The sequence below is a fragment of the Parasaccharibacter apium genome (assembly GCF_002917995.1).
Lineage (GTDB): Bacteria > Pseudomonadota > Alphaproteobacteria > Acetobacterales > Acetobacteraceae > Bombella > Bombella apis.
On the sequence record NZ_LMYH01000013.1, the window covers coordinates 56,820 to 172,162 of the forward strand.

Here is a 115,343-nt window from a genome sequence, read left to right on the forward strand (position 1 = left end):
CTCTGCCAGCGTCTTCCGCCAGGCAGCCCGGGAGGCAGGCTTCCACCCTTACAGCATGCCTGCCGCCAATGCCTCCCAGCCCTATACCAACCCTTATGGCTGCCAGATGGGCCCCTGCAACTTCTGCGGTTATTGCAGTGGCTATGCCTGCTATCTCTATTCCAAAGCCTCCCCGAACGTGAACATCCTGCCCGCTCTGCGGCAGGACAAACGCTTCCGGCTCATCACACAGGCACAGGTGCTGGAAATCCTGCTGGATGACACCCGCAAGAGAGCCACCGGTGTGCGGTACATCGACCTCAAAACCGACTCCGAACAGGTCATTGAGGCGGATCTGGTCATCCTCAGCGCCTTCCAGCTGCACAATGTCCACCTCATGCTGACATCCGGCATTGGCAAACCCTATGACCCGGTCAGCCAGAGCGGGACCATCGGCCGCAATTTCACCTACCAGACCATCACCTCCTCCCGTGTCTGGCTGCCGGAAAACCGCTGCACAAACCAGTTTGTCGGCGCCGGCGGCGCTGGCGTGGCCATTGATGACTTCAACCAGCCCGGTTTCGACCGGGGGCGGGCCGGTTTCATTGGCGGGTCTCCTGTCTGGGTCAATCAGGCGGGCCTCAAGCCCATTGCTGCCGCACAGGGCAGTGGCGGAAAAGGATCACCCCGCTGGGGAGGTGCCTACAAGGCCGCCATGATCGACCAGTACAGGCATTCCTTCAGCATTGATGCCCATGGCAGCAACATGGCCTACCGGGATGTCTATCTCGACCTGGACCCCACATGGCGCAATGCCTATGGCCAGCCCATGCTGCGGATGACCTTCACATGGAAGGACAACGACATCCGCATGAACCAGTATGTCGTCAGGCAGATCGGCGACATTGCCCAGGCCATGGGGGCCACACGGACCAGCCTGAACAGCCTCCAGCCGGGCCAGCTTTTCGACAGCCGCATCTATCAGACAACACATCTCAGCGGTGGTGTCATTCTGGGCAGCAACCCGAAAACCAGCGCCCTGAACCGGTATCTCCAGAGCTGGGACGTCCCGAATCTCTTCGTCATCGGCTCCAGCGCCTTCCCGCAAGGAATGGGATACAACCCGACAGGCCTGGTGGCAGCACTGGCCTACTGGTCCGCTTACCATATCCGCCAGACCTATCTCCGCAATCCCGGCCCGATGGTACACGCCTGATGTCCCTGTTCCTCCGTTCCACCGGCACGAAACGCACATCCCCCCTTCGCCCCCTGCTGACGATGGGGCTGGGTCTGCTGGGCATCGTGGCTGCCACCCTGCCCACCCGTCCTGCACAGGCTGATGATGCTCCCCTGCCTGCCGGACTGATTGAAGAGGGCCATTATCAGGCCGTTCTGGGCGACTGTGCCGCCTGCCACACCCAGCCGGGGCGGCCACCCTACAGCGGGGGGATGCCCTTCAAGCTGCCCATAGGCACCATCTACTCCACCAACATCTCGCCAGACCCCGTCCACGGCATCGGCCACTATACCGAAGCCGAATTCGCCCGGGCCGTCCAGCTCGGCATCCGCAAGGATGGCAGCGCCCTCTATCCGGCCATGCCCTATCCCTCCTACGCACGGCTGAGCAAGGCGGACATCCATGCCCTCTATGTCTATTTCCAGAGGGGGGTGACACCGCAGCCTGTTGACCCGCCCGCCAATGGGCTGATCTGGCCACTTTCCATGCGCTGGCCCCTGCATATCTGGCGCTGGCTGTTCTCACCCTCCATCCAGTCTGCCCAGCTGCGCACCAACAACCAGTTCTCCGACCCCATACTTGCCCGTGGAGCCTATCTGGTGGAAGGACCCGGCCATTGCGGGGCCTGCCACAGCCCCCGCAGCATCACCCTCAATGAAAAAGCCCAGACAGCCAAGGACGGGCCGCTCTTCCTCTCTGGCGGGGGCGTGGTGGAACAATGGGTCGTCCCCTCCCTCCGGCAGGAAAACCGGACAGGACTGGGCCGCTGGAGCGAACAGGACATCGTGGATTTCCTCCGCACGGGGCGGTCCCGGACTGGTGCCAGCTTTGGCGGGATGACGCCTGTCATCGTCCATAGTGCCCATGCCTTCAAGGAGGCGGACCTGCACGCCATTGCCCGTTACCTCATGCAGCTGGCCCCGGCACGGAAGGAAACACCCTGGGTCTATGACCCCACGACGACCGACATGCTCCGCCGTGCCGACCTCTCCCAGCCCGGGGCACAGACCTACATGGACCGCTGCGCCGCCTGCCACCGCACCGATGGTGCCGGGTATGGAACGGTCTTCCCCCCACTGGCTGGCAACCCCATCGTGATGACGGATGATGCCACATCACTCATCCATATCATTCTGGCCGGCGACAGTATGCACGCCCTGCCTACGGCGGCCTCCGCCTTCACCATGCCGGGCTTTGCGGACACGCTCTCTGACAGGGAAGTAGCTGATGTTGTCAGCTTCATCCGGCAGAGCTGGGGCAATAACAGCAGCCCCGTGAAGGAAAGTACCGTGAAACACATCCGCCACTCCATCCCGCAGGCAGAAACACCGGACCAGCTTCCCAAAAACTGACACCATCGGCACGGAAGGAAGAAACACCCTTGGCGGTTTTTTTCCCTCCGTACCCATACAGACGGAGCGTTGCATTCCGTGACATTCCTGTAACCTATGCTCCCGTCATCTCGTGACAGGATGAGGACTGTAGAACAGAAGCAGGGGCCTTTCTGCCTGCCCTACAGAAGAAGGTGCCGTACCTTACGGAGATGTCATAACTCAGACTAAAACAGTATTTAATTCGCCCTGTCGTCCTTTTTGCCTAGATTGTCCCGGCTTCCTTCTGCCTCTGGAATAAAACTGGAACAGTCCGACCCATGAATGCCATTGTCATCACCGCCCTGAAGCGGCCTCTGACCTTTGTGGTACTGTCCATCCTGATCGTGATGTTCGGGGTGATGTCAGTCTTCAAAACACCGACTGACGTCTTTCCGAATATCAAGATTCCGGTGGTCTCTGCCGTCTGGACCTATGGCGGGATGCTGCCTGAGGAATTTGCAGGCCGCATCATCTACAATTACGAGCTGATGGTGACCTCCACCGTGGAGGGCATCGAGCACATGGAGTCCAACTCCTATTACGGGCGTGGGATCGTGACGATCTTCTTCCAGCCCGGGTCTGAGATTGGCGAGGCAGAGGCGGAAGTCACCGCCATTTCCCAGACCGTCATCAAGCAGCTGCCAGTGAACATCCCGGCCCCGATGATCATGCGGCTGGATGCGTCTTCCGTTCCAGTCATCTCGCTACAGATCACCTCGGACAAGCAGACGCCGTCCGACCTCTACAAGCTGGCGATGATCCGTGTCCGTCCGCTTCTGGTCACCGTCGAGGGGGCCGTGGTGCCGCATCCCTATGGCGGGATGGACAGCTTCGTGATGGTCACGCTGAACCAGGACCAGCTGCGGGCGCACCATCTCTCGGCCATGGACGTGCAGAACGCCATGCATGACCAGAACATCGTCCTGCCCGCCGGTGACCAGAAGATCGACGCCGTGGACTGGATGGTGCAGACCAACGCCACCCCCAAGAGCATGAAGGCCATCGGCAACATTCCGGTCAAACGGGTGGGCAATGCGGTGATCTACGTTCACGACGTGGCGGACGTCTATCGTGGCGGCCATCCGCAGACAAACCTCGTGCTCGTGAAGGGACGTCAGGGCGTCGAGGTCGTCGTCATGAAGAGCGGCGAGGCCTCCACGCTGGACGTGGTGGATGGCGTAAAGAAGGCCCTCCCCCGCCTGCGGGCCGTGCTGCCGGATGACGTGAAGGTCAGCATCCTGACCGACGCCTCCATCTTCGTGAAGGACGCCATCAAGGACGTGGTGCGGGAGATGGTCACCGCTGCCTTCCTGACCGGCATCGTGGTGCTGCTCTTCCTCGGCTCGTGGCGGTCCACCGTCATCATCGCCACCTCCATCCCGCTGGCCATTCTCTGCTCGGTCATCGGGCTGAGCTGGGCCGGGGAATCCATCAACGTGATGACACTGGGCGGGCTGGCCCTGGCGGTCGGCATCCTCGTGGACGACGCCACGGTGATGATCGAGAACATCGACACCCATCTCGAAATGGGCAAGGAGCTTGAACCTGCCATCATCGATGCCGCCAACCAGATCGTGACGGCGACCTTCGTCTCCACCACCTGCATCTGCATCGTGTGGCTGCCCCTGTTCGAGCTGGACGGCGTGGCCGGTTACCTCTTCCGCCCGATGGCGGAAGCCATCATCTTCGCCATGATCGCCTCCTTCGTCCTCTCCCGGACGCTGGTCCCCACCATGGCAAAATACCTGCTGGCCAATCATGGTCACGGGCATGACATCCCGGACAGGGAGCAGCATACTGCCGATGCCAACGCTACTGCCGTGGCAGCCGGTCACCCGGCCAACCGTGGCGACGGGACAGACAGCCACAATCACTCCGCTCCCCTGCCACCACGCAGCGGTGTCATGGGCTTCTTCATCCGCTTCCAGCAGGGCTTTGAGGAAAAGTTCAACAGCTTCCGGGACGGCTATTACGCCATTCTGGTCCGCTGTGTGGAGCAGCGCAAACTGTTTGTCGGCATCTTCCTGGGCCTTTCCGTCCTGTCATTGGGGCTTTACTTCACGGCCGGGCGGGACTTCTTCCCGGAGACGAAGTCCAACGCCCTCCAGATGCATATGCGGGCCCCGCTGGGTACCCGTATCGAGGTTGCGGGCCGCATTGCCGCTCTGGTCTCCGACCGCATCGAGCAGGACCTGCCCGGCCAGGTGGAAGAGATCGTCAGCAACTGCGGCCTGCCGGAAGGGGCGCACAACCAGGCCTTCATCCCGACACCGACCATCGGGACGCAGGACTGCGACCTGACCATCGCCCTGAAAAACGAGGCCTCCCCCGTGTGGGATTATCGTGCCCTGCTGCGCAAGGACCTCTCCGCCCGCTTCCCCGGGACGGTCTTCACCTTCCAGCCGGCGGACCTGACGGCGAAGATCCTCAATTTCGGCTCTCCCGCACCGATCGACATCCAGATCAACGGGCCGGACATTGCCGACAATTATGACTATGCCCGCAAGATCATGACCCGCCTGCGGCACATCCCGGGAGCTGCCGATGTCGTCATCCAGCAGACGATGAAGACACCAACACTGATGATCCGTGGCAACCGGACCTTCAGCCAGGCCACCGGCCTGACCGAGGCCGACCTCGCCAACAACCAGCTGATGACGCTCTCCGGTTCCAGCACGGTGGACCCGCAGTTCTGGCTCGACCCCAGCAACGACGTCACATTCCCGCTGAACACCTACGTCTCGCAGGACCAGCTGACGCATCTGAGCGACCTGCTGACCATTCCGGTGGACAAGGGCGACGGCAACCCGACCGGTACGGGCGACCAGCTTCTGGGCAGCATCAGCACCGTCGTGCCGACCGGCACGCCGGGTGAAGTGTCCCACTTCAACTCCATGCCGGAGGTGGACATCTACGTCTCCACCGAAGGACGGGACCTCGGGGCCGTGCTGACGGACGTCAAGAAAGTCATCAGCGACACGAAATCCCTGCTGCCCAAGACGGCCGCAACGGAGATCCATGGGGCCGCCGTGACCATGTACGGAGCCTATGGCCAGCTCATCATCGGACTGATGGTTTCCATCGTGCTGATCTACCTGCTGATCGTCGTCAACTTCCAGTCCTGGATGGACCCGTTCATCATCATCACCGCCCTGCCCGGCGCACTGGCCGGGATCGCCTGGGCCCTGTTCCTGACCGGGACACGCCTGTCCGTCCCGGCCCTGACAGGGGCCATCATGTGCATGGGGACAGCCACGGCCAACTCCATCCTCGTGGTGTCCTTCGCCAGGGAGCGGATCGAGCTGCATGGTGATGCCCTCCGGGCAGCGACGGAAGCCGGACGGGAGCGCATCCGCCCCGTGCTGATGACCGCCCTTGCCATGGTGGTGGGGATGATCCCCATGGCCACCTCCAACTCCACCAATGCCCCACTGGGCCGGGCCGTGATTGGCGGGCTGATTGTCGCCACGCTGTCCACGCTGCTCTTCGTTCCCTGTGTCTATGCAATCATCCACAACCGTACTGCGCGTCATAAGGAGACCGTCTGATGGCCAGCATGTCCCGCAAACACAAATTACTGCTCGGCCTGATCGCCCTGGTGCTGGGCCTCTACATCATCGTGCTGCTGCTCGGCCGCATGGCCCACAACGCCCACCTGCATGACGTGGCGGAACAGAGTGCCGTGCCCAACGTGGCCATCATCCTGCCCCACAAGGCGGACAGCAAGGTGAGCCTCACGCTCCCCGGCACGATTGATGCCTGGTATCAGGCGCCGATCTATGCGCAGGTCTCCGGTTACGTGAAGATGTGGTACAAGGATTACGGTGCCGTCGTCCATCAGGGTGATGTGCTGGCCGAAATCAACGCCCCGGCACTGGATGCCCAGTACGCCCAGGCCCTGGCAGACCTTGATGCCCAGAAGGCCAAGTACAATCTGGCCTCCGTGACGGCCAACCGCTGGCGGGCCATGGGGCACTCCCAGGCCGTTTCCGGGCAGTCCGTCTCCGTCGCCACGGCGGATGAACAGGCCGCCTACGCCAAGATGGAAGCAGCCCAGCGCAATGTGGACCACTTCGCCGCCCTGGAGAAGTTCAAACAAATCGTGGCTCCGTTCGATGGTGTCGTGACGGCCCGCTCCATCAATGTGGGTGACTATGTCAACAGCGGGGGCGGGCAGCTCAACGCCACTGGTGGGGCCTCCGAACTCTTCACCGTGGCGGACACGCACCGCCTGCGTCTCTTCATCTCCGTGCCGGAAATCTTCTCCTACATGCTGACGGACGGGCTGACGGCGGAGGTCCACGTGCCGCAGTATCCGGACCGCATCTTCACGGCCAAGTTCCTGACGGCATCCCTCGGCTATGACCCCAACACGAGAACGGCCGTCTCCGAATTCACGCTGGACAATGCCGACCACGCCCTCTGGCCGGGGACCTTCGCCTCTGTCTCGCTGAAAGCCAACAATAATGCCTCCCACCTGCTGAAGATTCCCACGGGGTCCCTCGTCTTTCAGGAAAAAGGAATGCAGGTGGCAACCGTGGACCAGAAGAACACCGTCCACTTCAAGAACATCCGTGTCGGCAAGATGGCGGACAGCTCCACCGAGGTTCAGGCAGGCATCACAGCGGATGACCGCATCATCAACAACCCGCCCGCCGACCTTCTGGAAGGCGACCCCGTCCACATCGTGACACCGGCCCGGGGCTACAATCAGAGCGGCTGGGAAGAATCCGGAGATGATGACTGATGACCACCATGATCTCTGACCGTTCTTCCTCCATGAAGAAGACCCGCCGCAGGCTGGGCCGTCTTGCCCGCCGGACTGCCCTTGGTGGCAGCCTGCTGGCCCTGACGGGCCTCGGTGCCTGCGACCTCGCCCCACACTACGAACCGCCGCATTTTGTCGTGCCGGACAGCTGGCAGGGGCAGGCCCCCTTCGCCGTGGCGCAGCCCGCCGATGCCACTCTCCCCAGCGACTGGTGGACGCTCTTTCATGATCCGCTGCTGAACGAGCTGGAAGACCGGGCCATTGCCGAAAATGGTGACCTCCAGGCCGCCGCCGAGCGTTTCCTTCAGGCCCGCTCCCTCGTGGCCAAAGCCCGGGCGGACCTGCTCCCGCATCTCAGCCTTGATGCAGGCGGGTCGGACAACAAGCAGTCGGCAGACAGGCTCTTCCGCAACGGGGCCACGCTGACCCAGACGCAGGAAGAATATGCCGGTCTGGCCTCGTGGGAGCCGGACATCTGGTCCGCCATCCGCAACCGTGTCCGCATGAACCGGCAGGCCGCCCAGCAGGAGGCCGCCCGCTTCGCCATGGCACGGCTGAGCCTGGAGGCCGAGCTGGCCACCGACTACATCCAGCTGCGTGGTTATGATGCGCAGATCGCCATCTACCAGCAGTCCATCGCCTATTATAACCGGGCACTGGATGTCACCCGCACCCAGCTGAAATACAAGGCGGCCCCCCGGCTGGACCTCGCCCGGGCAGAAGCCCAGCTCTACACCACGCAGGCCGCCCTGTATGACATCCAGGCCGCCCGTGAGGTGACGGAACATGCCATCGCCGTGCTGACCAACAGTGCGCCCTCCAGCTTCCACATCGACCCCGTCAAGGCGCTGGACTTCCACCAGCCCAACATTCCGGCGGGCGTGCCCTCGGGCCTGCTCCAGCGGCGGCCCGACATTGCCAGTGCGGAGCGTGAGATGGCCCAGGCCAACCGGGCCATCGGCATTGCCCGTGCCGCCTTCTACCCGCATTTCTCTCTCAATGCGGATGCCGGGTTCGAGGCCAACGGCTTCAAGCTGGCCAATCTGGCCAACTCGCTCTGGACCTACGGTGCCCGCATGAACATTCCACTCTTTGATGGCGGCGTACATCGGGCGGAACTCCAGCGGTCATGGTCCGCCTACCGGGAAACACGGGACCAGTACCGCACGACCGTTCTCTCCGCCTTCCGGGAAGTGGAGGATGGTCTCTCCCGCACCAACCGCCTGAATCTGGAAAACCAGGCTCTGGAAAAGGCCGTCAATGCCAATCTGGAAACCCAGAACATGACCATGACGCTCTATCAGGGCGGTGTGGGCACCTATCTGGATGCCATTTTCAGCCAGGAAAACACCCTCCGCAGCCGCATCACGCAGGTGGAGGTGGCCACAAGGCTGTATCAGGCTGATGTTTCGCTGATCCGCAGCCTTGGCGGCGGGTGGGACTCCAAGAACCTTCCCACGATGGCCGAGACGCTGTCGGTCGGTGCCTTCCAGTATGAGGGGCTGCACCACCCCAAGCAGGTTGGTGACGTCAATGCCTCCGAACATCCCGAGGCCCATGAGGACCTGACCCATGATGCCCCGGATGCCGTAGGCCGTGGCACCAATGCCCACCTCAAGCCGCTTCCCATCGGGGCGATGCCCTGAGGCAAAGAACGGTTCCACCCGCCCCGTCCGGCGGGTGGAGTCTTCTGGTGCGGCCCGTCCACTTTTCTTCCCGTCACTGGTAACATCTGATACAGCCTACGAATTAGTTTCGTCACCTGTTGAGGAGAGCATCCAATGGCGCATTCCCCCCGCAAGGGCAGTCCGGCCCGCTGGGCGGCTGTCATTCTGCCGCCACTCTGTCTGGGTGGCCTGCTGGCCTGGACGGCCGACATTTTCAGTCCGGCCGCCATATCTCCTTCCCACTTCATGCAGCGCTTCCATAATGCTGGGGCTCCGGGTGATGGCTTCCGCCGTGCTCATGCCAAAGGCATGTGTACCACCGGCTGGTTTGATCCCTCTCCAGAGGGACGGGCCCTGTCCCGTTCCGGCATCTTCAGGGGCGAGCATCTGCCTGTCATGGGGCGTTTCTCACTGGCTCCGCCACTGCCGTATCTGCCGGACAATCCCGCCGTGGCCCGCAGCCTTTCCATGCAGATACGCTCCCCATCCGGTGATGACTGGCGGCTGGCGCTGGTGGATGCCCCTCTCCAGTCCATGCGGGATATTGCCGATGCTTACGCTTTCTTCGGAGCCGCAAAGCTGGACCCTGCCACCCACAGGCCCGACCCTGTGGCCGTTCAGGCCTATGCAGCCCAGCGCCCCTGGCTGAAAACGGCTTTTGAACAGGCAAAAGCCCACAAGCAGACATCCGACCTGACCAACGACACATACAACAGCCTCGACAGCTTCATCCTAACAGATGAAGCTGGAAAAAAGACAGCCGTCCGCTGGGCTGCCGTGGCGCAGGAACCCTTCAGCCCGGCTGACGGCAGTGGCGCCAATGATGGCAACTATCTCTTCAAACGGCTGGTCCAGACGCTGGATCAACGGCCCCTCCGCTGGGACATCGTTGCCACGGTGGCCCGTGAAGGAGACCCGGTCAACGACTCCAGCCAGCCATGGGACAATGCGGACCAGAAGGTAACGGTCGGCACGGTGACCTTCACGAAGGCCTACAGCGAGGATGAAAGCCCCTGTGGCCCCATGGTGTTCGACCCCACCATCCTGCCTGACGGAATCAGCGCCTCTGACGACCCGCTGCTGGCCCTGCGCTCGTCAGTCTACATGAGGTCCTATGCAACCCGGTCTGCCGAGCACAAAGCACCCAGCATGGTCACGCCGGGCGATGTTGCCAGTCCGACCCTCACACAAGACGAGAAGGGCCAGTAACCCATGTCTTTTCCACAGAATACAGGCCATGCTACGCCCTTCCCCCGCCTCTCCATCCTGCTGCACTGGGTGATGGCAGTCCTCATCATCGTCATGCTCTTTGTCGGGCTGGTCATGGCGCATGACTCCACCATCCACTATGCTGGTCTCTTCACGCTGCATCGCACGGTGGGGTTCCTGCTCCTGCTGCTGGTGGTCATCCGGCTTGTCAACCGGTTTGCCAACCACACACCTGCCCTGCCAATGGACATGCCCGGCCCCATGAAGCTGGCCGCCCATGTCTCCCATATCCTGCTTTATGGCTTCATGATCGCCCTGCCGCTGGTCGGCTGGGCCATGCTCTCGGCTGGCGGATACCCGATCACCCTGTGGGGGGGCTGCCACATCCCGCCGCTCATGGGCTTCCATCCCCATCTGTGGGGTGCCCTGCGCTGCCTGCACAGTCTTCTGGCCTATGGGCTGATCCTGCTCATTCTCGCCCATATCGGAGCGGCCCTGCTGCACGGCATCATCCGGCGGGACGGTGTCATGGGCTCCATGCTGGGGCGATAAAAACCTCCAGACACGAAAAAAGGCGGCTCCATGATGGAGCCGCCTTTTTCATGACCAAAGATACGGGCCAGCCCGTTCTTCAGAACGGAGAGTCAATGTCCATGACATTGACGAGCTTGTGGTTCACGAATTCCTTGATCCCAAGGCTCATAAGTTCACGCCCATAACCGGAGCGGGCAATACCGCCGAAAGGCAGTTCCGCTTTGGTCGTGGTCGGGTGGTTGATGAACACCATGCCGGTACGGATCTTGGACGCCACACGAACTGCCCGGGCTTCATCCCTGGAGAAGATGGCGCCACCCAGACCATACGGAGAGTCATTGGCGATGCGAACGGCATCGTTCTCATCCTTGGCACGATAAAGCTGGGAAACCGGGCCAAAGAACTCCCAATGACGGGCCTCATTGTTCTCATCCAGTTCCGTCAGAACAACCGGCTGGAAAAACGCCCCCTGGTTAGGCACGGCTACAGGAATGGTCTCAGCCTTCGCTCCCTGCTTGACGGCTTTCTCCACCATTTCACGCAGATCATCCGCAGCCTGCTGGGAAGAAAGAGGAGCGAAATTGGTGTTCGGGTCCAAAGGATCCCCGGCCCTCAGCTCGGCAATGCCCTTCTTGTACAGTTCCACAAAGCGGTCATAAAGGCTGTCCACCACAATGATGCGCTTGGCAGAGACACAGACCTGACCGGCATTCCAGTGGCGGCCGAACACGGCCCATTTGACGGTCTTCTCAAGGTCGGCATCATCCAGAACGATGAAGGCATCGCTGCCCCCCAGCTCCATGGTCGCCTTCTTGAGAGCCTTGCCAGCAGCACCAGCCACGATGGACCCGGCCCGCTCGGACCCTGTCAACGCCACACCACAGGTACGGGGATCATCCAGCACCATCTCCGTGAATTTGTGCGGCATGTAGATATTCTGGAACAGCCCCTTCGGTGCGCCCGCTTCTTCAACCAGCTCCTGGCAGGCAGCAGCACACTGCGGCAGGTTGCCTGCATGTTTCAGAAGGACCGCATTACCGGCAGAAAGCTGTGGCGCCACAATGCGCAGCACCTGATAATATGGGAAGTTCCAGGGTTCGATGGCCAGCACGATGCCCTGCGGCTCATACACCAGCTTGGCACGCCCCATCTTGGGGTCGGAGAGCTTCAGATCTTCCGGCTTCAGCAGCTCCGCCAGATTCTCGGCATAATATTCGCAGATCTGGGCAGACAGGATGGCCTCGGCCTTCCCTTCGGCCAGAACCTTGCCCATCTCCAGCGCAGCCAGACGGGCCAGCTTCTCCGCATCACGGCGCAGCAGGGCACCGATGTTCTTCATGAGCTTGGCGCGCTCTTCAAAGCTGGTTTCCCGCCATGCTTCGTAAGCCTCATGTCCCCGGGCCAGGGCGGCCTGAACGTCCTGTTCCGTTGCTTCCGGAAACTCTTTGACAACTTCATTCGTATAAGGATTAACAGTGGCAAATGCCATGATACACCTCGTTCTTCCCGGGTCCCTGCAGCGGAACCTGGGTGTGATATGGACAGTGTTGAATCACTGCCCAAAGGTCGGCTGGGGAGCAACAACACGGACCATTGCCGCCCCCCAACCAGATATTGGAACCTTACAAACTTCTTTCCAGAACTTTGCGGCTGATTTCTGACGTAATGTCCTGATGTTCACCAAGAGTTGTCATGCCATGCTCTTCCAGCTGGGCAATGATGGGATCAATACCAGCACGGTCGATGTCGTAGGCAGAGAGACGGACCGGAATCTCCAGCCCTTCAAAGAAGGCTTCGATACGGGCAATGGCGGCATCGATGCGCTCATCCTCCGTGCCTTCCGTCAGCCCCAGAACACGGGCGGCATATTGCAGCAGCTTGGCACGCTTCTGCTCCCGACGCTCCTTCAGCATGGCCGGGAAGACGATGGCCAGCGTGCGGGCATGGTCGATCCCGTATTTCGCCGTCAGCTCATGGCCGATGGCATGGGTGGCCCAGTCCTGCTTCACGCCAGCCCCGATGAGACCATTCAGGGCCTGTGTTGCCACCCACATCAGGTTGGCACGCAGGTCGTAGTCATCAGCAGGAGCACTGGTGATGCGCTGGCCAATCTCATGCAGGCTCAGCAACAAGCCCTCAGCGTAGCGGTCCTGCACCATCGCATCCTGCGGCAGGGTCATGTACGCTTCCATCACGTGGACGAAGGAATCCGCCACACCATTGGCCACCTGCCGGGGCGGCAGGCTGAAAGTGCGGGTCGGGTCCAGAATGGAAAAGACCGGGAAGACGTGCGGGTTCGAGAAAGCCAGCTTGTCGCCCGTCTCCTTGCGGGAGATCACGGCAATGCTGTTCATCTCCGACCCGGTAGCGGGCAGTGTCACGACCGTTCCCAGCGGCAGGGCCTGCTGGACCGTCTCACCCTGCTTCAGCAGGATTTCCCACGGTTCGCCCTGATACGGCACGGCAGCAGCAACGAATTTCGTGCCATCCATGACGGAACCGCCACCAACAGCCAGAAGGAAATTCACCTTCTCCTTGCGGGCGACCTCGACAGCCTTCATGAGCGTCTCGTAAGTCGGGTTGGCTTCAATCCCGCCGAATTCGCAGAATGTCCGCTGCCCCAATGCCTTGCGGACTTCACCCAGCGTACCGCTCTTCTCGGCGCTGGCACCACCATAGAGGACAAGAACCCGGGCCTGCTGGTCGATCTGCTCATCCAGCCTGGCAATCATCCCTTTGCCAAAAAGGATTTTTGTCGGGTTATAGAATTCAAAATTATCCATGCTGTCCTCCTTGCCGCTCTTTCAGGCCAGATCACATAATAGACCGGTCATCTTTAACGGCCATGTGAGATACCATTCTCTCCCTGGTCCCAAAGCCTTTAGGGAATCGGCCCTGAGCCTTCATCGGGAACACTCAACAAATAGACCGGTCATCTCGAAAATGAAAGACCCTTCCCGAAAAAACTTTCCTGCTTCGAAAAAAGACAGGAAACCGGGATGACTCAGACTGTCACAAGATGACGGGTCGCCTCGAAAGCCTCCTCGAACGGAGCCTGCTGGTGCGTGACCTTGACCAGCAGAGTGGCTCCGAGCCACGTCTGATACACGGAAGACGCCAGATACCGGGCGGGCAGCGCCTTCGTGATGGAGCCATCCTTCTGCCCCTCCTCGACGATACGGGCCAGACAGTCCACGATCCGGGTCGTGCCTTCGGCAAGGATCAGCCGCATCCTCTCCGAAAGATCGGACACCTCCGCCGCCAGCTTGACGACAAGACATTTCTCATTGAGGCAGCCATCCTGCTGGGCATCCACCCAGCACTGGCAATACAGAGACAGTTTTTCAAACCCGGTCCTGCCCGTCTGCGCAATGAGAGCTTCCAGCTTGACCAGATACTGCTCGTTGTAAAGCTCCAGAAGGGCAGCCCCGAAATGCTCTTTCGACTCGAAATAATGGTAGAATGAGCCTTTGGGGATACCAGCTGCCTCCAGAATCTGGCTCAGCCCCACGGCAGAAAACCCCCGCAGCCCAATGAGAGGGCGGGCAGATTCCAGAATACGCCGACGGGCCTGCTCATGCTTTTCTGCAACTGTCATGCTGTAATCCTATCAGGAAAGACCTGTTCTGTCCACAAAGAATAGACCGGTCATTCTATTTTTGGTACCCTCCAGATCAGATGGACGCTCCCCCGGAAGACAGGTTATCCTGCCCCCCCTATCAAGGACCAGACGACGCCCCGGCACCACATCATGCTCCCTCTTTCCTCCTCCCTGATGCCTCCCGGCCCCCCGTGGCACTACTGGCGGGCAGGCCATCCTGACGTGAAAGAAATGAGCATGGCCCGGGGCACCACGCTCGCCTTGCCACTGCATTTCCATCAGGAAGACCAGCTGGCCTTCATCCTCTCCGGCTGTCGCCATTTTCTCATCGCTGGCCAGCCCGTCCACCTCACGGCGGGGCAGGCCCTGCTCATTCCTGCGGGTACGCCCCACGTTTCGCAGGATGCCGATCCAGCCCGTGTCGGGCAGACACTCTGCCTGAACCTCTATCTCACGCCCGGTCTCCCTCTGGACCAGGCAGACTGCGCCGCCCTCATCCAGCACTGCCTTGGTGACCGTCCGTCCCATGTCCATCTGGCCGCCCCACCACGCCTTCCCCTGCCCATGCAGGACATGTCGCTCACGACGTCCATCCAGAGTCTTGCCCAACAGGCCAACATGAGCCGGGAGGCCTATTCCCGCCGTTTCCAGCGTTATTACGGCTTATCACCACAGACATTCCGCCTGCTCCAGCAGCTCAACCATGTGAAAACGCAGCTGCGGGCCGGTGTCGGCAGCCTTCAGGCCGCCATGGAGGCAGGCTTTGCCGACCAGAGCCACATGGGCCGCCTCTTCCGCCGGACATTCGGCACGACACCGGGCCGGTACCGGGCAGGCCCCCTGCCCCGCTGAAACCACGGCCTGTCACATTCCTTCTATACGGCGCAGCCTTTTTCCCGCCATCATGGCCGGGACCGTACACGGAAAGGACAGACCATGACATTTTCCTTCACGGGGCTGAGTGCCTTCCCCATCACCCCCATGCACCAGGACGCACCCGATGAGGCCCGCTTCGCCGCACTGATCGCCCGGCTGGTCGAGGCAAAAGTCGATTCCATCGGTGCCCTCGGTTCCACCGGCAGCTATGCCTTCCTGACCCGGAACGAACGGGAAAAGATCACCCGACTGGCTGTCAGCCACGCTGGCACGACGCCGGTTCTTGTCAGCATCGGGGCCATCAACCTGCGGGACACGCTGCTGCTGGCCGAAGATGCCCAGAAAGCCGGTGTCAAAGCCCTGCTGCTGCCCCCGATGAGTTACTTCCCCCTGCGGGACGAAGAGGTCTTCACCCTGTATGAAACGGTGAGCCGCCATGTGTCCGTGCCGCTGGTCGTCTATGACACCCCCGGCACGACACAGTTCCATTTCTCCGATACCCTGATGCAGCGCATCTGCCAGCTGCCGCAGGTCCGTTCCATCAAGCTCCCCAGCGGCTCCCCCACGGCAGAAGAGGCTGCCGCCCGGATGAAACGCCTGCTGCCTGCCCTGCCTGACAGCACCTCCCCCGGCATCAGCGGTGATCCGACCGCCGCCGGTGCCCTGATGCAGGGCGCCCGCATCTGGTACTCCGAATGGGGTGGCCTGTTCCCCCATCTGGCCCGCCAGCTGACGGATGCGGCCCTGACTGGCCAGAGAGAAGATGTAACCCGCATCGAGGCCATCTTCGCCCCCTTCTGGGAGATGAGTGCCCGTTATGGTGGCTCCCTGCGTGTGATCGCCTCTGCGGCGACGATCATGGGGCTGGCTGGACCCGGTGCGCTCCCCCGTCCGCTCCAGGGCGTGTCCCCGCAGGATGCGAAAAAACTTGCCACGCTGATCGACACCCACCAGCCGGGCTGATCCAGCAGGATGGGCCTCTGATCCCTGGGTCAAGGCCCATCATTTCCGGGACAGCAGGGCTTGGAGATGAGGCAAACTATGGTAGCGTCTGACACGATGTGTCCCATATTTCTTCTTCCGTGATGTTTGCCATGCGTTTTTCTGCCCCAAGCCCTTCACCGCTCCGATGGAGCACCAAAATCCATTTTTGCCGGTACAGCCTCTGCACCGGGCTCATGAGTCTGATACTGGGTATTTCAGCCCCCACCCTGGCACAGGCCGCCTCTGCTGACTGCGTTCCCCTGAAAGCCCTCCAGCCCCCACAGGCCAATACAACCGCACCACACAAACCTTTCTTCATCGACACATCCGGCCTGAGTGGCTCTGGCGCCATGCCGATACATGATCCACATGATCCACTTTATCCTGAAGCCATTGACCTGCCCGACAACGCCCTGCCGCCTGTGGATAAAACAGGCAACTACATTCTTGGCACCTCCCACACACTCCCTGCACAGTGGCAGAACATACAGCTCCCGGAGGGGCGGATCATCAGCTTCACGCTGGCCTCATCCCCGACCAGTGGCTACAGCCCCGGCACTGTACGGGATGACCCAGCCCCCTGCACCACCAGCACAGGGGAAGCAGGCATGGTGCATGTCTCCACAAGCGTGCCGGGCGATCCATCCAATCTGACCGTTCCCGGAGCTCACCCGGCCCCTTGGACCCGCACGGTGGATGTCTATATCCCCCCCAACACGCCGACCGACCGCCCCCTTCCCTTTCTCATCTTTGGTGATGGCAGCAATAATGGCCTCTATCCGGGACGGGATCTTTTCGCCATGGTGGACGGGCTGATGAAAGAAAAACGTATCCCTCCCATGATTGTCATTGGCGTTGGAGCCGGGGGTGGCGACGCCCAGGGCAGTGAACGGGGACGGGAATATGACACCATGTCCGGCGCTTATGCCGACTGGGTAGAGGCGCATGTCCTCCCTCTTGTGGAGAAGAAGGCCAGCCTCACTCTCTCCCGCAACCCGGAGGAACGGGCCACCATGGGGTTCAGCTCCAGTGGGGCAGCGGCCTTTGCCATGGCCTGGTTCCGGCCCAACCTCTATCACCGGGTGCTGGCCTACTCTCCTTCGCTGGTCAACCAGCAATGGCCGCACGACCCCGCTCTGCCCGGCGGGGGATGGCAGCTTCACTCCCCATGGGCCGGAACACCGGAAGCCGTACCACCCCATCCCGGTGCGGCGCTCATCCCGGCGGCACCACTGGCCCCGCTGCACATCTGGTACGAAGTAGGCGACCAGGACCTGTTCTACCCCGTTCCGTCCATGCCTGATGGCATGCATGACTGGGTGCTGGCTGGGGAAAACATGGCCCGCGTGCTGGCCGACAAGGGCTATGATTACCAATTTGTCTTTGCCCGCAATGCCCGGCATGTGGATGGCCCCACCATCGAACAGACCCTTCCCGAAGCTCTGGAATGGCTCTGGCGACCACATATGCCACCAACCACCCCATGACCCACCGGCGAACAGTTCGGTACAGGCCAGTGATGGCGGTCTGGCACCGAGTTTGTCCCCGCGTAGGCGGGGAACAGTCATGCTGGAAGTAAACCTCTGTGTCCGCCGGCGGTTCATCCCCGCGTAGGCGGGGAACAGACGAGGGCGTGGATACGCTCCATGACGGCCAGCGGTTCATCCCCGCGTAGGCGGGGAACAGGTCTGGCCGGATAATGGAAATCCGGGCACGGTCGGTTCATCCCCGCGTAGGCGGGGAACAGGGGCAGATTTTTTTCTCTATTCTGAATTGGTGCGGTTCATCCCCGCGTAGGCGGGGAACAGAGCTAATCCTGAAGCGAGATGGTTGTTTTTGACGGTTCATCCCCGCGTAGGCGGGGAACAGTCGAACAGTTCTGGCCTTGAAGCACGCAACGCCGGTTCATCCCCGCGTAGGCGGGGAACAGAACCAGAACACCGTCCCCAGCCGCCGCCCTGACGGTTCATCCCCGCGTAGGCGGGGAACAGCGCCACAGACTGGACCCCGATTTTCTGAGCCACGGTTCATCCCCGCGTAGGCGGGGAACAGGCATGGACCTTCTGGAGCGGCTCGTTGCATGGCGGTTCATCCCCGCGTAGGCGGGGAACAGGCACCCTTCTCAATAGCGGGTCTGGCAGTCCGCGGTTCATCCCCGCGTAGGCGGGGAACAGGCCGCAACAGTCGTCCCCGCAGCTGCGCTGGCCGGTTCATCCCCGCGTAGGCGGGGAACAGGTTTCTCCCTGCACCTTTTTAAATCTGTTGAGCGGTTCATCCCCGCGTAGGCGGGGAACAGATCCCTGAGAAAAAAATTGACCGCCTGATCTCCGGTTCATCCCCGCGTAGGCGGGGAACAGTTTGACGTGGCGTGGGTTGAGGAGGCGCAGTCCGGTTCATCCCCGCGTAGGCGGGGAACAGTCCGTTTCTCCGGCGTATCTGCCATTGTACTGCGGTTCATCCCCGCGTAGGCGGGGAACAGGCAACCCGTAGTTCCCCTATAGGATACCAGAGCGGTTCATCCCCGCGCAGGCGGGGAACAGAGGTAAGTTAATAATTTTCTCATCAAAGCCGCCGGTTCATCCCCGCGTAGGCGGGGAACAGGATATTCCCACCAGAACTGCTTGTCGTGGCATCGGTTCATCCCCGCGTAGGCGGGGAACAGTTGCCCTGCACAATGTAGAGTGGAAGGGTCCTCGGTTCATCCCCGCGTAGGCGGGGAACAGGTAGGGGATATTGTCGGGGTTGTACCCCATGCCGGTTCATCCCCGCGTAGGCGGGGAACAGCTGCTGAAGAATCTGATTGTATACCCGGCGAACGGTTCATCCCCGCGTAGGCGGGGAACAGTTTAGGAGCCTGCGCCGCTTTTTTTGAATACACGGTTCATCCCCGCGTAGGCGGGGAACAGACTTCCTGTAACCATTTGTATTATAAGTCTTTTTTAATTGTCAAAGAACTTACCGAATTAAATATAATTTTAATGACCTCGCCGAGGCAAGTCCTCTCCGGCCCTTACAGAAGAAAGTTGAGACGCTGAACAGCCAAAAACCACTCCAGCAAATTTTATCCACAAGATTGACAGCAAACATGAAAAAGGGAGGCCGGAGCCTCCCTTTCTCTACACACAATCAATTTTCAACGGATCATCGCCTCATCACACGGGCAGGCTGGCCAGAACACCCTTCTGACGGATCAGCTCCCGATCACGCACAATCTCCTGCTTAATCTCTGGGGTCAGAAGATCACGCCAACTGTCGAAAGCAGGCAGACCGATGGAAGCCTCAAAATCGTCAGAGGCAGCAATGTTCAACTGTTCTGCCGTCAGGAACGGCTCCTGAAGCGCAATTTTCTCGCCTTTTTCATTCCTGCCCCGCAGCAGCTCCAGCAGGAGGGCCATGCAGTACACGATACGGGTCCGCTCCCGGCCACCCTCCAGCACGGCACGCACTGTTTCCGTCCAGAACACCTGCGCCTTGGATGTTGCATCCGAGGCAATACGGGCTACCTGGTCTGCCATGGCAGCGTTGGAGAAGCGGGTCAGAAGTGTCGCCTTATATTTATGCAGGTCCACACCCGGCGGAGCCTTCAGTGTGGGGATCACATCCTTTTCCAGAACAGAATCCACAAACTTATGCACACGTGGTTCACCCAGAACCTGGTCCACAAGTTCCAGATTCAGCAACATGCCCGCAGCACTGAGAATGAGATGGCTGGAATTGAGCATACGGATCTTGGCATGTTCATAGGCACTGACCTGATCGGTAAACTCCACCCCGACCTTATCAAAGGCGGGACGACCTGCCGCAAATTTATCCTCAATCACCCACTGGATGAAATCCTCGGACAGAAGCGGCTGGAGATCGTCCAATCCGCTGCGCTCATTCAGCTTGGCTTTACCCTCATCAGAGACAGACGGCGTGATGCGGTCCACCATCGCATTGGGGAAGGTCACGTTCTGATCGATCCACTCGGCAAGGTCCGCATCCACAGCCCGGGCATACCCGACAAACGCCTTGCGAGACACATCGCCATTATGCCGCAGATTGTCGCAGGACATGACAGTCAGACCACCATGACCCGCCTCACGGCGGCGGCGCAGCCCTTCCACCACAAAACCGAAGATGGTGCTGGGCTTTTTCGGGTTGGCAAGGTCCTCCTGCACGGCAGGCAGAGACGTACGGAACTCCCCTGTTGTCTCGTCAATATTGTAGCCGCCTTCCGTAATGGTCATGGAGACGATCTTCGTGGCCTTGTCCGCCAGAAGGGCGAGAACCGTCTCCGGCTCATCAGGCGCCTGGAGATAATCCCTCAAACATCCCATGACACGGATCTCCGCCTTGCCATCAGCGGCAATCTCCGTCAGAGAGTACAGCCCCTCCTGTGCCCGAAACTCTTCGGCCTTCCTGTCGGAGTTCCCACCGGAGCGCAGCCCGACACCTGTGATGCCCCAATGCTGCTGGTCCGGAAGAGCCAGAACACGGTCCACATAATACCCCAGATGGGCTCGGAAGAAATTGCCCACCCCGAAATGCACAATGCCTGACGTCACCTTGCGGACGTCATAAGCAGGACCAGCCACCTTCTGCGGCAGGGATTTCAGGCTGTCATATGTCAGCATAACAGGTCTCCAGCAGGATCATGAACAAAACGGGCGGGAGCGTGGCTCCGGCCTCCAGCAGGCAAGAATGTCTCAGCCCTTGCGATGCTCTTCCTGTGCAGCGATGATTTTCTTGAGCAGCGGCACGAACTCATCAAGATGGGCAATACGCAGCAGGCCCGGCCAGGACGGGGCAGGCTTGTCAAGGTCACGCAGCAGCACGCAGGCCATGCCGGCACGGCGGGCAGCCTCGACCCCGGCATCCGAATCTTCCAGCACCAGGCAATGCGCCGGATCAACCCCTTCCTGCTTCGCCCCGTGCAGGTAGATATCCGGGCGAGGCTTGGGCATGTTCAGGTCACGGCCGGAATGGATGCGCTCTTCCTTCAGAATCTTGTCCAACCCTGTGCTGGAAAATTTGGCCTCCATCTCTGCCTCGGAAGAGTTGGAGCCAACACGGATCGGCAGGCGAATCTCGTTGACGACATCACGCAGCATCTTCGTGGCACCGGGCACTTCCTTCGCCTTCTTCCGCATCATCTCCACAATGCGGTCCTGCATGATCATGTCCCAGTTATCCGGGAGCTTGTCACCTGTCTTCTCGGCGATCATCTCGCCAATCTTGGCCAGCTCACCACCACCGAAGAGCTTGTTGCCTTCTTCATCACTGATGTCCCAGCCATGGCTGCGGGCATCTTCGGACATGAGCGCTGTGGAGAGATGCTCCCCCCCTACCAGCACACCGTCACAGTCAAAAAGGATCATATCAAGGCGCCCCGTGGGCAGCACCGCAGCAGGGGCCTGATCGGGGATCGGAAAATTCGTGTGCTTGCTCATGAATACTCCTTGTTTGCCTGACCTGATTCGGTCTCCGAAAAATTCGATGTCTGTTCTGTTTCCTCAAGGGTAACAGGCAGGAAAAAGATCGCAACATCTTGAAAAGATATTAATGCCCCTTATAGCCTTGCATACAAAGGTGCATCTCCCTTACACGGCAGCAGGGGGACACCCGCTGCCCCCTCTTCCCCATAGCAAGGTTCTCCCCGATGCTTCACCAACTCTTTCCGAATCTGGCTCTCAACATCTGGATGTTCCTGAAGCTGGTCACCGGCTTCGCCATCATCATTGCTTATCTCAACATCTCTGGCCGCAGCCAGGTCTCCCAGATGAACGCCATCGACCTCGTCGGCAACTTCATCCTCGGCGGACTCGTTGGCGGCGTCCTTTATACGACCAACATATCCTTCCATGAATATGTCATCGCCCTGCTCATCGGGGTTGGTATCCTGCTCACCCTGACACGCTTCTGCAGAAAAATCAACATGTTCAGAAACGTGACCATCGGCAGGCAGATTCCGATCATCAAGGATGGCCGCTTCCTTATGGAGAACATCCGTGACAAGAACAACAAGATCGACATGCTCAACATTGCCTCCCAGCTCAACATCCAGGGTATTTATTCCTTTGATGATGTTTACTTTGCCCAGATCGAGCCGAGCGGCGCCATTACTGCCATCACGGACAAGAAAAAACTCCCTGCACTGATCGTCTATTATGACGGGGTTGTCCGTGCTGATGACCTTGAAGATGTTGGCCTCTCCGAAGAAGCCCTTATGGAAGACATGAAAAAGCGGAACATCGAAAAACTGGAGGACATCTTCCTGGCAGAGATCAAGGATGGCCAGTTCCGTTACGTGCTCATGGATGGTAACGTCATCCCGCACACACGGCATGATGACCGGGATGGTGCACCAAAAAAGGCTCCTCACAGCCCCGGTGCGGCAGCGGCCCTGGCCAACGGCCTGACAAGCCCGCAGAAGGGCGGCTGATCAGAACAGCCAGTCCCAGAAATTTTCCCACCAGCCGCCCTTGAGCCTGTCCCGACAGGCATCATACTGCTGCTGATACTGCCGGGCACGGTGGCCCACCTTGCGGGCCACCGTCACCAGCCAGCCCTTGCTGGCGTAAGTCCGGCGACGGTACCCCGTCCATCCCTCATGATAAGCCAGATACTGCCTCGTGGCGTCCGTGACGGGGATGCCATCCACCTTCCGGCTGTTGGTGATATACCAGTTCATGAAATTGAGAGCGTCGGCATAATCTGTCCGGCTGCCACCGGCGCCAGTCTGCCGCTGGTAATCACGCCATATCTCGTTCTTGGCCTGGGCATAGCCGTAAGCCGTACTGATATGCCCCCACGGAATGATCCAGAGTATGTAGGTCCGTCTGGTCCGTGCATTGGCCCGGAAACTTGATTCCTGATTCATGATGGCCATGGGAACGGATGCAGGAATGTGCCATTTGGCCTCCTGCCGCATGGCTGTGTGATACCAGCTGCGTTTTTCCTGAAAAATGTCGCAGATATTATTGGGATGCTGCGGGGGCGTTGCCGCACACCCAGCCAACAGGCCTCCCGCCGCAACCAGCACGGCACCAGCCTGCACCCGCCACCTTACGGCACGCCTGCTCCCCGTTCCGCCCATGTCCCACCCGTTCCCTGCCTGCTGCCTGCCTGTCCTGCACGACCCGATGGCACCCACCGGACCGTGCCTCATGAAAGGACAGGGTCAGAACGGAATCTCGTCATCCAGCGCCTGATCACCCTGCCCGGAAGAACTGTCCCAGCCAGCACCGCCACCGAAGTTGCCACCCTGCTGACCACGACCACCGGCACCGCCACGGCCCGCCGGAGCGGACCCGCCACCAGCCCAGTTGCTGCCGCCATCACCATAACCACCATCATAACCATCATCACCATAGCCGCCGCCGTCACCACCGCCACGCTGGCTGTCCAGCAGGACAAGATTGCCACGGAAGCGATCGATCACAACCTCGGTCGTGTATTTCTCCACGCCCTGCTGGTCCGTCCACTTGCGGGTACGCAGCTCGCCTTCGATATAAACCTTGCGGCCCTTGCGCAGATAACGTTCCGCCACATCACCGACACGCTCGTTGAAAATGACGACACGGTGCCATTCCGTACGGTCACGCCGCTCTCCTGTATTGCGGTCGTTCCACGTATCGCTGGTAGCGATAGCCAGATTGACGATCTTGCTGCCGGACTGGGTGTTCCGGACCTCCGGGTCACGCCCAAGATTTCCCACCAGAATGACCTTGTTTACGCTACCTGCCATGCGTTTTTTCCACTTCTCTCAAGAACTTTTCATTGCCACGGTTCGATTCTGGCACCGTGTACCCATATTGCCTATATTGCACAGATGGACCGCCCGTGCATCCATACCTGCCACAAAGGCCGTAATGAGGACATAGCGTGACAGACACAGCCCGCCCTGCCAGCACAAGCCACATCATCGTCCGTGGTGCCCGTACGCACAACCTGCGGAACGTCAACGTCACCATCCCCCGGGACAGGCTGACCGTGCTGACGGGCCTTTCCGGCTCCGGCAAGTCCTCCCTCGCCTTCGACACCATCTATGCCGAAGGGCAACGTCGCTATGTGGAGAGCCTCTCCGCCTATGCCCGCCAGTTTCTGGAACTGATGGGCAAGCCGGATGTTGATTCCATCGAGGGCCTCTCCCCGGCCATTTCCATTGAGCAGAAAACAACCTCCCGCAATCCACGCTCAACGGTCGGCACGATCACCGAAATTCACGACTACATGCGCCTGCTCTGGGCACGGGCGGGTGTTCCCTACTCCCCGGCTACCGGCCTGCCCATCGAGGCCCAGAGCATCAGCCAGATGGTGGACCGTGTGATGGCCATGCCCGCCGGCACACGGCTCATGCTGCTGGCCCCGGTCGTGCGGGACCGCAAGGGCGACTGTGCGAAGGAACTGGCCGAGCTGACCCGCCGTGGCTTCGCCCGTGTACGCATTGATGGCACGCTCTACGAGATCGGCGACGCCCCGAAGCTGAACCGCAAGACACGCCACAACGTGGATGTCGTGGTGGACCGTGTGGTGCTGAAGGACGGTGTGGAAACCCGGCTGGCCGACAGTTTTGAAACCGCCCTGGACCTCTCGGACGGCCTGGCCTCTGTCGAGGAAGTCCTCCGCAGCGGGGAAGACCGTGAGCCGCTGAAGGCTTCCTTCTCCTCACGCTATTCCTGCCCGGAATCCGGCTTCATGCTGGAAAGTGTGGAACCCCGCCTCTTCTCCTTCAACGCCCCGATGGGAGCCTGCCCGACCTGTGACGGGCTGGGTACGGAAACGCATTTCGACCCCAACCTCATCATCCCCGATGACAGCCTGACCCTGCGGGAAGGCGCCATTGCCCCGTGGCGGAATGAGCAGGACCCGCTCTTTGACCAGACCCTCGCCGCCCTGGCCCGCCATTGCGAGGAAACGCTGGACACCCCATGGAACAGGCTGAAGGACAGTTCACGCCAGTTCCTCCTGCATGGCGGGCCGGAAGCCGTCAGCATCCCCTATCAGGATGGCAAGGGGAAGACACACACCATCCACCGGCCTTTCGAAGGCATCATCAGCCATCTGCAACGCCGTCTGGCGCAGAGCAGCAGCGTCCATGTCCGGGAGGCCCTGGGCCGGTACCAGTCCGCCATGCCCTGCCCGGCCTGTCACGGTGCCCGCCTGCGGCCGGAAGCCCTCTGCGTGAAGGTCAATGACAGCAACATTGCCGAGGCCTCTGACCTGACCATCAGCGAGGCCCTTGCCTGGTTCAGCACCGTGGAGGCCAGCCTGACACCCCAGCGGGCCGAGATCGCCCGGCGCATCCTCAAGGAAATCACCGAGCGGCTGCATTTCCTCGACCGTGTGGGGCTGGACTATCTCACCCTCTCCCGCAGTTCCGGCACGCTCTCCGGCGGGGAGAGCCAGCGCATCCGGCTGGCTTCGCAGATCGGCTCCGGCCTGACGGGCGTCCTCTACGTGCTGGATGAGCCCTCCATCGGGCTGCACCAGCGGGACAATGCCCGCCTGCTCACCATGCTGGAGCGGCTGAGGAATCTCGGCAATACCGTCCTTGTCGTGGAACATGACGAGGATGCCATCCGGCAGGCGGACTACCTCATCGACATGGGGCCGGGAGCCGGAACACAGGGCGGGCACGTCATCGCCTGCGGCACGCCGGAAGAGGTCGCCCAGAATCCCGACAGTCTGACGGGCGCATGGCTGGCTGGCCGCCGGGGCATCCCCGTCCCCGCCACCCGCCGCAAGAGCAGACGCTGGGTGAGCATCCACGGGGCAAAGGGAAACAACCTCAAGAATGTCAGCGTGAAGTTCCCGCTCGGCACCTTCATCGCCGTGACGGGAGTTTCCGGCAGCGGCAAGTCCACACTCATCACCGATACCTTCTACAAGGGGCTGGCCCGGCAGATCATGAAGTCCGCTGCCGTCCCCCTCCCTTATGGACGGCTGGAAGGCACCGAGCAGCTCGACAAGATCATCGAGATCGACCAGTCCCCCATCGGGCGGACACCCCGCTCCAACCCCGCCACCTATACGGACCTCTTCGCCCCCATCCGGGACTGGTTCGCCGAACTGCCGGAGGCCAAGGCACGGGGCTACAAGCCGGGACGTTTCTCCTTCAACGTCAAGGGAGGGCGCTGCGAGGCCTGCCAGGGTGACGGCGTGCTGAAGATCGAGATGCACTTCCTGCCGGATGTGTTCGTCACCTGCGATACCTGCAAAGGGGCCCGCTACAACCGGGAAACGCTGGAGATCAAGTTCAAGGGCAAATCCATTGCCGACGTTCTGGCCATGACAGTGGACGAGGCCGTGCCGTTCTTCAGTGCCGTGCCCCGCATTGCGGACCGTCTCTCCATCCTCCAGCAGGTGGGGCTGGGCTATGTGGCCCTCGGCCAGCAGGCCACCACCCTCTCCGGTGGTGAGGCCCAGCGTGTGAAGCTCGCCAAGGAACTTGCCCGCCGTGCCACGGGCCGGACCCTCTACGTGCTGGATGAACCCACCACCGGCCTGCATACCGAAGACGTCCACAAGCTGCTGAATGTCCTTCATGCCCTTGTGGAACAGGGCAATACGGTGCTGGTCATCGAGCACAACCTTGATCTCATCAAGACGGCGGACTGGGTGATCGATATCGGGCCGGAAGGCGGTGCAGGCGGTGGGCAGGTTGTCGCCACCGGCACGCCAGAAGACATTGCCGCCTGCAAGGAAAGCCATACCGGGCAGTTCCTCGCCCCCATGCTGGCCGCCGGGAAAACAGGCCCGGCACCAGCCACGCCGCAGCAGGGTACCGGCAGGGAAGGTGGCAGAAAAAAGAAATCCTGATATAGGATGTCGCCATGACGCCTTTTCTTGCCTGGCTCTTCCTGTTCGGGGCCATCCTGCTGGAGGTTCTGGCAACCAGCCTGCTCAACATCTCCAACGGGTTCCGCAGGCCCCTGCCCACCATCGGCTCGCTCCTGCTCTATGGAGCGGCCTTCTTCTGTCTGGCACAGGCCCTCAAATGCGTCCCTCTTGGCATCGCCTATGCCGTCTGGTGCGGGGTGGGGATCGTCTGCATCGTCCTCATCGGCGTGACCATCTTCCGTCAGCCCCTGTCCCTGACGGCCTATCTGGGCGTAGGGCTGATCATGCTGGGCACGCTGCTGGCCTGTCTCTCCGGTGGAGTCCGGCACTGACCCATGAAGGCTCTCTCCACCCACGGCCTGATGACCTCTGCCCTGTTCCGCTGGACGCCGCTGCGCCTCCTCATGGTACTGGTCATGCTGCTGGGATTCGGGGCACAGACCCTTCTCACGGCCGCCAGCCTGCCCGATGAAAGCCCCCGGGCCGCCATCCTGCGGCTGACAGGCATCGACATCGCCCCCCGGCCAGAAGCCATCCCTGCCGCCATCATGCCGGGCATGGATCATGCCACCATGGGGCAGGGTGTGGAACCACAGGCGCACTGCCATCCCCACAGCCCGACAGCACCATCAGCTCCCCTGCTGATGGACCATCATCATTCTGGCGGGCACCACCATCACGGGCTGGACTGTCCCCTCTGCCCCCTGCTGGACCATGTCCTGCTCGCACTGACCATCCTTGCCGTCCTGCTGAGCTGCACCCGGCTGGCCCGCCAGATATGGCAGGCGGCTCCTCCCGCACAGGCACCGCCAGAACCGACCCGCCAGCGGCCACCGAGCCGTGGGCCACCCGTCACCATCCTGAGCCACGCATCCGCCTGACCGGCCCGGCCTGAAGAAGGCTGCGTGTCGGCCTTTCCGCATGTTTTCTTCAGAATGGATGACTCTTGTCTATTTTTCCCCGTTGCACGGGTGGACGTATCGTGCGTCCGGCCCTGACCACCCTGTTTCTGGGAGGTGTGATCCTGCCAGCCGGACAGGCCACCGCCCAGACCCTGCCAGCCTCCGGCTCCTCCCTCCCCGGCCCTGGGACCACGACCAGCCCCCCGGACAGGCCGCAGATGTCGCCCATCCGGCAGGTCCCCACCTCCCTGAAGCCTGGCCAGGCCCCAGCCTCCTCCAGCAACCGACCGGCTGAAGAGATCAGCGTCACAGCCATCCGGCGCCCTTTCACGCAGGCAGCCGACACGGCGGCCCTGTTCCGGGACGTACCGGGTTACAGCAGCTACAGAACAGGTGGCATCGCCAGCCTGCCCGTTCTCAACGGCATGGCGGATGACCGGGTCGCCACATTCGTGGACGGAATGCCCCTGATGGCGGACTGCCCCAACCACATGAATCCTGCCCTCTCGCAGATCAGCCTGGATGAAGTGTCCCACAGCGTGGCCATTGCCGGGATCACGCCTGTCAGCCTCGGCGGAGACAGCACGGGGGGCACCATCTCCGTGGAACGGAAAGACCCGCAGTTCGCCCGGGAAGGCAACATCCTCGTGACAGGCGATGGAAGAGAAGACTGGCGCAGCAATGGCGGCGGCTCCGGTGCCGGTGGTTCCATCACGGTTGCCAATGACATGCTCAGCCTGCGCTACAGCGGCTCCTACACCCATGCCAGCGATTACACCGCCGGAGGGCGTGGCGGACGGGTTCTCTCCAGCAGCTATCTCAGCTTCAATCATGATGTGACGGCGGGCCTGAAACTGAAGAACCATCTCTTCAGCCTGACATTCGGACAGCAGGACACGCCCTACGAGGGTTTCCCCAACCAGTACATGGACGAGACCAACAACCGCTCCACCTTCGTGAACGGCAAATATGTGGGCACCTTCGGCTGGGGGACGCTGGAGGCCCGGGGCTACTGGCAGCGTGTGACCCATGCCATGAACATGCTGGCCGACAAGGGCGGCCACAGCGCCACGACCGGCATGCCCATGAACAGCGATGGCCGGACGGCAGGCTACAGTCTGGTCGCCACCATGCCGCTTGGGCGACGCCATCAGCTCAAGATCGGCAGTGCCTTCAGTCATGATGGCCTCAATGACTGGTGGCCGCCCGTCATGGGCAGCATGATGATGGGGCCGGGCACGTTCCACAGCCTGAACGGTGCCCATCGGGACCATCTTGGCCATTTCATCCAGTGGAATGCCCAATGGACGCCCCGCCTCTCCACCGAACTCGGCATGCGCAGCGACGTCATCATGATGAATACCGGCCCGGTCTCTCCCTATCAGGGCCTCTCCTCCATGAATGACATGGGAATGGGAGGAATGTCTGGCATGAACATGATGAGCATGGGCCACATGTCGGATATGGGCATGTCCGGCATGGGTATGTCTGGCATGAACATGGGCAGCACCAATCAGGCGGCCGCACGTGCCTTCAACAGTGCCCGCCGGGGCCGCACGGATGACAATTTCGATGTCACAGCCTTGGTGCGCTACAAGGCCAGTGCCTATCTGAACATTGAGGGCGGCTATGCCCGCAAGACACGCTCCCCCAACCTGTATGAACGCTATGGCTGGAGCCGGGACAGCATGACGGCCCGGATGATCAACTGGTTTGGTGATGGCAACGGCTATGTCGGCAACCTGAACCTGAAACCTGAAGTCGCCAACACCACCAGCGTGACATTCCGCTTCCACGATACGGATGACCACCAGTGGGAGGCCATGATCCAGCCTTTCTACACCTACACGCACAATTACATGAACGTCGTGCGCATCGGTGCCCTGTCACGGGGTTTCAACCTGCTCCAGTTCGCCAACCACAATGCCCAGAGCTACGGCATCAACGCCTCTGGCCGGACGACCCTGTGGGACAATACACACTGGGGCACGGGGGAACTCTCCGCCACTCTGAACTGGGTGCGGGGGCAGGACTTCAAGACCCATTCGGGACTGTACCAGCAGATGCCGCTCAACGGGACCATCCGCCTGCATGAGCATTTCGGCCCGTGGCACGGCATGGCGGAAGTCGTGCTTGTCAAAGCCAAACATACGGTGGACTGGGTCCGCAACGAGCCCCGGACACCCGGCTATGCGCTGTTCAATCTCGGAGCCGGGTATCACTGGTCCCGCTATCTTCAGCTGGATGTGAGCCTCGACAACCTGCTGAACCAGCGTTACGCCCTGCCGCTTGGGGGCCGGGCCGTCAGCACGGCGGGCAGCCCTCCCGGGGCTGTTCTGGGCATGGGCCGGTCCGTCAACCTGACCCTGCGGGAACATTTCTGAACAAGATGGAGGCGTCACCCCATTTCGGGGGACGCCTTTTCCACGGCAGACCGGGGCTGAAAAGCCGGTCAGCCCTGCGCCTCATCCCCCAGATGGGCCTGTCCCCGTTCTGCCGCCAGCTGCGCCTGACGCTGGCGTTCACGGTAACGCTGCCGCTGGGCATCCGTTCTCTGCCCGTAACAATGCGGGCAGCTCACGCCTTCCTCATACTGGGGCGACTCCTTGTCTTCCGCACTGATGGGCGCACGGCAGGCATGGCAGAGGTCATACCTGCCCAGTTTCAGCCCATGCCCGACCGACACACGCTGGTCGAACACGAAACATTCGCCATCCCACAGGCTTTCTTCCTCTGGAATCTCTTCCAGATATTTCAGGATGCCGCCTTTCAGATGGTACACATCCTCCACCCCTTCCTGCCGGGCAAAGGCGGTAGATTTTTCGCACCGTATGCCCCCCGTGCAGAACATGGCGATCTTCGGTGTGCGGCCCTGTGCCTCCACCTCTTTCCGCCAGTTGCGGAACCACTCCGGGAAGGCACGGAATGTCTTCAAGTTCGGGTCCACGGCACCCCGGAAGGTGCCGATGGCCACCTCATAGTCGTTGCGTGTGTCCATCACGACCGTATCAGGGTCAGAGATCAGGGCATTCCAGTCCTTCGGCTCGACATAACGGCCAACGCAGACATGGGGGTCAATGTCCGGCTGCCCCATCGTGACGATCTCTTTCTTCAGCCGCACTTTCATCCGCAGGAAGGGCATCGTCTTCGCCCGGGACTTCTTGTAATCGAACCCGGCACAGCCCGGCAGGCTGTCGATGTAGGCCAGTACGGCATCGACGCCTGCATCAGGCCCGGCGATCGTGCCATTGATGCCCTCACGGGCCAGCAGCAGGCTGCCTTTCACGCCCTCCTTCTGGCACAGCTCCAGAAGGGGCTGGCGCAGGGACTTGTGATCCTCAAACGCCGTGAAATGATAGAGGGCGGCCACGCAGACCGGCAGGGATGTATCTGTCATCAGTCAACCATTCTCGCAAAGAAGGAACCTGACCGCCCTTCTAGCAGGCTGACCAGCAGATGGCACCCTCCGGCAGACAGGAGATGCTGCCGGCCCGCCACTGGAAGGCTCAAAGCTCCCAGTACACCTCATGCCTGTGCTCGTAATGCAGATTTCCCTTCACCATGGCGATCCGTTCTGCATCATCAGGCCAGGGTTCCCCGGCGGCCACAGCCGGTGGCACATAGCCATGATCCCTGCACAGCTTCTTGATGACGGACAGTACATACGATGTGCTGATGTTGCGTGTACATTCAAACGCCTTGTCCGTCCCTTTGTGCCGGGGGCAGAACAGATGATCGTCATGCTGGAAGGGCGTCCGGATATCGTGCCAGCAACTGTTGCAGCCATGGTTGCTGAACACCCGGTACGGCGTATGGAACTCGTTGATCGGGTCCGTAAAACCACTGATCATGATGACAGGCGTACCGGTAGCCCAGGCCAGCCATGACAGGCCGGAGGACAGACCGACAAAAAACTCGGCATGTTTCAGCCAGCGGGCCCGTTCTGCCAGCGGGCGCTCCCCTGTTTCATCCTCCACGCCATTGGGTATGTGGTTCCAGGTAATATTGTGCCCGACCACCGGGTCCTTGTCGATACAGATGACCCGATACCCCATCCTCTTCAGATACTGGACCGTATCCAGCCACCCGAATGGATTCTGCCACATCTTGCAGGCACAGGAAGCCTGCACGGCCACCACGACATAAGGCTCCTCGATCGGGCGGGTATCAGCCTTCTCGATGACCACCTTCGGGCGAATCTCTGTTGGATCCACGCCAAGAATCCACCCCGCTGTCCTGTGCAGGCCAACGGCACGGAAGTCCCGCGGCTGCCAGGCCTGTTCCACATCATGAAAGAACAGCCCGATGTAATAGGTGGCGTAGAATTCGTCCTTCACATCCGCAAATTCCTCTTCCTTCAGGAAGCGGACATGCGGATAGGCCGGCCCCATGAGGTCGATGATCACCTCACTGGTCACGATGGTCATTTCACAGTCATGATCACGCCCGAACCGGTCGGCATAAGGGACCCAGCCCAGCGGATCCCCCAGAGTGCCTGTCGGCATGAGGACAGCGACCTTCTTGCCCCGTGCATCATATTCGTGCGTCCAGACAAGCGTTTCACCATCGAACAGTTCGATCAGCACGTTCATGAAATACTTTTTGCGGGAGGAAACATATTCCCCACCAACCTTGCCGTCATACAGGCAGGTATCCGTATCCATGTCCCAGAAACGCAGCCGCCACTGCTCACCCTCCGGCACCTTCACCCGGACGCCGAAGTTGAAATCATACCGAAGGCCGTGGTCACCTTCCTGCGTCGGCTCCATGGCAGGCGCAGGAAAAGGCAGATGGGGCAGCCTCTCGATGCCATCGTCCTTTTCCTTCAACGATCCCGCATCACCTGCCCCGGATGGGACAGATGGCAGCTCCGCGGCGGAAAGAGAGGAGACAACAGACTGTTGTTCCCCCTGCTCCTCCAGGCCAGAACCTGCCGTCTCCTCCGTAAAGGGCAGACGTGATGCCGAGGAAGGGGCCTTGAGAGCGACGATATCCTGAAGAACACGTTCCGTTTTCTTTTCAGTCATTCTGACAGCTCTCCAAAACCCGGAATCCGCTCAATGGCCTTTTTGACCTGCGTAAAGGAAATCCCGCGTGAACACTCAAACATCCTCTCCGTGCCTTTATGATGAGGACAGAAGAAAGGATCCTCCGCTTGCAGGTCGATGTTCACATCATTGGCACAACCATTGCAGACATGCCTGTTGATGACACGGTATGGCGTATAAAACTCGTTATATGGCTCTGTATAACCACTGATCATGACCACCCGGGCTCCGGCTGCCCAGGCCAGCCATGACAGACCGGAGGATGTCCCCACAAAAAACTCGGCATGTTTCAGCCAGCGGGCCCGTTCTGTCAGCGGGCGGGGACCTGTTTCGTCCTGAGCACCATGAGGAATGGTCCGCACCGCCGTGACAGGGCCTGCCACACGGTCTTTGTCAATGCAGACCACCTTGTATCCCTTCTCCTTGAGAAAGCGGATCAGATCATACCAGCCACGGGGATTATTCCAGTATTTGCTCAGACCCGAAGCCTGCGCCCCGATGCAGACATAGGGCTCCTCCATCGGGCGCCCGCCCGGATCCACCACAATACGTGGTTTCCTGTCCTGCGGTGGCAGTCCCAGAATGTAAGCCCCCATATGGGAAAGACCCGTCTGCCGATAATCGTTGGGCTGACAGGTGAATTCCCTGTCCCCGAAGAAAACCAGAACCCTATACCGTGCGTAATATTGCCTGTCGCCCACGTCCTCTTCATCAATGAAGCGGATATGGGGATAAGCATCCTCAAAAAGGGAAATCAGAGCCCCGTTCACAAGAAAGCTTGCCCGGCAGCCATGCTCCTCCACAAAGGCAGCGGCCTGTCCTACCCAGGCAATATGGTCTCCCAGCCCGCCCAGCTGCATCACGATGAGCACTTCACGGTCCTTCAGGTCGCAGACATGGGTAAAGACCTCGCTGCCATCCTTGCAGACGGTGATCTCGAACCGGACATAGTAACGCTTGAGGCTCTGCACCATGCCGGACCCGTTGATCTCCTGAAAGAACAGGACAGTATCCGTATCCACATCACGCAGGCTGACCGTCCAGCGGGCCCCCTCCGGCACCCAGACACGACAGCCATCCATGAAATCATACCGGATGCCCTCGGGGCCAACCTGTGTCAGAACGACCCTGTCATTATCACTCATGGCCACACACTCGCATACATGCCTTTCCTTCTCCCCCGGGCGCCTCTCCACCCGTCACCATCATAACCAATCACAGCGGCGTCTTTCCCCAGGCCAGAATCTCGACCCTCTCCAGTGCCTCCTGACCAAAAAGCTGCTCTGCCACGATGGGCAGGCGCCCCGCTGCAAAAGCCCCGGCTGTAGCCGCAAGACGTATCTTGCCACTTGGCGTGCGAAACACGCCGCCCTGCCGCACCAGAACACAGCGCAGCTGCCGGACCGGGCAGACCCGCCCTATGGCCTGGGCCATGTCGGCCAGAAGCCTCTCGTACCCTGCCACCTGCCTTGCCTGTGCCAGGGACAGCTCCCCCATGACGCACAACACGCCCTCATGCCGGAAAACCGCCACACTCCGGCTGGTAAAGACAGGACAGGCCTGCCGGACAGCCTGTGCCAGATCATCCGGGTCATAGCGGTGGTCACCAACAGGGAAGCTGTTCTCCATGCGACCTGTCACGAACAGATGCCCCTTCACGAGAAAGCCTGAATCCCGGCTGCGGAACCAGATGCGACCATCCGCCCCCGTGACGAAACGTTCCCTGTTTTCCTGCTCCCGGTTCAGATACCCCGGTGTCACGCAGGGGCCACTCAGCCATAGCTCGCCCACCTGACCATCCGGCAGGCTGTCTCCCGTCTCCGGGTCCACGACAAGAACGGCGTGCTCCTCAATCACACGGCCACAATCTGCGAGAACACGCTCGTCATGCTCATCACGGGGCGGGCCGACCCGCCCTTCTGCCAGCCCGGCACGGGAAAACGTGGCAAAAGACACGCCCTCACCGTCCCGGCTGTCACCGGTGATCATGAGGGTTGTCTCAGCCATGCCATAACCCGGCCGCAGAATGGACGGCTTCACCCCGAGCGGCCCATACCGGCTGAAGAACCGCTCCACCGTTCCCCGTTCGATCATCTCCGCACCGATGACGGACTGTGTCCAGCAGGAAAGGTCCAGCCCTTCCAGGGCGGAATCCGGGACATGCCGGGCCAGAAGCTCATAGGCAAAGTTGGGACCGATGGAGAAATTGAGACGGTACCGGTCAATCGCCTGCACCCAGCGCTCCGGACGGGTGATGAAATGCTCCGGTTTCATCAGCCACGTCGTGCCTCCCATCGCCACACCGAACATGAGGCTTACCAATCCCATATCGTGCGACAGAGGCAGCCAGACCAGCCCACGCCGGCTGAGCCAGAAGTCACTGCGGATGGCCAGCAGATGCAGGTTCGTCCCCAGATTGCGGTGCGTGACCTTCACACCACGGGGCCGCCCTATGGAGCCGGACGTATATTGCACAAGCGCCGTATCATCCAGGTCTGCCGCATGGCGGCGCTGGAGCGGCTCGGCACTTTCAGCTCCTTCAACGGGAATCCACTTCACCTTGCGGGCACGGCCCGCCGCCTGCCGCCGAAACCCCATCAGGGTCTCCCGTGGCCCCAGAACGGCGACCGCACCGGAATCCTCCAGAATGTCAAACAGGCGGTCCACACTGCCCACCATGCTGGGATACACACCCAGCACAGGCACGGTATTGGCATAAACACAGCCAAAAAACCCCGCCACAACTGCCGCCTCATTCTCAAAACAGAGCAGGACCAGCCCCCGCTCCGGCACGAAACGGCTCACCAGTCCCGCCACCCGGCATGCCCACTCATGCGCCTGCCGGAATGTCAGGGACGCAGCAACCTCCAGCGTCTGGTCCAGTGCAACGCACTGAAGCTCATCAGGCCGCTCCTCCGCCCGGAAGCTCAGCATCTCATCCAGTCTGCTTTCGTACCTGTCCAGTATGCTGAACCCATTGTCGTAATACTCGACCACATAACCGGACTGGCGGACAATATGGCATGTCCAGGGGATCATGCTTCCCCTCCGACGGCCTGTGCCCCTTCCAGAGCAACCGTGCCCCCCTGCTGGGCCATCACTACCGCCTGACGCAGCAGGCTGCGGGCCATTTCGAGAATGGTTTCGTTACGGGCCAGCAGCACGAGGGACACATCCACCCCAAACTCCGACCGGATGGCTGTCTGAAGTTCCACACCGGCGAGGGAGTCAATCCCCAGCTCGGAAAGGCGGGCACTGTCCTCGATCGTCTCCGGCTCAACCTGCAACACGGAGCCAAGCTGCTGTTTCAGACGGAACAGGACATAATCCAGACGCTCATTTTCCGGCATGCTCATCAGCAGCTGGACCGAGCCCGACATGCCTCCCTTGAGGCTTTCCTGCTGCAACAGCGTAAAGCGTGCCGAAGTTTTCAGCCAGGCCAGCGCCCCGAACACCTGCGCCCAGTTGAGGTCCACCAGAGACACGTCACTGCGGTCCACGCCATAGAGCACCGGCAGATACGCCAGAGAGTCCGCCGCCATCATGGTTCTGATGCCAGCGACATCAAACATGCGACCGGCAGCATCACTCTCGGTCAACATCCCCACATCCCCAATGGCTCCCCAGCCCACCGCCATGGCGGGCAGCCCCTGCTGGCGCCGGTTTTCAGCCAGGGCATTGAGGTAGCTGTTGGCCGCCATGTAGCTGCTCTGCCCCAGATTGCCGATCTCTGCCGTAAAGGAGGAGTACAGCACGAAATGATCCAGCTCCAGCCCACGGGTGGCATCATCCAGCGCCTGGGCCCCCAATACCTTGGGTGCCATGACATGGGCGACATTCGCCGCATCCATCCTGCTGAGAAGCTGGTCATCCACCACACCGGCGGCATGGAAGACACCCCGCAGCGGCACATCATCCCGGGCCAGTTTCCTGACCAGACGACGCACAGCCTCCTGATCCGTCACATCCAGACGATGGGTCACCACCGCACCGCCAACACTTTCGGCCAGCTTCTTCAGCATTGCGATGGCCTGTTTACGCTCCGGGTCTTTCGGCAGGGACCGCCCTGCCAGATGCAGCACCCCTGCCCCCTGGGACAGAAGATATTCTGCTGTCTTGAGGCCAAATCCGCCCATGCCACCAGTGATCAGATACGCCCCCCTGCGGCTGAATCCCGGCTGAACCTGCGGCAGCGGGCGGGCCTTGAGGCCGCTCATGTCCTCATAGGAGAGCATGATCTTGCCTATGTGCCGGGATGACATGAGGTAGCGGAAGGCCTCGGACGCTTCTGCGGCCGGAAAGATGCGTGTCTGCGGGAAGGAGAATTTCCCCTGACGGGCCAGCAGCAGGATTTCGTCCATGACGCCATACAGTTTCCTGTGCGGCATCATCCGATCCATGTCGAAGGAGAAATAGGCCAGATTTTCATTGAAAGGCATCAGCTCCAACGCCCGATGCTCCACGATGTCCCGCTTGCCGATCTCCAGAAAACGCCCCATCGGCGCCACGAGCCGCAGGCTGTGGATCATCGCCTCACCGGGCAGGGAATTCAGCACCACGTCGACACCCCGGCCATTGGTGGCCTCACGGATGCCATCCACGAATTCCAGCGTCCGGGAGTCCCAGACACCCGCACAGCCCTGCTGACGCAGATAATCCCGCTTCTCCTGGCTGCCTGCCGTGCTATAGATCACCGCCTTTTTCAGCTGGGCAATCTGGATGGCGGCCTGCCCCACGCCACCAGCCCCGGCATGGATGAGAACACTCTCCCCTTCCTGGAGCTGGGCCAGGTGGACCAGCGTATAATAGGCTGTCACGAACACCAGCGGCAGACCGGCAATCTGCTCCAGCGAGAACGGCAGGGCCTCTTCCGACAGGGGCAGGGCACAATAGGCCAGTTCACTGGCCTTCACGATGCGGCGGGATGCAAAACTGTCGGGATAGACAAGTGCGAGCATGTCGCCCGGCTTCATGTCCTCAACCCCATCTCCAACCGCCTCGACCTCAACCACACATTCCAGCCCGAGCGCATCGCCGCTGAAGGTCCCTTCCGTCACGCTCTCCGGCAGAAGAGACATGGCTTTCAGCACATCCTTGAAGTTGAGGCTGGCCATGCGGGTACGGAGTCTGACTTCGCCCGGACCCGGCTCCGGCACGGCAAAAGCCTGCCATGTGACACCATCCAGTGTCCCGGACCGGCTGGCCTCGAGGCGGACACCGACGGTACCATCATCCTGTCCCCCCATGATCTGCTCCAGCGGAACAGGCTGGGGATCGGGCTCCAGTGGCGGAGATACCAGCCGCTGGACCATGCGTTCCACCATCTCCCCGGCTGGAGCCGCCCCATGGCCAGCCCCGCCATCAGCCTGACGCAGCCAGACCGTATCCTCCGATGTGTCCTCAAGAACGAGTTCGGCCGCAATATCCTCCAGAAAGGCCTCTGTGCCCTCGGCAGGAACATCAACACACCGTACGGCGAGGTCCAGAACACGCTCAGCAGCAGCACCACGAAACAGACCATGGAAGGCCCGCTGGAGCGCCTGCGCCTGCCCATCCCTGCCATAAGCGCCACGGGTCACGATGATGACCGGCAGGCGCCGCTTGCGTGCCCGTGTCGGCACACGCTGGAACAGCGCCACGCAGGCGGCCATATCATCAAGGCACTGCTGGTAATCATCCCCGCCATGCGGGAACAGCACCAACGCCCGCTGTCTGGCGAGGAACGGTTCCTGATCCAGCTGCTCCGCCAGATCAGCCCCATCCAGACGGGAGCTGACGGTCAGCTCGGCACCATTATCCTCCAGCAGGTCTGCCAATCCGGCCACCAGCCCATTACCTTCACCCAGCAGAGTGATGGCCAGCGGTTCGCTCAGCAGCACCTGTCGCTCCGCACTCATCCAGTTTGGCGCATAGACCAGCCGTGCCGCAGATGACGCCTCATGCCCGCCACGGGCCACACGACGACAGCACAGGCCCATCACCTCGCAGAGCAGCTCACCCTCCGGTGTGAAAAGCCGCAGATCGGCCACGATCTTGCGGCAGGTCCGCAGGGTTGGCGTCACCATCACATGGGCCCGGGAGACCTTCTGCCCCATATAGCTGATACGCTCGATGGACGCCGGAACGTACACGTCCTTCTGCTCCTCAAACGGGAAAGCCCCGATGAGAGCATGCATGGCACCATCCAGCAGTGCCGGGTGCAGATGATACTCCTCCAGCGTGGCGGCCTGCCCATCCTCAAGGGCAATCTCCGCCACGGAATACCCTTCACCACGATACAGGTGCCGCAGGGTCTGGAAGGTTGGTCCATAATCCAGCCCCATGGCGGCAAAAGCCTCGTAAACCTCTTTCCCTTCAAAATGGGCCGTTCCCGCACACAGGGCTGCGAAATCAAAATTCCTGTTCTTTTCCGATGCTGCACACCATGGAGCCGCCTGAAGGATGGTGGCCTGCCCATGTGTCTGCCAGTCCCCATTCCAGGCCACGGTCTCGCTGTCAAAAACGAGACGGCGGGTCGCCATGTCAAACCGCCACATGACAACCGGCGCCTGCCCCTCCTGCACGACCAGCGGTGTGCTGATCGTGATGTCCTCGATCACGGCCGGAGCTTTGGCCTCCAGCTGGGCATGAGCCGCAAGAGCAGCCTCGACATAAGCAGCCGCCGGGAAGAGCGCCATACCGTGGACCTTGTGGTCCATCAGCCATTCCATGGAGGCCACGCCGATATCAGCCCTCCAGGCACGGCTTTCCAGCAGACTGGGCGCGCCGAGAACGGGGTGGACCTGCGTGTCCAGGCGGTCACGGCGGGAGGCCTCGGTCTCCAGCCACATTTTTCCCCCTTCTTCCCACCGGTAGAAGGGCAGCTCCATCCGCTCCGGCCGCAGGACATGTCGCCAGTCCGGCTCTGCCCCGCTGAGTGTCAGGCGGACAAGGGCCCGCAACAGCCCTTCTGCATCATCCTGCATGCGCCGCAATGTCGGAATGACAGCCACCTCGTGACGTCCCTCCCCAGCACAGCCTGTCACGGATGCCCCCAGCACCGGGTGGGCCGCAAGCTCAAGGAAAATGACGTGACCATCATGCAACAGAGCCCGTATGGCCTCATGGAACAGGACCGGCTCCCGGGCATTGGCGTACCAGTAGGCACCATCATGCAGCGCCCCATCGTCCCACAACCTGCCCGTAACGGTGGAATAGAGCGGAATCGCTGGAGCACTGGGCTGGAGATGGGCCAGGGAGGACAACATCTCTGCCTCGATCGCAGCCATGTCAGGACTGTGATAGGGCACATCCACCTTCAGGAACCGGGCAAACACGCCTTCCCTCTGGCAGTCTGCCTCCAGCACGGCAAGGTCATCACGGGGGCCAGCCACCGTGCAGGACTCACTGCTATTGATGGCAGCCACAGAGAGCCTGCCACCGAAGGCCTCCAGCCGTTCTTCCAGCAGGCTGCGGCCCATGCCGACAGCCAGCATGGTGCCCCGGCCTGCCAACGTCGCCTGAAGGCGGCTGCGGTGATAAATGACTGTCACGGCGTCTTCCAGCGTCAGTGCCCCACTGACATGCGCCGCTGCCACCTCTCCCACGCTATGGCCGACAATGGCGCCCGGCGTTACGCCATGCCGGGCAAAAAAAGCTGCCAGACATATCTGCACAAGGAAAATGGCAGGCTGGGCAACTTCCGTCTCCTGAATACGGGATTTCTGTTCCGGCTTCAGCAGTTCAGCCCGCAGGGACCACCCTGCCATCTTCATGAACAGTTCATCACAGCGCCGGGCCAGCGCACGAACCTCCGGCGGCCCCTTGCGCAGGAGATGGCGGCCCATCCCCCACCATTGCGGCCCCATGCCGGAAAAAAGGAAAACCGGTTTTACAGCCTCATCCACGACAGCCTTGCCCGTGAACAGGGCCGGATGGGTCCGCCCTTCGGCCAAAGCCTGCAAGGCCTCATGGGCCTGGGGGATCTCATCCTCTCCCCGGGCCGGGAGGATCACCGCCCGCTGCCGGAACCGTGCCCTGTACCGGGCTGCCGAGAAGCAGAGAGCCTCCCACAGGCCATGCCCGGCCTGCCCACCTTCCAGCCGTTCAGCATACGCTTTGGCCATATAGCCCAGCGAGGGCTCCGCAAACGTACTGAGCAGCAGCGGCACACGCTGCATGAAACCCGCCGGACGAACGCCTTTCAGCCGATGATCCCGCACGGCCCGACGCTGGGCCACCTTCCGCTCCGCCTCGGTCGGGCGGCGCAGCAGGGCCACGGCATTCGTCCCGCCATAACCGAAGGAATTGACAACCGCATACAGCTTTTCCCGCTCAGGCAGAGCCGTGGCCTCTCCCTGCGCCACCTGTACGCGATACTCCTCGAACGGAATGGCAGGGTTCAGCTCCTTCAGGTTCGCCTGTCCGGGCACCATGCCATGTTCCAGACACAGCATGGTCTTGAGAACAGCCACAGCACCAGCTGCCGCTTCCATATGCCCCAGATTGGCCTTTACCGAGCCAACGAGAATGCTGCTTCCCTCCGGCTGGTACTGCCCGATGGCCCGTGCAATGGCCTTGGCCTCGATCGGATCGCCAACAGGCGTCCCCGTGCCATGTGCCTCGACATAGGCCACATCCCGCGCTGCCACATTCGCCCGACGCAGCACATCCCGGATCAACGCCTCCTGCGCCCCGGCATCCGGCATGGTCAGAACCGGAGTCCGGCCATCCTGGTTCACACCGGAGCTGCACACGACACCCCGTATGTCATCCCCATCCCGCATGGCATCCTTCAGGCGCTTGAGCATGAGGACCACGCAGCCCTCACCACGCCCATAGCCATCCGCATCTGCCGCAAAAGATTTTGACAGGCCATCCTTGGCCAGAAAATGGCCCTTGGTCATGAGCATGGCCGTCTGCGGGATCACCATGAAGTTCACGCCACCTGCCAGAGCCACGTCACACTCACCAAGACGCAGACTGTTGCAGGCCTGATGCATGGCCACCAGCGAGGATGAACAGGCTGTATCCATGGCAATGGCTGGCCCCTGCAGCCCGAACACATGGGCAAGACGGGCCGCATACATGGTCATGCAGGAAGACACCGCCGCAAACTGGTCACGAATCTGCGACTGCATGAAAGGGCTGCCACACTGGACGAGCTGGTCCTGTGTGAAGCTGCCCATGAAAACACCCGTCCTGCTGCCCTCGAGCGTACGGGGAATCACACCGGCATTCTCCATGGCACGCCAGCTCACATCGAGCAGAACACGCTGCTGGATGTCCATCACCATCCCCTCACGGGGAGAAATGCCAAAAAACAGGGGCTCGAACTGATGGTCTTCCGGCCTTACGAAATGACCATACTGCATGGTCGTCTTGCCCGGGGTCTGGTCAACCGGGTCATAGAACCGTCTGCGCCCCCAGCGGTCATCAGGAACAGGCACGCAGCCATCCCGACGCTCCAGCAGAAACTGCCAGAGGGCATCCCTGTCCCCCAGCCCGGCTGGCAGAATACAGCCAACACCAATGATGGCGATTTCATCGGAAGTGTATGTCTGGCTCATGAATGATCTGTTTCCTGTTCCCGGTTGGTCCAGCAGCTATCCTGCATCATGAAAAGGTCAGGCCTGCCCTCTGTGCAGCCCACGCTGGATATAGTCCTTCAGCGTCGCTTCCAGCCTGCGTCTGTCCACGTGGCCCTCCTGTGTGCGTGGGATTTCCGGCACCCAGATCATGACGACCGGCGGCAGTGCAGGGTAACGCTTCCGCAGGCGGGCAGACAGGGCCTGCTCATCAAACGACTCATGAGACACGATGGCCGCATAAAACCGTTCCTGCCCCTGCCCGTCCGTCATCATGAAAACACCCACGTCCCTGATCCGTGTTTCGGAGCGCAGGATGTCTTCCACCACCTCCAGGTCGAACTTGGCGCCACCGGCATTTACCAGCGCATCCATTCGCCCCCGCAGGTGCAACCCACCTCTGGCTGACATGAAGCCCCGGTCTCCCGGGTAAAACCAGCCATCCCGGAAGCGCTGTTCCGTCGCCGGGTTGTCATCCACATAGCCCCGGACAACACCACCGCCACGGATGCGGATCTCACCCACCTCTTCTGCCGGTACCCTGTTGCCCCCGGCATCCACGATCTCGACATCCACCCACGGCAGGGGAGCACCGACATCATCCTCGCTCCTGCGCTGATCGGCAGGCATGGCCGCCACCAGGCCGCTTTCATCCGTCCCGTACACGACCTGAACATGCGGCGTGAAACGTTCTGTGGTCTCCTTCAGAAGACTGTCGGACAGCCTGCCCCCCACGATGCTGAGATAGATATGGCTCATGGGACGCCCCTGTGGTGGCAGGGCACGCAGAAGATGCCTGAGATGAACCGGCGTCATGACGATCATGAGGGCAGGCGCCTGCATGACTTCCGTCCCGATATTCTGGGCATCGCTGCTCCGCAGCGTGGTGCCACCTGCAAGGGCGGCCCCCATCATGAGAAACCCGCTCAAAGATTGCGGGCCAACCGTGCAGAGCAGCTGTGGCTTGCCCACCATACGGCTCTGGCCCCTGCCCATGCGGGTAAAATACTCTACCATGTCATGATAGATGATCCGGTGCAGCTGCTCCTCCACCTCACCGAAGCTCAGCTCCAGCAGATGTGGCTCCCGGCCTGTCCCGCTGGCCAGGGCAGCACGGCATGGGGCCGACCGCTCCACAGGGACAGGCGGGTAGTAACAGGACGCATCATCATCCTCCACATTGGCGAGGGCACGGCTGAACCAGTCCTCACCGAGAGCCAGACGCCCCTCACCGGGAAGCAGGCCGCCCGGACCGTGGAGGATGATGAGGTCCGGGCGCAGGGTGGCCAGCTCCTCCTCCGAAACATCCCCATTGGACAGGGAAGCAGATACAAGCCCCAGCCGGCCAAGCGCCAGGGTCAGTGCCCAGTGCCGCCATGTATCGGGGCACTGCACGGCCACACGACGAAGATTGAGGGAGCGCAGCCCCTCCAGCGCATGGGCCAGACGACTGACCGTTGCCTCCAGCAGGGCATAGGACCGCTTCCGGGACAGGCTGCCAAACGCCACCTCGTCTCCTGTCATCCGGGCATTGTAAGCTACAAAGCGGTCCAGCATCGTCTCACCCTCCCAGGCGGCCTGTCGGAAAACCCGCCGCCATCCATGTCTCTCTGACAACCAGAAGACGCCATTGATTAATGAATGTCTTTTATATCGTTAACGAGTGACGAAAACATCCCTGCCGTACAGCTTTTTCCTGCCCCCGGCAGCAGTCTCATCCGCAGAGACATCCATAGACCTGCCGTATCTGCGCACTGACCCTCTCTGGCGCATAGGCCCGGGCCGTACACCGCCCCTGTTCCACTATCTTCAGCAGAGCGGAACTGCCGGAAACATATCCCTCCAGCGCCATGGCCAGGGAGTCCACGATGCCTTCCATATCCTCCGGGGAATGCCAGAACCCGTTCTGCGGCGTGGCGTACTCGCGCCCACCACCGCCATGATACCCCACGACAAGGCAGCCTGCCGCCATGGCCTCCAACGCCGTGATGCCAAGAGCCTCCATCCGTCCCAGAGCAAGACAGACAGCGGACTCACCCATGAGGGCCGCCACCTCCGCCTCACCCTTCTTTTTCAGAGGGATCCACGGAACGTTGGAAAACTGGGGATACTTCAACGACAGCATGTCACGGAACAGGCAGACATAGGCTGGTATCCCTCCCTGATGGGGCCATTTCCACTCAGCACAAAGGATCTGGAGTTTTTTCTGCCGTGGCCTGAACACAGCTCCATCCACCACGGGCGATGTGACAGGAACAGCCTCCAGTCCCAGCACCCGCTGGATCAGATGCGCTGCCTCCATCCCCGGAGCCAGAACCTGCGTCACGCCCCAGTCCCTCAATTTTTCAACTGATGGCCTGTATGTGAAGAAATAATAGGGATTCTGACAGAAGATGATCTTCTTCCCGGCCATGGGCTGGCGGATCATGTCCGCATACCATCCATCCAGCACTTCGGGAAAAACGACCATATCCTCTTCTGCAAGGTCCTTCACATCCCTGCAGACCAGCGGCAGCATCTCCTGCCCCAACCATGACGGCAAGCCTTCGGACTGCAGGACCTGCGCCTGAAATCCCGCCTGACGGAGCAGGAAAGCGTGGCGGTAGACTGTCTTGATGCCGCCAGAAACGAGATCCCGTGGGAAGCAGTTCAGAAAAATGATTCGCCCCGCCACCAGTCAATCTCCCAGCCCACCACTGCACCCTGCCCACTCCGGGTAGAGAATGACTGGAATATTTACAATTTACTAATGAAAAGTAAATATCATACCTCTGGAATCATTCCTCCTTTCCACGCTTCCCGGCGGGTGAAAGCACATCCAATACAAGGCCGGGTGTAAGAATCTGTGGCAACACCTGCTCCGCTCCCCCAGAAGGATAATACAGGTATAGCGGTACCCCATCACGATCATGGGCCCTAAGAAACGCCGTGATCCGCTCGTCCCGGCGGGTCCAGTCGCCCCGCAGGATGGTCACGCCATGCTGCCGGAATGCCTGCCGGACAGACGGAACATCCAGCGCCACGTGCTCATTGACCATGCAGGTCACACACCAGGAGGCTGTCATGTCCACAAAAACTGGCTGCCCTGCGGCCCTCAGAGCAGCCAGACGCTCTGCCGAAAACGGTTCAATGGTAGGGCCACCCTGTCCCTGTATCGCTGCTCCGGTCTTTCCGGTGGCTGCGACGGGAGAGCCAGACTCATCATCCATCACCACACTGCGCCCCAGCCCGGCAAGACAGACCAGCAGGCACAGCAAGGCAAGCAGGCGGCAGCCCAGCACGAAACGGGGTGCCTGCCCCAGCATGGCCCGCTGCTGCGCCAGCCCGTACAGCCAGCTCCCCAGCCCCAGAAGCACGGCCCCTCCGGCCATCAGCAGTACTGCATCTCCCCCACGCTGAAGCACCGCCACCCAGAGCAGCCACACGCAACTGGCCAGCAAAGGAAAAGCCAGCAGCTGTTTCAGACGTTCCATCCAGCCACCGGGACGTGGCAGACGCTGGGCCAGTCCCGGCACAAGTGCCAGCACGCCATAAGGTGCTGCCAGCCCCAGCCCCATGGAGAGAAAGATCAGCAGGCCAGACCAGATCGGCCCACCCAGTGCTACAGCAATGGCGACCCCCATGAAAGGTGCCGTACAGGGCGTGGCCACGATCACCGCCAACAGGCCCGCCAGAAGATCACTGGCCGGACCATGCCCTGCGGCCATCTGCCCGGCCCGCCCGGCCAGGCGCCCCCCCGTTATCTGGAACACACCCAGCAGATTGAGCGCCATGACAAACAGCAGCCAGCCAACCCCCACAACAAAAGCGGAAGACTGGAACTGGAACCCCCACCCCACGGAAGAGCCTCCATAACGCAGGGCCATCATCAGGGCACCAAGAAGGGCAAAGCAGCCCATGATGCCCAGAGTGTAAAAGGCTGCACTCCGCCAGCGTGTCCGCCAGCCAGCTCCCCCCATATGGACAAAGGAGAGGATCTTCATGGCCAGCACGGGAAACACGCAAGGCATGAGATTGAGAATGACACCCCCCAGAAAAGCCGAGAGCAGGCTGCTCCAGACGGGCCGTTCCCTGTTCCCGGTGGCAGCCACGACGGGAACAGCCGGACTGGCGCCAGACACTGGAACCGCCGTTACCTGAAGGGCCGACCGGCTGCCAGCAGCATCCACCAGCACGACAACACCAGCCAGCGGTTTCTGCCAGAAAGGCGGATGGGCGTAGGAATCCGGCTTCAGTGTCAGAGCCAGCTGCCCGGTCTGGACAGACAGGGGCTGCGGCGCATTCTGGGCGATCACGCCGCCCTCCTGTGGCAGAAACCAGGCCTGCCGCACCGTATCGGGCGAAAGGCCAGCTCCATGCAGGGTCAGCAGACCATCGGGGCCAAGACGGGCCTCAAAGGGGGAAGGCTGGGGCATGGCCGCATCAGCCCGACGGAACAGGGCTGCCTCGGCAGCATCCGGCACAACATCCGAGGCAACAGCAGGCAATGCAAGGGAAAAGACGCCTTTTTCGGGCACGCAGACATCCGCACAGACCAGCCAGTCTGCACGGGCCGTGACCTGCACCGCACCTGCCCCCCGCCCCTGGAGGGGAACCCGCACAGGCAGCAGCACATCCCCCTGGTAGGCATAGGCCATCAACCCGCCCTCTGGAATGCGCTCCGGCACGGGCCATGCGACCGTGTCCGTCCCGCCGGACCGGCTGCCACTCACCATGACATGGACATGCGGCGCCTCACCGGCATCACCGGGATTCTGCCAGTATGTGTGCCAGCCGGGCTTCAGCTGGAGCCTCAGCCCGACCCGCAGCGTGCCCCCTTCAGCCTGACTCTCCTCCTGCCCAACAGCATCCACCGCACTGACAAGGGTAGCCGTTGTATGACTGGTCACGACCGGTGTGCTCTCCGCCGCCCGAACAGGAGAGGCCAGAAAGACCATCCCGCTCACCATGGCAAACACAGCCATCATCATCCTGCCGATATGCCGCGCCATCCGCTTACCCTCCCTTTCATGATTGCCAGACAGCCCCGGAACCTGTCCCCGTACCCCGGGCAGGCAGCACTGGCCCATAGCATTGGCCCATATCCGTCTTAAAGACATAATTGCTGCCTACCGTCCCCAGTTCACTCTTTCACAGACCATGATAGGCCATGACTACACATCCCGCCCCATCCGACCATCCCAAAGCAGGCCCGTGGAACCGCCTGATAGCCCGCAGCATTGATCTGGACATCTACGGAAGCCTTCTCATGCTGCCAGTCTATGGTTCCATCCACCAGCTGGAAGACATATTTCCCACATTGCAGAAAATCGGCAGTGCATCCTTCAGCCCCATGATGCCACGCTGGGATACCCTCATCGCCAGCCTGCTGCTCATCTTTCCCCTCTCCATGGTGCTGGATGCCCTTGTCTGCGCCTGGTTCGGCAATACGCTGGGCAAGCACCTCCTCGGCATCAAACCCTACCGTACCAATGGCCGCCCCCTCGATCTTTCCACCTGCCTGAAACGCAACTATCTCATCTATGTTGCCGCCTATATGGGGGGCATGGATGTCCTGTCACCGCTGGCAGGCCTCATCCATTACATACGCTACAGACGCACCAGAACGACTTTCTGGGACGAAGAAATGGGCACGGTCGTCCGCTCCCTGAAAAGTAGCGTCGCCCGCACGGTCACAATCACCATCCTGTGGTTTCTGGTCTCAATCCCGCTCACCATGGTTGGAAACCTGCTCTTCCCGTCCATTCTGAACAACATCAGCACCGTGACGCCCACATCCCTGCAGAAACCGGCCACTCCCTGAAAGACTACAGGCCATAATAGCCCTGGGCCCGGAAATGGGCTTTCACCAGCGCCACGAAACACGCCCGTTCATTCAGGGCAAGCAGCAGGCTGCGCCTGTCCAGCTCATGCCCGGCCCTGATGGCTGGCAGAAGCCTTTCCGCCACGGCCCGCCGATGACGGATCTGCCGATAATGGGACACATAGAACAGGGGACTCTCCAAGGCATGGCGAAGGATGGCACCATCCGCTGGTGGAAAGCAGCTCCCAAGCCACACGAGAGCTGCCTTCAGGCAGCGGATGACAGCGGGTTCCGACTCTTCTTCCGGGATGAGGAACCACCTGCAACGATTGACCAGTGCTGATGTCCGGCTGGTCAGGTATGCTGTGAAAGGCGCCAGAACGAGACCGGCAATCACCGGCAGAAACCAGACCAGTAGCGCCTCCCCTGACAGAACTCCCTCTGAAAGATGATCCAGCAGGGTAGCGCCGTAAGCAAACTGCTTCTCCAGCACCTGCACCAGCCCCCAGGCCCCCGCCAGACCAAGGGCAGAACACCATCCGTAATCCTGCAGGCAACTCCGGAATGTCAGTGGGGCATCATCTCTCTGCTGCCCAGCCCAACGGACGGATGACCGCCTGAAACAGGCCAGCAGGAACTTCACGATGAAGCACATGAGAACCGGATTGAGCAGAAAGGCAAACAGCATCTCCAGCAGGAAACTGAGCAATAATCTGCCACGACCACCATACTGCCTGGCCACAGGACGCCGCATGGCAACGGCCAGGGCAATCAGCCTTGGCGACAGCAGGAAGATCATGGCCAGCACGAACAGTCCGGCAAAGGCCAGCCTCACACTCTCCAGCTCCCCCGTTCCCTCTGCCCCCATGCCCGCCTCCAGATGGGCCAGCGTATAAACGGATGACACCATGAACAGAACACTGAGCGGCGCCATGAAATAGGCCAGTGCCCCCATCAGCAGGGTTTCCCTGTGCACCCCCTGAACCCTGTCTGCCGACAGAAAGCGGACATTCTGGAAATTGCCCTGCATCCATCTGTTCTCACGGGCCAGAAAGCCCGAAAGATTGGCCGGGAGCTCCTCATAACTGCCCCTGACATCCGCAAGAAACCAGACTTCATGGCCTGCCCGCCCCATCATGGCGGCCTCGGCAGTATCATGTGAGAGCGGCCTGCCGCCCCATGGCCTTTCCCCCGGAAAATCCGGCAACAGGCAATGCTTGATGAAGGCATCCGTCCGTATGATGGCATTGTGCCCGATATAGCTGCCATGCCCCATGGAAAGAGCCTCCACCGCCTGGGGAAAGACAGCTCCCTGGAGGTGGCTGCTGAACTGCATGAGCCGCCCGAAAAAGGATTGCCGCAGGACAGGCAGCGGGCTGGTCTGGATAATGCCGACATGCGGGTTGCCTGCCATCATTTCCAGACACTGATGGACACAGGCCCCCGACACGATGGAATCAGCATCCATCACGTAGAAACAGGCATAATCCCGTCCCCACCGGCGAAGAAAGTCCGTGACGTTACCCAGTTTGGCATTGGCATTGTGTGCCCTGCGCCGGTACCGGACTGTCACACCCGGATAACGCTGCCTCAAATGATAGAGGGTGGCCTGTTCGGTCAGGACATGTCGTACGTCCGTACTGTCCGACAGCAGATACAGGTCATAATGGTGGAGCTTCTCTGGCACATCCTGGCTGAGTGTCTCGATCAGGGATGCCATGCCCGCCCCGACCCGGTGCATCTCCTCATGATGGACGGGGTACAGAATGGCACAGCGCTCTTCCGGCCCCGGCTCCCTGGCCCTGTGTGCCGGATGGCAAGGATTCCCCGCTGCCCCCCGGCGGGCCAGCCGGTAACCGACAACCATCTTCACGAAGGCATATGTCGCAAGAAAGGTGAACAGCAGGTACAGGGCCGCATAAAGGCATGGCAGGATTTCATGGTCGTCCAGATCGGGAAACAGGGTCCCACTGGCCAGGCTGAACATGAAACCGGCCACCAGCAGGGAGACAAGCAGCATTTTCCGCCGCCGTCGGGCCATGATTCTTACCCAACCCGGCTGTCTCTGCCCCCCTTTGGGACATGCCTGCCAGACCAGATGGCGGATGATCTTCTTCCAGTCCGTATCAAACCGCATGATCTGGAGAGGCAGCCGTCTGAATCCATCGCCCGATGCACCGCCATCAGTTTCCTCCCGCTCCAGAAACCGGTTGAGGGTCTCGAATGACGTGATCTCCCCATCCACGCCTCCCAGAATGTCCCTGTAGGGAGAAAAATCAAACGGTATCGCCCCTTCTTCCTCCTGCCCGTTCATCGGGCAATGGAGGCCAGAACCCCCGCCTGAAGCATGAGGGAAAAAACCTTGAAATAAGGCACCCATGATGACTCGGCGACATAGACGACATCACCATCCTCCAGCAGGAAACTCTGTGCGACAAACAGGCCGTAGGTCCGGTCAAAACGGATTTTCAACAGATGAGGCGTGTCATGATCCCGTCGCAGCACGAAAATGGCCCGGCTGGAGGCGGCGTCCCGTTGCAGGCCGCCTGATATGGCCAGAATGTCCGCCAGTGTCGGACATGTTCCGAAAGAATAGATACCCGGCCGTGATGCTCCCCCACCCAGAACCGGAATCCTGATGGAGGCCTCCTTCTTCACGATCACCCGGTCATGTGGGGCCAGATGAATGTCATTCACCAGCCCATCATCCAGCGGCAGGGCTCCAACCACCTGCCCATGTCTGACAACAGACACCACAGTTTCAGGCCGAACAGACACAGGCTGCCCATCACTGGGCCCTCCGGCGGGCACAGGCGGGCCTCCCCCCATGGCTTCCGCCAGAACATGGGCCAACATCAGTCCGCCAGGCTGCCACCGCACCTCCCCGGGTGTCTTCACTTCACCCAGTACAAGTACGGAATCAGCTTCCCACCGGCCATCCGGTGCTTCCTCCTGCACGATGACTGACGGATGGCTGAACACACGCTGTGCCGCATAAAGGCGGGACAGCTTCTGCTGGATGCTGGCATAGGTCAGGGACACCACCCGGACAGCCCCCACATAAGGCAGGGTGACCATGCCATCCCGCAATACGGGAAAATGCCCCAGCTTCATGATGGCTGGCGTGTCTCCCCCTCCAGCAAACGAAAGAATGGACACGCTGAGATCATCCCCCACATGGATGACTGGATCCCGGGTGCTGTGCCCTGCATCAATGGCCCATATGGCCTGCCGGACCCGCAGCTTTTCTGCCTCCCGCATCTGCCCGGCCATGATCGTGGCCTCTCTCAGGGTAATGTCCTGCATCACAAGGCCAGAAAAAAGCCGCCTGCTGTCCTGCCTCTGGGGCTGGGCTGTCAGCTCCTTCACGCCTGGGCCGCCACTGGGCAGGTCACACCCTGCCAGAACCGGCACCAGCAGGGCCATGAACGCCAGAGAACAGAAAAACGGGCCCCTCATCATCAAGCCAGAGCAACATACAGGACCAGCCCTGCGACCAGCGCAATGGCGCTACTCCACCAGAAGGCCGGTCTGAGAGGCGTGTCCTCCACAACAGGCCCGCTGACGGTTTTCAGGAAGTAATGCCCCATGATGGCATTTGTCCTGACAGTCTCACAGGCGGCCATTTCGGCATCCAGAATACTGGAAAGGGACCTGACCTCACGAATCAGACGATCATTTTCCAGGATGACATGCCGTGGTGTCACGCTCCGTTGGCGCAGAACCTCCTGCTCGCCCTCATAGGCCATCACCTCCCTGTGCATGGCTTGTGCGGCATGGTCCACATCCTCATGAAGGGCCGCCTGCCTGCCCTTCAGGGCTGCCTGGTCCGCCATCAGCCGGAACTGCGTCTTCAACACCGTATCGTAAAAGCCGCTGCCCTCATAAATGCCGGAAGACAGGATATTGTCGGCAATCACCTGCTCATCATGAGCCATGACCTGCCTGATCCTGTTGATGGAGGCCTCATGCTCATGCAGCAACAGATCATCCGGCTCGACATTCAGGCGAGCCAGCCGGGCCCGAGCATCGCCAAGTATCTGCCCTGTCAGACGTTCGGCGAGAGCCGCAGAAGGGGCCCGAAGGGTAAATTGTACGAGGCCATTCTTCTTCCCGACATCAATATCCACGATGTAACGGTCATAATAGCGGTAGAGAGCATGATCATCGTGCGAAAACAGCGACAGAACGCCCCCGAAACTCTGGACGGGATCTGTGAAATCATACGCCTCTGCAAGATTCACGTTCGCCCTGAGGGCCCTGAATTCCTCATAGGACAGCACGAAAGCCTGGAAGAGATAATTCCCCTCATTCCGGCCATCCGGGCCTGTAAAAACTCCCCCGCCACTCCCCCTGCTATCGGGCTTCTCCACGACAAGGACGGTCTGTGTTCTGTAAAGAACTGGCGAGAGAAACGCATAATAGGCCAGCGTTACCAGCAGGGGAACCAGCAGGAGAAAACGCACGGCACTTCCTTTCGTTTCCGTCAGGAAAACACAATCATGCAGACCATCTGTCGGGATGAGCATCCCATAATGACTGGACGCAATGCGTCCCTTCTTATTTTAACAATATATTAACTTTACAGAAACCATTTTCTCCTCCCCCTCCGCAGCCAGACACAAAAAAAGGAGGCCAAAGCCTCCTTTTCCTGAAAAAGCTCCATGAGAGGGAGTAACCCCTGTCTGGTTTCTCAGCGCATGATGCCCGTATGGCCAATGCTGTAGCGACCCGGCTGAGGCCAGACTGTCAGACCATGCGGTTCTGCCCCGACAGGAATCTGTTTCATGGCACCGCTTTCCGTATCAATGGCATAGACGACATCATCAAAACGGCCGGAGAGCCAGAGTGTTCTGCCATCCGCACTGACATTGCCCATGTCCGGGCTGCCACCACCGGGAATGGGCCAGGTCTTCAACACCTTGTCCGTTGCCATATCCACGACGGACACACTGCCCTTGCTGTGGCGTGGCCCATGCACCATGTGGGACCCACGGTTGGCAACATAAAGCAGCTTTGCATCACGGCTCGGATACAGCCCATGCGTCCCCAGCCCCGTGGGAATGAAACCCGTCTCCCTGAAGCTGTCGCCATCAATGATGAACACGCCATCAGCATGCATGTCGGCCACATAGAATTTATGCCCATCCGGTGCGGCGAGAACATCCTGCGGCATCCCCCCCTTGGAGAGTTTCAGCATCCCCAGAAGGGTACGGTTGACCGTATCCACCTTGGCCAGATAGCGCCCGAATTCGCAGGTGAAGATCGCATAACGCCCATCTGCCGAGAAGGCAGCATGATTGATGCCCTCACAGAGCGGAGCCTCGACAGACCCTTTCAGCACCATGCTGTGCGGATCACGGAAATCCAGACGGCGATGGGCTTCTGCCACAACGATGGCATTCTGCCCGTCCGGTGTGAAATACATATTGTAGGGGTCATCCACGGCAATGGCCTTGCCGGGCTTGCCTGTCAGCGGGTCGATCGGTGTCAGGGAGCCATCCGTGTGGCCCTCGCTGTTGTTGGTCACCCACAGGGTCCGCAGGTCCCATGAGGGGACGACGTGCTGGGGGGACCGCCCCACCGGGAACGTATCCACGACCTTGTAGGTCTTCGGGTCGATCACGGAGACACTGTTGCCACGCAGGTTGGGCACATAGATCCGCTCCAGATCATGCGCCACGACGGGGGACAGTTTGTCCGGGCCGCTGGCTTCACTGTAAATGTTGTGAATGTCCGGCACGGGCGGCATGCCCGGAATGGTCTGTACGACCAGCGCCTGCTCCGTCACGGCACCAGATGGTGCAGGTGGTGCCTTTGCCGTGGCGGATGGATCACCATCCGGAAAAGGCTTTGGCGAATCGGCAGCAATCGGTTCATCCTGCGGGTCAGGATGGTTGGCCGTCTGCTGGGCCTGCGCTGCCCCCGCAGCCAGTAATGCCCCCATTGCCAGAAACGAAATTTTGAGCCTCATGGGTGTCTCCTGTTGAAAGACGAAATGGCCTCAACGGCGGCCTGCACCTGCATGGCTGTGCCGACCCGGCCAAGTTCAGCCGTTGCCTGCCGCGGGTCACCACCATAGACACCATCGGCAGAATCCGGTTTTCCAGCCTGCCTCAGAAGCCCCTCCCGCACAAGGGACGGATCCACGGCCAACATGAGGGATGTATCGCTTATGTCGGCATGTTTCCCCAAAGCCACACCATGGCCCTGTCGGCGCAGGTAATCTGCGTACTGTCCGGCCACGACATCATAATAGGTTCCGACATACAGCACCCTTGCCGCCCCTTCACCAGCCCAGCGCCTGTTCAGCCTCTGTGCCAGAGCAGCCAGCTGGGCCTGATAACCACCATGGTCCCCCAGCAGCACAATGGTGGTGAAGCCCTGCGCCCTCAGGCTTTCCGCCGCTCCTTCCACCAGCCCGGCAAAAACGGCTGGTGGAATGGAGAGTGTCCCGGCAAACCGCATGTGGCCTGTGCGGGGCCGGGTCGAGCCTTCCGGCACATAGGCCAGCACGGGGGCCACCAGGGTTTGCCCTACCCTGCGGGCAATCCTGTCCGCCAGAACACGGGCCCGCACATCATGCTTGCCCACTGCCATGTAAGGCCCGCTCTGCTCCGTACCACCAACCGGGATAATGACCGTTCTGGTCCCGGCTTTAAGGCCGGCGCCAATCTCCGTCCAGCTCTGGCAGGCCAGCTCCACCTGCCGGACCGCAGGCGGACAGGCCGGAGACACCCCCTCCGGCTCTTCTGCCATGGCCGGAGCCACCAGCCCGGCCAGGCAGGCCAGGCAGGCCAGCAGGACCAGCGGTCGCAGCCGGGGCCAGCACGGATACCCGGCCACCACCTTCACAGTTCTGTTGCTCATCCAGCGCCCCTTGTGCATTATCACCCCACCCCCATGGCCCCGGTGTTCCGGATACGGGTCCTGCACAGGCCCATGGCCTGAGCGGACTTCATCCGGCATACTGTCCCGGCGTACAACCACCAGAACCGTCATGACCGTGCCCCTGCTGAACACCCTGCCCTTTCTTACCCAGATGAACAATATCGACGACGCCGCCCACATCATCCAGATGGCCCTGACCCCCGTCTTCATGCTCTCCGGCATCGGCACGCTGATCAACATCTTCAATACAAGGCTGGCCCGTGTCTCGGACCATCTGGACAATGTCAACCGTCTGCTGGCCGCCCCTCCTTCCGAACAGGACCACCAGTACAGCTACGACACGCCGCAACGGCTGAAAACCCGCCAGAAACGCCTGACACGCCGCATTGTCGTGCTGGACCTTGCCATTATCCTCAACGGGCTGGGCGGGGCCATGACCTGCGGTGCGGCCATCGCCCTCTTTGTCGGCTCACTGGGAGATGCCACGACATCACTCTGGCTGCTGGCCCTCTTCGGCACTGCACTGGGCTGCACCGTGGCAGCCCTGCTGGCCTTTCTGGCCGATACGCTCCTCAGCTGGCATGGCCTGCGGCATGAAGGGCAGGTCTCCCTGCTTACTTCCCTGCTGCGCTCGAAGGCCAGCCACGCAAAACGGCATCACTGACCGAGCTTGGCAGCCCCACATAGCCCAACCGGGCATTGATCTCTGCCCCATGGGCAAACCCCCAGCTGAAGAAGCGCTTCACACCCTGCCCCTCGGGCCGGTCCACGGCATCTTCCGGCACCAGAACATAGGTGGCTGACACGATGGGCCAACTCTCCGCCCCGGGCTGGTCCAGCAGATTGACGGCAAAATGGTCCTCCGCTTTCCATTCCGCTGCGGAAGCAGCGTCAATGAAGCCCTTCAGGGATGGCAGCACGAACCGCCCATCATGATTCTTCATCTGCACGATGCCCAGATGGTTCTGTGCGGCGTAGGCATATTCCACATAGCCGATGCTCCCTTCCGTCTGACGGACAAGGGCGGCAATGCCGTCATTGCCCCGTGCTCCAGCACCGCCAGCCCACTCCACAAGGGTCCCTGCGCCGATACGGGCCTCCCACTCCGGTGATGTCCGGGAAAGGTAGGATGTGAACACATAGGTCGTCCCGGCACCATCGGCCCGATGCACGGCCACGACTCCCATATCCGGCAACGTCACCCCGGGATTGAGAGCCTGGATGCGGGGGTCGTCCCAATCCGTGATGCGACCATCATACAGGGCTGCCAGTGTCGGACCGTCCAGCCGCAATGCCCCGGCGGGAACACCGGGCAGATTGACCACCAGCACCACACCACTCATGACGGTCGGAAACTGGTAGAGATGCGTCTCTGCCAGACGATTCGGGCTCATCGGCTTGTCGGATGCTCCAAAATCCACCGTACGTTCCACGACCTGATCCTGCCCGGCGCTGGAACCGACCGTCTGATAATTGACCTGAAGCCCTGCCTGTTCTCCCGCCGGAACGCTCCAGCTCTGATAGATGGGGGCAGCAAAGCTGGACCCTGCGCCCGTTATCTCCACATCCTCCGCACGGGCCACCCCGGCCAGGGCTGACGAAATGGACAGCACCAGCATGAAGGCCCTGCCGCAGTTCTTCCAGCGGAGAAGACGTTTATCTGTCGGACGCATAAATCCCTCGGCACACGCAATGATCACCTGTCTGCCGTTATAGCTTCGCCGACGCTTCAGACAATAAAAATATACCACAAGACAAAGAAAAGTCTTTTTTGACACAAAAAAATGAGTAAATAGACATGAAGGCATGTGATGACTGCGGGAGATTTTCGTGAAACTGACAAAAAAATGTAATATAAATCCCTTTCATTACAGTTTTATGACAGTAATATTTCTGTCATACAGTGCATCACACTTCGCATCATCTGCCCATGCCGCCGGCACCAATGATGCAATTGCCCTGATGGAAAAACAGATACACGCCATGCAGGCCCAGCTCGAAGCCATGAAGCAGAAACAGGCTGCCGAGAATCGGCGTGTCCGTGCAGAACTGGCCCGCCAGAGAGAACTGATTGAGGCCGACCCTTATGCCCCCCGGGAAAGGCTGCTTGGCCCGGCAGCCGCGGCGGGGCATCTGGCGTCCTCCCGGACCAGGCATGACGATGTATTCGGCCTTGGTGACAATGCCATCCTGACCCCTTCCCGCACGGCCAGTACCCCCTATGGCGAGCTGACAGCCATTCCACCCGCCCATCCAGACCTTTACAGCCCGCTGCGCCGGGGGCAGCTCCAGATTGGCGGTATCCGCCTGACTCTGGGGGGATATCTGGAGGCCGCAGGCGTCTGGCGCTCCCGCAACAGTGCTGCCGATATTGCCAGTGCCTATAACGGCATTCCATGGCATAACCAGCCTGCCTCCCACATGAGCGAATTCCACCAGACAGAGCGGCAGAGCCGGCTGGCCCTGCTGGCAGAAGGGATGCTGACCCGGAAACTGGTAGCCGATGCCTATGTGGAGACGGATTTCCAGGGTTCCGGCTCATCATCCAACTCCCGCCAGTCGAACTCCTACGTCCTGCGTGCCCGTGTCGTTTATGGTGAACTGAAGAACCACGAAGATGGCTGGTACCTGCTGGGTGGGCAGAGCTGGTCTCTCATCACGCTCTACAACAAGGGCCTGCTGGCCCGTGACGAACAGACCCCCATGGTCATCGAGGCCCAATACGTCCCCGGCTTCAACTGGACACGCAACGCCCAGTTCCGTGCTGTCAAAACCTTCGGCAAGGAGGAACGTTACGCTGCTGGCCTATCCATCGAAAACCCCAGTGCCGTCCCGGCTGGTGTATCTCCCTGCTCCAACGCTGCCAGACACTGCACCACGACCGACCGGCTGACCGGCACGAACGTCAACAACCCTTCCACCTACTACACGACCGACCCGGCACCGGACCTCATCGCCAAGATCGCTGCCGACCCCGGCTGGGGCCATTACGAACTTACTGGCGTCATGCGCTTCTTCCGGGACCGGACCAGCACGCTGGGAGGAGGAAGCAACCATACCCGCATCGCCGGTGGAGGCGGGGGCGGCATGGTCCTGCCCCTCATCAACAGGAAACTGTATTTCCAGGCCTCCGGCCTTGTCGGCACGGGCCTGGGCCGCTACGGCACGTCCAACATGCCGGATTATACCTACGGGCGTAACGGTGCCGTCACGCCTCTGCCGGAAGCCAACCTGCTGCTCGGCCTCTATGGCAACCCTCTCAAGACCCTGAAACTCTATTCCTATGCCGGGGCAGAAACTGTCCTCAGCCGCCGTTCCTTTGATGAAGATGGCAGCCATTACGGCTATGGCAACCGTGGTTTCGACATGCGGGGCTGCTTTACAGAACTCGCCACCAACTGTGCTGCCTCCGGCAACATCCGCACAGTGGCGCAGGCAACCGGGGGGTTCTGGTACACGGCCGCCAAGGGTGATTATGGCACCCTGCTGGTGGGGGGGCAGTATTCCCACACCCATGTGCAGGCCTTCTCCGGCGTGGGGGGCAAACCCAAAAGCGACGCCGACATGGTCCTGATGTCCCTCCGCTACCAGCCCTTCAATTGAGGAGTGATGTGTTTCCCCTAGCCAGCACCGCCTGCACCTGACAGAAACAGAATGATCGTTCCATTCTTTCCAGCCCGAAGGAGACCCCATGCACATCACCATGATTGGCGGCGGTTACGTCGGGCTGGTATCAGGGGCCTGCCTGGCGGCCTTCGGGGCGAATGTGACTGTCATCGAGCATGATCCTGCACGGCTGGACCGCCTGAAAACCGGAACCATGCCCATCTATGAACCCGGGCTTGAAGAGCTGGTTGCCGCACAGCGGCAGGCGGGACGGCTGGCCTTTTCTGGTGATCTGGCCACCGCCCTCCAGAAAAGCCGGGCCGTCTTCATCGCTGTGGGAACACCCACCCGCCGGGGCAGCGGCCATGCTGACCTGAGTTACGTCCATGCCGCCGCACGGGCCATTGCCACCCATGCCCCTGACGGCCTGCTGATCGTCACGAAATCCACCGTCCCGGTCGGGACAGGGCGGCAGGTCGCCGCCATCGTGCGGCAAGCCCGGCCCGACCTGACCTTTCACATCGCCTCCAATCCCGAATTCCTGCGGGAAGGCCACGCCATTGCCGACTTCATGCAGCCGGACCGCGTCATCATCGGGCTGGAAGAACAGCTGGGCGCTCCCTCCACCGCCCGCACCCTGCTGGAAACACTTTACGCCCCCCTGTCCGGGCCAGAGGGCCGTCTGCTCTTCATGGGACTGGAAAGTGCGGAACTGACAAAATACGCCGCCAATGCTTTCCTCGCCATGAAGGTCACTTTCGCCAACGAGATGGCCGATCTCTGCGAAGCCACAGGCGGCCAGATTGCCGACGTAACCCGTGGCATGGGGATGGACCCCCGCATCGGCCCCCATTTTCTCACACCCGGGCCAGGCTATGGCGGTTCCTGCTTCCCCAAGGATACGCAGGCTCTGGCAACCTCCGCACGACAGGCCGGAACCCCCACGCAACTCATCGAAACCACCATCGCAGCCAATGAGGCCCGCAAACGCCGCCTTGCCGAGCGCATCCTTGCTCTGGCCGGGGGTGACATCACACGCTGTACCATCGCCGTACTGGGGCTCACCTTCAAGGCCCATACGGACGACATGCGGCAGGCCCCAGCCCTGACCATCCTCCCCCTGCTGCACGAGGCCGGTGCCACGCTGCGGGCCCATGACCCGCAGGGCATGGAGACAGCCTGCACCCTGCTGCCAAAAGGCATCACCTACACCGCCACCCCTCTTCAGGCCGCCGAGGGGGCTGACATGCTGCTGGTCCTGACAGAATGGCCCACCTTTGCCGCTCTCACCCCGGGCCAGCTCGCCCCCCGGATGCGTGGCAGGCTCGTGCTGGACTACCGGCAGATATGGCGGAAAGATGAATGGCTGGAAGCCGGCTTCCATTATCACTGTCTGGGCAGCGCCCCCCTGCCGCCACATACCTGCCCATAAAGCGGGCTATCCTCATGCGGTCAGGCTGCCTATAATGGTAGCCATCAATGACGGAATCATGAACGGGGGCAGGCTGACAGGGCCTGCGCCCTGTCCGTTTCCGCAGGCGGTACAATCCTGCCATCTCTTGTAGCCGGGAGTTCCTGAGTGAACATGCGTAACGTCCAGACCTGTCTTTCCCTGTTGCTCGGGCGCGGCATGTGCCTTGGTGCCATGCTGGGTGGAACCCTGATGGCCAGCAGCGCTCTGGCAGCCGATGTGCGCACTCCCCTCCATGCGGACGAGCTGGACCTCAGCGTGCCCTGTGCGCAGGTCCATATCCGGGCTGATGCCGCCCTGAAAGACAGCGTGGTGGTCGAAGAGGCTACCGGCCTCACCCCGGATATCCAGACAACCCGGGACGGGACGGAAAGCCATATCCGCCTCGCCCTGCACAACTGCCCAAAAGGCGGACGGCTGACCCTGCACCTCTCCAGCGACACGGCGCTGACATTGCATGACAGCCCACAGGCCCACATCACCATCAGTGGCACACTCACCACGCTGGAAAGCAATCTGGATGATGCGTCCCTGCAGGTGGACCGTGTGGAATCGCTGGACATGTCCATCTCCGGCACGACACAGGCCCACATCCACCAGCTGAACCGTGCAGCACAGCTCAATGCCACAGGGGGGAGCCACCTTGAGGTGGATACCGCCCTTCTCTCCGCCTTTTCGGCCCAGATGTCCGACAGCAGCCATCTTTCCATTACCGAAGGGCAGATTGACAGCCTGACACTGAATGCCTCCCAGCAGGCAGATGCCTCCATCATGGCCACGGTCAACAATGCCAGCATCACCACCAGCGATGCTGCCAGCGTCACGCTCAGCAAGGTGACAGGCACCGTGCAAGATGGGGGAACAAAGCACATCACCCACGCCAGCCCGCCAGAGGCCACCCCGGCAAAACAGGCCGCAGGACCGGCACCTGCCGCCCAGCCCCCCCAGCCGGATGGCCAGGCACAGGGGCTGAACAATCCTGCCGTTCCCCATGTACCGAAGCAGGCTGCCGGAACATCCACCCCTCCTGCTGGAACAGCAGCCGGACAGACGGCGGGGACACCCGTCCGGCCCGCAGTGCCCGCTGTTGCGCCCCCCGCCACACCGGCAGCAACACCCCCTGCGTCCAGCCCCGTTCCACAGGCCCCCACCCCCGCACCACCGGCATCAGCTACATCCCAGCCTGCCCCACAGGCGCCGCAGGCAGGCACCCCGGCAGGGCCGCAGAACACACCATCGCGGTGACCGGCAGAGAACAAAGGCAGACCGTGTGAGAGCTCTATCCCTTCCCTTCATCTTTCTTGGCCGTGGCATACTGGGAGGCCTGCACCATGCCGGGGCCCTCAGCCTGTTCGCCCTGCGGGGGCTGGGAGGCATTTTCCGCCTGCCCGTTTACGGGCAGGTCATTCTGTCCTGCCTGGTCGAGATCGGCTTTCTCTCGCTACCTGTCGTGGCCCTGACAGCCATATTTTCCGGTGCTGTCATCGCTTTGCAGTCCTATAGCGGCTTCAGCCAGTACCATGCCCAGAATGCCGTTGGTGGCATCGTGGTCATGTCCATCACGAAAGAGCTGGGGCCAGTTCTGGCAGGCCTCATGGTGGCTGGCCGCATCGGGGCAGCCATTGCGGCACAGATCGGCTCCATGAGGGTCACAGACCAGATTGACGCCCTGAACACACTGGCAACCGATCCAATCAAATATCTCGTCACGCCCCGCCTGGTGGCAGGTATCCTGGCCCTGCCGTTCCTCGTCCTGATCGCCGACATCCTGGGCGTTGCCGGGGGCTTCATCGTTGCAGTGGGGAAGCTTGGCTTCAGCCCCGCACTCTACATTCATGCCACCCATGCCTCCCTGCACAGCCATGACGTACTGGTCGGACTGCTGAAGGCGGCTGTCTTTGGATTTCTCATCACCCTGCTGGGCTGTTACGAAGGCTACAACAGCCGGGGTGGAGCCGAGGGTGTCGGCCGGGCGGCGACAGCAACCGTCGTCGCCTCCTCCATCCTGATTCTCGCCTTTGACTACCTGCTGACGGATCTCTTCTTTACCGCATGATGACGTCTTCCTCCTCTTCCCAGACGGCAGCACCGTCTGGCCAGCCCCGCCTCCGCATCCGTGGCCTGAGAAAATCCTTCGGAGACCGGACAATCCTCAACGGGATTGATCTGGATGTGCCAGCCGGGAAATCCACAGTCATCATCGGAGGATCCGGCAACGGAAAGTCCCTGCTGTTACGCTGCATCCTGGGATTGATCGAGCCTGATGAAGGCACCATCGAGATTGATGGCGAGAACATCATCGGTGCCTCGCGCAGCCGACGTGGAACCCTGCTGAAACGGATCGGAATGCTGTTCCAGAATGCTGCGCTGTTTGACAGCATGAGCGTGATGGACAACGTCCTTTTCGGTCTCACTGCCAAGAGCCATGGCCGGCGCCGTGATCGGGCCACGCAAGAGAAGGAAGCTCTGCGCCTGCTGGAACAGGTCGGGCTGGGACCGCATGTGGCTCCACTCAACCCGGCGGAGCTCTCCGGCGGCATGCAGAAACGTGTCGGACTGGCCCGTGCCCTGGCCGGACAACCGGACATCCTCTTCTTCGATGAACCCACGACCGGGCTGGACCCCATCATGTCCGCCGTAATCGATGGTCTCATCAGCAGCTGCGTCACCCAGCGGGGGGCCACGGCGCTGACCATCACCCATGACATGACCTCCGTCACCCGCATCGGCGACCATGCCGCCATGCTCTACGGGGGGAAAATCATCTGGCAGGGGCCGGCCAATACGCTGATGCACAGTGGCAATCCGATTGTCGATCAGTTCACCCACGGGCGGCTGGACGGCCCGATCCCCACCAGTGGCATGACGGCCAACCCTGCGGAAAAACGCTGACATGGCCCGGAAACCTGCCAGCCTGTTCGTCTGCCAGAACTGCCAGGCCCAATACCCCAAATGGACAGGCCGCTGCGAACAGTGCGGCGAGTGGAACACTCTGGAGGAAGAAACCAGAACCGCCACCCCCAGCCGTAGCGCCACCACACGAAAAGGTGCGGGCCTGAAAACGACACGGCTGGATGGCAAGGCCACCCCTCCGGCCCGGCTGGACACGAACATGGCGGAGCTGAACCGGGTGCTGGGCAGCGGGCTTGTGCCCGGCTCGGTCGTGCTGGTGGGCGGAGACCCGGGCATCGGCAAATCCACCCTCATGCTCCAGATGACCTGCGCTCTCGCCAGAGCGCAGCACAATGTCCTCTATGTCTCCGGGGAAGAGGCCATCGACCAGATCCGCCTGCGGGCACGGCGGCTGGAACTGGACCGTGACCCCAAGGCGCTGGACCAGCTGGAGCTGGCCGCCTCCATCAATGTCAATGACATCACGGCCTCGCTGGAAGAAAGACGGGCTTTTCAGGTCGTCGTCATCGACTCCATCCAGACCATGTGGCTGGAAGGCGTGGCCAGTGCCCCCGGCTCGGTCTCGCAGGTCCGCAGCTGTGCCTTCGAGCTGATCCGTCTGGCCAAGACACTGGGGTTTGTCCTCATTCTCATCGGCCATGTCACGAAAGAAGGAGCCCTTGCCGGCCCCCGTGTGCTGGAACATATGGTCGATGCCGTGCTGTATTTTGAAGGTGACCGGGGCCATCAATTCCGCATTCTCCGGGCAGCCAAGAACCGTTTCGGAGCCACGGACGAGATCGGCGTCTTCGCCATGACCGATACCGGCCTGCGGGAAGTACCCAACCCTTCCGCCCTGTTTCTGGCCGAACGGCATGGCAATATTGCCGGTTCTGCCGTTTTTGCCGGGCTGGAGGGAACACGCCCCATCCTGCTGGAGGTGCAGGTCCTGCTTTCTGCCAAAAGTGGTGATGGAGCCGCCCGCCGTGCCGTACTGGGCTGGGACAGCTCCCGACTGAACATGGTTCTGGCCGTGCTGGAGGCGCGCTGCGGACTGAAACTAGGCAGCCTGGATGTCCACCTCAACATCACCGGCGGGCTGAAGGTCACCGAACCGGCTGCCGACCTTGCCGTAGCCGCAGCCCTGATCTCCGCCGCCACGGGCCAGCCCACTGCCCCTGATGAAGCCTATTTTGGCGAGATCGGTCTTTCCGGAGAAGTCCGGCAGGTCAGCCAGGCAGGCATCAGGCTGAAAGAAATTGCCAAGCTGGGCTTCCGGCAGGCAGTCATCCCCCGCCATGTAGGCACCGCCAACGCCCGCCCCAAAGCCCCTCACGCCCTCACCATTGCTGAAACGGGACATCTGAGCGACCTCGTCCGCCGCTTTTCCCCGGCTGGAAAAGATTAAATCATCTTTATTGTCTTGACCGGCCCGCCAGCAATTCTGAAACATGATGGGTAGTTCCTCCATCTGTTCACAAGAGAGGCCGCATGACCATCTCTTCTCCCCCTCCGCAGCCGGACGATAAAAAGCGTTTTGCCGCCCACCACGTCCGCTTTCCCCATATCCACCTGCCTCATATCCGGTTTTCCCACCGGGAACTGGTGGACCGCCCCTTGGCTGGCAAACCTCACCCTGACCAGCCCCTCCACTGGAAACTGTATGCCATGGAGGCCATCGCCACGGCCATCATGCTGACCATCGGCATCAGCACGACCACCATCCTGGCGTCAGACCGGTCCCCCTTTGCGGCCATGCTGGCCCCGCATCCCATCATCCGCTCTGTCCTGATCGGCCTGTTCTTCGGGCTGGCAGGGACAGTCGCCACACTGTCCCCCTTCGGCAAGGTCAGCGGTGCACATCTCAACCCCTCCGTGACGCTGGCCTTCTTCCTGACAAAGAAAATCCGTTGGCCAGATGCGCTGGGTTATCTCGGGGCACAACTTGTCGGGGCCTTCAGCGGGACACTCATTTCCTGCCTGGGGATCAGCCTGCTGCTGCCTTTCTGGCAGCCCATGGTCAGCCAGATCAATTATGCCGGAACATTCCCTTCCAGCAATTACGGCCTCGGCCTTGCCGCCCTGATGGAAGCCATCGCCACGGCGGGACTGATCATGATCATCTATTTCACGGCCTCACGCCCGAAATTGCAGCATCTGACGACATGGATCTGCGCCTTCTATTTTGCCGTCACCAACCCGTTGATCGCCGGGTTCTCCGGCAACAGCACGAATTTCATGCGGACACTGGCCCCCGATACGCTGGCCCATAACCTGCATGGTGTGTGGATCTATCTTGTCGGCCCCTTCATTGGCTCTGCACTGGCACTCCAGCTTGCCCGCATGCTCTTCTCCATGCATGGGCTGAAAGAGGCCCGGATCGTCAATTTCGGCCATCACGGGCGTGTTCCCCGCTACACGGCACCTGACGCCACCGGCCCCTCACCGGAAGAGCTCAAACGGCAGGACAGAAAGAAAAACTGACAGAAACGGGAGCGAAAGCAGAAGCCCCGTCTCTTACCCTTCCGGTTCCCCGTCCAGCACCCGGACGGGTTCCTGCCCCCGTGTCAGGTCCCGCAACCAGGCCTCCACGGCCATGCGCTCCTGCACGGGGACAGCCAGCTCCATCGTGGCACCAGCCGCTCCAAAATCGCAGCGCCGTGTTTCCACATTCCAGCCCGGCAGTTTGGCTTCCACCTCAGCAAAAACGGGAAAGGGGCAATGAAAGCCAAGGCGGATACGCTCCACCCGCTCGATCCTGGCGGCCTCCCGCAGGCAGGCCGCTGCCGCACCGCCATAGGCCCGGACCAGACCACCGGCCCCCAGCTTGATGCCTCCAAACCAGCGGGTCACGACCACCATGACTCCGTCAAAGTCCTGCCCTTCTATGGCTGAAAGAATCGGACGGCCCGCCGTACCGGATGGCTCGCCATCGTCACTGACACGATACCGCCCTCCCACACGGAAGGCCCAGCAGTTATGGGTGGCATCCGGCACGGCCACCTCTGCCAGAAAGGCCATCGCTCCTGCCTCGTCCTCCACAGGGGCGGCCAGAGTCCGGAACACGCTATGGCGGATGATGCTTTCATGCTCGGCAATGCCGTCCAATGTCCAGGTCATGCCGCCCATTCTGCCGCAGAATACTCCTGCTGTCAGCCAGAAAGCCTGCACGGGCACAAGAACACCACCACGGACCGGGCAGCCATGAGCCCTCCCCTTCATTCCCTCGCCACCTCATGCAGGGGATAGAAAAAAGCCCCCCTTCAGGCTAGTAGTTCCTGTGCGCATGGTATCCGCAGGGACGGTCCCTCCGCCCCGAATGGCCAGAAAACGCCATCCGTCATGCGTCCCGGCAGGGGCCTCCCGGCTGCCCTGCCAGGTTCCTTCCGGTCCGGCCGAGACGCCTTCTGGCCCCGGCCTTTCTGTTATATGCAGGGTGCCTGCACGGTCACAAAGAGGTCAGTTTTCCCCATGCTTTCCACTCTGACAAGCCGCCTCAATGCGTTCTGCGGCCGTCATGTCACCCTTGTCCTGACCATCTTCATGCTCCTCTGCGTGGGATCAGCCTGGCTGAGCATGACCCAGCTGGGCATCACGACAGAGACGGACAGGCTGTTTGCCGACACGCTGCCATGGAAGCAGAAAAACCGTCAGATAGAGAGCCTCTTCCCCGGCGAGAAGAACACCCTCGTCGCCATCATCAGCGCTGCCACGCCGGAAGAAGGCCGGGAAACCGCCAATGCCCTTACGGCTGTCCTTTCCCGGGACACGACCCATTTCGACCGGGTGGACCAGCCGGATGCCAACCCTTTCTACACCCGGAATGCCTTCCTCTTCATCGATACGAAGCAGCTGGAACCGCTGATGGATTCCACCATTGCTGCACAGCCCTTCCTTGGCATGTTGGCAGCAGACCCCTCGGCCCGTGGGCTGTTTGGCACATTCAGCCTCATGGCCACGGCCATACGCAGCAATCAGCCCATCCCTGCCAGTTTCAATACCGCTCTTGATGGCCTGACACGGACCCTCAACGATGGTCTTGCTGGCCATGCTGTTCCTCTTTCATGGGAAAAGCTGCTGGCCGGTGGCCTGAGCGACCTAGGCAGCCATTACCAGTTTGTCGTCACCCACCCGAAACCTGACTTCACCTCCTTCGAACCGTCCGAAGCCGCCACGGCGGCCATGCGGACCGCACTGGACAGCCTGCCTACTGTAAAGGCTGGTCGGGCCCATGCGCTCATCACCGGAGAAGCCAAGCTGAGTGATGAGGAATTCTCCACCGTGGCCCAGGGCATGATCATCGGGCTGTTCATCTCCCTCGCCCTTGTCACGCTCTGGCTCCTGCTGGCCGTCCGCTCGCTGCGGGTGGTCATTCCCATCCTCCTCACGCTCATCATCGGGCTGCTGCTGACAACCGGCTTTGCCACACTGGCCGTTGGTACCCTCAACATGATCTCCGTGGCCTTTGCCATCCTGTTTGTCGGCATTGCCGTGGATTTTGCCATCCAGTTCGGCGTGCGTTTCCGCTGCCAGAAGGATGAACAGGGGCGGCCTCTCTCCCCCCTCGCCGCACTGGACCGCACAGGCCTGGAAAGTGGCGGCCAAATATTTGTTGCCTCTCTGGCCACCGCAGCGGGCTTTCTTGCCTTCACGCCCACCAATTTTGTCGGCGTGGCCCAGCTGGGGCTGATTGCCGGTGGCGGCATGGTGATCGCTTTCATCTGCACGCTGACGCTGCTGCCTGCCCTGCTGCGATTCTTCCGGGCCATGCCGGGGGACAACCTCCGGGGCTTCACCTGTCTTGAACCACTGGACAGGGCCCTGCACCGTTTCCGCCTGCCCGTGCTGGCCATCTTTGCCGTGCTGGGGCTCATCGGAGCCGGGCTGGCGCCATCCCTCATGTTCGATGCCGACCCGCTCCATACCAAAAATCCCAATACGGAAGGCATGAAGGCCCTGAGCCTGCTTGAGGAGAACCCTCTCACCACACCCTACAATGCCCAGGTGCTTGTCCCCGACACGGCAACGGCAGGCCGGCTGGCCGCCGCTCTTGGCAAGCTGGACAGCGTGCATGATGTTCTCTGGCTGGGAGCTCTGGTCCCGGACGATCAGGAAACGAAACTCCAGCTGATTCATGAAGCTGCCGACATCCTGCTGCCCACGCTTTCCGTTGCCCATCCGGCACCGCCCCCCTCGGCAGCGGACCTCCGGGCAGCAGCTCTCAAAGCGGCACATGATTTTGATGGGCTGGATGACAGGCTTTCCCCTTCCCTGAAAGCCCTTCATGCAGCGCTGGAACACCTCTCCACAGCACCCGATGCCACGCTGATGGCCACCAATGAAGCCCTGACACGCTTCCTGCCGGGAGAGCTGAGCCAGCTGAAGGCGCTGCTCGCCCCGTCCCCCATCACCCTTGATACCATCCCCAAAGACATACGCAGCGACTATATTGCCTCCACAGGGGCTTACCGGCTGATCATCCACCCCAATGGGCGCATGTCCGAAACGAAAACACTCCACCATTTCGTGCATGAGCTGGAAAGCGTAACCCCGGACATCTGCGGCCCTGCGCTGGAGATCATCGCCAGTGCGCAGACCATCACACACGCCTTCATCACGGCGGCCCTGTGTGCCATCGTGGCCATCGCGCTGATCCTCTTCGCCACGCTGCGTCGCCTGCTGGATACGCTGCTTGTCCTGCTTCCGCTGCTGCTTTCTTCCCTGCTGACCGTCATTCTGATCATCACCGTGCCGGAGCAGCTCAATTACGCCAACATCATCGCCCTGCCACTGCTGCTGGGCGTTGGTGTTTCCTTCAACATCTATTTTGTCATGAACTGGCGTGCGGGCCTTCAGAACCAGCTTTCATCCCCAACAGCCCGGGCCGTGCTGTTTTCTGCCCTGACAACCGGCTCCGCCTTCGGCTCACTGGCAGCTTCAGCCCATCCGGGGACAGCCAGCATGGGCCGGCTGCTGCTGCTCTCTCTTGGCTGTACGCTGGTCTGCACCCTTCTGTTCATCCCGGCCCTGCTACCACGCCACCGAACGACAAAAGACTGACCGGCTGAAAGGTGAACAGCCTCACCTTCTGCTGGATCATCCCTGACACCTGCCCATGCTGGCAGATGTCAGGGGCTCACCGTTCCGTGAAAAAAGTCAAGTGCATCTTATATGAAAATCACAGAGAAAAGGAAATCCTATAAATAAATAGGTAATAAAATTTCCCCCTACCCTTCTTTTTCAGGGCAGGACATCTGATCAACATCAAAGAATAATCCACTGTTTTATAATGATAATCTCAAGAAAAAACCACGGATGGAGCAGGTCCGTTTTTTCCGTCTGAAAGGTTTTTCATGTTATTGTGAAAGGTTTATTCTGTAAGAACCTTTTGCACATTCTTGCCTTAAATCAATGTTGAGGAGCATTTTTTCCCGTCTTCTTCCGCTCAGCAATTCACAGACGAGCCTGACAGAAGACAATGAGACATTTCTCCCTCTCCCGCACCATCCTATGTACCACACTTCTGGCAACAGGTTTCGGCACTGCTTTTTCCTCCGCTCATGCTGAAACCTCCACACTGGATGCACCACAACAGCGCAGCATTCTGGACCGCATCATGCACACGGCTCCCGGTGGTTGCCCCAAGGATGACGGAAAAACCACCCCCAACCCCTACGGCGTCTGGGCACGGGGCGATGGCAGCGAGACGGGCTTCGGCCCGGTCTCCCAGTATGGCACACCCGCCGGGATGGACAGCATCAGTGCCCCCGGGAAAGGCATCTGCGACAGGGGCGATCCCTTCGATTCCTACAAACACATGAAGCTGAATGACAGCGGGTCCATCTGGCTCAGCCTTGCTGGGGAAACACGCCTCAACAACTGGTATGACAAACGCCCCGTTTTCGGTGCGGCCATCGACCCCACCACCTCCATGAAGGCACGGCCCTTCAATTCAGGCCGCTTTGCCGTCCGCAACCTCTGGAGTGCCGACCTGCATCTAGGCCAGCACGTGCGCTTCTTCGGCCAGCTCATCAATGCCGATGCTGGCGGGTGGCGTGGATACAGCTATGACGGTACGTTCCGCAAAAACCTGGACCTGCAACAGGCTTTTGTGGAACTCAGCGGCAAGGCTGCGGGGGGGCATGGCGGCTTCATTTTCGGTCGCCAGCAGTTCCTGGATGCCCCGGATTACATGATCGGCAACCGTGACGTGCTGAACGTGCCGCTCAGCTGGGATGGTTTCCGCATCTATGAACACTGGAACCGGGTCCGTTTTGACGGCTTCTACTTCATCAACACAAAAAACAACCATACGGACAGCTTCCGTGGCGGCAATTCCCTCTTCCACGACACGCTGGATTACAAGACACGGCTGTACGGGGCCAATGTCACCATCGCTCCGCCTGATTTCCACTTTCTCGGCGAGAAGGGCTATTCTTTCATCAACCTTTTCTATTACGGTTATGAAATAAATGGCGGCCCTGCCCAGCAGACCGTGATGTACAACGCCTCCGCCCTCGGCCACACGAAGCGCAACAATTTCGGCCTGCGCTGGCATGGTGAGGCCGGTCCCATCAGCTTCTCTTTCGGCGGGGCCTACCAGCAGGGCACGTTCTACCAGTCCTACAACAGGGCCAACCATTATGACCGCATGAACCGCAACGTGAATGCCTGGTCCATGAACGGTACGGTGGATTACCACTTCCGCCATGTCATGTGGCATCCAACCATTGGTGTGCAGGGTGATGCCTATTCCGGCGGTGGTGCCCGTGGAACGACCGGCAGCGTGAACACCTACATCGAGCCCTTTGGTGTGAACACCAACTATCTGGACCCGACCAACTACCTGACCGGCCAGAACCTGATCGACTTCGCCCCCAAGGCCAGCTTCTCACCCACCAGCTACCTGACCTTCCAGCTGAAGCTGCCCATCTACTGGCGTTACAGTGCAGGGGACGACACCTATTCCATCTATGGCCGCAACATCTTCCAGCGGCAGTTCACCTCCGGCATGTTCAACTCCTACAATCATGATTCCTTTGTCGGCATTGCTCCGCAGATGGCCGCCAGCCTGCGCCTCGGCCCGCATCTGACATGGGATCACCACGTCGTCCGCTTCCTCACCTCCCATGCCATGCATCAGGTTGGTGCCCGCGACGCAACCTACTATCAGTCCTCCCTGACACTGACCTACTGAGCCCCGGCGTCACACGCCCTTTCCCAGATCGCTCCTGCCGTGATACCACGCAGGGGCGATCTGCGTTCCCACATCTCGGGAATGGCATTTGCATCCCTGTGACAATGAGTCCATAATCAGTCCTTCATTGGTCCTGTTTTATCACTACCAGAAGGGTCCGCCATGCAGGCTGTCTTTCGCAACGCCATGAGCCGCCTTGGCTCCCCTGTCGTTCTTGTCACGACTGATGGTCCAGCAGGCCGGCATGGGCTGACTGTCTCTGCCATTACCAGCGTGACGGACACGCCTCCCACTGTTCTGGTCTGCCTGAACCGCAGCAACCAGTCCCATAGGGCCTTTCTGGAAAATGGCAGGCTGGGCATCAGCATTCTCGGCAAGGGGCATGACACTCTTGCCTGCGCTTTCGCCAACAGCACCCTTTCTTCTACAGACCGTTTCGGTCACGGAACATGGCAGACTGGTCCGCTTGGCTCACCTCTTCTGGATGGCGCCCTTGCCACGCTCGACTGTACGATAGACGATACCCACAGCATCGGCACACATGACGTGCTGATCTGCCGTGTGCATACCATCACCGTCAAAGACGGAGCTGGTCACGGTCTGACATGGTTCGACCGCAGCTTCCATTATCTGCCCCCGAAATGCACACCCTGCTGACACGCTTCAGAAAAGGGCATCTCCCAGCAGCTTGATGTTCAGTCCGACAATCACCAGCACAACCAGCCAGGACAGCACAGCCAGAAGAGGGGAAAGATGGAATCGCCCCATATGCTTCCGGCTGGACACGAACCAGACCAGCGGAACCATGGCGAAAGGCAGCTGCATGGACAGCACGACCTGACTGAACACCAGCAGGTCACCCACCTTGCCCTGCCCGAAAATGGCGATCACGACAATGACGGGCAGAACAGCCAGCCCCCGGGTCAGCAGACGCCGTGCCCAGTAGGGCAGACGAAGATGCAGGAAGCCTTCCATGACAATCTGCCCGGCCAGCGTCCCCGTCACGGTGGAGTTGGTACCCGCAGCAAGCAGGGCTACGGCAAACAGTGTGGAGGCCAGCCCGAACCCCAGCACGGGGGAGAGGAGCTTCCACGCATCGCTGATCTCCGCCACGTCCTGATGCCCCGTGCCATGGAACGCCGCTGCTGCCACGATCAGGATGGCTGCATTGATGAAGAGGGCAAGCGTCAGGGCCAGTGTACTGTCCCATGTAGCCCAGCGCAGCGCATCCTCCCGCCCTTCATCCGTGCGGGTATAGGTACGGCTTTTGACCAGCGAAGAATGAAGATAAAGGTTGTGGGGCATGACAGTCGCCCCGATGATGCCTATGGCCACATAGAGCATACCCGGATTGGCAAAAACCTCTGACGAGGGGAGAAACCCTTTCAGCACCGCTCCAACAGGCGGGGCCGCTGCGACAAGCTGCACACCAAAACAGACAGCAATGATCCCCAGCAGGGTGATGACGAAAGCTTCCAACGCTCTCATGCCCCACCGCATGAGCAGCAGGACAATGAACACGTCCAGCACGGAAATCAGCGTTCCGGCCATGATGGAGATGCCGAACAGCAGATTCAGGGCCACAGCCGTGCCGATGACCTCCGCCAGATCACAGGCGATGATGGCCAGTTCACAGGTCAGCCAGAGAGGCAGGCTCAGCCCCCGGGGCAGCCAGTCCCGGCAGGCCTGTGCAAGGTCTTTCCCCGTGACGATCCCCAGCCGGGCGGCAAGGGCCTGAAGCAGGACGGCCATGATGTTGGCCAGCAGAATGACGGACAGCAGCCGATAACCGAACTGGGCCCCGCCCTGGAGGTCGGTCGCCCAGTTGCCGGGGTCCATGTACCCCACGGCCACCATGTAGCCCGGCCCCACGAACGCCAGAAACCGGCGGAACCAGAAGCTCGCCCTTTCCGGCACTGTGACGGCACCGTGTCCGGCATCCCCCACAGGCATGGCAGCATCAGCCTCTTTCACGGTTCCGCCCCTCCCGTCATCCGCACCTGCCTGGCTCAGGCATCGGCCTTGTCCTTGAACCACACCTCAACCGGACCAGTCAGCTTCAGTGTCATGGGCCGACCACGACGGTCCAGCGTCCGCCCGACGGACACGCGGATCCAGCCTTCACTGATGCAATATTCCTCAACATTGGTCTTCTCTTCTCCCCTGAAGCGGACCCCAATACCACGGAGCAGAATCTCCTCATTGAAGTACGGGCTGTCCGGGTAGATCGAGAGACGATCAGGAACTGTATCACTCATCCGTCAATTCATCCTTTTACAGAGTATTGCCACACCACCACGGCACGCTTCTGGTGATGATGATCCTCCTCCATAACAGGCAACCAGCCAAAAAGAACCCCCCAATGTGATACGGGCCGCCACCCCCTCAGGGATGGACGGCCCGTCCTCATATCTGACAACCGGACAATCAGACGACTTCAAACATCGCTTCAACCTCAACTGGCGCATTCAGCGGCAGGCTGGGCACCCCGACGGTGGAGCGGGCATGCTGCCCGACTTCCCCGGCGAAAACCTCCGCTGCCAGATCAGACGCCCCGTTCATCACGGCAGCATGATCGGTAAAGTCCGGCGTGCAGGCCATGAAGCCCCCAAGACGCACGACACGGCGCACCCGGGACAGATCACCATTCAGGGCCGTGTTCAGCTGGGCCAGAATGTTGATGAAACAGGCCCGGGCACAGGCCGTCCCCGCCTGATTGGAGACCTCGGCCCCCAGTTTGCCGGTAATCAGCAGCTTGCCATCCACCAGAGGCAGCTGCCCCGACACGACCAGCAGGTTCCCCGTCCGCACGACCGGCAGATAATTGGCAACCGGGGCTGCCGCCACGGGCAATTCGATGTTCAGTGCGGCAAGGCGGCTTTCTGGTGTGGACATGATGATCTTCCTTTCCTGTTCATCACTTCATTGAATGGGCTGACCGTCACACTGCGCCGTAAAGAAAGCCTTGCCAAGAGGAAGAGACGGGAAACACCCTTCATCCCGCTGCACGATCCAGTGCCTGAGCCAGATCAGCCAGAATATCCTCGGGATGTTCCAGCCCGACAGACAGACGGACATAGCCCGGCGACACACCAGCCGCCTTCTGTTCCGCCTCGCTCAGCTGTGCATGTGTGGTGGACGCCGGATGGATGGCCAGACTCCGGGCATCCCCAATATTCGCCACATGATAGAAAAGCTCCAGCGCATCAATGAAACGCTGACCCGCTTCCCGGCCACCGGGCAGCTCGAATCCGACAAGTCCACCCAGTCCTCCTTTCAGGACGGCTTCGGCCCGCTGACGGGCCTCCCCCTCCTGCACGGCAGGATGGATCACGCGCTCCACATCACGACGCGCCTGCAGGAACTGCACCACCTTCAACGCATTCTCGCAATGGCGGGGCATCCGCAGGGGCAACGTCTCCACACCCTGAATGAGCTGGAACGCATTGAAAGGCGACAGAGCCGCCCCGCCATCCCGCAGCAGCACGGCCCGGGCCCGCAGCGCATAGGCCACCGGCCCCAGCGGGCGGGCGGCCTCCGTCCAGATGGCACCATGATAGCTGGGGTCAGGCCGTGTCAGCAGTGGATGACGCTGCCCCCAGTCAAACTGGCCACCATCAATGATCAACCCGCCAATGGATGTCCCATGCCCGCCAATATATTTGGTGGCCGAATAAACCGTAATGGCAGCCCCCTGCTCCAGCGGGCGGGCCAGCAGAGGGGCTGCGGTATTATCCACAATCAGCGGAATCCCCTGCGCCCGCCCTGCCTTGGCAATGGCCGCCATGGGCGGCACAACCAGCTTGGGATTCGGCAGGGTTTCCAGATACCAGGCCCGTGTCCGCTCATCGCTGGCCGCCTCAAAAGCAGCCGGGTCAGAGGGGTCCACGAAACGGACCTCCACTCCCATGTTCTTCAGCGTATGGGCAAACAGATTCCATGTTCCGCCATACAGGTCCGTCCCGCTGACAATATTGTCCCCTGCTTCTGCCAGTGTCTGTATCGCCACGGTTGCCGCCGCCTGGCCGGACGCCACAGCTACGGAGGCCGCACCTCCCTCCAGCGCCGCCATGCGTTTTTCAAACACATCCACGGTCGGATTGGTCAGGCGGGAATAGATCATGCCCACATCCTTCAGCGCAAAACGGTCCGCAGCCTGCTGGCTGCTCTCGAACTGATAGGATGTTGTCTGATGGATGGGTGGCACGACCGATCCCGTTACCGGGTCTGCCCGCCAGCCTGCATGAAGGGCCAGTGTTTCAGGGTGCTGTATCTTCCGGACCATTGGAGCGTCTCCTTGCGTGCATCATGACATCGGCTCCACCGTGCCCGAGAATGCCCCCGTCCGTCCAGCACCGCGCTCCATGCCTTCTCTGCCGCAGCTCCTGCCAGAACCATTTCTTTACAGAAATGAAGAAACTGCAATAGCTCTCATAGGTAATATAGGATTGATTTTATCCAGAATGACTCTATAAGCAGCGCTTCTTCTTGTTTTTTCAGTCCGTTAAAGAGTTACAGTCATGCAACTTGCTTCCCTTGTTCGCAATGAGACGGGTGTGGACAATGCACCGACAGTTGTCATGCTTCATGGGGTTTTTGGGCGGGCCCGCAACCTCGGCATTCTCCAGAGAGCCTTGAGTCCCTATTTCAACACGGTTGCGTTTGATCTCCGATGCCATGGCGACAGCCCCCATGCGCCCATTTCCTACCCGGAAATGGCCAAGGACGTGCTGGAAAGCATGGATGCCCTGGGCATTGAAGACGCCTACATCGTGGGGCACTCCATGGGCGGCAAGACGGCCATGGCCACTGCGTTGACAGCACCGGAGCGCTTCAGGAAACTTCTGGTAGCAGACATTGCCCCGGACATCATGATCCACGGTCAGCACGATCTGGCGCAGCAGCTGTACCACACGCCGCTCCCGGCCCTGAACAGCCATGCCGAGATCCGCAAGTTCCTTCATGACCTGACAGAAGACCCTTCCGTTGGCGAGCTGATCGCCCAGCACATCACGCCCGGCAACCCGGCCCGGTGGAACATCGGCGTGACGGACATCGTCGCCAGCTTCCCCGTCATCCAGTCCTGGCCGGATGTCTTCAAGGGCAAGACGTGGGACGGTCCGGCCCTGTTCATCCGGGGCGGAAACTCTCCCTACATCAAGCCGCAGCATCATGATGTCATCCGGAGTTACTTCCCCCAGGCGGACATCAAGACCATTCCCAACACCGGGCACTGGCTGCATGTGGAAGACCCGACCAGCTTCAACAGCCTGATGCTGGAGTTCCTGCGGGGCTGAGCACAGCCTTCCTCCAGTCCCGAACGAAAAAGGGCCGCTCCCATGCCGGGGTGGCCCTTTCTTCATGACAGGGTCTCCTGCCTCACCCCTGCTTCAGACGTTCCGACAGGCTCATGGCATGGGCGTCCAGCCCTTCCTCCCGGGCAAGAATCACACCGGCGGGGCCGACCTTCTTCAGCCCCTCCATATCCGTCTCGATGGATGTTGTCCGCTTCAGGAAGTCATAGACGGAAAGGCCGGAGGCAAAACGGGCTGTGCGGCTGGTCGGCAGGACATGGTTGGGACCACCGACATAATCCCCGACTGCCTCCGGGCAGAACCGCCCCATGAAAATCGCCCCAGCGTGACGGACCTTCCTGCTGAAGGCTCTCGGGTCATCCAGCAGGACCTCCAGATGTTCAGGGGCAAATTCGTTTACCACCTCGGCCGCCTCATCTTCCGACCGGACAATCACGACTGCCCCACAATCCTCCCAGCTTCTGCGGGCGATCTTCGCCCGGGGGAGTGTTTTCAGTTCTTCTTCCACTGCCGCAATGACCCTGTCGGCAAAGGCTTCATCCTGCGTGATCAGGACGGACTGCGCCTGCTCGTCATGTTCTGCCTGTGCCAGAAGATCAATCGCTACCAGACGGGGATCATTGCTGCCATCCGCCACCACCACGACCTCGGACGGACCGGCAATGCTGTCGATTCCCACATGGCCGAACACCTGCCGCTTGGCTTCCGCCACGAAGGCGTTGCCCGGCCCCACGATGCGGTCCACCGGGGCGATGCTCTGCGTGCCATAGGCCAGGGCACCCACGGCCTGCGCCCCGCCAATGCGGTAAATCTCCGTCACGCCACAAAGCCGGGCCGCCTCCATGACCAGCGGATTCAGCACGCCATCCGGTGTCGGCACGCACATGGCCAGCCGTCTGACACCAGCCACATGAGCCGGAAGGGCGTTCATCAGCACGGAGGACGGATAGGCCGCCTTGCCACCGGGCACGTAGAGGCCGGCGGCATCCAGTGCCGTCCAGCGCATCCCCAGCCGCAGCCCGGCATCATCCGTATAATCGAGGTCCCTGGGCAGCTGGGCCTCATGAAACGCCCGGATGCGCTCTGCCGCCAGGGCAAGGGCCTCCTTCGTCTCCGGGGCAACACGGTCTGCCGTCTCCCTGATCTCCGCCTCACTGATGCGCAGCTGGTCGGGGGTCAGGGCCAGCCGGTCGAACCGCTCCGTATAGTCACAGAGAGCTTCATCGCCCCGTTTCTGCACGTCGGCCAGAATGGCCCGTACCGGCTCCGCCACGGAGCCGCTCTGCTCACCACGGCGGGCCAGAACGGCCTTCAGCTCCGTTGCGAACTGCGGTGATGTCGTATTCAGGCGTTTCATCAGATGGACTCTCCCTTCCGGGCAGACTGGGCAACGGCAGACCGGAACCGTTCGATCAGGCTGCCAACTTCCTCGGGGCGGGTCTTCAGGGCGATGCGGTTCACGATCAGGCGGCTGGTCACATGGGCGATGGTTTCCACCTCTTCCAGCCCGTTGGCCCGCAGGGTGGAGCCTGTATCCACAAGGTCCACGATCACGTCGGCCATATCCAGCGCCGGGGCCAGCTCCATCGCCCCATGCAGATGCACGATCTCGGCATTGATGGCGCGGGAAGCGAAATGGCGGCGGGCAATGGCCGGATATTTGGTCGCCACCCGCAGCCGGGACCGTCCTTCCGGCGGCTCTTCATCCCCGCTTCCCTTCGGGCGGGCCACAGCGATGCGGCACCCGCCAATGCCAAGGTCCAGCGGTGCATAGAGATCGGGATAATCGAACTCCATCAGGACATCCGCCCCGCAGACACCAATATCAGCCCCACCATAGGCCACGAAGGTTGCCACATCGAAGGACCGGACCCGCACGACATCCAGCCCCGGCTCGGACGTGGGAAAACGGAGGCGGCGGCTGCTCTCATCGAGACAGTCCTGCGCCGGTTCAAACCCCGTATGATGCAGGACAGGACGTAGGGCCTTGAGGATCCGCCCCTTGGGGAGGGCCAGAATAAGCGGCGTCTTCGCCTGCATATCAGTCATCAGTAAGCTCCTGCTTGCAACATACGGGGCCAGCTTATCAGAGCCGCTTTCAGCCCGCTACTGGCCAGAGGGCGGCAACATCCCGGCGGCGGGCACGGGCCAGACGGCTGGCCGACAGCACGGCCCGTGCCTCTTCCACAGCCCGGTCCAGATCATCATTGACCAGAACGTAATCAAACTCCGGCCAGTGCGAAATCTCGCTCATGGCGGCCTTCATGCGGGAGGCGATTTCCTCCTCACTGTCCGAGTTCCGCCCACGCAGGCGGGACTCCAGCTCTTCCAGCGAGGGAGGCAGGACGAACAGCCCCACCACATCATCCGGCATGGCCCGGCGCATCAGGCGGCAGCCCTGCCAGTCAATGTCCAGAATCACGTCACGCCCGGCGGCAAGAGCTTCCTCCAGCGGCGCACGGGGAGTGCCGTACCCACGGCCGAATACCTCTGCCCACTCCAGCAGCTCACCATTGGCCGCCATGTGGCGGAATGTTTCCAGATCACGGAAGTAATAATGAACGCCCTCTTCCTCACCGGGGCGGGGGGAGCGTGTCGTGACGGACACGGACGTGAAGATGGTCGGGTCAGCCTTGCGGAGAGCCTGCGCTATGGTGGATTTTCCCGCCCCTGATGGTGCCGAAATTACCAGACACACGCCCCGTCGTGACTGCTCAACCATACCCTGCCTCATCTGCTTCCCTGTTCTGCCGTCTGGATGGCCTGCCCATCCACGGCCTCCGTTCCTGCCAGAAAAACACCTCCTTTGCCAGCAGAGGCCCGCTGTCACCCCACCGCATGGCCGGAATACCGTCAGGCCCGGGCTGCCTCTCATGTTTCTTCTGGCATTTCCGGCTGTTTCTGCTCTATCCTGCCTTGGCAGGTTCGTTTCCTGTCCGGGACACGGCCTGTATTGACCATAAAAAAGGAGTCCCATCATGGCATGGAACACACCGAAAGTAACCGAGATCCCTCTGGGCGGCGAAATCAACTCCTATGTCTGCGGCGAGAAGAAGTAATCTCCGCACGGGCATATGCGTGACAGGGAGGTGTTGGCAGACATGCCTGACCTCCCTGTTTCCGCACCTGATGGATCGGCGGGGCAGGTCCGTAGCCTGAGAGCGTCGCAGGTGCATAACACGGACACAACCAGCTGCTGCACTGCTGGGGAAAGGTGGTCTCTGTCGTGCTTGATGTCATTATTCTGGGCGCCGGTGCCGGTGGCGGTTTCCCGCAATGGAACTCCGCTGCACCGGGCTGCCTTCAGGCCCGTGAGGGCAGAAAAGCCAAGCCTCGCACGCAGGCCTCTCTGGCCGTCAGCGGTGATGGGGTTCACTGGTTCCTGCTCAATGCCTCACCGGACCTGCGCCAGCAGATTCTCGCCACCCCGGCCCTCCAGCAGCATGGCAGTACCCGTGGGACGCCGATCCAGGGGGTCATTCTTGCAGGGGCGGAAATTGATGCGATTACCGGCCTGCTGACCCTGCGGGAACGAGAACCCTTCACTCTGATGGGCAGCCCGTCTACCCTGGCCCAGCTGGACCGCAATCCCATTTTTGAGGCGCTGGACCGCAGCATCATTCCCCGCATCGCCCTTTCAGAAGGCACGACGGTGCCACTTCTCCTGAAAAACGGAGCCCCATCTGGCCTTGTGCTGGAAGTTTTCACCGTTCCCGGCAAGGCGCCCCTTTATGCCGAAGCGGAAGGCACAAAGCCTGACGACACGCTGGGTCTCTCCATCTCCGATGGACAAAAGACCATGCTCTTCGTCCCCGGCTGTGCCGAGATCACGCAGGCCCTGAAGGACCGTGCCAGCCGGGCTGACCTGCTCTTTTTTGACGGGACGCTCTGGCAGGATGACGAGATGATCCGCACGGGCCTCAGCCCCAAGAGCGGGCACCGCATGGGGCATGTCTCCATGAATGAAACAGACGGCCCGCTCCGACAGTTTGCTGCCTGTACAAGGCCGAAGAAATTCTTCGTCCATATCAACAATTCCAATCCTGTCCTCCTGGAAGACAGCCCCCAGCGTCAGGCAGCCGAGCAGGCGGGCTGGGTCATTGGTGAAGACGGGATGAGACTCAAGACCGAGGGACCGTCATGAACACTCTCCTTTCTCCTGACGAGCTGGAAGCCCGCCTCCGTGCTATCGGGGCGGAGCGCTATCACCGCCAGCACCCGCTTCACAAAGCCATGTATGAAGGCAGGCTGACCAAGGGGCAGCTGCAGGCATGGGCCCTGAACCGCTATTATTATCAGGCCCAGATCCCCCGGAAGGATGCCACCCTGCTCGCCCGCCTGCCCACGACAGAGCTGCGCCGTGAATGGCGCCGCCGGATTGAAGACCATGACGGTACGGCCGAAAGCCCCGGCGGCATTGCCCGCTGGCTGAAGCTGACCAACGGCCTGGGGCTTGATGATGACTATGTGACGAGCCTGAAGGGCCTGCTGCCTGCCACGCTGTTTGCCGTGGATGCCTACGTGGCCTTCGTGCGGGACCGCTCCATCCTGGCGGCTATTGCCTCCTCCCTGACAGAACTCTTCTCACCGACCATCATCGGGGAACGCATGGAGGGGATGCTCCGCAACTATCCCTACATCTCAGAAGATACGCTGGCCTACTTCAAACCCCGCCTGACACAGGCCCCGCAGGATTCCACCTTTGCGCTGAATTACGTCAAGGAACATGCCCGCACGCCGGAGCAGCAGCGGGAGGTCCTCGGTGCACTGGAGTTCAAATGCGCCATCCTCTGGCAGCTGCTTGATGCTCTGGACCATGCCTATGTGGAAGGCCATGTTCCGCCCGGTGCGTTCGTCCCTGAAACACCCTGATTCCTCTCCTGCCCGTCTGAAAGCTGTCCATGTCCTCCCCATTGCCCACGCCACCTGTCAGAGTGACTGAAGATGACTGTCCCGGTTTCAGCCGGGGTTACCGCCTCCAGCATGACAGGGTGCGGGAGCAATGGGTGATCCAGGCCCCCGAGCGGGCCCTGCTGGCAGACCCCATTGCTGTTGCCATCCTCCAGGAGCTGGATGGACAGACCCGTCTCGGTACGGTCATCGACCGGCTGGCAGCACGCTACGAGGCACCCAGGGAACAGATTGCCACGGATGTGCTCGCCCTGCTCTCCGAGCTGACGGAGAAGAGGATTCTCCGACTGTGAGCGGGACACCAGACAGCCCCATGACAGACGGAACCTCCACGCCTCCCCCGGCTCCCATGAGCCTGCTGGCCGAGCTGACACACCGCTGCCCGCTCTCCTGCCCCTACTGTTCCAACCCTGTGGAGCTGGAGCGCAAGGCACAGGAACTTGGCACGGAAGACTGGCTGCGTGTGCTGGAGGAGGCTGCCGGAATGGGCGTCCTTCAGGTCCATTTCTCTGGCGGGGAGCCCATGGCCCGCCCGGACCTCTACACCCTCATCTCCCATGCCCACAGGCTGAACCTCTATACCAACCTGATCACGTCTGGTGTTCTCATCACACCTGAAACCATGAAACGGCTTGATGAAAGCGGGCTGGACCATGTGCAGCTCTCCTTTCAGGATACCGATGGACCGGAAGCGGACCGGCTGAGCGATTTTAAAAGCGTCCAGCCCCGCAAGCTGGAGGCAGCCCGCCTCATCACGCAGGCCGGCATCCCCCTGACGCTGAACTTCGTACTGCAGAAGGCCAACATTTCCCGCATTCCCGCCATGTTTGCTCTCGCCCGCCAGCTTGATGCCCAGCGTGTCGAGATGGCCCATACCCAGTATTATGGCTGGGCCCTGAAAAACCGGGCAGCCCTGCTACCATCCCGCACACAGCTGGAAGAGGCGGGCCGCCATGTCGAGGCCGAAATGGCAAAAGGCGGGCTGGCCATTGATTATGTCACGCCAGATTATTATGCCGAACGCCCCAAACCCTGCATGGGGGGCTGGGGGCAACGCTTTCTCAACGTCTCACCCTCCGGCCATGTCCTGCCCTGCCATGCAGCGGAAACAATCCCCTCCCTGCACTTCGACAATGTGCGGGATCATTCACTCAGCCATATCTGGTACCACTCACAGGCTTTCACCCTCTTCCGGGGAACTGACTGGATGCCGGAGCCCTGTGCCTCCTGCGCCCGCAAGGAAATTGACTGGGGCGGATGCCGCTGCCAGGCACTGGCCCTGCTCGGAGATGCCTCCCAGACCGACCCTGTCTGCTCCCTCTCTCCCCATCGCCACCTGATTGATGACGCCATTGCAGAAGCAGAACAGACTGACGAACAGGCGTTCATCTATCGTCGTATGGGCCAAAAGACTTTCTGAACAGCCCCCTGTCTCCAGAAGCACCAGAACTTCATTTACACATCTGAAATAATGGGAAGCAGTTCCATTAACAAGATATTATGACATCCCGCACGGGCAGGGTCATTACCTTGCGCTCACCTGTCATCCCCCTTATTAGTGGACATCCCCCTCACATGGAATCTGCTATGACCGCCCCTGAGATCAGCATCATCATCCCATGCTACAATGAGGTCGAGAACGTTGTCCCCGTCGTGGATGCTCTGGAGACCGTCCTGAGTGGCATGACATGGGAGGTTGTCTTCGTGGATGACAACTCCCCCGATGGCACGATGGAAGCTGTCCGCCAGCTGGCCCAGAAGAAACCCTACGTGCGGGGGCTGCTGCGTATTGGTCGGCGAGGGCTGTCCTCCGCCGTGATTGAAGGGGCCCTCAGCGTGTCTGCTCCCCTGATTGCTGTCATGGACGGCGATCTCCAGCATGATGAAGGCTGTCTGCCCCACATGATTGCCGCCCTGCGGGATGGTCGGGCAGATATCGCCGTTGCCAGCCGGCACATCACGGGTGGCAGCAATGAGGGGCTTTCCAGCGTCTGGCGCCGCTTTCTCTCCAACACCGGCATCTGGACAGCCCGCCAGCTTCTCAATGTCCCCCTGACAGACCCGATGAGCGGCTTTTTTGCCATGCGGCGTTCCGTCTTCATGGACCGTGCCCCCCGTCTGGATGGCACGGGCTTCAAAATCCTTCTGGACATCATGATCGCCCGGCCTGAACCTCTGCGGGTTCAGGAAATTCCCATGAATTTCCGGGACAGGGCCCATGGGGAAAGCAAGCTGGATTCTGGCGTCATGCTCTCCTTTGCACGGATGCTGACCAAACACAGCTTCCGCCGTCGTCCCCGGCTGACCTATGGCACGACAGCTCTTGCGGGTGCCGGGCTCTTCTGGGCTGGATGGCGCCTGCTGTCCCGCAAACGATCAGCCTGATTCACAGCGCCACCGCTGATATGAAAAAAGGCCGCCCCATTGGGAACGGCCTTTTTTCATCCCCTTCGGCAGGGCCTCTTCAGGCCTCAGGCTTCAGCAGGGTTCTGACTGTCCGGGCCACACTGTCACGCCAGTCTGGCATTTTCTGCCCGAAAACACGCTCCAGCCTGCCATTGTCCAGGCGGGAATCCGCCGGGCGGGCCGCCGGTGTGGGCCAGTCTGCCGTAGTGATGGCCTCTACCTTCGGCATGGGCTGGCCATGACGGGCGGCTTCCTCCAGAGCGTGGCAGGCAAGCTCATGCCATGTGGCCTCACCAGCGCCCGTGGCATGGTAAATACCAGCATAGGAATCCTGCCAGCCTGTCTGTCTGATCGTCCCGATGATGCCCAGAATCACAGCGGCCAGATCATCGGACGAGGTCGGGTTTCCCCGCTGATCCCCCACCACACGCAGGTGGGGATTCCTTGCCCCCGCATTCAGCATCGTCTTGACGAAATTCTTGCCATGAGCGGAGTAGACCCATGCCGTCCGCAGGATGATGCTCTGGGGCTGCGCTTTCAGAACAGCCGTCTCCCCATCAGCCTTGGTCCGCCCATAAACCGTGACAGGATTGATCGGATCACTCTCCAGATAGGGCGTTCCCTTCCGGCCATCAAAAACATAATCCGTCGAGACGTGAATGAACGGAATCCCCCGGCGGGCAGCCTCCTCAGCCAGACGGGCCGGGCCAGCATGGTTGCCCTGCCGGGCCCCTTCCTGTTCCGTTTCAGCCAGATCGACCGCCGTCCAGGCCGCCGCATTGACAATAATATCAGGCTGGTATGTCTCAATGGCCGCAGCCAATGTCTCCGGGGCTGCAAAATCCACCTCCGGGCGGCCAACGGTCACGACATGCTCCCCACCCTGATCTCTCAAGGATGTGGCAAGCTGGCCTGTCCGGCCGATCACAAGAATGGAAGGCTTCGTCATGATGAAGACCCTTTCATGCCAGAAAACACGTAGCCCGCACGGGACTCACCGGTACTCGAACCACCCCTTGGCAGCCTCGAAGGAAGGGGCTTCCAGGTCTTTCTCCGAGAGAACAGCCTCCCCCGGGGCCACCGGCCAGTCGATCCCGATCTGGCTGCAATCCCAGCGCACGGACCGCTCGGATGCCTTGTCATAAAAACCGGTGCATTTGTACTGCACCTCGGTATTTTCCTCCAACGTGACAAAACCATGCAGGAACCCGACAGGCAGCCAGAGCTGGGACCAGTTTTCAGCCGACAGTTCAACACCGACCCACTGGCCGTAAGTCGGTGAGCCAGTGCGTGCATCTACCGCCACGTCCCAGATGGCCCCCCGTGTCACCCGCACCAGCTTGCCTTGCCCATGAGGGGCCAGCTGGCAGTGCAGCCCACGCACCACACCCTTCTGACGGGACAGACTCTGGTTGTCCTGCACGAACGTATCAGGAATGCCAGCCGCAGCCATGCTCTTCTGATTGTATGTCTCGGAGAAGAACCCTCGATTATCCCCAAAACGGGCCGGCGTCACCTTCACGATGCCGGGCAGGGACAGTGCCTCAACCTTCATCTCGTCATCTCCTCATCTCTCTGTTTCATGGCCCGATACAGGAGCCTCCCGGACGGGCAGAACCGGGGCAGGCAGCCTCACACCACTACCGGCCCACTCTCTGCTGCCACATAAAGCAGCATCTGCCCAAGCGGCGTTTTCTTCATCCTGGTGCCTGTCTCCAGAAGCTGCGCATGGGAGATGAATCCCATGCGATAGGCTGCCTCCGTTGGTGAACCAACCAGCAGCCCCTGCCGGGACTGGATGGCCTGCACGAACGTACCGGCCTGCATCAGGCTGTCCGGTGTTCCAGCATCCAGCCACGCACACCCACGGGCCAGCCGGTCCACCTCCAGCGTTCCTTCCTCCAGATAGATGCGGTTCAGATCCGTGATCTCCAGTTCACCACGATCACTGGGACGCACCCGACGGGCAAAGTCGCACACCCGCCCATCATAGAAATACAGCCCTGTCACCGCCCACTGGGAGGGAGGTGTGACCGGTTTTTCAATAATATCAAGCGCCCGCCCAGCCTCATCGAATGCCACAACGCCATAACGCTCCGGGTCCCGCACCTGATAGGCGAATACCGTCGCACCATGAGACCGCTGTGTGGCATCCCGCAACATATGTCGCAGCCCATCAGCAAAAATGAGGTTGTCCCCCAGAATCAGGGCACAAGGCGCACCATTGATCCAGTCTTCGGCAATATGAAAAGCCTGTGCAATCCCCTCCGGCTTCGGCTGGACACGATAGGTGAAAGTCACGCCAAACTGCTCACCCGTGCCCAGCAGACGCTGGAACTGCGCCTGATCATCCGGCGTGGTGATGATCATGATATCCCGTATCCCTGCCAGGATCAGGGTCGTCAGCGGATAATAGATCATCGGCTTGTCATAGACAGGCAGAAGCTGCTTGGAGACAGCCAGCGTCATCGGGTACAGGCGCGTCCCGGACCCACCGGACAGCAGGATACCCTTTGTTGGCGGTTGGTCAGTCGTTTCTTTCAGCATACCCGTCATGCCTCAGCTCCCAGTCTCCGGCCATCGTACCGCTGGCGGCGCAGGCGCTGCCACCATGCCCTGTTATCCAGATACCACTGGACAGTCCTGCGCAGGCCTGTCTCGAAATCGTGCTCCGCCTCCCAGTCGAGACAGCGCTCGGCATGGCTGGGATCAATCTCATACCGGAAGTCATGCCCCGGCCTGTCACTGACAAAAGTGATCAGCCGCTCCCTCGGGCCGGCCGGGTCCGGCTCCAGCTCATCCAGCAGGGCGCATATCCTGCGCACAACCTCCAGATTGCTACGGGGCTGCCTGGCCCCGATGGCGTAAGTCTCACCCGGTCTGCCATGCTCCACAGCCCGGACCAGTGCCCTGGCGTGATCCTCCACAAAGAGCCAGTCCCGCAGATTCTCGCCCTTGCCGTAAACAGGCAGGGGCTTGCCCTCCAGCGCATTGATGATCATGAGCGGGATCAGTTTTTCCGGGAAATGCCAAGGCCCGTAATTGTTGGTCGTGTTCGTCACGAAGGCCGGAAAACCATAGGTATGGTACCAGGCCCGCACCAGATGGTCGGAAGCCGCCTTGCTGGCCGAATACGGGCTGCGGGGGTCGTAGGCCGTCTCCTCCGTAAAAGGAGGATCCTCCGGTGACAGATGACCGAAAACCTCGTCCGTCGAGATGTGAAGAAACCGGAATCCAGCCTTCTTCGCCCCATCCAGCCCCATCCAGTACCGGCGGGCTACATCCAGCAGACAATACGTCCCCACGATGTTGGTCTGAATGAAGGCACCCGGCCCCTCGATGGAGCGGTCAACATGGCTCTCTGCTGCCAGATGCATGATGGCATCCGGCTGGAACTCTGCCAGAGCCTTCTCCACGGCTGGCTGGTCATTGATGGAAATACGCACATGACGGTAGCGTGGATCGGACGCCACGGCAGCCACCGTCTCCTCGGAGGCTGCATAGGTCATGCAGTCCACATTGAGAACCTGATGGCTGGTCCCCTCCATGAGGTGCCGCACGACAGCGGACCCTATGAAGCCGCATCCACCTGTTACCGCAACCCTCATCATGCCTCCTCATCCATCAATCTGTCGGGGGAACTTTACCCAAAAGCCCCCCACTGCCGACAATATTCCCGCTACCCTCTGTTCATAATAAACATATCAGGCAAAAAAACGGTTTCCATTCCTGAAAGTCCACCCGATACATGGGCCACATGTCCGGGCTCCTGCCAGTAATAGTAACGATGATGGCACCTACCGCTGATACACGTCATCCAGACGGACGATGTCATCCTCTCCCAGATAAGGGCCGGACTGCACCTCGATCAGCGTGACAGGGATGCGACCCGGATTCTCCAGCCTGTGTACGCAGCCAAGCGGCAGATAGATGCTCTCATTCTCCCGCACCGTGATCTGCTCGTCATCCCGTGTCACGAGGGCCGTACCCGCCACGACAACCCAGTGCTCCGAACGGTGGAAGTGCTTCTGGAGGGACAATTTCTCCCCGGGACTGACATGGATCCTCTTCACCTGGAAACGGTCCCCCTGGATGAGACTCTCATAGAATCCCCATGGGCGGTACATGCGGACATGCTGTTCCGCCTCCGTATGGCCCTCATCCCGCAGGCGTGACACCATGTGCTTGATGTCCTGCGCCCGCTCCCGATGTGACACCATGACGGCATCCCCCGTCACGATGATGATGAGATCATCCACACCGGTCACGGTCGCCACGATGCCATCGGACTTGACGTAACAGTTCCGGGCACGGTCCAGAAACACGTTGCCCTGTACGGCATTACCGTTTTCATCTTTGGGGGTCAGCTCCCAGACGGCATCCCAGCTGCCGACATCCATCCAGGAGAAACTGGACGGTACGACTGCGGCACGATCCGTCCGCTCCGCCACGGCATAATCCACGGAAATGGATGGGGCACGGGAGAAAGTTTCTCCGGCCAGCTGAACAAAGCCAAGGTCGCAGCTGGTTTCCTGCACTGCACGGGACACGGCCTCATGAATGGCCGGTTCGTATTTTTTCAGTTCCTCAAGGAAGACACGGGCACGGGCCACAAACATTCCCGAGTTCCAGAGATGCTGCCCATCACTGGCAAGGACCTTGGCCCTTTCGGCATCCGGCTTCTCCAGAAAACGGGCAATGTGATAGGCATTCTCCTGCCCATCCAGGAGGGGGCCCTGCTGGATGTATCCATAGCCCGTTTCTGCCCGGTTCGGCCGGATGCCAAAGGTCACGATATAATCCTGCCGGGCGGCCTCACAGGCCTGCTCCAGCGCCTGCTTCAGCGCTTCCTGCCCCTCTATGGCAGCATCGGCTGGCATGAACCAGAGAATGGCCTCCTCGTCCTGCCGGGCCTGCCAGAAAGCGGCAGCAGCCATGGCAGCAGCAGAATTGCGGGCAACCGGTTCAAGAATGATACTCGCTGCCTCGATGCCTGTCTGCCGCAGCTGCTCAGCCATGATGAAGCGATGCTCACGATTCCCCACCACAATGGGGGCGGCCTCCAGCCCAAGCGCCCGTGTCCGCTGCACAGTTTCCTGAAACGGCGTGTCCTTGCTCAGCAGAGCACAGAACTGCTTGGGATAGCTTTTACGGGAGACCGGCCAAAGTCGTGTTCCGGACCCACCGGAGAGAACAACAGGAACAATCATCGCACACCTTTCCAGCGCAGGCTGTCATCCAGCCTCTGGTCATAAAAATCATGTTAGCTATTATGATACCATGTTCATGCGGCTACCGGATAGAGCCGCCGCCACAACTCTGGCAGCTTCCCTGCCTCAGTGGACGTATCCGAGAAGAATCAGCTCACCATTATCCATGACTGGCCGATAGCCAGCCTTCGCCAGCCAGCTATCCACAGTGAGATTGCCGCTGCTGTAATGGGCCGAGGTACCGTAAAGCTGCACAAGGGAAAACCGGTGCTGGGCGATCACGCTACGCAGGGCCACAATATCCTGATTTTTCTTCAGCGCCTGTGAAAGATTGAACCCATCAATGGCATCACGGCTATTCGCCCAGTAGCACAGGGCCATATCCGTACAGAGCAGGGATGTGCTGTGCATCTTCAGCGCCTGTATGTAGGTCTGCCACTCACGGTCTTTCAGACTGACCGTCTGGACCTGCCTGTAAGAAGTCACCCCCCACAGCGGCAGCAGGAACAGCAGGGGCAGGCTCATCACGCAGCAGGCCCGGACAAAGCGCCGCTTCTGCTCCGGCCCCTCTGGAAGACGGGCCAGCCCGATCCCGCACAACAGGGTCGCCGCCACAAAGGCATCAAACATGCAATTGTAATCAACACCTTCGCCCAGCGATTCAAGACAGCCGAACAGACAGCCGAACGCCAGAAACAACCCCACCAGACAGGCCGGGTCCTGCCATTTCAGGGAGCGCCATTGCCGGAAGAAGAGCCCAAGCCCGACCAGAAGCATCCCCCCCATGAGTGGCAGCTGCCGCAGGCCATGAATGACCCGCCCCAACCGGATGACCCGCTGATGGAGAAAAACATCCCGGAAAAAACTGACCCCGTAAACCTCGTAGCAGCTGGCAAACCCGACCAGCAGCAGCCCGGCCGCCATCATGCCCCAGAGGACGGCTTTTTTCAGGTCGATGCAGAGCAGCCAGACAGACAGGGCCAGCGGCAAGGCCACGAGATTATGCTTGGTAAAGCCCCCCAGCACGATCAGGACAGCACAGAGAAACAGGCGCCGCCATGTCAGGTCAGCCACATTCCGGCTGACCGCCACGTACAGCCCCCCCAACATCAGGGCCTGGGCCAGCCATTGTGGGTCATTCATCCCGAAATAACCCTGAAAGGCTGTATTCGCCGTGACAAGGAACAGGGATGCCGTGGCCAGGGCCACCGGAAGTCTGCCTGTCACGACCTGGATGATGCGGACGATCAACACGGCCGATGCAAGAACGGACAGGCAGGACAGGATGCGGCCTGTAATGATGGCATCGAACCCGAGCCGGACCAGCCCGCCCATCAATACAAAAGAGAGAGGCGGGTAATTGTTGAAAACAAAACCCCGGTCCGATGAATAAAGCTGGTGATCTCCACCGGCTGTCCAGCTGGCCAGCTGGGCATTCCACCCCTCATTGACGTCCAGCGGGACATGATGGAACATGACAAGTACAGTCCGGAGACATGTCAGAAGAAACAGAACTGCCCAGGCCAGACACCAGGGCCATACAAAACTGTCCTCTTTTTTAGACATGAACGGATCCAACCCCTGAAAAAAACATCGTCTTATTCCTAACACTTCCTTTACAAAGGGCCCTGTAGCACAAAAAAATATAACGATTTACTGCCTGAAACAGCCAAATATATTTGACCCCATGCGTCCTGCGTATAGAATGCGCTCTCGTTTTCTTCTAAAGAAAATCGTCCTTATACTTAACTGGCCACCTGCATGTCATATAATTCACTCCGGGACCGCCTTGCCCGGTCACTGGACAGCAAGTACGTAGCGTACTCTCTACTGTTTGTCATGGCAATCCTGACCCGTTTCATGGTGTTCGGGAATCCCTTCATCTTCGCTGATGAAGAATTCTATATGCTTGTCGGTGGCAGAATGCTGCATGGCGAACTGCCCTATGTCGACATATGGGACAGAAAACCCATCGGCATCTTTCTGCTCTATGAACTTTTCCACCTTTTCGGTCCTTACCGCATCTGGGCCTATCAGGCCATTGCCCTGCTGAGTGCCTGGGCGACGTCCATCCTGTGCATGAAGGTCGCCCGCCTCATCGCCCCGGTCGGAGGGGCCCTCTGTGCTGGCTGTCTCTATCTGGTCTGGATTGCCAACTCACAGGGCTGCGGCGGCCAGACGCCCATCTTCTATAATCTGCTGGTCGTCTGGGCCATCCTGCTGGTCGCACGGTTCATGGCCGGGCAGGCCCGCCTCACCCTGTTCCAGACGGGAGCGGGAGTCATGCTGCTGTTTGGCATCGCTCTCCAGCTGAAAACATCTGTCGTTTTTGAAGGCATCTATGTCGGGCTGTTCCTGATGGGACTGACCTACCGGCAGGGCGGTACCCTGAAGCAGGTCATGGGCCATGCCATCATCTGGTGTGGGCTTGCCCTCGTGCCAACACTGGCTGTCATGCTGTTCTATGCGCTGGACGGCCACTTCCAGGAATGGTGGTTTGCCAACACCGTCTCCATCTTCCTGAAAAAACCCATCCCGGCTGCCTCTCTGCACCAGTGGTTGCATAATGTATACTGGTGCCTTGTCATGCTGGGCATCCTGCTCGGCACGACAGTCCTGCGCTTTCTCTTCAGAAAACAGACCGCCCACTGCCAGCCTCTCTCCCTTTTCCTTGGCGGGTGGGCGTGGACAGCCTTTGCCGGTTTTGCCCTCTTCAACACCTTTACCAAACACTATTCCCTGCCCCTTTATCCGGCCTTTTTCATAACCGCAGCACCACTCTGGGCCTCCCCTTTCAGCCGTCTCTGGCTCGTGCTGCTGCTGGTATGGGGGGGCATCCGCACCTACGACACAGAAAAGAAGATCAACCGTGCCAGCGATCTTTCCACCCTGCGGCAGGCCGTCTCCCGTCTTTCATCCCCTGTCGGCTGTGTCTTCAATTACGACACGCCTGATATTCTGCTGGACAGTGTCCCTTATTGCCATCTGACACGCTTCCCCTTTTCGGCCCATCTCAGCGCCGATACGGAACGGGACGCTCTGGGCATCGACCCTGTGCAGGAGACCGAAGCCATACTGGCCCAGAAACCCCTCTACATTCTCCTCTCTGCCGACGATACCGAGCATGACATGTCCATCAACCGGGATACCTATGCTGTTCTCACAAGAGAGCTCAAACAGCATTATGAGATGATCTACGAACATCCCCCACGCTATGCCTTCAGCGGGTTCATAATCTACAGGAGGATCCGTTGATCCTCCCGCAGGCGCCATGATTGCAAAAGGCGGCTTCTCCCTCTCCCGGAGAAGCCGCCTTTTTTTGATCTTCAGGCAGGAGAACTTCCTGCTTTTTCAGAAAACCCGATGGTAGTAATAAGAAAAGATACCGTCCTTGATGTAGAGATAGGCAGGGCCGAGCTCACTTTCCCCATACAGGAAAATATTGAGATTGGATGAGACAACACTGACAACCAGCAGGGCAACCAGAATCTTTTTCAGAGCCCGTACATCCTTCAGGTTATTGTACAGATAGACACAGCCAAGCGTCCCGAGGAAAACGATATCCGGGTAGAATTCCGCCCGGTACCGGTAATTCATGCTGATGGCAATCATCATCAGGAAAGCCGGTATTGCCAAGGATACGGCGACAGAAGCAAGCGCTGCCCGATTGATGGGGAACACACGGCCCTTGCGGAGCAGCCCGACAATCAGCAGCGCACCACAGAGCAGCATGAAACCATCTGTCAGAAAGAAGCTGCTGGGTGGCAGCTCATTCGCATCAATCAGCCGCGTGAAACTATCCTGAAGAACGTAATGCCCGTCAGCCTTCTGGAAAATCCACACCGGTACAAAGAAATAGACAATCCCCAGATAGAATCTCTGAAGATTGAACAGCCCATAAGTTTTGGTCCGCACGATGCGGCTGGGAAACTCCACATTGTAGAGGTACAGGTCGTAATTGGCGAAGGTAAGTGGATTGCCCCATCGTCTGTAATTCACATATGCCGTCACGATGATGGCCAGAACGGAGATGACTGTCGGCACAACGAGAGACAGCAGCGTGACGCCCTCATCCTTCGTCCTGAAGCTGCGGCACCATCTGTAAAAATGGATGATGAGAAAACAGAGCAGCGCCACATACAGCCCGATCCCCATCGAAACACGGGTCAACAGCGCACAGCCCGCCGCAACGGCCATGCAGACCCCACCATATCGCCAGTACTCCTTCTCGCAGAGGACACGGATGGCGCAGTACACAAACCATGAAGCGAAGGCCAGAGCCCAGAAGCAGACCTCCTGATACAGGCTGTGTTCAAAAAAACAGACCTGTTCACCCGAAAAAGCAAGGGCAATGGCCAGACAGAGCGAAACCCAGGACGTACCTCCAAGGTAACGCTCCGACACGAAACGCCATGTCCTGTAATTGAAAAACAGGATCATCAGCAGGGCCATGATGGATGAAAGACGGGTGATGTCCCAATGCAACCCATTGGGGAACAGCAGGACTGGCAACCTCAGCAGGGAGGGGAAAATGCCCCAGTAGGCATACACTTTCCCATTCCGGAGGAAACCCTCCTCTTCCACGGTCTTCGGGTCCACATCAAAATGGCCATGCAGCATGTGATCGATCATGCTGTTGAAAGTCAGCCGCAGCCCACCGGGCCGGTATTCTATCGGCAGATGGGACCATGACAGAATACCCATGATACTCCACACGATGGCGGCACACCATATGACCGTGGTCACGTTTTTCTTGCAGAACATCACAGCGCTCCCGGCAGCTCAGCGCCTGTCTGGAAAGACGGCAGGATAGGAAAGATAGGTCAGCCTCTTCTGCTCTTTCCGGGCAATGGCAATCGTGTCGAGGATCAACCCACAGACAAAACTCAGGAAAGAGAGCAGCACCAGAGCCGTGGCCAGCAGGGCTGTTGGCAGGCGGGGGACGACACCCTGCCGGAGATAGAAGGAAACGACAGGAATCCCCAACCCAAGCCCCAGGACAAACAGGACAGCCGCAATGGAGGAAAACAGCAGAAACGGCTTTTCCAGCTTCACGATCTGGACGATCGTGCAGAGTATCCTGATACCGTCCTTGTAAGTGCTCAGTTTGGACACGCTGCCCGGTGGCCGCTCGACATAAGCCGTCTTCAGCTCACCGACAGGCAACCCCAGCTCCAGCGCATGAATGGTAAACTCGGTTTCCGTCTCGAACCCCTGGGACAAGGCCGGGAATGACTTGACGAACCGCTTTGAGAAAACCCGATAGCCGGACAGCATGTCCGTAAGGCGACGCCCGAAAATCATGGTCACCAGCCCCGTCAGCATCCGGTTGCCCAATACATGACCCATGCGATACGCCGCCGGACGGTCCGTGACACGAGCCCCATTGACCATGTCCAGACCATGCTCATACGCATGCTCCAGCAGCCTGGGGGCCGCCTCGGCCTCGTAGGTCTCATCACCATCAATCAGGATGTAGAAATCTGCATCAATGTCGGAGAACATCCGCCGGACGACGTACCCTTTCCCCTGCATCCGCTCTGTCCGGACAATTGCCCCTGCGGCCCGGGCAACGTCCACTGTCCGGTCGGTGGAATTGTTGTCATAGACATAAATCTCCGCCCCCGGCATGTGCCTCGTGAATTTCTCCACAACATGCCCCACTGTCATTTCTTCATTGTAACAGGGGATGAGGACGGCCACCTTTATGGTCTCAAAATCCACGCAAACCTCTTTCCGAACATTTCAGGACAATAAAATTCCATACAGGTATCAGTCACTCTGTCTATGATGTCGGGCACAGAAACGCAACAATCCTGCCAGAAGCATTATATGGGGACTTCTATTGCACGATTGTTAAATACCTCGCCGTTCTCCATCAAATATCAGGCCACCTCCGGGCCCATGAAGCGCGTCAACCAATGACCTGGCGGCAACATTCCTGACCTGTCTCCACAGGGCAGGAATGTTTCTTGCCATACAGGAGGGCCAGATCACTTCCGCAGGAAGGCCACCGTCTCAAAGCAGGCCGCAGCGGCCTCACGGCCCTTGTTGTGCTCATCCCCCCGGGAGCGCACGATGGCCTGTTCGTCCGTATAGGTTGTCAGAATACCGAAAGAAATCGGCACATCATTCGCCAGCTGAGCCTGCATGATGCCAACAGTGGCCCCCATGGAAATGAACTCGAAATGAGCCGTATCCCCCTTGATGACACAGCCGAGGCAGATCACCCCCTCATAGATACCCTTACGGGCAAGGTGCTGGGCCATGATGGGCAGCTCGAACGCACCGGGGGCCTCATAGACATCCACCGTCTCATCAATGCCACGTTCCTTCAGCCACTCCAGCGCACCATCACGCAGACCGCCCGTCACATCAGGGTTGAAGCGGCTGACCAGCAGGGCCAGTCTTGGCGCTGGATTGAGTTTCAGGCCTTCCGGGGCCGTAGCGATATGTTTGCTCATGGTTCAGCTCTCCTGCAGCATATGCCCCATACGGGTGCGTTTCGTTTCCAGATAATGGCGGTTGAACGGATTGGATGGCACGACAAGCCGTTCCACGGCTTCCACCACCAGTCCGGCCTCCGTCAGGCCACGCTCTTTTTCCGGGTTGTTCGTCAGCAGGCGCAGGCGGGTCACGCCGAGACTGGCCAACATATGGGCCGCCATATCCCAGCGGCGGGCATCAGCGGGCAGACCAAGCGCCTCATTGGCATCAACCGTGTCCATGCCCTGATCCTGAAGCTCATAGGCCCGTATCTTGTTGGCCAGACCGATCCCCCGGCCCTCATGCCCCCGCAGATAGAGCAGCACGCCTGATTCCGCCGCCGCAATCCGCTTCAGGGCTTCCCGCAGCTGTGGGCCACAGTCGCAGCGCAGCGACCCCAGCGCATCCCCCGTCACACATTCCGAATGAAGGCGGACCAGCGGCACGGTCTGGTCAGGCTTCCCTTTCACAAGGGCCAGATGTTCCACACCATCAGCTCCACGGAAGGCATGGACACGCAGATCCTCTCCACCACACACGGTCGGCAGGTCGGCCACGGCAAGCTGGGCTTCCTCCGACAATGGCGCTTCTGCCATGTCCAGAGCTCCGACATCACCCCGCCCATGTTCAGCAATCCAGCGGCGCATTTCGGCAATGCTGATGAGCGGCAGACCGTGCCGACGGGCATAGTGACGCAGCTCCGGCAGACGCATCATCGTGCCATCCTCGGCCATGATCTCACAGATCACACCAGCCGGACGCAGACCTGCCAGCCGCATGAGGTCAACAGCTCCTTCCGTATGCCCCTCCCGGGCCATCACGCCATCAGGGTTAGCCCGCAGGGGGAACATGTGACCGGGGGAGATGATGTCCGCCGGTGTCGCATCCGGCGCAGATGCCACCTGAATCGTATGGGCACGCTCGGCAGCGGAAATGCCCGTCGTCACGCCGTGGGCGGCCTCGATGGACACGGTGAAGGCCGTGCCCCGCGGGTCCTGATTCTTCGCCACCATGGGAGACAGGCCAAGCCGGTCTATCTGGTCAGCCTCAAGGGACAGGCAGATCAGCCCGCAGGCCTGACGGGCCATGAAATTGATGGTCTCCTGCGTGGCAAACTGGGCTGGCAGAATGAGATCACCTTCATTCTCCCGATCCTCATCATCCACCATCACGACCATGCGGCCAGCCCGCACGGCGGCGATGGCGGCCTTCAGGTTTGAAGACAGGCTGCTCACCGGGCATCTCCCCTGTAACGCAGTTCCTCTTCCGGCGTGTGGCGCAGGAGCGTCTCCACATATTTGGCCATCATGTCCACTTCCAGATTCACCTTCGCCCCGATGGCCAGCGTGGAAAGGTCCGTATGGGTCCATGTATGGGGAATGATCATCAGGCTGATCTCAAAGCCTTCCTGCCCGTCATGGCGCACATCATCATGCACCTCATTCACCGTCAGGCTGATGCCATTGATGGTGATGGACCCTTTCTCGATGACATAGCGGCGCAGGGAAGCAGGCATGAAAATCCGCAGATGATGTGATTCCCCAGCTTCGGCAACATGGGTCAGCCTGCCTACCGCATCGACATGCCCCTGCACGATATGGCCGGAAAGCCGTGTATTGAGGCTGACGGCCCGTTCCAGATTCACCCGGGCCCCCTCCACGAGGTCACCCAGAGCCGTCCGGGCCAGCGTCTCACCACTCAGATGGAAATCCGCCACACCCTCGGGCGTGAAACGGGTCACGGTCAGGCACACGCCATTGGTGGCGATGCTTTCACCTTCCGTCAGATCGGTAAAATGGGTGGCGATCCGTACATCCATGGCCCTGTCCCGCAGGGACACGGACTGCACGTCGCCAACACGTTCGATGATTCCTGAAAACATGGTCTTAGTCCCCATATTGGCGCAGAAGCTGGATCGGGCTCCGCTTGTCCGCACTCTCTTCACGCAGGGTAATGGAAAGCTGGTCGTCCCTGTCGGCCCCCTCATGACGGATGGTCAGCCAGTCATCCCACAAGCCCGCCTCCCGCACGCTGGCCAGCAGGGCAGGTCCGGCCTCGATCAGGGCCCAGTTGATGTCCATCTGCCCCAGAAGGGCAGGCAGGGATGACAGGTCACGGCACTGTTCCACATGGAACCCGTCCGCCTCCCGGGCCTGACGCCAGGCGGCTGGAAGACGGCCCTGCCGGTCCAGCACGATCAGGGGCCGGGGTGCCCGCCCGGCGTGATCGGACACATGCCGCACGGTAAAGGACGGGTCATCAGCCAGAACGGTCCCGATCCCCGTCACCACGGCGTCACAGGCCCGCCGGAGCTGATGGGCCAGCCGCAGGGATGCGGACGAGGTGAAGGTCTTCTGCCCTTCCGGAGGAATCATGCTGCCGTGCCCGTCCAGAGCCTGCTTCACACTCAGCCACGGGCGGCCCTGCGTCACACGGCAGGCAAACGGTGCGAGCAGTGCGGCACAGTCCTGCGCCAGAGAGCGCAGGCCGGGTTCATCGGCCAGAAAATGCACCTGTTTCGGAGAGAGGCCCCCGGCCAGATGGTCCGCTCCCCCTCTGGCCTGCGGGTTGGGGTCCCGGGCACCGATCCACACGGTCTGCACGGGACTGTTCTTCAGCCGGTCGCTACAGGGAGGAGTCCGGCCATGATGGTTGCAGGGTTCCAGCGTCACCAGGGCAGTGCGGACCTGCTCCAGCACGCCTTTCTCCCGGGCCTGCTCCAGCGCCATGACCTCGGCATGAGGCTGGCCCGCAGCGGGATGTGCTCCCACGGCGAGCAGGTGCCCTTCACCATCCAGCAGGGCGCAGCCCACCGCCGGATTGGGAGCGGTCGCCCCCATCTTCTGCACGGCCGCCTTCACGGCCTCCCGGAAACCGGCCCGCACGCTCTCCAGCGGCGGGGGCGGGCTGTCCGTTCTTCGTGTCCCACTCGACACATCTGTCATCATCAGTCCCCAATCGTCTCAGGGACGTTCGCGGCGACGTCACGCCTTCCCCCCTCACGGAAAGGCGGCATCCCCCCCTCCCGCGATGGACAGGAAGAACGTTCTCTCTCATCCGGACTCTGACCGTCGGCCCCGGATTCACACCGGGTCTGCTTGTCCCCTGCACGGATGCAGGGCGCTCGCGGGCTGAGGCAGCCAAAGCCACCAACACCGCCGGTAGGGAATTCCACCCTGCCCCGAGAACGTCTATCTCAATCATGCCCTATATGGAGGCACTCCCCCCAAAGAGCAAGAGGCCGCCCCAATGGGAGCGGCCTCTCTCATCACCCTGTCCTGTCAGGACCGATCCTGTAGAAGATCAGAAACCGCCCTTCAGGGAATGGACGAAGTCCTTGCCGGACTGCACCGTGCTGTCGTGCATCTCCTTCAGGCTCTTCTTCTGGGCGTCAAGCTGAGACTTCTGGGCATCAAGCTGGTCCTTGAGGCGCTGCTTCTCCTCAGCCGGCGCATTCCTGTACCTGTCGCGCACATCCTTGATCTGCTGCTTGCGATCATCAATGTTCTTCTGGATCTCGGCCTTCTTGTCAGCGGCAAGGTTCTTGTACTTGTCCTGAAGGTTCTGCAGACGCTCCTGACGCTGCTTCACGTCGGACTGGAGGGCATCCATGCGCTTCTGGATGCGGGCACGGGCACGCTCCGGAGCGCCAGCATACTTCTCCTGCAGGGCCTGCAGCTTGGCGTTTTCGTTCTGGATGGACTTCGTCACGCTGTCCATGCTGCTCTGGATGGCCAGCGGATCATTCGGATCATAAGCATGAGCCTGCGGCAGCAGGGCAAAGGACGAGGCAAGCAGTGAAACTGTAAACAGAGTACGGATCTTCATGAAGCAGCTCCTAGAATGAGTACCGGATGCGTCCATTCACTACACCACGAGGTTACATCCCCAAAGTTAAAAAAAGGCCATGCCACACTCCTGAAGGCTCAGCTCCGCTTTATGCCACCAGCCATGTCGCTCAGCAGCCCCGGTGACAGAAGCGTGACGGAACTGGCCCCCCTGATGCTGATCAGCCCCTCTTTCCTGAACAGGCTGAACGTCCGGCTCACCGTTTCGATCGTCAACCCCAGATAATCGGCAATGTCTGTCCGGGACATGGGCAGGGGCAGTGTCAGCGGGCCGTGCTCATCCTTCAGCGCATGGGCACAGCAGGGGCTGGCCTGTTCGACAAGGAAACTGGCCAGACGCTCACGGGCCGTCTTGCGCCCCAGAAGCATGAGCCGCGCCTGCATCTTGACCAGCTCGCTGGAAGCCTCCTGCTGGAGGCGACCATGCAGACGGGGGAAGCGCTCCACGAGACGGTCGATGGCAGAATGGGGGAACCGGCAGAGTGTCACCTCTCCCAGAGCTTCTGCGGTGAAGGCATAACTCTCTGAGGAGGCCAGCCCCAGAAAATCTCCCACTTCTGCAAAACCGACAATCTGCCGACGCCCATCAGGCATGAGACTGAACAGCTTGGCCCGGCCGCCTGTCAGCACATAAAAATCGTGCGCCGGTGCGCCTTCCTGTATGAAACAGCGCCCCGCCTGAACAACCACCCGGGAAGATTCCGCCACAAGGGCAGGAAGGTCCTGGTCCTCAATGACGTTGCAGATACTGACCGAACGGCCAGGGCAGCGACCACACCGTTCCCGAACGGCCTCCATGAGGCTGCGACCTGTTTCCACCATTATCTTTCCTGTCTCACTATAGCCGGTGTCAGAGTTAGCGGGTTACCCCCCCCTTGGAAAAGAAACCTTCCTTATGACAGTGATAAGCAAAGCCCCGTTTTTTGATATAGATCAATTTCTAGAATATTTTCAGTTAATGCCCTATTACAGTTATAAATTTTTTCTTGTTTTCGAGGCGGATCATTCTTATAGGCGGGAAAGGAACAATTACATTTTGTCCATTTTCGCCACGCCGTTGTAACTCATCGAGGATTCTAGGAAAAATGAGCCGCACCTTCACCCGGATGGCCACAGCTGCGCTGTTTGCTCTTGGGTCTGTCTCCTTCGCCGTTGCCCAGACAGCAGCGCCAGGAGCCCACACCTCCGTATCCGCATCCAGCACCATGCAGGCTGCTCCGGATGCTTCCGTGCATCTTCATGCTCCGGATGACCATCGCTGCGGCATTTTCCAGACCTGTGCCAATACCAAGATCGGCCTTGGCAAAGGGGACTTCGTTGTCCGCCTCTCCGCTCTCGGCGTAATCACCAACAACACCGGCTCCCGCGTCAAGCTGAATGCCAGCTCACCTGCGGCAGCTCTGGCTGGTGGCAGCATCTTCCGCCACAATGTAAGCGTGACCAACCAGGTCATGCCGGAACTGACGCTTGAATATTTCCTGACGGACCACCTCTCCCTGGACCTCATTGCTTCTTCCACCCGTCATGAAGCCGCTGCCCATGTCGGCAACCTGGGCAAGCTGGATGCTGGCAGCTTCTGGATTCTCCCCCCGACACTGACAGCCGCCTACCACTTCCGCCCGCACAAGCGCTTCAACCCCTATGCCGGTCTTGGCATCACGGTGGCCATCTTCCACAACATGCATCAGGCCACCAATCTGGGTGGGGCCTTCAACGGGGCCGTGTTTGATGCCATGCACATGAAAACCAACGTCGGGCCGAGCTTCAACCTCGGGTTTGATTACCAGCTGGTCGGCAACTGGTTCTTCAACTTCGATATCAAACAGATCCTTCTGTTCAATCAGAGCGTTCATCTGAGCCAGCGCGGCAACCCCATTACTGGTGGTCGGGTCCGTGTTCATGATGACGTGCATCCGACTGTTGTTGGTGCCGGTATCGAATACCGCTTCTGATCTTTCCACAACAACATCAGATCATTCGGGAAAGGGGCCGCAGAGTAATTGCGGCCCCTTTTTCATATAGTCGCAATACTGGACAGCAATTACTCATCACGACAGCCTTCATCCATAAAGTTCGAATATTACGGTACAGATACAATACCGTGACAAATCACTGCGCATGTGTCAGAAGGGAACGAATTTTGCCCTGGCAGTCAGAAGAACGGAGAACATCCCAATAATGCGTGTCTCACGTAACATGATTATTACTGGCATCGTCCTGATCGTTCTTCTGCTTCTCTGGGGTGTGTGGTCTCTCGTCCCCCACCGGGTCATAGAGACTGCCCCACCGCCCGCTGTTACTCACAACGGCGACCTGCTGCGCATCAGGCCCGGAGGGCCGCTGGATGGCCAGCTGACTGTCGAGCCCGTCGCGGAAACCCTCTCCCCCCATCAGGTAGAGCTTCCAGCACAGATCATCGCCTCCCCCGGCCAGAGCGTGGACATCCATTCCCCGGTCGTCGGGCGGGTGGCCAACCTGTATGTGCAGACAGGCCAGCATGTACAGAAAGGCGATGTTCTTGCCATCCTGTATTCCGGTGACCTGGCACAGGCATGGTCAGATGACCGCAAAGCACAGGCAACCCTCACCCTTACCCGGCTGGCCTATCGCCGTGCTGTTGGCGTGCTGAATGCGGGAGGCAATGCCGTAAAAGACATGCAGTCTGCCAGAAATGATCTGGAACAGGCCCAGGCCGAAGCCACCCGTGCCCATCTGCGCCTTCAGGCTCTCGGCACAGACGGCAATGCCGGCTACCAACCACTGGTAGCGCCTGTCTCCGGCATCGTCACCGCCATATCCACCGGCATCGGCCAGAATGTGACAGACATGACAGCAACCCTGATGAACGTCGCCAATCTGGACACTGTCTGGATCCAGGCCAGCCTGCCGGAATCCCTCCTGCCCATGCTCGGTGCAAGCATGACGCTGGAAGCCTCCTTCCCCGGCCAGACATGCCATGGACCCGTCACCTCGCTGGACGGCACCGTCCATACTGATACCCGCCGCCTGAATCTCTATCTGCGCTGCAACAACACCCAGGGGGCGCTGCGCCCCGGACAGTTCACCACCGCCACGCTGAACATCACCCAGCAGGCCCAGCCCCTCCTGCCCAAAACAGCCCTGCTGATGGACAATGACCAGGTTTCCGTCTTTGTGGAGACAGCCCCCAACACCTACCGCCGCCGCTTCATCACCATCAGCTACGAGGAAGGAGAGTCCGTACGCATTCTCTCCGGCCTGAAAGCTGGTGAGCGTATCATCACGCATGGGGCCATCCTGCTCAATGATTACTGAGGACCGCTGAGCAGTCATGTTCATCGAGAAATTCATCACATGGTGCTTTGGTCACCGCAAGGCCGTCGCTTTTCTTACCGCAGCTCTGTTCGTCACCGGAATGCTGGCGTGGAAACAGCTGCCCGTGGAAGCCTACCCGGACCTCGGCCCGGCCAGTGTTCTGGTCACCACGCAGGTCAACGGTCTTGCTGCCGAGGAGATGGAACATCAGGTCACCACGCCTGTCGAGCGTGAACTGGCAGCCGTCCCCGGTGTTGTGGAGAGCCGCTCCAGCACGACATTCGGCCTCTCGCTCATCACGCTCATCTTCAAGGATGGAGAGGACATCTACCGTGCCCGCCAGCTGGTGCAGAGCCAGCTTGACGGCCTCCAGCTGACAGGCGGTGCCCAGCCCTCCCTTGGCCCCATCAGCGGGGCCAGCGGAGAAATCTACCGCTATACGGTCGAGTCCGACGATCAGGACCTCATGACCATCTCCGACGTGCAGCGGTGGGAGATCATTCCCGCCCTCCAGCGGGTGCCCGGCGTGGTGAACATCGACAATTTCGGCGGTTTCACCCGGGAATATCAGCTGATCCTCGACCCCAACGCCCTCATCCGCTTTGGCATCAGCATCAGCGATGTGATGAACGCCATCCGCAACAGCAATGCCAATGCTGGTGGTGGCCGCGTCACCCGTGGTGAGCAGTCCTACATTATCCGTGGCGTGGGGCAGATCCACTCTCTGGAGGACATGCGCAACACCGTCATCGGCCATCATGATGGTGTTCCCATTTTCCTCTCCGAGCTGGGGCGGATCGAATTCGGCCATCAGGTCCGGGAAGGGATGCTTGGGAAAAACGGCAATCCGGATACGATCGAAGGGGTCGTGACCATGCTGCGGGGCGCCAATCCCTCGCAGGTGCTGGATGACCTGCACGCTGCCGTCGCCAAGCTCCAGACACAGCTCAAACCCAAACATATCCGCATTGTTCCGTATCTGGACCGTGACAACCTCGTAAAATCCACAACGGACAAGGTCAGCGAAACGATTCTTGAGGGGATCGGCCTCGTGCTGGTCATCCTGACCTTCTTCCTGGGCTCGCCCCGCAGTGCCGCCATCACGGCAGTGACCATTCCCTTTGCGCTGTCATTCGCCTTCATCCTCATGCGGGCCTGCGGCATGGCGGCCAACCTTTTCTCCCTCGGAGCCGTGGATTTTGGCGTGATCGTCGATGGAGCCATCGTCATCACCGAGGTCATCCTCCGCCACAGGGAGGAGCACCCCAACCTCCCGCTGAACCAGCCGGACATTCTTGCCATCACCCGCCGTGCGGGCCGGGCCATCTTCGCCTCCACCATCATCATCGTGGTGGCCTACAGTCCCCTCTTCGCCTTTGAAGGCAGCGAGGCCAAAATCTTCCGCCCCATGGCCTGGACAGTCAGCTTCGCCCTGCTGGGAGCGCTGCTCTGCGCCCTGGCCCTGACACCCACCATGTCCTTCCTGGCCCTGCGCAAGCCACGGCCCATCTGGCACAACAGGCCACTGGACTGGCTGCACAAATATTATGACGCCCTGCTCCGCCATCTGATTGACCACCCTGTCATCCCCTTCGTCAGTGCCGGACTGGCACTGGTGACCGTCATTGCCCTTGGGGTCACGACGGGCCGGGAGTTCCTGCCTGACCTTGATGAAGGGGCGCTGTGGCTCCAGGTACAGATGCCAACGGGCATCTCACTGGAAAAAGGGCAGGAAAAGGCTTCGGAAATCCGTCGTGCGGTACGGGAGTTCCCGGAGACATCCTATGCCATAACGCAGCTTGGTCGCTCGGATGATGGTACGGACCCATGGACGCCCTCCCACATCGAAATGCCCGTTGGCCTGACGCCCTACAACCAGTGGGCCCACGGCGAGACCAAAGCCGAGTTCATCACGAAACTCCGGGCCCGCCTGAACAAGATCGCTGGCATTTCCTTCTCCATCAGCCAGCCGATCGAGGACAATCTCAGCGATCAGCTTGGCGGAGCGCACAGCCCGCTGGTCATGCGCATCTATGGGGACGACCTCTCGGGCCTGCGTACCCTTGGCAAGCAGGTCGTCCAGCAGCTCTGGCAGGTACCCGGCACCGTGCAGGCCGACATCTTCCAGGAACCCAAGATTCCACAGATTGCAATCACACCAGACCGGCTGAAAGCCGCCCGTTATGGCATCAGCATCAATGATGTAACGGATGTCATCAACAGCGCCATCGGCGATGCCCCGCTGACCAGCGTGATTGAGGGCGACCGCTTCTACAATGCGACCCTGCGCATCGACAACACGCAGCGTTCCAACCTCCAGCTGCTGGGCCAGATTCCCATGATTACGGGTGATGGCAGTGCCATCCCTCTGGCTGAAATTGCCCATATCCGTCTCCAGATGGGTGAAAGCAGCATCGCCCATGAGATGGGCGAACGGCAGATCACCCTTCAGGTGGATAATGGCAACCGGCCCATGTCCCTCTACCTTGACGATGCCCAGAAGCTCATCGACCAGAACGTCCATTACGACCACCAGAAGTTCCGTCTGGAATGGGCCGGAACCTTCCAGGAGGCCCAGCACGCCCAGGTCCGCCTCGTGGCAGCCCTGGGCGTCATGTTCGCCGTCATGCTGGGGCTGCTCTATGCGGAGTTCCAGAAGTTCCGCCATGCGCTGCTCATCATCGGCATTGTGCCACTTGCCGCCCTGGGCGGGCTGATCGCCCTGCATCTACGGGCCGAAACACTGAACATTGCCACGGCGGTCGGCTTCATCGCCCTGTTTGGTGTGGCCATCCAGAACGGGATCATCATGGTATCCAACATCAACCGTCATCTTGGTGCTGGTGGCAACATACGGGAGGCCACCCGGCTGGGAGCAACCGAACGCTTCCGCCCCGTGCTGATGACAGCAACCGTGGCCAGTGTCGGGATGCTGCCCGCCGCTCTGGCCACAGGTGTGGGAACCGATGTGCAGCGTGGCCTGGCAACGGTCGTTGTCGGTGGGCTGGGCATTGCCACCCTGCTGACCCTCTTCATCCTGCCAGTCTGCTTCTGCCGTCTGGAAGAATGGGTCAGCCGCAGGACTAGCCAGAAAGAGCAGGAGGCCTGACATGAAACAGCATTCCACCCCCTGCATGAGGGGCCGTTCCTCCCGATTGCTGGCCAGTGTTCTTCTTGGCGGCATGGCTGCCGGGTTGGGGGGCTGCATTGTCGGCCCTTCCTCCAAGGACATTCCCCCCCTGCCAGAGAGGACAGGATACAGCCAGAAGAACATCACCCAGTCTGAAGCTGGACGGGACAGAAGCAGCGACAGCCTCCTCCACCGCCAGCAGTTCATCTCCGGGGCAGATGTTCCCGGCAGATGGTGGGAGGCCTTCCAGAATCCCCGTCTGAACCAGATGGTGGAGCTGGCCCTGACCAACAACCAGACATTGAAAGCCATGCAGGCTGGCCTGCGGGCGGCATGGGAGCAGCGCCGTGTTGAGGGTGCGTCACTCTATCCGAGCATTTCTGCCCAGTTCATTCCGACACGCAACAAGACCTCCAAGGCACTCTCGCCCGTGCCGAACAATAATGAATGGCTCTATAACCTGCACACGGCCCAGCTGAACATCGGCTATGTGCCCGATCTCTGGGGTGGCTCCCGCCTTGCCATTCGCAACGCCAAAGCCCAGGCGGATATCCAGCGCTTCCAGCTGGAGGCCACGACGCTGACGATGATCTCCAACATCGTCAACACGGCCATCACCGAGGCGGGTCTCCGTGAGCAGATCCGTGCCAAGGAAGTTCTGATCGCCCAGCAGACAGCCATGGTCCGCATCAATCAGAATCAGGTCGGCCTGGGGGACCAGTCCCGCCAGAGCCAGCTCCTGCTGCGGGATTCGCTGGCGCAACTTCAGGCGGATCTACCTCCTCTCCGGACACAGCTTGCCCAGACCCGGGACCAGCTGGCCACTCTGGTGGGCCTCAGCCCCAATGCGGACCTGCCCATCTTCGAGCTGAAAGACTTCACCCTGCCGCATCAGCTGCCCGTCAGCCTGCCGGCCCAGCTCCTCCTGCAACGGCCTGACATCGCCTCTGCACAGGCGCAGATCCGCTCTGCCGGGGCGCAGCTCGGCATTGCCATTGCCAACCGCCTCCCCAATGTGCAGCTGAGTGCCCTGCCGGGCGAGGCTGTGGACAGCATGAGCAAGATGTTCAAGCCCGGGATGGGCAACTGGATGCTGGCTGCCACGGTCACCCAACCCATTTTCCAGGGAGGGTCACTGCTTCATGCCCAGCGGGAGGCCAAAGCCAATTACGAACAGGCCAAGGAATATTACAAGGCTGCCATCATGTCTGCCGTCAGCGATGTGGCAGACAGCCTCCATGCCGTAGAGCTGGATGGCAGCACACTTCTGGCCGACCAGAATGGGTTGGACGCCGCCACACAGGCCCTGCACATTGCAGAAGCCCAGCACAGGCTGGGGGACAACAGCCAGATTGACGTGGCACAGGCCCGCATGGCCGTGGCGCAGGACCAGATTTCCGTCGCACAGGACAAGGTCACCCGCCTTTCCGATACGGTCGGCCTGTTCCAGGCTCTCGGCGGGGGATGGTGGAACCGCAATGACCTCGGTGTCAGCCCGAAGGATGCCAAACGCCTCTCCACCACGCTTGTGCCGTGGTAAGCTGACGGCCGCCAAACCATCCAGACATGAAAAAGGCCGCTTCCTGACAGAGACGGAAGCGGCCTTTTCTTCAGCGGGGAAAATCTCAGGCCGAAAGCAGTTTCAGCACCCAGCCTTCTTCCTCCGGCGTGGCCTTCAGTGGCACGGCATTGGGCAGACGTACATTGATCTCCAGCCCCATGGCTGCCCGCAGCCCACGGAACAATGCCCCATGCGCCACGATCAGGGGGGCTCCCTCTCCAGCCTCCTGCGCCCTGTTGAGCGCCTGGACACCACGGGTCTTCAGCGTGAGGAAATCCTCACCCTTTTCCGGGACAAACGTGCCGTTGATCCATGTATTGTACCAGTCTCCCATCGGCTGGCCTTCCTGCACACCAAAGCTGACCTCCTGAAGGTCTGCATCCTTTATCAGCGGCAGATCAAGGCCCGTCCGATCCCGGATCGCATCCCGCACATGCTCGGCTGTGACGAAAGCCCGCTTGAGCGGAGAGCTTACGATATGCGTGAAGGGCCGCATCCCCGCCTCGAACAGGTCTGCCAGCTGGCGGCCTGCCAGGCAGGCCTGTGTCAGGCCGGTCTCATTCAGGGGAATATCCGTCCGCCCCTGGGAGAGATGGCGTGCATTCCAGTCCGTTTCACCATGACGGAGAAACCAGTACGGTTCTGCCCGAAGCTGTGTCATTTCCTGACCCTCCCCAAAATCCCGTCAGAGCGTGGCGGGACCTGTCTCATGCCCCTGGCCACGCAAAGCACCTCTCAATCAAAAAGATCTCAGTCAAAAAGAGTGGAGACCGAGCTTTCATCCGCCACGGCCCGGATGGCACGGCCCAGCAGATTGGCCGTAGGAATCTGCCGGATGTTGGACGTTGCCTTCAGCTCATCCGTCGCAGGGATGCTGTCTGTCAGGGTCAGCATGGAAAGCGGGCTGCTCTGCACCCGCTTGCAGGCATTGCCTGTCAGCACACCATGCGTCACATAGGCCTCCACCCCGGCAGCACCGTGCTTCATCAGGGCTTCAGCAGCATTGCAGAGAGACCCGCCGCTATCAATGATGTCATCCACCAGTACGCAGAAACGGCCGGACACATCGCCAATCACATTCATCACTTCAGACACACCAGCGCGCTCACGACGCTTGTCGATGATGGCCAGGTCCACATTCAGCCTGCGGGCCAGCTGACGGGCCCGCACCACCCCACCCACATCCGGCGAAACGATCATCAGTTTTCCCGGGTCCGGGTGACGGGAAATCAGGTCCCGCACAAAGAGCGGTGCTGCGTAGAGGTTGTCCGTGGGAATATCGAAAAAACCCTGAATCTGCATGGCATGCAGGTCCATCGTCAGGATGCGGTTGGCACCCGCTTCTGTCAGCAGATTGGCGACAAGCTTGGCACTGATGGGCGTGCGGGGACCGGACTTGCGGTCCTGCCGGGCATAGCCAAAATAAGGCATCACCGCCGTGACACGGCGTGCAGAGCCGCGCCGCAGGGCATCCAGCACGACAAGAAGTTCCATCAGATGATCATTGGTTGGCATGCAGGTGCTCTGAAGGACAAACATGTCCTCCCCACGCACGTTTTCCTGAATCTCGACAAACACCTCACCATCCGCAAAGCGGCGAATGGATGTCTTGCACAAAGGGATTTCAAGCTCATCAGCCACAGCCTGGGCCAGAGGCAGGTTACTGTTGCAGGCAACGATCTTCATGACGGGTACTTTTCATAGAAGGACGGTAAGATGCGGTTCAGCTCCTTCTATCAGCCCGCCCGATCAATGTCATGATTTTCCAGCAGACCTATTTCGGAACGATTAATTTACCACCTGTTTACCATGAAATGCCGTATGCTCTCCCGTCCACGCCCACAGGTCAGAACCGCCGGTACTGCCGCACATAACGATAGGCCTGTGTGATTTCCGCCGTCCGGCGGACAGCCTCCTGATAGACGTCCCCACCAACATGGGCAAAACGGTCTGGATGGTGCTGCTTGACAAGCCGCCTGTAGGCACTGGTGATCTCCTCATTGGAAGCCCCCTCGGAGACCTCCAGCACAACATGCCAGGCCCTGTCCGCGGGGGGCGCATTTCTGGCCCGCTGCCAGTCCCGCCGGGCTTGTTCACGCCGCCGCTCTGCCTCTTCCCTCTCCCAGGCTCTCTGCTGTTCCTGCCGCCGCCGCTTTCTGGCCGTCTCTGCCCTGTTCACCTGAAGCAGCAGACCGTGCACATGCACCGAACAACGCCGGAAATCCTGCCATGAACGGCCAGCCTCCAACTCCTCCAGCACGTTCCGGGCGGTCTCGCCACCCATCGGCTGCACCAGCGCAGACAGAAACCGGAACGCCTCCCGCAGGCGCCGGGCCACGAGATGGTCCAGCAGAAGCTGACCATCAGCAAGAGCCAGCTCACTGATCCAGCCAGCCCACATCATCCCGACCGCCTGATACGCTTCCTGCTCCCTGCTGGAGGCGAAGCCGGAAGGTGGCGGATCCGTCTCAGGTTCCGGTTTCTGCCGGGACGTCCGGCCTGTCTTTTCCGAGAACTGTTTCAGTGTTTTGGCATAGCGGTAGGCTTCGGTGATCTTCTTGCTTTTTACCACGGCTGCCTCGTAGGCAGCACCTCCCTCCTGCGCAAAGCGGTCCGGGTGATGCTGCTTCATCAACCGCCTGTATGAGGCCGTGATCTCCTCGGCAGAGGCCGTTGCAGAAACCTCCAGCACGATATGCCAGGGCTCATCCTCCGGTGGGGCGGAGCCGGACTGTCTGGCCCGGCGATAGGCCTGTTCCCGCTCCTGCTGCTCCTGCGCCGCCTCTTCCTCCCTGGACGGAAACTCTGACGACTGGGCGGAATCATCCTTCTTTTCTGCAGAGCGGAGGCCATTCACAATCAGACCGACAATCAAAAGAAGCAGCCCCTTCCAGCTGAACAGCCAGGTGATGAAGCTCCAGATCAACCGGACGAGCCTTACGGGCAAAAGAAGGATGAAGATCAGCACGTGCCAGACGCCCGCCAGAACGGCCCCGCACATATGAATGACAGCCCCCAGCAACCAGAACGGCACGGACAGCAGGGAAAAAAGTCCCCCTGCCGTTTCATGATCCTCTGTCTGGGGAGATGCAGCCTCCTGCTGGGGAGCCGTACTGTCTGGAGACGGCGGGGATGGCTGAGGCCCGGCCGCACCGGCTGTTCCACTCTGCCGCAGGATGGACGCAACCGGTCCATCCCCGCCGACTGTGCCTGCCTCTGCCTGACGGGGTGCAGCACGTTCAGGTGGGGACGGAGAAGCCTCAGATGGGGCCGGAGCAACAGCCAGGTCCGGCATCAGCACCCTGGCATCATCATCTCCCAGAAATCCGTCCCGGCTGGGCTGCCCGGCCTGCTCCTGCCAGCGCAGGATGGCCCGCCGGGTCGCCTCGCCATATACGCCATCCGGCACGACGGCAGCCGGCAGAAAGCCGAGCACCTGCAGTTTTCTTTGCAGGGCAATATGGGCATCAATCGGACGGGTCGCTTCCTCATGCGCACGACCTGTCAGGCGGGAGCGGTATCTGTCCGCAACCTGCGCCACAACCCGCTGGTAGCATTGGGCCTGGCTCTCCCCCTGCACACCCGCCGGTGAAAAACACGCCTGCAACGGTGCAAGATCATGGATCAGCTCCGCCTTCAGCTGGGGAAGACTGTAGGCCGCACTCTGATGGCGCAGGGCATAATAGGCCTGATCCAGAACCAGTTCACTTCTGGCTGAATCAGAATCCGAACAGAGAAGAACCTGCCCCGGTTCGTTCCTGTCCATCCGGCTACAGTCAAAGTCGGGATGATAAACGTCGGCCAATACAGGCTGACAATGCACAACGGCCCATGAAACCAGTAGACATTTCAGAAAAATGGAACGCATGACAGGCCAGCAAATATCAATCTGCAACCTGTATAAGTTGGTTGATACACCCTGTCCATTCGAGGAGACGTCTATCCTGTGCGGGATTTCAGAGAAACGGGGACACTCCCTGTAGCAGGAAATGTCCCCGTTCCGTCTGTTCCCAGAAAGGCTGGGCTGCCATCATCTGGAGGCACTGCCCTCCGGCTCCGGCCCTGCAACGAATTTTTTCATGCCATCCTTCTCACGGGACGCATCCCCGCCAATATCGGACGGAGCCGTCGCCGCCTTGCGAGACCGGCCTGAATAGTTGGTAACGATGGTCTTCACCGCTTCGGCAGCCTCCTGCGCCGCAGCGCCGGCCACATCAGCCCATGGGCCATCCAGAGAATGTGCGGGAACATCATGAACCTGAGTGGCCGCCCCGGCCTCCACGCCCTGTGGGGTTGTCACGTGCCAGACGATGGTAACCTGCTGTTTCGGCCCCTCTCCCGGCGGAGGAGCATCCGGTGAAGGCTTGATGCTGACCACGGTTTTCACGATGTAATCCGCCCCAGTGCGTGTGGTCTGCACACTGTTGTGGCTGTCCGGCAGCATCATGTAGAACGCCTCGGCCAGAGACTTGTTGCCATCACCCGGGGCGCCCTGTACCCCCTCGAAACAGATGCGGGCCGAACGGTGCATGAGACTCTGCGGGTCATCCATCATCATGCGGGTCTGTATCTCTGTCAGCTCACGGGCGATTTCCGGGGCCATCTGGAGGGCCACCGTGTTCAGGGCCGCCGGGTCGGCGCTGCGCCAGCCTTCCTCATCAATCACGGCACCAAAGCCACGGGCCTTCACCTTGCCATCCGGCCCGACAATCGCATAGCGGGGGCGGATACCCCCATTCTCCGCCCGGACAGCCCCCAGCCTGACCCACCAGTCCCCCGGCTCCGGCACCTTCGCCACGGCAGGAATGGATTGCCCCACCAGGGCGATCACGACATCCCGTGCCCACATGGCCGTAGGCGCCCGCCATGGCGCTTTCTCTGGCACGGGAACAGGCACGGCCAGCCGGGCAGGCGGAATGTTGTCCCTGACAAGATGCTGGGCCTGATTGCCCGGATTATGGGCAAATGGCTTGTACACCTGCAGGCACCCCCCCAGTCCGAGGAGAGGCACACACAGCCCTGAGAGCAGCAGCTTACGACAGAAGCGCATGAACAGCCCACTTTCCCTGCAATATTTCTGGACAAGAGCCGACCGGACCCGACCGGCAGGCCCCGCAACTTAACGCCCTTTCCCTCTCCTGACCACAGGGGGAGCGCTGGCCAGAGCCCCTAATGGCGGATCAGCATGTAATGGATCGTCACATCCAGATCAAAATGGTCACCCTGCATGTCCGGCGGAACGGGAGGGAGCTGCGCCCCCTGGAACATGCCTGTCGTGGCGGCATCCAGCGCATAAGAGTTTGATGAATCCGTCAGCCGCACACGGATGACCTTCCCGCTCCTGTCAATCACTACATGGACGGAGGATGGCCCCTCCTCCCCGTTCTGCACAGCCTCATCGGGATAGAACATGTGGTTCCGCACCCAGCGGTCAATCTCGCTCCCATAATCGGAGCTGACACCCCGGACACTGCTGCTCGTCTTGTACGGCGCATTGATCTGCCCATTCAGGCTGAGCGGCCCGAGAGAGAAATCAACCGGCCCCCGTGTCCCCCCATGGCGCCCCCGCTTGTGAGGGTGCAAGGCTGGCTCACCATCAAAGGACAGATCCATCGGGTGAGCGAAAGGGTTCGTCTCGCTCTGCCGGGTCATACGCTGATGCGTCGGGGTTGCCCGGCTCCGGCGGGGGCGACGGGGAGCAGCCCTGGAGAGCGGCTTTTCCGACATCTCCGCACGGGTCAGCTCCCCGGTAGGTGAGGGGGCCGTCGGCGGGGAAGACGGCGTGTGAGGCGTCGGCTCCATCGGGGCTGGGGTTGCCTCCTCCGGCGTGGTCGGCGCCGGAGCGCTGGCCGCACCACCAACCTCATGTGTCGGCTCCCCCTTCATGCTGTGCTTTGCCGGAGGGGCATCAAACACCATCTCCACCTGCGGCTGCTGTGCACCATTTGGCGTACCATGCACGGCAGCGCTGGTCTGCATCATCAGCCAGAGGGCAATGCCATGGACACTGGCCGCCAGAAACAGCGGCCCGAACAGTGGTGGATCGACCAGAACCTGCGTCCGCCGCATGGGGGTGCGCGCTTCAGTCCGCAACCCGGCCACGGGTTCGGCATGATCTCCCAGCCGCTCCCGGCGCCTCTGCAAAGGGGCGTCCTGCATCGTCACGGGCGGAAAACCCGCTGGCAAAAAGAGGGGCGCAGACTGATAAGGATCATGACCCCTCCCTTGTGCCTCAAAAAGGGCCATATTGTCATCACCGGAAAAGTGCCCCACCGCTACTTTTGTGTAACCCCCTTCCACCACCATCAGCCCCATGAAGAAAGTCCGTTCCATGCATCCACCTGCCTGCCTTGCCCGGGATGCCGATCTGGCAGCCTTCATCGCCACCGTCGGCCCCTGCCGCCTGCACGAACAGGCTGCGCCAGACCCGCAGACAATCGATCCCTATGCCTCACTCATCAAGGCTGTGACGGGCCAGCAGCTCCACAATGCTGCGGCCAGAACCATCTTCAGGCGTCTCTGCGCCCTTGGGGCCGACCATGACGAAAACGGGCCTCCCCCTGCACCACAGGAACTTCTGGCCCTTGATGATGCCACCCTGCGCCGCTGCGGCCTTTCCGCCACCAAGGCCGCCAGCCTGCGGGCCATCGCCCGGGGACGGCTGGACGGGCTGGTACCCAGCCTCGCTGAAGCCCGCCAGCTGGATGACGCCACACTGATAAAACAGCTGACAGCCCTGCGTGGCGTGGGACAATGGACAGTCGAAATGCTGCTCATCTTCCATCTCAACAGGCCGGATGTCCTGCCAGCGGGCGATCTTGGCGTTCAGGAAGGATGGAAGAGGCTGAAAAAACTGCCTGTCCGCCCCACACCCCGCCAGCTGCGGGACGCCACGATGGGCTTCAGTCCCCATCGCTCCACACTGGCATGGTACTGCTGGCAGGCCAAAGCCCGCCTGCCTGATCCCGCTCCACCCAGCAAAAAACCTTGACGTCCCACCTCCGTGCCCGCACATAATGCGCCGTCATGACGGGGCTGCAGGCCAGGCCTCTCCAGAGCTGGCCCGTGGCCCACACAGTTTCTACCCACTTCCTGCAAGGGATATTCATGCCTAAAGAAGACCTGATCGAATTTACCGGCACGGTGACTGAGCTTCTGCCCAATGCCATGTTCCGCGTCACGCTGGACAATGAGCACACCATTCTCGCCCATACGAGCGGCAAGATGCGCAAGAATCGCATCCGCGTGCTGGCCGGTGACCGGGTCAATGTCGAGATGACCCCTTACGACCTCAGCAAGGGTCGCATCACCTTCCGCTTCAAGTAAGACAGCGGAAGACAGGACCATCTCTTCCCTCATGGCTGATTCCTCCCGGCCCGCCCTCATCCTGGCCTCTGCCTCGCCCCGCCGCATCGCCCTGCTCCGCCAGATCGGGGTGGAGCCGGATGCTGTCTGCCCGGCAGACCTGGATGAAACCCCGCAGAAGGACGAACTTCCCCGTCCCCATGCGCTGCGGCTGGCCCGGGCCAAGGCGGCCCATGTCGCCGCCCGCCATGATGGCCCCGCCCTCATCATCGGGGCTGACACGGTCGTGGCGGCCGGGCGGCGCATCCTGCCCAAAGCAGAAGATGCCGAGACAGCCCGCCGCTGCCTCACCCTTCTCTCCGGCCGCCGCCACAAGGTTTTCACCGCCGTGGTCTGCCAGCCGACAGCAGACTGGGCCGGAGGCCGCTACTGCGAACGTGTGGTGGAAA

At 60.6% G+C, this 115,343-nt stretch carries 90 protein-coding genes, 1 CRISPR repeat array and 1 riboswitch (2 of these 92 cut by a window edge); of the genes, 42 read left to right on the forward strand and 48 right to left on the reverse strand.

Annotated elements, in window-relative coordinates:
- The 7 genes from ASO19_RS06340 to ASO19_RS06370 all read left to right on the forward strand — a co-directional run.
- Positions 1 to 1,195: the 3' portion of a GMC family oxidoreductase gene (locus ASO19_RS06340; RefSeq protein ID WP_146046919.1), read on the forward strand. 599 nt of this gene lie to the left of the window's left edge; 1,195 of the gene's 1,794 nt are visible here — the last part of the coding sequence; its start codon lies off the left edge, out of view; it ends in the stop codon at positions 1,193 to 1,195.
- Between the two features lie 62 nt (positions 1,196 to 1,257).
- Positions 1,258 to 2,568, forward strand: a complete 1,311-nt coding sequence (locus ASO19_RS06345) for a c-type cytochrome (protein ID WP_103765682.1) — start codon at positions 1,258 to 1,260, stop codon at positions 2,566 to 2,568.
- Between the two features lie 299 nt (positions 2,569 to 2,867).
- Positions 2,868 to 6,137: an efflux RND transporter permease subunit gene (locus ASO19_RS06350; protein WP_043558958.1), complete on the forward strand. Its 3,270-nt coding sequence runs from the start codon at positions 2,868 to 2,870 to the stop codon at positions 6,135 to 6,137.
- On the forward strand, positions 6,137 to 7,336 hold the full coding sequence (locus ASO19_RS06355) for an efflux RND transporter periplasmic adaptor subunit (protein WP_043558961.1): 1,200 nt from the start codon (positions 6,137 to 6,139) through the stop codon (positions 7,334 to 7,336). Before ASO19_RS06350 ends, ASO19_RS06355 begins: the two co-directional genes overlap by 1 nt.
- An 8-nt stretch (positions 7,337 to 7,344) precedes the next feature.
- The gene (locus tag ASO19_RS06360; RefSeq protein WP_373364571.1) at positions 7,345 to 9,003 is read left to right on the forward strand and encodes an efflux transporter outer membrane subunit; all 1,659 of its coding nucleotides are present in this window, start codon (positions 7,345 to 7,347) and stop codon (positions 9,001 to 9,003) included.
- A 135-nt stretch (positions 9,004 to 9,138) separates the two neighbouring features.
- Entirely contained in the window at positions 9,139 to 10,233 is a 1,095-nt protein-coding gene (locus ASO19_RS06365; RefSeq protein ID WP_103765634.1) for a catalase, read from the forward strand.
- Between the two features lie 3 nt (positions 10,234 to 10,236).
- Positions 10,237 to 10,785: a cytochrome b gene (locus tag ASO19_RS06370; protein ID WP_103765635.1), complete on the forward strand. Its 549-nt coding sequence runs from the start codon at positions 10,237 to 10,239 to the stop codon at positions 10,783 to 10,785.
- Between the two features lie 79 nt (positions 10,786 to 10,864).
- On the opposite strand, the gene ASO19_RS06375 is transcribed toward ASO19_RS06370, so the two are convergent.
- From ASO19_RS06375 to ASO19_RS06385, 3 genes are all read right to left on the reverse strand, one after another.
- The gene (locus ASO19_RS06375; protein ID WP_043558965.1) at positions 10,865 to 12,256 is read right to left on the reverse strand and encodes an NAD-dependent succinate-semialdehyde dehydrogenase; all 1,392 of its coding nucleotides are present in this window, start codon (positions 12,254 to 12,256) and stop codon (positions 10,865 to 10,867) included.
- Positions 12,257 to 12,389: 133 nt separating this feature from the next.
- Entirely contained in the window at positions 12,390 to 13,550 is a 1,161-nt protein-coding gene (locus tag ASO19_RS06380; protein WP_081562922.1) for an iron-containing alcohol dehydrogenase, read from the reverse strand.
- A gap of 221 nt (positions 13,551 to 13,771) precedes the next feature.
- Complete coding sequence (locus ASO19_RS06385; RefSeq protein WP_043558971.1) at positions 13,772 to 14,365, reverse strand: TetR/AcrR family transcriptional regulator; 594 nt, start codon at positions 14,363 to 14,365, stop codon at positions 13,772 to 13,774.
- A gap of 153 nt (positions 14,366 to 14,518) precedes the next feature.
- Between ASO19_RS06385 and ASO19_RS06390 the strand changes: the two genes are divergently transcribed.
- The 3 genes from ASO19_RS06390 to ASO19_RS06400 all read left to right on the forward strand — a co-directional run bounded on the left by ASO19_RS06390 (position 14,519) and on the right by ASO19_RS06400 (position 17,715).
- Complete coding sequence (locus ASO19_RS06390; RefSeq protein WP_103765636.1) at positions 14,519 to 15,220, forward strand: helix-turn-helix domain-containing protein; 702 nt, start codon at positions 14,519 to 14,521, stop codon at positions 15,218 to 15,220.
- A gap of 84 nt (positions 15,221 to 15,304) precedes the next feature.
- Positions 15,305 to 16,207, forward strand: a complete 903-nt coding sequence (locus ASO19_RS06395) for a dihydrodipicolinate synthase family protein (protein WP_103765637.1) — start codon at positions 15,305 to 15,307, stop codon at positions 16,205 to 16,207.
- A gap of 215 nt (positions 16,208 to 16,422) precedes the next feature.
- Complete coding sequence (locus ASO19_RS06400) at positions 16,423 to 17,715, forward strand: alpha/beta hydrolase (RefSeq protein WP_103765683.1); 1,293 nt, start codon at positions 16,423 to 16,425, stop codon at positions 17,713 to 17,715.
- Between the two features lie 48 nt (positions 17,716 to 17,763).
- Positions 17,764 to 19,134: a CRISPR direct-repeat array (repeat unit 29 nt; unit sequence CGGTTCATCCCCGCGTAGGCGGGGAACAG).
- A 246-nt stretch (positions 19,135 to 19,380) separates the two neighbouring features.
- On the opposite strand, the gene ASO19_RS06405 is transcribed toward ASO19_RS06400, so the two are convergent.
- Positions 19,381 to 20,844 carry a mannitol dehydrogenase family protein gene (locus tag ASO19_RS06405; protein WP_081562377.1) on the reverse strand — a complete coding sequence of 488 codons (1,464 nt, stop codon included), beginning with the start codon at positions 20,842 to 20,844 and terminating at the stop codon, positions 19,381 to 19,383.
- 72 nt (positions 20,845 to 20,916) lie between these two features.
- Positions 20,917 to 21,588: an HAD family hydrolase gene (locus ASO19_RS06410; protein ID WP_052348991.1), complete on the reverse strand. Its 672-nt coding sequence runs from the start codon at positions 21,586 to 21,588 to the stop codon at positions 20,917 to 20,919.
- Positions 21,589 to 21,869: 281 nt separating this feature from the next.
- On the opposite strand from ASO19_RS06410, the gene ASO19_RS06415 reads away from it, so the two are divergent.
- Complete coding sequence (locus ASO19_RS06415; protein WP_081562378.1) at positions 21,870 to 22,652, forward strand: DUF421 domain-containing protein; 783 nt, start codon at positions 21,870 to 21,872, stop codon at positions 22,650 to 22,652.
- Here ASO19_RS06415 and ASO19_RS06420 read toward each other — a convergent pair whose 3' ends face one another.
- Together ASO19_RS06420 and ssb are read right to left on the reverse strand one after the other, a co-directional pair.
- Positions 22,653 to 23,306 carry a transglycosylase SLT domain-containing protein gene (locus tag ASO19_RS06420; protein WP_219811875.1) on the reverse strand — a complete coding sequence of 218 codons (654 nt, stop codon included), beginning with the start codon at positions 23,304 to 23,306 and terminating at the stop codon, positions 22,653 to 22,655. It lies immediately after the preceding gene.
- An 84-nt stretch (positions 23,307 to 23,390) separates the two neighbouring features.
- Complete coding sequence (gene ssb / locus ASO19_RS06425) at positions 23,391 to 23,957, reverse strand: single-stranded DNA-binding protein (RefSeq protein WP_043558983.1); 567 nt, start codon at positions 23,955 to 23,957, stop codon at positions 23,391 to 23,393.
- Between the two features lie 137 nt (positions 23,958 to 24,094).
- Between ssb and uvrA the strand changes: the two genes are divergently transcribed.
- The 4 genes from uvrA to ASO19_RS06445 all read left to right on the forward strand — a co-directional run bounded on the left by uvrA (position 24,095) and on the right by ASO19_RS06445 (position 30,338).
- Entirely contained in the window at positions 24,095 to 27,031 is a 2,937-nt protein-coding gene (uvrA, locus tag ASO19_RS06430) for an excinuclease ABC subunit UvrA (protein WP_181005216.1), read from the forward strand.
- A 14-nt stretch (positions 27,032 to 27,045) separates the two neighbouring features.
- Positions 27,046 to 27,384, forward strand: a complete 339-nt coding sequence (locus tag ASO19_RS06435) for a DMT family transporter (protein ID WP_043558985.1) — start codon at positions 27,046 to 27,048, stop codon at positions 27,382 to 27,384.
- Between the two features lie 3 nt (positions 27,385 to 27,387).
- The gene (locus ASO19_RS06440) at positions 27,388 to 27,933 is read left to right on the forward strand and encodes a DUF2946 family protein (RefSeq protein ID WP_258036034.1); all 546 of its coding nucleotides are present in this window, start codon (positions 27,388 to 27,390) and stop codon (positions 27,931 to 27,933) included.
- Positions 27,934 to 28,172: 239 nt separating this feature from the next.
- Entirely contained in the window at positions 28,173 to 30,338 is a 2,166-nt protein-coding gene (locus tag ASO19_RS06445; RefSeq protein ID WP_103765686.1) for a TonB-dependent receptor, read from the forward strand.
- Positions 30,339 to 30,406: 68 nt separating this feature from the next.
- Here ASO19_RS06445 and trhO read toward each other — a convergent pair whose 3' ends face one another.
- The 8 genes from trhO to ASO19_RS06485 all read right to left on the reverse strand — a co-directional run bounded on the left by trhO (position 30,407) and on the right by ASO19_RS06485 (position 47,559).
- The gene (trhO, locus tag ASO19_RS06450; protein ID WP_103765638.1) at positions 30,407 to 31,351 is read right to left on the reverse strand and encodes an oxygen-dependent tRNA uridine(34) hydroxylase TrhO; all 945 of its coding nucleotides are present in this window, start codon (positions 31,349 to 31,351) and stop codon (positions 30,407 to 30,409) included.
- A gap of 109 nt (positions 31,352 to 31,460) precedes the next feature.
- Entirely contained in the window at positions 31,461 to 32,981 is a 1,521-nt protein-coding gene (locus ASO19_RS06455; protein ID WP_086431563.1) for an autotransporter strand-loop-strand O-heptosyltransferase, read from the reverse strand.
- Positions 32,978 to 34,147: an autotransporter strand-loop-strand O-heptosyltransferase gene (locus ASO19_RS06460; RefSeq protein WP_043558991.1), complete on the reverse strand. Its 1,170-nt coding sequence runs from the start codon at positions 34,145 to 34,147 to the stop codon at positions 32,978 to 32,980. Before ASO19_RS06460 ends, ASO19_RS06455 begins: the two co-directional genes overlap by 4 nt.
- A 70-nt stretch (positions 34,148 to 34,217) precedes the next feature.
- Positions 34,218 to 36,041, reverse strand: a complete 1,824-nt coding sequence (locus ASO19_RS06465) for an AMP-binding protein (protein ID WP_103765639.1) — start codon at positions 36,039 to 36,041, stop codon at positions 34,218 to 34,220.
- Positions 36,038 to 42,550 (reverse strand): type I polyketide synthase, encoded by a 6,513-nt coding sequence (locus ASO19_RS06470; protein ID WP_103765640.1) that lies wholly within the window; start codon positions 42,548 to 42,550, stop codon positions 36,038 to 36,040. The genes ASO19_RS06465 and ASO19_RS06470 overlap by 4 nt, the downstream gene beginning before the upstream one ends.
- Positions 42,551 to 42,607: 57 nt before the next feature.
- Positions 42,608 to 44,185: a class I adenylate-forming enzyme family protein gene (locus tag ASO19_RS06475; protein WP_146046920.1), complete on the reverse strand. Its 1,578-nt coding sequence runs from the start codon at positions 44,183 to 44,185 to the stop codon at positions 42,608 to 42,610.
- Between the two features lie 97 nt (positions 44,186 to 44,282).
- Positions 44,283 to 45,242 carry a glycosyltransferase gene (locus ASO19_RS06480; protein WP_103765642.1) on the reverse strand — a complete coding sequence of 320 codons (960 nt, stop codon included), beginning with the start codon at positions 45,240 to 45,242 and terminating at the stop codon, positions 44,283 to 44,285.
- Positions 45,243 to 45,345: 103 nt separating this feature from the next.
- A complete protein-coding gene (locus ASO19_RS06485; protein WP_258036036.1) occupies positions 45,346 to 47,559 on the reverse strand; it encodes a protein-disulfide reductase DsbD family protein in 2,214 nt (737 codons plus the stop codon).
- A gap of 158 nt (positions 47,560 to 47,717) precedes the next feature.
- Here ASO19_RS06485 and ASO19_RS06490 point away from each other — a divergent pair, with 158 nt between their 5' ends.
- Positions 47,718 to 48,371 carry an RDD family protein gene (locus tag ASO19_RS06490; RefSeq protein ID WP_103765643.1) on the forward strand — a complete coding sequence of 218 codons (654 nt, stop codon included), beginning with the start codon at positions 47,718 to 47,720 and terminating at the stop codon, positions 48,369 to 48,371.
- A 4-nt stretch (positions 48,372 to 48,375) separates the two neighbouring features.
- Here the strand turns inward: ASO19_RS06490 and mdoH are convergent, their stop codons facing one another.
- From mdoH to ASO19_RS06520, 5 genes are all read right to left on the reverse strand, one after another.
- On the reverse strand, positions 48,376 to 50,685 hold the full coding sequence (gene mdoH / locus ASO19_RS06495) for a glucans biosynthesis glucosyltransferase MdoH (RefSeq protein ID WP_181005217.1): 2,310 nt from the start codon (positions 50,683 to 50,685) through the stop codon (positions 48,376 to 48,378).
- Positions 50,682 to 51,797 (reverse strand): polysaccharide biosynthesis/export family protein, encoded by a 1,116-nt coding sequence (locus ASO19_RS06500; protein WP_181005218.1) that lies wholly within the window; start codon positions 51,795 to 51,797, stop codon positions 50,682 to 50,684. Before ASO19_RS06500 ends, mdoH begins: the two co-directional genes overlap by 4 nt.
- 35 nt (positions 51,798 to 51,832) lie before the next feature.
- The gene (locus tag ASO19_RS09125) at positions 51,833 to 52,837 is read right to left on the reverse strand and encodes an RNA-binding protein (protein WP_181005219.1); all 1,005 of its coding nucleotides are present in this window, start codon (positions 52,835 to 52,837) and stop codon (positions 51,833 to 51,835) included.
- A 227-nt stretch (positions 52,838 to 53,064) separates the two neighbouring features.
- A complete protein-coding gene (locus ASO19_RS06515) occupies positions 53,065 to 54,345 on the reverse strand; it encodes a YncE family protein (RefSeq protein WP_227449731.1) in 1,281 nt (426 codons plus the stop codon).
- Positions 54,342 to 55,130, reverse strand: a complete 789-nt coding sequence (locus tag ASO19_RS06520) for a creatininase family protein (protein ID WP_103765688.1) — start codon at positions 55,128 to 55,130, stop codon at positions 54,342 to 54,344. The genes ASO19_RS06515 and ASO19_RS06520 overlap by 4 nt, the downstream gene beginning before the upstream one ends.
- Before the next feature lie 241 nt (positions 55,131 to 55,371).
- Here ASO19_RS06520 and ASO19_RS06525 point away from each other — a divergent pair, with 241 nt between their 5' ends.
- A complete protein-coding gene (locus tag ASO19_RS06525; RefSeq protein ID WP_227431483.1) occupies positions 55,372 to 55,926 on the forward strand; it encodes a DUF2721 domain-containing protein in 555 nt (184 codons plus the stop codon).
- Here the strand turns inward: ASO19_RS06525 and pstS are convergent.
- On the reverse strand, positions 55,877 to 56,935 hold the full coding sequence (gene pstS, locus ASO19_RS06530; protein WP_103765647.1) for a phosphate ABC transporter substrate-binding protein PstS: 1,059 nt from the start codon (positions 56,933 to 56,935) through the stop codon (positions 55,877 to 55,879). The two genes, ASO19_RS06525 and pstS, sit on opposite strands and share 50 nt — an antisense overlap.
- Positions 56,936 to 57,224: 289 nt before the next feature.
- On the opposite strand from pstS, the gene ASO19_RS06535 reads away from it, so the two are divergent.
- The 7 genes from ASO19_RS06535 to ASO19_RS06565 all read left to right on the forward strand — a co-directional run bounded on the left by ASO19_RS06535 (position 57,225) and on the right by ASO19_RS06565 (position 65,715).
- Positions 57,225 to 58,865: a hypothetical protein gene (locus ASO19_RS06535; RefSeq protein WP_143539847.1), complete on the forward strand. Its 1,641-nt coding sequence runs from the start codon at positions 57,225 to 57,227 to the stop codon at positions 58,863 to 58,865.
- 88 nt (positions 58,866 to 58,953) lie between these two features.
- Positions 58,954 to 60,300 carry a UDP-glucose dehydrogenase family protein gene (locus ASO19_RS06540; RefSeq protein ID WP_181005220.1) on the forward strand — a complete coding sequence of 449 codons (1,347 nt, stop codon included), beginning with the start codon at positions 58,954 to 58,956 and terminating at the stop codon, positions 60,298 to 60,300.
- Positions 60,301 to 60,453: 153 nt separating this feature from the next.
- Complete coding sequence (locus ASO19_RS06545) at positions 60,454 to 61,584, forward strand: hypothetical protein (RefSeq protein WP_103765648.1); 1,131 nt, start codon at positions 60,454 to 60,456, stop codon at positions 61,582 to 61,584.
- A 25-nt stretch (positions 61,585 to 61,609) separates the two neighbouring features.
- Positions 61,610 to 62,395, forward strand: a complete 786-nt coding sequence (locus ASO19_RS06550; RefSeq protein ID WP_043559016.1) for an MlaE family ABC transporter permease — start codon at positions 61,610 to 61,612, stop codon at positions 62,393 to 62,395.
- Positions 62,395 to 63,231 (forward strand): ABC transporter ATP-binding protein, encoded by an 837-nt coding sequence (locus tag ASO19_RS06555; RefSeq protein ID WP_086431645.1) that lies wholly within the window; start codon positions 62,395 to 62,397, stop codon positions 63,229 to 63,231. The genes ASO19_RS06550 and ASO19_RS06555 overlap by 1 nt, the downstream gene beginning before the upstream one ends.
- A gap of 1 nt (position 63,232) precedes the next feature.
- Positions 63,233 to 64,639, forward strand: coding sequence for a DNA repair protein RadA (gene radA / locus ASO19_RS06560; RefSeq protein WP_103765649.1), 1,407 nt, complete (start codon positions 63,233 to 63,235; stop codon positions 64,637 to 64,639).
- 83 nt (positions 64,640 to 64,722) lie between these two features.
- The gene (locus ASO19_RS06565) at positions 64,723 to 65,715 is read left to right on the forward strand and encodes an MIP/aquaporin family protein (RefSeq protein ID WP_103765650.1); all 993 of its coding nucleotides are present in this window, start codon (positions 64,723 to 64,725) and stop codon (positions 65,713 to 65,715) included.
- A gap of 33 nt (positions 65,716 to 65,748) precedes the next feature.
- Here the strand turns inward: ASO19_RS06565 and ASO19_RS06570 are convergent, their stop codons facing one another.
- Complete coding sequence (locus ASO19_RS06570) at positions 65,749 to 66,360, reverse strand: IMPACT family protein (RefSeq protein WP_043559417.1); 612 nt, start codon at positions 66,358 to 66,360, stop codon at positions 65,749 to 65,751.
- A 342-nt stretch (positions 66,361 to 66,702) separates the two neighbouring features.
- On the opposite strand from ASO19_RS06570, the gene ASO19_RS06575 reads away from it, so the two are divergent.
- The 3 genes from ASO19_RS06575 to ASO19_RS06585 all read left to right on the forward strand — a co-directional run bounded on the left by ASO19_RS06575 (position 66,703) and on the right by ASO19_RS06585 (position 72,085).
- Positions 66,703 to 69,291 carry an MMPL family transporter gene (locus ASO19_RS06575; protein ID WP_086431646.1) on the forward strand — a complete coding sequence of 863 codons (2,589 nt, stop codon included), beginning with the start codon at positions 66,703 to 66,705 and terminating at the stop codon, positions 69,289 to 69,291.
- Between the two features lie 418 nt (positions 69,292 to 69,709).
- Entirely contained in the window at positions 69,710 to 71,428 is a 1,719-nt protein-coding gene (locus ASO19_RS06580) for an alginate export family protein (protein WP_081562396.1), read from the forward strand.
- A gap of 162 nt (positions 71,429 to 71,590) precedes the next feature.
- Positions 71,591 to 72,085, forward strand: coding sequence for a flavin reductase (locus ASO19_RS06585; RefSeq protein WP_043559022.1), 495 nt, complete (start codon positions 71,591 to 71,593; stop codon positions 72,083 to 72,085).
- A gap of 6 nt (positions 72,086 to 72,091) precedes the next feature.
- Here ASO19_RS06585 and ASO19_RS06590 read toward each other — a convergent pair whose 3' ends face one another.
- The 4 genes from ASO19_RS06590 to ASO19_RS06605 all read right to left on the reverse strand — a co-directional run bounded on the left by ASO19_RS06590 (position 72,092) and on the right by ASO19_RS06605 (position 75,713).
- Positions 72,092 to 73,381 carry an Nramp family divalent metal transporter gene (locus tag ASO19_RS06590; RefSeq protein ID WP_103765689.1) on the reverse strand — a complete coding sequence of 430 codons (1,290 nt, stop codon included), beginning with the start codon at positions 73,379 to 73,381 and terminating at the stop codon, positions 72,092 to 72,094.
- 56 nt (positions 73,382 to 73,437) lie between these two features.
- On the reverse strand, positions 73,438 to 73,686 hold the full coding sequence (locus tag ASO19_RS06595; RefSeq protein ID WP_043559024.1) for a DUF3297 family protein: 249 nt from the start codon (positions 73,684 to 73,686) through the stop codon (positions 73,438 to 73,440).
- Positions 73,687 to 73,855: 169 nt separating this feature from the next.
- Positions 73,856 to 74,326, reverse strand: a complete 471-nt coding sequence (locus tag ASO19_RS06600; RefSeq protein ID WP_086431576.1) for a RidA family protein — start codon at positions 74,324 to 74,326, stop codon at positions 73,856 to 73,858.
- A gap of 97 nt (positions 74,327 to 74,423) precedes the next feature.
- Positions 74,424 to 75,713 (reverse strand): O-acetylhomoserine aminocarboxypropyltransferase/cysteine synthase family protein, encoded by a 1,290-nt coding sequence (locus ASO19_RS06605; protein WP_081562399.1) that lies wholly within the window; start codon positions 75,711 to 75,713, stop codon positions 74,424 to 74,426.
- A gap of 235 nt (positions 75,714 to 75,948) precedes the next feature.
- Here ASO19_RS06605 and ASO19_RS06610 point away from each other — a divergent pair, with 235 nt between their 5' ends.
- Positions 75,949 to 76,725: an alpha/beta fold hydrolase gene (locus tag ASO19_RS06610; protein WP_086431577.1), complete on the forward strand. Its 777-nt coding sequence runs from the start codon at positions 75,949 to 75,951 to the stop codon at positions 76,723 to 76,725.
- Positions 76,726 to 76,807: 82 nt separating this feature from the next.
- Here ASO19_RS06610 and hisD read toward each other — a convergent pair whose 3' ends face one another.
- Genes hisD through gmk form a run of 3 tightly spaced genes read right to left on the reverse strand, consistent with a single transcriptional unit; the run spans position 76,808 to position 79,465 of the window.
- Positions 76,808 to 78,100: a histidinol dehydrogenase gene (hisD, locus tag ASO19_RS06615; RefSeq protein WP_043559031.1), complete on the reverse strand. Its 1,293-nt coding sequence runs from the start codon at positions 78,098 to 78,100 to the stop codon at positions 76,808 to 76,810.
- Positions 78,100 to 78,792, reverse strand: coding sequence for an ATP phosphoribosyltransferase (hisG, locus tag ASO19_RS06620; protein ID WP_043559032.1), 693 nt, complete (start codon positions 78,790 to 78,792; stop codon positions 78,100 to 78,102). The genes hisD and hisG overlap by 1 nt, the downstream gene beginning before the upstream one ends.
- 49 nt (positions 78,793 to 78,841) lie before the next feature.
- Positions 78,842 to 79,465: a guanylate kinase gene (gene gmk / locus ASO19_RS06625; RefSeq protein WP_043559423.1), complete on the reverse strand. Its 624-nt coding sequence runs from the start codon at positions 79,463 to 79,465 to the stop codon at positions 78,842 to 78,844.
- A 256-nt stretch (positions 79,466 to 79,721) separates the two neighbouring features.
- Between gmk and pqqA the strand changes: the two genes are divergently transcribed.
- From pqqA to ASO19_RS06655, 6 genes are all read left to right on the forward strand, one after another.
- Positions 79,722 to 79,802: a pyrroloquinoline quinone precursor peptide PqqA gene (gene pqqA / locus ASO19_RS06630; protein ID WP_043559425.1), complete on the forward strand. Its 81-nt coding sequence runs from the start codon at positions 79,722 to 79,724 to the stop codon at positions 79,800 to 79,802.
- A 167-nt stretch (positions 79,803 to 79,969) separates the two neighbouring features.
- Positions 79,970 to 80,887, forward strand: coding sequence for a pyrroloquinoline quinone biosynthesis protein PqqB (gene pqqB, locus ASO19_RS06635; protein WP_043559430.1), 918 nt, complete (start codon positions 79,970 to 79,972; stop codon positions 80,885 to 80,887).
- On the forward strand, positions 80,884 to 81,615 hold the full coding sequence (pqqC, locus tag ASO19_RS06640) for a pyrroloquinoline-quinone synthase PqqC (RefSeq protein WP_043559033.1): 732 nt from the start codon (positions 80,884 to 80,886) through the stop codon (positions 81,613 to 81,615). The genes pqqB and pqqC overlap by 4 nt, the downstream gene beginning before the upstream one ends.
- Before the next feature lie 29 nt (positions 81,616 to 81,644).
- Positions 81,645 to 81,947: a pyrroloquinoline quinone biosynthesis peptide chaperone PqqD gene (gene pqqD, locus ASO19_RS06645; protein WP_081562403.1), complete on the forward strand. Its 303-nt coding sequence runs from the start codon at positions 81,645 to 81,647 to the stop codon at positions 81,945 to 81,947.
- 20 nt (positions 81,948 to 81,967) lie between these two features.
- Positions 81,968 to 83,074, forward strand: coding sequence for a pyrroloquinoline quinone biosynthesis protein PqqE (pqqE, locus tag ASO19_RS06650; RefSeq protein WP_081563322.1), 1,107 nt, complete (start codon positions 81,968 to 81,970; stop codon positions 83,072 to 83,074).
- 167 nt (positions 83,075 to 83,241) lie between these two features.
- Positions 83,242 to 84,039, forward strand: coding sequence for a polyprenol monophosphomannose synthase (locus tag ASO19_RS06655; RefSeq protein WP_081563323.1), 798 nt, complete (start codon positions 83,242 to 83,244; stop codon positions 84,037 to 84,039).
- A gap of 79 nt (positions 84,040 to 84,118) precedes the next feature.
- Here the strand turns inward: ASO19_RS06655 and rfbD are convergent, their stop codons facing one another.
- The 6 genes from rfbD to ASO19_RS06685 form a co-directional block, all read right to left on the reverse strand.
- Positions 84,119 to 85,009, reverse strand: coding sequence for a dTDP-4-dehydrorhamnose reductase (rfbD, locus tag ASO19_RS06660; RefSeq protein ID WP_103765651.1), 891 nt, complete (start codon positions 85,007 to 85,009; stop codon positions 84,119 to 84,121).
- Positions 85,010 to 85,054: 45 nt separating this feature from the next.
- Positions 85,055 to 85,615, reverse strand: coding sequence for a dTDP-4-dehydrorhamnose 3,5-epimerase (gene rfbC / locus ASO19_RS06665; protein ID WP_081562405.1), 561 nt, complete (start codon positions 85,613 to 85,615; stop codon positions 85,055 to 85,057).
- Between the two features lie 77 nt (positions 85,616 to 85,692).
- On the reverse strand, positions 85,693 to 86,616 hold the full coding sequence (gene rfbA, locus ASO19_RS06670) for a glucose-1-phosphate thymidylyltransferase RfbA (protein WP_227449732.1): 924 nt from the start codon (positions 86,614 to 86,616) through the stop codon (positions 85,693 to 85,695).
- Entirely contained in the window at positions 86,613 to 87,668 is a 1,056-nt protein-coding gene (gene rfbB / locus ASO19_RS06675; protein ID WP_043559038.1) for a dTDP-glucose 4,6-dehydratase, read from the reverse strand. The genes rfbA and rfbB overlap by 4 nt, the downstream gene beginning before the upstream one ends.
- Before the next feature lie 189 nt (positions 87,669 to 87,857).
- The gene (locus ASO19_RS06680; RefSeq protein WP_081562406.1) at positions 87,858 to 89,270 is read right to left on the reverse strand and encodes a mannose-1-phosphate guanylyltransferase/mannose-6-phosphate isomerase; all 1,413 of its coding nucleotides are present in this window, start codon (positions 89,268 to 89,270) and stop codon (positions 87,858 to 87,860) included.
- A gap of 126 nt (positions 89,271 to 89,396) precedes the next feature.
- Positions 89,397 to 90,746, reverse strand: coding sequence for a glycosyltransferase family 39 protein (locus ASO19_RS06685; protein WP_146046924.1), 1,350 nt, complete (start codon positions 90,744 to 90,746; stop codon positions 89,397 to 89,399).
- Positions 90,747 to 91,031: 285 nt separating this feature from the next.
- Here ASO19_RS06685 and ASO19_RS06690 point away from each other — a divergent pair, with 285 nt between their 5' ends.
- Complete coding sequence (locus ASO19_RS06690; RefSeq protein ID WP_146046925.1) at positions 91,032 to 92,525, forward strand: ArnT family glycosyltransferase; 1,494 nt, start codon at positions 91,032 to 91,034, stop codon at positions 92,523 to 92,525.
- A gap of 96 nt (positions 92,526 to 92,621) precedes the next feature.
- Here ASO19_RS06690 and ASO19_RS06695 read toward each other — a convergent pair whose 3' ends face one another.
- The 8 genes from ASO19_RS06695 to ASO19_RS06730 all read right to left on the reverse strand — a co-directional run bounded on the left by ASO19_RS06695 (position 92,622) and on the right by ASO19_RS06730 (position 100,426).
- Entirely contained in the window at positions 92,622 to 94,034 is a 1,413-nt protein-coding gene (locus tag ASO19_RS06695) for a hypothetical protein (RefSeq protein ID WP_081562409.1), read from the reverse strand.
- An 18-nt stretch (positions 94,035 to 94,052) separates the two neighbouring features.
- The gene (locus tag ASO19_RS06700; RefSeq protein WP_043559049.1) at positions 94,053 to 94,994 is read right to left on the reverse strand and encodes a glycosyltransferase family 2 protein; all 942 of its coding nucleotides are present in this window, start codon (positions 94,992 to 94,994) and stop codon (positions 94,053 to 94,055) included.
- A gap of 269 nt (positions 94,995 to 95,263) precedes the next feature.
- Positions 95,264 to 95,734: a 6,7-dimethyl-8-ribityllumazine synthase gene (gene ribH, locus ASO19_RS06705; RefSeq protein ID WP_043559053.1), complete on the reverse strand. Its 471-nt coding sequence runs from the start codon at positions 95,732 to 95,734 to the stop codon at positions 95,264 to 95,266.
- A gap of 3 nt (positions 95,735 to 95,737) precedes the next feature.
- Positions 95,738 to 96,982 carry a bifunctional 3,4-dihydroxy-2-butanone-4-phosphate synthase/GTP cyclohydrolase II gene (locus tag ASO19_RS06710; protein WP_043559442.1) on the reverse strand — a complete coding sequence of 415 codons (1,245 nt, stop codon included), beginning with the start codon at positions 96,980 to 96,982 and terminating at the stop codon, positions 95,738 to 95,740.
- A gap of 5 nt (positions 96,983 to 96,987) precedes the next feature.
- Positions 96,988 to 97,638, reverse strand: coding sequence for a riboflavin synthase (locus ASO19_RS06715; protein ID WP_081562410.1), 651 nt, complete (start codon positions 97,636 to 97,638; stop codon positions 96,988 to 96,990).
- A gap of 4 nt (positions 97,639 to 97,642) precedes the next feature.
- Entirely contained in the window at positions 97,643 to 98,704 is a 1,062-nt protein-coding gene (gene ribD / locus ASO19_RS06720; protein WP_243831558.1) for a bifunctional diaminohydroxyphosphoribosylaminopyrimidine deaminase/5-amino-6-(5-phosphoribosylamino)uracil reductase RibD, read from the reverse strand.
- A 93-nt stretch (positions 98,705 to 98,797) separates the two neighbouring features.
- Positions 98,798 to 98,949: riboswitch (FMN riboswitch) on the reverse strand.
- Positions 98,950 to 99,059: 110 nt separating this feature from the next.
- Positions 99,060 to 99,584, reverse strand: a complete 525-nt coding sequence (locus tag ASO19_RS06725; protein WP_081562411.1) for a hypothetical protein — start codon at positions 99,582 to 99,584, stop codon at positions 99,060 to 99,062.
- Positions 99,585 to 99,682: 98 nt separating this feature from the next.
- Positions 99,683 to 100,426 carry a Crp/Fnr family transcriptional regulator gene (locus ASO19_RS06730; RefSeq protein WP_227449734.1) on the reverse strand — a complete coding sequence of 248 codons (744 nt, stop codon included), beginning with the start codon at positions 100,424 to 100,426 and terminating at the stop codon, positions 99,683 to 99,685.
- A 263-nt stretch (positions 100,427 to 100,689) separates the two neighbouring features.
- Between ASO19_RS06730 and ASO19_RS06735 the strand changes: the two genes are divergently transcribed.
- The 4 genes from ASO19_RS06735 (at position 100,690) to ASO19_RS06750 (ending at position 107,568) form a co-directional block, all read left to right on the forward strand.
- On the forward strand, positions 100,690 to 101,556 hold the full coding sequence (locus tag ASO19_RS06735; RefSeq protein WP_043559061.1) for an OmpW/AlkL family protein: 867 nt from the start codon (positions 100,690 to 100,692) through the stop codon (positions 101,554 to 101,556).
- A 226-nt stretch (positions 101,557 to 101,782) separates the two neighbouring features.
- Positions 101,783 to 102,898, forward strand: coding sequence for an efflux RND transporter periplasmic adaptor subunit (locus ASO19_RS06740; RefSeq protein ID WP_043559063.1), 1,116 nt, complete (start codon positions 101,783 to 101,785; stop codon positions 102,896 to 102,898).
- A 16-nt stretch (positions 102,899 to 102,914) separates the two neighbouring features.
- Positions 102,915 to 106,007, forward strand: a complete 3,093-nt coding sequence (locus tag ASO19_RS06745) for an efflux RND transporter permease subunit (RefSeq protein WP_103765654.1) — start codon at positions 102,915 to 102,917, stop codon at positions 106,005 to 106,007.
- A 1-nt stretch (position 106,008) separates the two neighbouring features.
- The gene (locus tag ASO19_RS06750) at positions 106,009 to 107,568 is read left to right on the forward strand and encodes an efflux transporter outer membrane subunit (protein WP_227431479.1); all 1,560 of its coding nucleotides are present in this window, start codon (positions 106,009 to 106,011) and stop codon (positions 107,566 to 107,568) included.
- Positions 107,569 to 107,653: 85 nt separating this feature from the next.
- On the opposite strand, the gene ASO19_RS06755 is transcribed toward ASO19_RS06750, so the two are convergent.
- From ASO19_RS06755 to ASO19_RS06775, 5 genes are all read right to left on the reverse strand, one after another.
- Entirely contained in the window at positions 107,654 to 108,250 is a 597-nt protein-coding gene (locus ASO19_RS06755; RefSeq protein WP_103765655.1) for a histidine phosphatase family protein, read from the reverse strand.
- 89 nt (positions 108,251 to 108,339) lie between these two features.
- Positions 108,340 to 109,275 (reverse strand): ribose-phosphate pyrophosphokinase, encoded by a 936-nt coding sequence (locus ASO19_RS06760; protein WP_043559073.1) that lies wholly within the window; start codon positions 109,273 to 109,275, stop codon positions 108,340 to 108,342.
- A gap of 160 nt (positions 109,276 to 109,435) precedes the next feature.
- Positions 109,436 to 111,394 carry a DnaJ domain-containing protein gene (locus tag ASO19_RS06765; RefSeq protein WP_181005221.1) on the reverse strand — a complete coding sequence of 653 codons (1,959 nt, stop codon included), beginning with the start codon at positions 111,392 to 111,394 and terminating at the stop codon, positions 109,436 to 109,438.
- 225 nt (positions 111,395 to 111,619) lie between these two features.
- Positions 111,620 to 112,639, reverse strand: a complete 1,020-nt coding sequence (locus ASO19_RS06770; RefSeq protein ID WP_181005222.1) for a hypothetical protein — start codon at positions 112,637 to 112,639, stop codon at positions 111,620 to 111,622.
- Positions 112,640 to 112,758: 119 nt separating this feature from the next.
- Positions 112,759 to 113,922, reverse strand: coding sequence for an energy transducer TonB (locus tag ASO19_RS06775; protein ID WP_227449735.1), 1,164 nt, complete (start codon positions 113,920 to 113,922; stop codon positions 112,759 to 112,761).
- On the opposite strand from ASO19_RS06775, the gene ASO19_RS06780 reads away from it, so the two are divergent.
- The 3 genes from ASO19_RS06780 to ASO19_RS06790 all read left to right on the forward strand — a co-directional run.
- Complete coding sequence (locus ASO19_RS06780) at positions 113,921 to 114,580, forward strand: DNA-3-methyladenine glycosylase family protein (RefSeq protein ID WP_103765657.1); 660 nt, start codon at positions 113,921 to 113,923, stop codon at positions 114,578 to 114,580. The two genes, ASO19_RS06775 and ASO19_RS06780, sit on opposite strands and share 2 nt — an antisense overlap.
- A 116-nt stretch (positions 114,581 to 114,696) precedes the next feature.
- Positions 114,697 to 114,915 (forward strand): translation initiation factor IF-1, encoded by a 219-nt coding sequence (gene infA / locus ASO19_RS06785; protein ID WP_043559458.1) that lies wholly within the window; start codon positions 114,697 to 114,699, stop codon positions 114,913 to 114,915.
- Positions 114,916 to 114,946: 31 nt separating this feature from the next.
- Positions 114,947 to 115,343: the 5' portion of a Maf family nucleotide pyrophosphatase gene (locus tag ASO19_RS06790; protein WP_081562418.1), read on the forward strand. Its footprint extends 224 nt past the window's final position; the window shows 397 of its 621 coding nt (coding positions 1-397); the start codon lies at positions 114,947 to 114,949; its stop codon lies off the right edge, out of view.

Excerpts from the sequence above, each read along its gene's own strand:
- pqqC (WP_043559033.1), top strand. The coding sequence starts at position 80,884 with ATGAACACTCTCCTTTCTCCTGACGAGCTGGAAGCCCGCCTCCGTGCT.
- ASO19_RS06775 (WP_227449735.1), bottom strand. The coding sequence starts at position 113,922 with ATGGAACGGACTTTCTTCATGGGGCTGATGGTGGTGGAAGGGGGTTAC.
- rfbA (WP_227449732.1), bottom strand. The coding sequence starts at position 86,616 with ATGACGGGTATGCTGAAAGAAACGACTGACCAACCGCCAACAAAGGGT.
- infA (WP_043559458.1), top strand. The coding sequence starts at position 114,697 with ATGCCTAAAGAAGACCTGATCGAATTTACCGGCACGGTGACTGAGCTT.
- hisG (WP_043559032.1), bottom strand. The coding sequence starts at position 78,792 with ATGACTGATATGCAGGCGAAGACGCCGCTTATTCTGGCCCTCCCCAAG.
- ASO19_RS06595 (WP_043559024.1), bottom strand. The coding sequence starts at position 73,686 with ATGAGTGATACAGTTCCTGATCGTCTCTCGATCTACCCGGACAGCCCG.
- trhO (WP_103765638.1), bottom strand. The coding sequence starts at position 31,351 with ATGACAGATACATCCCTGCCGGTCTGCGTGGCCGCCCTCTATCATTTC.
- ASO19_RS06410 (WP_052348991.1), bottom strand. The coding sequence starts at position 21,588 with ATGATCCTTTTTGACTGTGACGGTGTGCTGGTAGGGGGGGAGCATCTC.
- ssb (WP_043558983.1), bottom strand. The coding sequence starts at position 23,957 with ATGGCAGGTAGCGTAAACAAGGTCATTCTGGTGGGAAATCTTGGGCGT.
- ASO19_RS06485 (WP_258036036.1), bottom strand. The coding sequence starts at position 47,559 with ATGGCGCGGCATATCGGCAGGATGATGATGGCTGTGTTTGCCATGGTG.
- ribD (WP_243831558.1), bottom strand. The coding sequence starts at position 98,704 with ATGATGACAGATGTGTCGAGTGGGACACGAAGAACGGACAGCCCGCCC.
- ASO19_RS06465 (WP_103765639.1), bottom strand. The coding sequence starts at position 36,041 with ATGATCCCCTGGACATGCCATATTGTCCGCCAGTCCGGTTATGTGGTC.
- mdoH (WP_181005217.1), bottom strand. The coding sequence starts at position 50,685 with ATGAACGGGCAGGAGGAAGAAGGGGCGATACCGTTTGATTTTTCTCCC.
- ASO19_RS06515 (WP_227449731.1), bottom strand. The coding sequence starts at position 54,345 with ATGAGGCTCAAAATTTCGTTTCTGGCAATGGGGGCATTACTGGCTGCG.
- ASO19_RS06440 (WP_258036034.1), top strand. The coding sequence starts at position 27,388 with ATGAAGGCTCTCTCCACCCACGGCCTGATGACCTCTGCCCTGTTCCGC.
- ASO19_RS06545 (WP_103765648.1), top strand. The coding sequence starts at position 60,454 with ATGCGTAACGTCCAGACCTGTCTTTCCCTGTTGCTCGGGCGCGGCATG.
- radA (WP_103765649.1), top strand. The coding sequence starts at position 63,233 with ATGGCCCGGAAACCTGCCAGCCTGTTCGTCTGCCAGAACTGCCAGGCC.
- ASO19_RS06755 (WP_103765655.1), bottom strand. The coding sequence starts at position 108,250 with ATGACACAGCTTCGGGCAGAACCGTACTGGTTTCTCCGTCATGGTGAA.
- ASO19_RS06445 (WP_103765686.1), top strand. The coding sequence starts at position 28,173 with ATGTCGCCCATCCGGCAGGTCCCCACCTCCCTGAAGCCTGGCCAGGCC.
- ASO19_RS06375 (WP_043558965.1), bottom strand. The coding sequence starts at position 12,256 with ATGGCATTTGCCACTGTTAATCCTTATACGAATGAAGTTGTCAAAGAG.
- ASO19_RS06730 (WP_227449734.1), bottom strand. The coding sequence starts at position 100,426 with ATGGTGGAAACAGGTCGCAGCCTCATGGAGGCCGTTCGGGAACGGTGT.
- ASO19_RS06435 (WP_043558985.1), top strand. The coding sequence starts at position 27,046 with ATGACGCCTTTTCTTGCCTGGCTCTTCCTGTTCGGGGCCATCCTGCTG.
- ASO19_RS06750 (WP_227431479.1), top strand. The coding sequence starts at position 106,009 with ATGAAACAGCATTCCACCCCCTGCATGAGGGGCCGTTCCTCCCGATTG.
- ASO19_RS06395 (WP_103765637.1), top strand. The coding sequence starts at position 15,305 with ATGACATTTTCCTTCACGGGGCTGAGTGCCTTCCCCATCACCCCCATG.
- ASO19_RS06535 (WP_143539847.1), top strand. The coding sequence starts at position 57,225 with ATGGAAAAACAGATACACGCCATGCAGGCCCAGCTCGAAGCCATGAAG.
- ASO19_RS06400 (WP_103765683.1), top strand. The coding sequence starts at position 16,423 with ATGAGTCTGATACTGGGTATTTCAGCCCCCACCCTGGCACAGGCCGCC.
- ASO19_RS06780 (WP_103765657.1), top strand. The coding sequence starts at position 113,921 with ATGCATCCACCTGCCTGCCTTGCCCGGGATGCCGATCTGGCAGCCTTC.
- ASO19_RS06360 (WP_373364571.1), top strand. The coding sequence starts at position 7,345 with ATGATCTCTGACCGTTCTTCCTCCATGAAGAAGACCCGCCGCAGGCTG.
- pqqA (WP_043559425.1), top strand. The coding sequence starts at position 79,722 with ATGGCATGGAACACACCGAAAGTAACCGAGATCCCTCTGGGCGGCGAA.
- ASO19_RS06365 (WP_103765634.1), top strand. The coding sequence starts at position 9,139 with ATGGCGCATTCCCCCCGCAAGGGCAGTCCGGCCCGCTGGGCGGCTGTC.
- ASO19_RS06345 (WP_103765682.1), top strand. The coding sequence starts at position 1,258 with ATGGGGCTGGGTCTGCTGGGCATCGTGGCTGCCACCCTGCCCACCCGT.
- ASO19_RS06740 (WP_043559063.1), top strand. The coding sequence starts at position 101,783 with ATGCGTGTCTCACGTAACATGATTATTACTGGCATCGTCCTGATCGTT.
- ASO19_RS06540 (WP_181005220.1), top strand. The coding sequence starts at position 58,954 with ATGCACATCACCATGATTGGCGGCGGTTACGTCGGGCTGGTATCAGGG.
- ASO19_RS06610 (WP_086431577.1), top strand. The coding sequence starts at position 75,949 with ATGCAACTTGCTTCCCTTGTTCGCAATGAGACGGGTGTGGACAATGCA.
- ASO19_RS06500 (WP_181005218.1), bottom strand. The coding sequence starts at position 51,797 with ATGGCCCTGCTGGTGCCGGTTCTGGCAGGGTGTGACCTGCCCAGTGGC.
- pqqD (WP_081562403.1), top strand. The coding sequence starts at position 81,645 with ATGTCCTCCCCATTGCCCACGCCACCTGTCAGAGTGACTGAAGATGAC.
- ASO19_RS06420 (WP_219811875.1), bottom strand. The coding sequence starts at position 23,306 with ATGGGCGGAACGGGGAGCAGGCGTGCCGTAAGGTGGCGGGTGCAGGCT.
- ASO19_RS06350 (WP_043558958.1), top strand. The coding sequence starts at position 2,868 with ATGAATGCCATTGTCATCACCGCCCTGAAGCGGCCTCTGACCTTTGTG.
- ASO19_RS06380 (WP_081562922.1), bottom strand. The coding sequence starts at position 13,550 with ATGGATAATTTTGAATTCTATAACCCGACAAAAATCCTTTTTGGCAAA.
- ASO19_RS06415 (WP_081562378.1), top strand. The coding sequence starts at position 21,870 with ATGCTTCACCAACTCTTTCCGAATCTGGCTCTCAACATCTGGATGTTC.
- ASO19_RS06575 (WP_086431646.1), top strand. The coding sequence starts at position 66,703 with ATGCTTTCCACTCTGACAAGCCGCCTCAATGCGTTCTGCGGCCGTCAT.
- ASO19_RS06390 (WP_103765636.1), top strand. The coding sequence starts at position 14,519 with ATGCTCCCTCTTTCCTCCTCCCTGATGCCTCCCGGCCCCCCGTGGCAC.
- ASO19_RS06355 (WP_043558961.1), top strand. The coding sequence starts at position 6,137 with ATGGCCAGCATGTCCCGCAAACACAAATTACTGCTCGGCCTGATCGCC.
- ASO19_RS06555 (WP_086431645.1), top strand. The coding sequence starts at position 62,395 with ATGACGTCTTCCTCCTCTTCCCAGACGGCAGCACCGTCTGGCCAGCCC.
- ASO19_RS06470 (WP_103765640.1), bottom strand. The coding sequence starts at position 42,550 with ATGAGCCAGACATACACTTCCGATGAAATCGCCATCATTGGTGTTGGC.
- ASO19_RS06565 (WP_103765650.1), top strand. The coding sequence starts at position 64,723 with ATGACCATCTCTTCTCCCCCTCCGCAGCCGGACGATAAAAAGCGTTTT.
- ASO19_RS06490 (WP_103765643.1), top strand. The coding sequence starts at position 47,718 with ATGACTACACATCCCGCCCCATCCGACCATCCCAAAGCAGGCCCGTGG.
- ASO19_RS06585 (WP_043559022.1), top strand. The coding sequence starts at position 71,591 with ATGCAGGCTGTCTTTCGCAACGCCATGAGCCGCCTTGGCTCCCCTGTC.
- hisD (WP_043559031.1), bottom strand. The coding sequence starts at position 78,100 with ATGAAACGCCTGAATACGACATCACCGCAGTTCGCAACGGAGCTGAAG.
- ASO19_RS06570 (WP_043559417.1), bottom strand. The coding sequence starts at position 66,360 with ATGGGCGGCATGACCTGGACATTGGACGGCATTGCCGAGCATGAAAGC.
- rfbD (WP_103765651.1), bottom strand. The coding sequence starts at position 85,009 with ATGACGAAGCCTTCCATTCTTGTGATCGGCCGGACAGGCCAGCTTGCC.
- ASO19_RS06745 (WP_103765654.1), top strand. The coding sequence starts at position 102,915 with ATGTTCATCGAGAAATTCATCACATGGTGCTTTGGTCACCGCAAGGCC.
- ASO19_RS06455 (WP_086431563.1), bottom strand. The coding sequence starts at position 32,981 with ATGACTGAAAAGAAAACGGAACGTGTTCTTCAGGATATCGTCGCTCTC.
- ASO19_RS06605 (WP_081562399.1), bottom strand. The coding sequence starts at position 75,713 with ATGGTCCGGAAGATACAGCACCCTGAAACACTGGCCCTTCATGCAGGC.
- ASO19_RS06580 (WP_081562396.1), top strand. The coding sequence starts at position 69,710 with ATGAGACATTTCTCCCTCTCCCGCACCATCCTATGTACCACACTTCTG.
- rfbB (WP_043559038.1), bottom strand. The coding sequence starts at position 87,668 with ATGAGGGTTGCGGTAACAGGTGGATGCGGCTTCATAGGGTCCGCTGTC.
- ribH (WP_043559053.1), bottom strand. The coding sequence starts at position 95,734 with ATGAGCAAACATATCGCTACGGCCCCGGAAGGCCTGAAACTCAATCCA.
- ASO19_RS06405 (WP_081562377.1), bottom strand. The coding sequence starts at position 20,844 with ATGCTGACATATGACAGCCTGAAATCCCTGCCGCAGAAGGTGGCTGGT.
- rfbC (WP_081562405.1), bottom strand. The coding sequence starts at position 85,615 with ATGAAGGTTGAGGCACTGTCCCTGCCCGGCATCGTGAAGGTGACGCCG.
- ASO19_RS06655 (WP_081563323.1), top strand. The coding sequence starts at position 83,242 with ATGACCGCCCCTGAGATCAGCATCATCATCCCATGCTACAATGAGGTC.
- ASO19_RS06770 (WP_181005222.1), bottom strand. The coding sequence starts at position 112,639 with ATGCGCTTCTGTCGTAAGCTGCTGCTCTCAGGGCTGTGTGTGCCTCTC.
- ASO19_RS06695 (WP_081562409.1), bottom strand. The coding sequence starts at position 94,034 with ATGTTCTGCAAGAAAAACGTGACCACGGTCATATGGTGTGCCGCCATC.
- ASO19_RS06590 (WP_103765689.1), bottom strand. The coding sequence starts at position 73,381 with ATGCCTGTGGGGGATGCCGGACACGGTGCCGTCACAGTGCCGGAAAGG.
- ASO19_RS06685 (WP_146046924.1), bottom strand. The coding sequence starts at position 90,746 with ATGTTCCATCATGTCCCGCTGGACGTCAATGAGGGGTGGAATGCCCAG.
- ASO19_RS06680 (WP_081562406.1), bottom strand. The coding sequence starts at position 89,270 with ATGATTGTTCCTGTTGTTCTCTCCGGTGGGTCCGGAACACGACTTTGG.
- gmk (WP_043559423.1), bottom strand. The coding sequence starts at position 79,465 with ATGGTTGAGCAGTCACGACGGGGCGTGTGTCTGGTAATTTCGGCACCA.
- ASO19_RS06735 (WP_043559061.1), top strand. The coding sequence starts at position 100,690 with ATGAGCCGCACCTTCACCCGGATGGCCACAGCTGCGCTGTTTGCTCTT.
- ASO19_RS06385 (WP_043558971.1), bottom strand. The coding sequence starts at position 14,365 with ATGACAGTTGCAGAAAAGCATGAGCAGGCCCGTCGGCGTATTCTGGAA.
- ASO19_RS06525 (WP_227431483.1), top strand. The coding sequence starts at position 55,372 with ATGACCGTGCCCCTGCTGAACACCCTGCCCTTTCTTACCCAGATGAAC.
- ASO19_RS06520 (WP_103765688.1), bottom strand. The coding sequence starts at position 55,130 with ATGGCAGAAGAGCCGGAGGGGGTGTCTCCGGCCTGTCCGCCTGCGGTC.
- ASO19_RS06715 (WP_081562410.1), bottom strand. The coding sequence starts at position 97,638 with ATGTTTTCAGGAATCATCGAACGTGTTGGCGACGTGCAGTCCGTGTCC.
- ASO19_RS06760 (WP_043559073.1), bottom strand. The coding sequence starts at position 109,275 with ATGAAGATCGTTGCCTGCAACAGTAACCTGCCTCTGGCCCAGGCTGTG.
- pqqE (WP_081563322.1), top strand. The coding sequence starts at position 81,968 with ATGACAGACGGAACCTCCACGCCTCCCCCGGCTCCCATGAGCCTGCTG.
- ASO19_RS06690 (WP_146046925.1), top strand. The coding sequence starts at position 91,032 with ATGTCATATAATTCACTCCGGGACCGCCTTGCCCGGTCACTGGACAGC.
- ASO19_RS06370 (WP_103765635.1), top strand. The coding sequence starts at position 10,237 with ATGTCTTTTCCACAGAATACAGGCCATGCTACGCCCTTCCCCCGCCTC.
- ASO19_RS06725 (WP_081562411.1), bottom strand. The coding sequence starts at position 99,584 with ATGAAGATCCGTACTCTGTTTACAGTTTCACTGCTTGCCTCGTCCTTT.
- ASO19_RS06460 (WP_043558991.1), bottom strand. The coding sequence starts at position 34,147 with ATGAGTGATAATGACAGGGTCGTTCTGACACAGGTTGGCCCCGAGGGC.
- pstS (WP_103765647.1), bottom strand. The coding sequence starts at position 56,935 with ATGCGTCCGACAGATAAACGTCTTCTCCGCTGGAAGAACTGCGGCAGG.